Source organism: Sinisalibacter aestuarii (assembly GCF_027923545.1).
GTDB lineage: Bacteria > Pseudomonadota > Alphaproteobacteria > Rhodobacterales > Rhodobacteraceae > Sinisalibacter > Sinisalibacter aestuarii.
In genome coordinates this window covers 1-110599 of record NZ_BROH01000010.1, presented here as the reverse complement: position 1 = coordinate 110599, position 110599 = coordinate 1, and the positions used below count along the sequence as shown (strand labels likewise).

Sequence of the window (110599 nt, the reverse complement as noted above, 5' to 3'; positions counted from 1 at the left end):
CGCGAACGGAAAGTTGCTTCGGACCGTGCCCGGAGGCTACCGGCTGACTTGGCTCTTGGGGATTACATCAAGTCAGGTGTGGGCGGACTCGATCAGTCTCCTGGCATTTTCCTATTGAGTTAGAGACTAATTGAAAATTGGGAGCGCCGCGTTCATATTTCAGCGTCGTACTATGTGGAAAATTGGGCCATGAAACTCGATGACAGTCTTGTCGGGGTATCGCTTCCGTTTCGCGCGAGGAGTATTTGATGTGATACTTCGTCTTCGTTTCATCTGAACATTTCTTTTTCGGTTTGGCATGCCGGGCCCGGATAGGCGATTTCCAGTTAATAATTTCCGGGGTCTGCTTCCCAAGAAAACAAGGAAATTCGCCAAGCATATTGTGAAGACAAGTGTTTGGCGGTTTTTGGTGAACAAGGCGCGAGAACCTTTCAAGTAAGTCGCATGGGAAAAACGGACGTCGAGTGCCGCTGCGCGCGTTCGCAGGTGCTTCCGAAGACCTCAGGCCAAAGTCTGAGACGTAGTTGGGAAAAATGCTGAATTTCCCTCCGCCACAAGTCTATACTGCGTCACAAACCCGCTCTTATGCGAGGCATCAGGTGTTTGACTTCGACAAAGCATGTTGGCAGTTGGCGTGTTATCTAGGTGCGTCCTGTCCGACGCCCCCACAAGCAGGCGACTGACGTGAAGATTTCCATCGTTACAGCGGTCTACAATCGCGTCTCGACCATCGAGGCGTCCATGAGGTCTGTCCAAGCACAGGCGGGCGTGGAAATCGAACACATCATTCAGGATGGTGGATCGACGGATGGTACGCTCGATGTGGTCTCGCGGCTAGCCAGGGTCAACACTCATCTCGAAAATGCCCGCGATCGAGGTATCTACGATGCCATCAACCGGGGTATTTCCCGATCGACCGGTGACATCATCGGTCTCATGCATTCTGATGACGCCTTTGCGGCTCCGGATATCCTTGCCGATGTTGCCCGCGCTTTTGAGGATCCTATGGTTGATGGTGTCTACGGCGACCTCGACTATGTGTCGGGGGATGACGCCAATAGGATCATTCGCCGATGGCGCGCGGGCCCTTTCGATCTCAGAAAAATCCGCCGCGGCTGGATGCCCCCTCACCCTACGCTTTATCTGAGGCGCGAGGTATTCGACCGCTGGGGTAACTACGACCCCGATTTCCGGATTGCCGCAGATTACGATGCGATGCTGCGGTGGATCTTGCTGGGACGGATCAGACTGACTTATGTGCCCCGGGTCTTTGTAAAGATGCGGGTCGGTGGGGCCTCGAACCGTTCGATTTCGCAAGTCGTCAAGAAAAGCCGCGAGGACTACCGCGCGATCCGTCGAAACGGCGCTGGCGGGATTGGAACGCTCGCTTGGAAGAACCTTTCAAAACTTGGCCAATTCGTAGGTAAACGAGAAGCTCCATGACAGAACGGGCGCTCGTCACCGGCAGAGCCGGACAGGACGGTTCCTACCTCGTGTAGTTCCTCCTTGAAATGGACTACGAGGTGCATGACCGCCACACTGCCCGTGCAAACTGGATCGTCTAAAACTGGAGGTTTCCGCTAAGTGCCCAGGCTGGGAGACGAGCGGAATCGCATGAAAGCATCGAAGGTCACCGACGTACAGAAAGCCTTCATCCTGAAGCAGAGCGAGCAAGGCACACCGGTCGTGGAGATCTGCCGCAAGGCCGGAATCAGCTAGGCGACGTACTTCAACTCGAAGAAGACGTATGGCGGTCTGTTGCCCGGCGAGATGCGCCGGCTGTGCGTTACGGCTATGCGGGCCGGAGCCCATCCGTCGGTACCGCGACCCTGGTCTCGCGCCCCATCAGCTCAAGCAGAACCCAGGCGCGCCGATCCGGTGTGATCCGCTCGATCGTCGCCACGAAGTCTGCAAACGGGCCGGCGGTAATGCGCACGCCCTGACCTTCGCGCAATCTCTCGCCGGGCAGTAATATGCCCTGCGCATCGCAGCGCGCGCGGAGCGCGTCCATGATGCCGCGATGGACCGCCACCGGGCCGCGCCCCAAGCCGACCAGGCGGGTTATCCCCTGGGTTGCATTGATGGCGCGCCAACCGCCAAGCGTGGCGTCGAACGCGACGAAGACGTAGCCGGGAAACAGAGGCTTCAGAGCCGTCTCGAACCTGCCGCCCCGCCGCTTCGTCTCCTCGACTTGCGGCAGGAAGGTGCGAAACCCCTGACGGTGCAGGTTGCGCTCCGCAATCCGCAGCGCATTTGGCTTCAGCTGGGCGAGATACCAGTCTTCTTCGCGGGGTTGCGCGGACATCACGGCTCACTCGGTTCAGGTCTGAGCGTATTCAGCACCGAACTCGCCGGAAAACGCAAGAAAAGTGATGCGTCTAAGGTCAATGTCACGCGGAAAAGGACTATGCCGTCGCGGCAATCCGGTTTTGTGTTTATGCGTCTATGCCTACATCTTGATTGCAGTCTTCGGCACGCGGCCGCCCCCAAATCGAAGCCGGATCGGAATAGGGGCCGGATTCTGTGAGATATTCGACATCCGGCGAAGAGCGCGGATGCAGGTAGAATTTTTGTGACGGTGCAATAACACGAAACGTCTGCCTATCAGATCGTATTGCCCCCCATCGGTCCCGGAAACCACTACCCAGATGGACCCGACGCAGAACATGCACTAACACTCGAACTGGACCACGCAGCCTGGGCCGGCCATCAGCAAGTATTTACCTGCAATGTCTTCGGAGCCTGGGGCGATAGAATGCGTAGAGATGGGTTGGGACAGAAAATGAAGAAAGCGCTGATCACGGGTATCACAGGGCAGGACGGATCCTATCTGGCGGAGTTTTTGCTTGAGAGGGGGTATGAGGTCCATGGTATCAAGCGGCGAGCATCGCTATTCAATACCCAACGTGTGGACCACATTTACCAGGACCCTCATGTCAACAACTCACGATTCATTCTGCATTATGGCGATCTGACCGACAGTTCGAATCTCATTCGAATTATGCGGGAAACAGAGCCTGACGAGGTATATAATCTCGGAGCTCAAAGCCATGTTGCTGTGAGTTTTGAAGCCCCGGAATATACCGCTGACGTGGATGCGATCGGAACTCTGCGCTTGCTCGAAGCGATCCGCTTTCTAGGGTTGGAAGAAAAAACGCGCTTCTATCAGGCCTCGACCTCGGAGCTTTATGGTCTTGCGCAGGAAACCCCTCAACGGGAGACCACGCCCTTCCACCCCCGCAGCCCCTATGCGGTGGCAAAGCTTTACGCTTACTGGATGGCGGTAAACTATCGTGAGGCTTATGGCATGTATGCCTGCAACGGAATCCTTTTCAACCACGAGAGCCCTCGCCGGGGGGAGACTTTTGTCACCCGCAAGATCACCCGCGGGCTTGCGAATATCGCTCAGGGGCTTGAGCCCTGTCTCTACATGGGCAACATCGGCGCGCTGCGTGACTGGGGCCACGCGAAAGACTACGTGCGCATGCAATGGATGATGCTGCAGCAGGATGCGCCTGAGGACTTCGTCATTGCCACGGGCAAGCAGTATTCTGTGCGCGAGTTCATCACATGGTCGGCAGCGGAACTCGGCCTGACACTGGAGTTTTCTGGTGGGGGTGTGGACGAGGTTGGCACGGTAACCGGGATCGCAGGGGGTGATGCTCCCGCGCTATCGGTGGGCGATGTGATCGTGCGGGTTGATCCGCGCTATTTCCGTCCGGCCGAAGTTGAATCCTTGTTGGGAGATCCGAGCAAGGCGAAGGAAAAACTGGGATGGGTGCCGGAAATCACGGCACAGGAGATGTGTGCTGAGATGGTTGCAGAGGACCTCAAGACGGCCAAGAGGCATGCACTGCTCAGGGCTCACGGGCTCGAACTGCCGGTGAGCGTGGAAGGTTAGCGATGTCCTATGATCTCAAAGGCAAGCGTGTTTGGGTTGCGGGGCATCGTGGTATGGTGGGTGGCGCCGTGGTGCGCCGGCTCGCTTCCGAGGACTGCGCGGTCATTCGTGCTGGACGAGACGTTATTGACTTGACGCGACAGACCGAGGTTGGTGACTGGATGGCGGAGGTGAAGCCGGATGCCATCATTATGGCTGCGGCCAAGGTGGGCGGCATCCTCGCCAACGATACCCATCCGGTAGATTTTCTTGTCGAGAACCTGCAAATCGAGACGAATATCTTCGCGGCGGCTCATGCGAACGAAGTCGAACGTCTCCTGTTTCTCGGGTCGTCGTGTATTTATCCCAAGCTCGCGCCGCAGCCGATCCCGGAAGACAGCCTGCTGACCGGCCCGTTGGAACCGACCAATGAGTGGTATGCCATTGCAAAGATCGCCGGGATCAAGATGGCGCAAGCCTATCGAAAACAGTACCACCGCGACTGGATCTCGGCGATGCCGACAAACCTCTATGGTCCAGGTGACAATTATGACTTGCAGTCGAGCCACGTATTGCCCGCGCTGTTGCGTAAGTTCCATGAGGCCAAGCAACGGGGGGCGGGTTCAGTCACACTGTGGGGCAGCGGCACGCCCTTGCGGGAGTTCCTGCATGCCGACGACCTTGCCGACGCGCTGGTCTTCTTGCTCAAAGAATATTCCGGCCATGACCATATCAATGTCGGTTCTGGCGTCGAGGTGACGATCCGTGCGCTTGCCGAGACTATCGCCGAGGTGGTGGGCTACCGGGCCGAGCTCGTATTCGACCCATCGAAACCTGATGGCGCCCCGCGAAAGTTGATGGACAGTTCGAAACTACGCGCTTTGGGTTGGAACAACCACCGCAGCCTTCGAGAAGGGATCGCTGAGACCTATGCTGCGGTCGACGCCAACGGCTGGTGACCTGGGTGAAGAACATGCGATCTTCGATGTCTGGAGCCGCCGATCACGGCCGCACAATCATCTCGCAAACCTTTGGGATGCCACTGGCTTTGGCAGCAGATTGAAGACAGTCAGTGGGATCGGGAGCCTCGAATACGACTGCGATATCCGGATATCAGGACCAGATCGCTTTGTTCGCGATGTGCGTCCCCGGATTCCGGGACTGATCGTTCAGATCAACAGCCCTTCCCGGCCCATGCACCAACCCCATCGTTGCGAAATGGTGTATGAGTGCTAACAAATGGCCTAGGGTGTTCTCCACCAGTCGCCGTGAGAAAGGGCCAACATGAACCTGCAACATGTCTCCGGTTCGGGGCCGGTGTCCTGCGCCTTCCATGACGCTGCGCCGCACCCGGAGGTGAAGACGGAATGGTGGTTCGTTCAGGGCGAGTTCATGCTGGAGGGGCGGGCCCATGATCTCATGGTCATGTTCGGGCGAGCCACGTCGCAGGAGGATACTGGTGAAACCGGTTGGCTGCTGTTTGCCTCCCTGCGGGCCGTGGGGGCTGCCGATCTCGATTACATCAGCCTCGCCACCGAGAGCATGACCCGGTTCGGCAACGCGGAATCGCGCGACAAGCTGATCGAGGGCGGAATGCCCGAAGCGATGGCGCGGGCCTATGTCGAAGAGCTGGCGCGCTTTGGGCCGCCGGCGCCGGTCCGGGTGTCGGGTGCGCCGGTATCGGAACGCATGGATCGCCTCGACATCGCCTGGGAAAGCATCTCGCTGCGTCAGTCCGAGAGCGGCCAGATCGAGTTGCGCCTGCCATGGCCCGGACGCAACGCATCCTGCGCCTTCACGCTCACCCCGGCGGTCGACTGGTTCTGGGATCCCGATTGTTCCGGCGGCCACAATTTCGGAACCATGGCTTATGCCTCGTGCCCGCGGATGACGGTGACCGGCACCGTCGATGGCTTGTCCGTCACCGGCGCGGCATGGTTCGATCATCAATGGGGCGAGCGCGGCTGGCTCGAACCCGCGCAGGGGGCCGATGGCACCGAGACATTATCCTGGGCCTGGTTTGCCATCGCGCTGGATGAGCGCCGCCACCTGCTGATGTGGCGGGGCGAGGATCCCGAGACGGGGCGTATCCACGACGTCAGTGCGTTCCTGCTCGGCGATGGTCCGGGTCCACGGCGCGCCAGCGCCGTTTCCATCGAACCCACGGCATTCTGGACGAGCCCCGACACGCACGCCCGCTATGCCACCTCATGGAACCTCGAGATCGCCGATTTCGATGCCCGTTTCTCCTTCACTGCCGCATCGGTGACCAGCGAAGTCCCGGTCTATGGCGGGTTCACGGCCGTTTGGGAGGGCGCGGGCCGTGTCGATGGGCAGTTTGCCGGGCGGCCGATATCCTGCCGGGGGCATCTTGAGCTTTTCGGCTATGCGATGCCGTCGAGTTTCGAGGCCAATCAGGCCGCGTGGATCGCGCGCATCGACGGCCATATCGAAGCGCTCCTGCCCAGGATTCTGGATAATGACTGGCTGTCGAACACCGTCGCTCCGGCCCACTGGCCCTATGACATTGCCGCACATAACGCGATGCTGAGCGGGCCGTCATGGGCGCTGCTGGATCGCGGCGGCAAACATTGGCGCTCGGTCTTCGGGGTCTTGATGCTGCGCGCCCTTGGGGCAGATGTGGCGCCCTATGAGCAAGCCGTCACGGTGATCCCGGAGCTGGTTCATGCCGGATCGCTGATGATCGACGACATTCAGGACAATTCCTCCCTTCGCCGGGGCGGCCCGGCGATTCATACGATCTATGGGCGGGCCGAAACCATCAATACAGGTAACTGGCTCTACTTCCTGCCCCTCAAGGCGCTCGAAAATCACCCCGCCCTCGATGTCGCGCAGCGCGAAGAGATTTACCGGATCATGATGGATCTGTTCGTGCGGGCGCATGCAGGGCAGGCGCAGGATCTGTTCGCTTCGGCCTGGGACCGGGAACAGGTGGCGCTGGAGGCGCCGGGCGCCTACGCGGACAAGGCATTGCAAACCTATGCCTTGAAAACCGCAGCCCCGGTCCGGGCAATCGGTGCGATTGTCTGCGTCATCGCCCGGGCGGATGCCGCGACGCGCAGTGCCTGCGAGACTTACGGCGAGATGGCGGGCGTTGCCTATCAGATCATGGACGACGTGCGGAACATCGAGAGCGATCCGGCGCTTGGCAAGGATCTCGGCGAAGATATCCGGCACGGCAAGCTGACCTATGTGATCCTGCGCGCGCTTGAGCGTCTGGCGCCTGCGGGCCGGGCGCGTCTGTTCGCAATCGTCGCCACGCCCGGCGATGAGACAAGCGAGACGCAGCTGCGCGAAGCCATCGACATCATCCGGCAGTCGGGCGCACTCGATGCCTGCCGGACCGAGGCGCGGGCGATGATTGATACGGCCTGGGATGCGCTGTCAGCCTTTGTCCCGCCGTCGGTGTCGAAAACTATGATCCGGCTGATGTTCACCCGCTTGTTTGCCGACCTGCCACCGTGTTCGAACTGAACGGCACGATGCGCAACCGGCGCTCTCTTGATCGGGCGTGAATATCCGGATTGAGCGGGCCGATAGGTTCGCTGACGGGTCTGGATCAAATCGTGGTTAATCTGGCTCGCCAGGCCGTGCCCCCCCGGCAAGAGCTGCCGCCGACAGAAACGTGTTCCCCGTCGCAACGTGCTATCCTTTGGAGAAATTTGAAGCTGCACCGTTGTTTCCAGAACAATGCGCGTCGGATTTTGGGTGACCTGGTTTCCCGGTTTCGGGTAGAAATCGACTGAAGACGCAAAGGTATACTACGGCATGCCGTGCTGCGCCCGAAGGGCGCGCGAGCCGTGCGAGAGGAGAGATCATGCCCAGCGAACCGGAACAGAACGATATGTGCATGCGTCAGGGTCTGACGGTTTCGGCCGATCTCGCGCGGTTCATCGAAGACGAAGCCCTGCCCGGCACGGGCGTCTCGGCTGATCGGTTCTGGGCGGGCTTTTCCGAACTCGTCCATGGCTTCGGCCCGCGCAACCGCGCGCTGTTGGAAAAGCGTGAGACGATCCAGGAGCGGATCGACGACTGGCACCGGACCCGGCGGCAGCAGCCGCATGACCGCGCCGCCTACAAGGCCTTTCTCGAAGAGATCGGCTATCTTCTGCCCGAAGGCGACGATTTCGAGATCGAGACCGAAAACGTCGATCCGGAGATCGCCCGGATCCCCGGGCCTCAGCTTGTCGTGCCCATCACCAATGCGCGTTTCGTTCTGAACGCGGCAAATGCGCGTTGGGGCAGCCTCTACGATTGCCTCTATGGCACCGATGCGATGGGGCGGCCGGTGCCGAATGCGGGCTTTGACGAAGGGCGGGGCGCCCGCACGGTTGCGCGCACGGCGGTCTTTCTCGATGAGGTGTTCACGCTCACCGATACAAGCCATGGCAAGGCCCAGTCCTACACGATCGTCGACGGCCAGCTTCGGGTCGACGGCGCCTCGCTGAACGAGCCGGACAAGCTGGCGGGCTACTGTGGCGCGCCAGAGCGCCCGTCCTCGATCCTGCTGCGCAATAACGGTCTGCATGTCGAGCTGGTCTTCGATCCCGATGCCCCGACCGGCAAGCTCAGCAGCAGCGGGCTTGCCGATGTGGTGATGGAATCGGCGATGTCGGCAATCATGGATTGCGAGGATTCCGTTGCCTGCGTCGATGCCGAGGACAAGGTTCTTGCCTACCGCAACTGGCTCGGATTGATGCGCGGCGATCTTGCCGAGACCTTCAGGAAAGGCGACAGCCTGATCACCCGCAGCCTGAACGCGGACCGTGATTACACCGCTCCCGACGGGTCACGGCTTTCGGTCAAGGGCCGCGCGCTGATGCTGGTGCGCAATGTGGGCCACCTGATGACCAATCCGGCGGTCCTGGACCGCGAGGGGCGGGAGGTGTTTGAAGGTCTGATGGATGCGATGGTGACGAGCCTGATCGCCATGCACGATCTGAGCAAGGATGCCGGTCTGAGAAATTCCGAAACCGGATCGGTCTACGTGGTCAAACCCAAGATGCACGGGCCGGAGGAAGTGGCCTTTGCTTCCGAGGTCTTCGCTCATGTCGAAGGGGTTCTTGGCCTGCCGGAAAACACCGTGAAGCTGGGCATCATGGATGAAGAGCGCCGCACCAGCGTGAACCTCAAGGAATGCATTCGCGCGGCCAGGCAGCGGGTCTGCTTCATCAATACCGGGTTCCTCGACAGGACCGGCGACGAGATTCACACCTCGATGGAGGCGGGCCCCTTCAGCCGGAAGGATTTCATCAAGCGCAAGGGATGGATCCAGGCTTACGAGAACCAGAATGTGGATATCGGGCTGGAATGCGGGTTTTCCGGCAAGGCCCAGATCGGCAAAGGCATGTGGGCGGTGCCCGACAAGATGGCGGCCATGCTCGAACAGAAGATCGAGCATCCTCGCGCCGGGGCGAATTGCGCCTGGGTTCCGAGCCCGACAGCCGCAACGCTTCATGCCACGCATTACCACAAGGTCGATGTTCTCGCGGTGCAGGCCCAGCTCAAGCGCGGCGGGCGCCGGGCCTATGTCGAGGCGCTGCTCGATATCCCTCTCGCAGATTACAGGCGCTGGACGCAGGACCAGATCCGCCGCGAGGTCGAGAACAATGCCCAGGGCATTCTCGGCTATGTGGTGCGCTGGATCGACCAGGGCGTGGGCTGCTCGAAGGTGCCCGATATCAACGATGTCGGGCTGATGGAAGATCGCGCCACCTGCCGCATCTCGGCCCAGCACATCGCCAACTGGCTGTATCACGGCGTGGTCACCGCCGACGAGGTTGAGCAGATCATGAGGCGGATGGCCGAAATCGTCGACCGGCAGAACGCCGGCGATCCGTTCTATCGCCCGATGGCGCCGGATTTCGACGGGATCGCGTTCCGGGCGGCAAGCGATCTGGTGTTTCAGGGGCGCGCGCAGCCCTCTGGATATACCGAGCCGATCCTTCACCGCAGGCGGCTTGAATGGAAGGCGCAAAGGTGATGCCCGAAGATGGGCGGCGGCTGGGCGTGGCCCGCCGCTTTCCATGGGAGGTGTCGCAAGGCTTGCCGGCATTTTCAAATTCATTCGAAAAGAGCTGTTGCGGCTTGCCGGGTGGCGGGCGAGGGGCTTAATTCGGATAGTCGGATAGAATTCCGGAGCTTGCAGGAGCACTTATGACCGCCGACTATTACGCCCCGCATGGTGGCCATCCCGGCCAGAACCAGTTGCTGACGGATCGCGCGGTGTTCACCGAGGCCTATGCGGTGATCCCGAAAGGGACGATGCGCGATATCGTGACCAGCTTCCTGCCGTTCTGGGAGGGCACGCGCCTTTGGGTTCTGTCGCGCCCGCTCTCGGGCTTCGCCGAGACCTTTTCGCAATATATCATGGAGGTGGCGCCGGGGGGCGGGTCGGACCGGCCGGAAACTGACCCCGATGCCGAGGCGGTGCTTTTCGTTGTCGAGGGCACGGCACGGCTGAGTGTGGACGGCGCCGAGCATGACATGACGCCGGGCGGCTATGCCTACCTGCCGCCGCAGGCGAAGTGGACGCTGTTCAATCGCGGCACCGAACCGCTGCGCTTCCACTGGATCCGCAAGGCTTACGAGGCGGTCGAGGGGCTGGATGCGCCGGATGTGCTGGTGCTTAACGAGAACGACATCGCGCCAACGCCGATGCCCGGCACGGATGGTAAATGGGCCACGACCCGTTTTGTCGATCCGGCCGACCTGCGCCATGACATGCATGTCACCGTAGTCACCTTCGAGCCGGGGGCCGTCATCCCGTTTCTTGAGACGCATGTGATGGAACACGGGCTTTACGTGCTGGAAGGCAAAGCCGTCTACCGGCTCAACACCGATTGGGTCGAGGTCGAAGCGGGCGATTACATGTGGCTGCGCGCCTTCTGCCCGCAAGCCTGCTATGCAGGTGGGCCGGGCAGGTTCCGCTATCTTCTCTATAAAGACGTCAACCGCCATATGGCCCTGCGCCCGCCATCGCGCGGCGCGCGGTAGCCGCTGCGGCTCAGCCCCGCACGGGCATGGCGGCGCCACCGATGGCCAGTGTCAGCTCGCGCGCCGCTTCCATGACGGGGCGGCTCAGGCGCGCCAACTCGTCCAAACCGATCCGGCTGGTCGGGCCAGACACCGATATCCCGGCCACCGCCTCGCCACCGACATCGAAGACCGGTGCCGCGATGCAGCGCATACCTGGGTTTTTTTCTTCGTTGTCGATCGCATAGCCACGCCGGCGCACCGCCTCCAGATCGGCGCGCAGATCGGCGGGGTTGGTGATCGTCCGGTCGGTGAAGGCGTCCAGCGGCGCGCTGTCGAGGAAGCGGTTCAGGCGGTCGCCATCCATCTCGGCGAGAAGCGCCTTGCCGATCCCTGAGGAATGCATCGGCGACAGGGTGCCGGGCGGAAAGAAGGCGCGAATATTCGCGTGGGTCTCGACCTGGCTGACGAACAGAACCGAGCCCTCCTTTTCAAACCCGAGATTTGCCGTTTCGCCGGTGTCTTCCATCAGTTTTCGCAGGATCGGGCGGGCGCGCTCGACCAGGCTCGTGCGGCGCAGAAACCGCGCGCCGATGACAAAGGCCCGGGGGCCGATATGCCAAAGCTGCTCGTCCTGATCGAATTCGACAAGGCCCCGCCCCTCCAGCGTTGTCAGGATCCGGTAGATTGTGGCGGGCGATTGCGCCATCTCCTCGGCGATGGCCGTCAGGGCCTTGCCCTGCGCTTCGCTGAGAAACTCGAAAACCTCCATCGCCCGGTCGAGCGACTTGATCGTGTTCTGGGCCGGTTTTGCATCCCACCCACGCGGTCGGCCACGCGCCTTCCGGGCTTTGGGTTTGGCATTATCTCGCAAATCCATAAGAAGTTTCTCATTTAACTGAAACACGATTTCACAATATGAAAAAAGTAAGTCACTGGCAATGCTGGTAAATATCCACAAATCTTATTTATGAAAGCATTTTTCAAAAAAATTTCATATGGTCGTGAACGGCAATATCGTGGGGGCACGACGCGAGGAGAGTCTCATGAGCATCCAAAATCCCGTTTTCATACCGGGCCCGACGAACATCCCGGAAAGCCTGCGCAAAGCCTGCGACATGCCGACGATCGACCATCGCTCGTCGCTGTTTGCGGAGATCCTGCCGCCGGTGCTTGCCGGGGTGAAGCGGGTGCTCAAGACCGAGACGGGCGAGGCGATAATCTTCCCCGGTTCCGGCACCGGCGGTTGGGAGGCGGCACTCTCGAACACGCTCTCGCCCGGCGATAAGGTGCTGGCCGCCGATTTCGGCATGTTCAGCCGCAAATGGATTGATATGTGCCGCCGCCACGGGCTGGAGGTGCAGGTGGTCGAGGCGCCGTGGGGCGCGGCCTTGCCGGTCGGGGAATTCGCCGCGATCCTCGCCGCCGATACCGAACATCAGATCAGGGCGGTGCTCGGCACCCATAACGAAACCGCTACCGGCGTGCGCTCCGATATCGGGGGTCTGCGCGCGGCGATGGATGCGGCCGGCCATCCCGCCTTGCTTTTCGTCGACGGGGTCAGCTCCATCGCGTCGATGGATTTCCGCATGGATGACTGGGGCGTCGATGTGGCCATCACCGGCAGCCAGAAAGGCTTCATGCTGCCCGCGGGGCTGGCCGTTGTCGGGGTGAGCCGCAAAGCCATCGCGGCGATGGAAACGGCCCGCCTGCCGCGCTTCTACTTCGACTTCCGCGACATGCTGGCGATGAACCCGGCCTCCGGCTACCCCTACACGCCGGTGGTCGGGCTGCTGAACGGGCTCAAGGCGGCAATCGCCATGATCGAAGCCGAAGGGCTGGACGCGGTCTTCGCGCGCCACCACCATATCGCCGAAGGGGTCCGCGAGGCGGTGCGCGCCTGGGGCCTGCCCTTCTGCGCCACGGCGCCAGAGAGCTATTCCGATACCGTGACCGCCATCGTCATGCCCGAGGGGATCGACGGCAACGCCTTCGTCGCCCATGCCGAAAAGCGCTACGGCGTTTCCTACGGCGCCGGGCTGGGCGCGGTCGCCGGCAAGGTCTTCCGCATCGGTCATCTTGGCCAACTCACCGAGACGCAGGCGCTCGCGGGCATCGCCACCGCCGAAATGGCGATGGCCGATCTGGGGATCGGCATTGCCCCGGGCTCCGGCGTGGCCGCCGCCCAGCTTTTCTATCGGTCCAGCCCGGTGCTGGCGCAGCGGGTGGCGGCAGAATGAAAGACGCGGCGATGCATATCCCGACCTATGACGACATGCTGACCGCGCATGACCGCATCGGGCCGTATATCCGGCGCACGCCGGTGCGCCGGTCGGACTACCTCAACGAGCTGACCGGCGCCGAACTGTTCTTCAAATGCGAGAACTTTCAGGAGCCGGGCGCGTTCAAGGTGCGTGGCGCGGCCAATGCGGTGTTCGGGCTGGATGAGGCACAGGCGAAAAAGGGCGTGGCGACGCATTCATCCGGCAACCATGCCTCCTGCCTGTCCTATGCCGCGATGAAGCGCGGCATTCCCTGCAACGTGGTGATGCCCCATACCGCGCCTCAGGCCAAAAAGGATACGGTGCGCCGCTATGGCGGCCAGATCACCGAATGCGAACCTTCGACAACCTCGCGCGAGGAAACATTCGCCAGGGTGCAGGCCGCGACGGGGGGAGATTTCGTGCACCCCTATAACGATCCGCGCGTCATCGCCGGGCAGGGGACCTGTTCGAAGGAATTCATCGAGCAGACGGACGGGCTTGATATCGTCGTCGCCCCGATCGGCGGTGGCGGGATGATCTCAGGCACCTGTCTGACCCTGTCGGTGCTCGCGCCCGAAACCCGGGTCATCGCCGCCGAGCCCGAACAGGCCGACGACGCCTGTCGCAGCTTCAAGGCGGGCTACATCATTGCCGACGACGCGCCCAAGACCATCGCCGACGGCCTGCTGGTGCCGCTGAAGGAACTCACCTGGCATTTCGTGTCGAACCATGTCAGCGAGATCTTCACCGCGTCGGAACAGGAGATTGTCGATGCGATGAAGCTCAGCTGGAAACATCTGCGCGTGGTGATGGAACCGTCAAGCGCCGTGCCGCTCGCCACCATCCTGAAGAACCCGGAGGTGTTCCGGGGCAAGCGCGTGGGTGTGATCGTCACCGGCGGCAATGTCGATCTGGATAGATTGCCGTGGATGGCGGGCTGAAGCCCGCCCTGCGACCCACCACGCAGGGTGGGGGTTCACCCCGCCCCAACAAGGAGAAACGCGAATGAACAAACCAGCAGATATCGAACAATATGAGGTCGGTTTTGACATCCCCGCCGCCATCGGCATGGACGAGGCCGACATTCAGACCCCCTGTCTGGTGCTCGATCTCGACGCGCTGGAGCGCAACATCAGGAAGATGGGCGATTATGCGAAGGCGCACGGGATGCGCCACCGGGTGCATGGCAAGATGCACAAATCGGTCGATGTGGCGAAGCTGCAGGAGCGCTTGGGCGGTGCGGTGGGCGTGTGTTGCCAGAAAGTGTCCGAAGCCGAGGTTTTCGCGCGTGGCGGCATCAAGGACATTCTCGTCTCCAATCAGGTGCGCGATCCGCTGAAGATCGACCGTCTGGCCCGGCTGCCGAAGCTTGGCGCGCGCTTCATCGTCTGCGTTGACGATATCGACAACGTGACCGAGCTTTCGGCGGCGGCGAAGAAGCACGGCACCGAGCTGGAGGTTTTCGTCGAGATTGACTGCGGGGCAGGGCGCTGCGGTGTCACCACCACCGAGGATGTGGTGAAGATCGCGCAGGCCACCGACACTGCCGACAACCTGAAATTCTCGGGGCTTCAGGCCTATCAGGGGGCGATGCAGCACCTCGACCTTTATGAAGACCGCAAGGCCAAGCTCGATATCGCCATCGGCATGGTGAAGGACGCGGTGGCCGGGCTGGAAGCGGTGGGGCTGAAGCCGGAACTCGTTTCGGGCGGCGGCACCGGCTCTTACTATTTCGAGAGCAATTCGGGCGTGTTCAATGAGCTTCAGGCCGGCTCCTACGCCTTCATGGATGCCGATTATGGCCGCATCCTCGATCGAGAGGGCCAGCGCATCGACCGGGGCGAGTGGGAAAACGCCTTTTTCATTCTCACTCAGGTGATGAGCCACGCCAAGGCTGACAAGGCGATCTGCGATGCCGGGCTGAAAGCGCAGTCGATTGATAGCGGCTTGCCGGTGATCCATGGCCGCGACGATGTGGAATATATCAAGTGCTCCGACGAGCACGGCGTGATCGCCGATCCGCACGGTGCCTTGAAAGTGGGCGAGAAGCTGCGGCTGGTGCCGGGCCATTGCGACCCCACCGCCAATGTCCATGACTGGTATGTCGGCGTGCGGAACGGCAAGGTCGAAGCCCTTTGGCCGGTTTCGGCCCGCGGCAAGGCCTTCTGAGCGGCCCGGTCCGCGAACGGGGCAGGAAGGCCCCGCCCTGCCGGCGCCGGAAAGCCGCCCTCTGCGCCTGTTGCCTTCCGGTTGCGGCGCGCGGGCGCGGGAATTTCTGTTGGAGGAAAACATGCTGATCGTACCCGAGCGCGAAATCGCGCCCCTGATGACCCGCGCGGCGGCGTTTGACGCTGTCGAGAAGGTCTTTGCCGCGATGGCGGCGGGGGATGCCTATAACTTCCCGGTCGTGCGTGAAGCGCTGGGCCACGAGGAGGCGCTTTACGGGTTCAAGAGCGGGTTTGACCGCGCGGGGCTGACGCTTGGGCTGAAGGCCGGAGGATATTGGCCGCACAATCTCCAAGCCCGCGGGCTGATCAATCATCAGTCCACCGTCTTCCTGTTCGACCCGGATACAGGCCGGCCGACGGCGATGGTGGGCGGCAATCTGCTGACGGCCCTGCGCACGGCGGCGGCGTCGTCGGTTTCGATCAGGCATCTTGCGCGTGAGGATGCGAAGGTGCTCGGCATGATCGGGGCAGGCCATCAGGCGGGCTTTCAACTGCGCGCTGCCCTTGAACAGAGGGATTTCAACAAGGTCATCGGATGGAACCTCCATCCGGAAATGCTGCCCAGGCTCGCGGAGATTGCCAGCGAGGCGGGCCTGCCCTTCGAGGCGGTTGGCCTCGACCGGATGCGGGAGGCGGATGTGATCATCTCGATCACCTCATCCTTCGCCGCGATCCTCGGGGCGGATCAGGTCAGCCCCGGCACCCATATCGCCTGCATGGGCACGGACACCAGAGGCAAGCAGGAGCTGGACCCCCGGCTGCTGGCCCGCGCCGCGGTGTTTACCGACGATGTGGCGCAGTCCGTCACCATTGGCGAGGCCCAGCATGCCGTTGGCCAGGGGCTGATCGCCGAGGCGGACCTGACCGAACTGGGCGCGGTGATCAACGCCACCCATCCGGGGCGCACGTCTGGCGACCAGATCACGCTGTTTGACGGCACCGGCGTGGGCCTGCAGGATCTCGCCGTGGCGGCGGCGGTGGTTGAGCTTGCGGTTGCGAAGGGCGTTGCCATCGAGGTGGATATCTGAAGACCCTGCTGCCGTGCCGAGGCGCCGGGCGGCTGCGGGCCGTTTTTGCAGCCGGACTGATTGATCTTGCGCGCCTGCTGAGGCAGGTGTTCGCCATCCTGCCTCCCGCCCGGAGGTGAGGTGATTTTCTATCCCCGGGGGCACGGATCGCTGCGGACAGCGCGCCGCGCCGCTTCGGGCAGAATGGCATGAATGCGGGTTCCCGGCCCCGCGTGACCGAAACGACAAGCTGCCCTGCGGGCAGGACCGCGCAGCGGAAGGACAGAACATGGCGAATGACAGGTCTGGCAAAGACGTCGAAAAACGGGCCGCGCTCGACTATCACGAGTTTCCGCGCCCGGGCAAACTGGAGATCCGGCCAACCAAGCCGATGACCACGGGGCGCGACCTTGCCCGCGCCTATTCGCCGGGCGTGGCCGAGGCCTGCACCGCGATTGCCGCCGACCCGCGCGCCGCGACCCGGTTCACCGCCAAGCGCAACCTCGTGGCAGTGGTCTCGAACGGCAGCGCCGTGCTTGGCCTTGGCAATATCGGCGCGCTGGCCTCGAAGCCGGTGATGGAGGGCAAGGCCGTTCTGTTCAAGAAATTCGCCGGGATCGACTGTTTCGACCTCGAAGTCGACGAGGCCGACCCGGTGGCCCTTGCCGAGCTGGTCTGCCGGCTTGAGCCGACCTTTGGGGCCATCAATCTTGAGGATATCAAGGCGCCCGATTGCTTCGTTGTTGAACGGGTCTGCCGCGAGCGCATGAACATCCCTGTATTTCATGACGATCAGCACGGCACCGCCATCGTCGTCGCGGCGGCGGCGCAAAACGCGCTCAGGATCGCCGGCAAGCGGCCCGAAGATATCCGCGTCGTCGGTCTGGGGGCCGGGGCGGCGGGCATCGCCTGCCATACGATGCTGCACAAGATGGGCGTGCCGCTGGAGAATATCACCATATTCGACCGTGATGGCGTGCTGCATCCCGGCCGCAGCGACCTGGCCGCCGAGCAGATGGTTTTTGCCACGGCCTCGGCGGAGACGGTGCTTGAGGACGCTCTGAAGGGGGCGGATATGTTTCTCGGCCTGTCGGGGCCGGGTGCGCTGCCCGCTGCCCTGGTGGCGGCCATGGCCGACAGCCCGATCATCTTTGCGCTGGCCAACCCCACACCCGAGATCATGCCCGAGGAGGCCCGCGCCGCCGCGCCTGGCGCGATGATCGCGACGGGCCGGTCGGATTACCCCAATCAGGTGAACAACGTTTTGTGTTTCCCCTTCATCTTTCGTGGTGCGCTGGATGTCGAGGCGACCGAGATCAACGACGCGATGAAGCTTGCCTGCGTCGACGCGATTGCCGGGCTCGCCCGCCAGATCACCTCCGCCGAAGTTGGTGCGGCCTATGAGGGCGAGCGCCTCAGCTTCGGTCCGGATTACCTCATCCCCAAGCCCTTCGACCCCCGGCTGCTGCCGACGATTGCGGTGGCGGTGGCGCGTGCGGCGATCGAAACCGGAGTCGCCCGGCGCGAGATCGACCTGGAGGAATACCGCCACGGCCTCGAAGCGCAGGTTTTCAAATCGTCCCTCGTGATGCGCGGGGTCTTCGAAGCGGCCCGGCAATCGCGCCGCCGGATCGTCTTTGCCGAGGGCGAGGACGACCGCGTGTTGCGGGCGGCGCAGGCCATGGTGGAAGACGGGGCCGGCCAGCCGATCCTTGTCGGGCGGCCCGAGGTGATCGCGCAGCGGCTCGACCGGGCCGGGCTGAGCATCCTGCCGGGGCGCGACTTTGAAATCGTGAATCCCGAAAGCGATGAGCGCTATCGCGATTACTGGCAAACCTACCACGATGCCATGCGCCGCAAGGGTGTTACCCCCGATCTGGCCAAGGCGGTCATGCGCACCAACACCACTGCGATTGCAGCGGTGATGGTGCGGCGGGGCGATGCCGACAGCATGATCTGCGGCACGTTCGGGCAATATCTCTGGCATCTGAACTACGCCACCCAGATGCTCCAGAGCGATGCGCTGTCACCCGCCGGGGCGCTGTCGCTGATGCTGCTGGACGATGGGCCGATTTTTGTCGCCGACACGCATGTGAATATAGAGCAGAGCCCGGAAACCTTGGCGCGCACCGTGATCGCGGCGGCCCGGCATGTGCGCCGGTTCGGGATTTCACCGAAGATCGCCCTGTGTTCGGGGTCGCAATTCGGCAATCTCGATTGCCGCTCGGGCCGCGTCATGCGCGGCGCGCTTGAGATCCTCGACACGACCGTGCGCGATTTCGAATACGAGGGCGAGATGCATACCGATGCCGCACTTGATCCCGAGTTGCGGGCGCATTTGCTGCCGGGCAATCGCCTGTCGGGCCGGGCCAATGTGCTGATCTACGCAAATACCGATGCGGCCGGGGCGGCGCGCAATCTGCTGCGGAGTGCCGCGGGTGGAACGGAGGTCGGCCCGATCCTGATGGGCATGGGCAACCAGGTCCATATCGTGACCCCGGGTGTCACGCCGCGCGGCCTGCTCAACATTGCGGCTTTGGCGGGGACCGATGTGGCCAGCTACAGCTAGGGCGCCGGTGGCGGGCATCGACCGGGCACAGCAACCACCATGGCAGGAAAGCCCCGGACTTTCGTCCGGGGCTTTTTGCTTGCGGCTTCGGAACACAGGCGCGTTCCGTCGCCGATATGTCGCCTGAGGGCGGTCAGACGTGGGTGTCCTTCTCGAAGTCGCCCGCCGCATGGCCCGCCATGCCGCCCGAGACTTCCTCGGTCGCCTCGTCCGACAGCTCTGCCGGCAGGACAAGGTTGAGCACGATGGCGATCAGCGCCGCCGGCAGGATGCCGGAGGTGGCCAGCACCTGCAGCGTCGACGGCAGATATTGCAGCGCGCCCGGCTCAAGCTGAAGGCCGAGGCCAAGCGACAGCGAGATCGCGAAGATCACCATGTTGCGGCGGTTCCAGTGAACATCCGACAGCATCGAGATACCGGCAGCCACGACCATGCCGAACATCACGATCACGCCGCCGCCGAGCACTTCGATCGGGATTGTCGAAATGATCGCGCCCACTTTCGGGATCAGCCCCGCGACGATCAGGAAGATCGCGCCGATCGTCACCACGTGCCGGCTCATCACGCGGGTCATCGCGATCAGGCCGACATTCTGGCTGAACGAGGTGTTCGGCAGAGCGCCGAACAGGCCGGAAATGGCGGTGCCCAGACCGTCGGCGAAGGTTGCCCCCTGAATCTCCGTGTCGGTTGCCTCGCGCCCGGCGCCGCCCTTGGTGATCCCCGATACATCGCCCACGGTTTCAACCGCCGAGACGAAGGCCATGAGGCTGAAGCCGATGATCGCGGCAACCGAGAATTCGAGGCCGAAGTGAAGCGGGTTCGGCAGCGCGAAGGCCGCCGCATTGCCGACGCCGCCAAAGCTGACCATGCCCATCGCCAGGGCGACGGCATAGCCGGCGAGCAGGCCGATCAGAACCGCCGAGACGCTCAGCATGCCACGGGCGAAGAATTTCAGCCCGAGGGTGACCACGATCACAACCCCGGCCACCAGCCAGTTGCCGGCGCTGCCGTATTCCTCAGTGCCGATCGCGGGCACGCCGCCTGCGGCATACTGGATGCCGACCTGCACCAGTGCCAGCCCGATCATCATCACGACGAGGCCGGTAACCAGCGGCGGCAGCGCAAAGCGGATCTTGCCGATGAACAGGCCGAGGACGGCGTGAAACAGCCCGCCCACAAGAATGCCGCCCATCAGAACGGCAACGGCGTCGACCCCCTTGCCCGCCACAAGCGGGATCATGATCGGAATGAAGGCGAAGGAGGTGCCCTGCACGATGGGCAGCTTCGCACCGACCGGGCCGATGCCGATGGTCTGGAACAGCGTCGCAACGCCGGCGAAGAACATCGACATCTGGATCATGTAGATCATCTCGGGGAAGTCCGGGCTGTTGGAGCCGAAGCCGAAGCCGGCGGCACCGCAGACGATGATCGCCGGTGTGACGTTCGACACGAACATCGCCAGCACATGCTGTATGCCCAGCGGGATCGCCTTTGCGAGCGGTGGTGTGTAATTCGGATCGCGGAGCTGCTCCGGCGTTCCGATGGATGCATCAGCCATGGTGTTTCCTCCCCTATTGATGCGGGCCGGCTCCTCCACCGGCCTTTGTGTTATCCTTCGATGGTGGTGCCCCGGCCGAACCGGCGCGCCCTGAGGCCGCTGCCGCCGGTCCGGTCGCGATCGCTGCTGCACGGGGCGGCATTGATGAGCTTGCCCGGCGCTCCGTTTGCGCCCGGACCATCACCCGATGGCGCAAAGGTCTCGGCGGTGAGTGGCTGGTGGCAGAACGTCTCGGTCATGCGTTCAGTTTCTCCTCAAGCCGAAGCTCGGCGATGCGCTCGACCTGGCGGCAGGCTTCCGCGAATTCGGCGTCGCGGCTGTTGTCGATGCGGCGCTGGAAGGCCGCCATGATCGAGGCCCTGGTGTGGTCGCGCACGGCGATGATGAAGGGAAAGCCGAACCTGGCGGTATAGGCGGCGTTCAGTTCGGTGAAGGCTGTGCGTTCGTCATCGGTCAGGGCGTCGAGGCCGGCAGCGGCCTGTTCGGCCGTCGAATCTGCGGTCAGGCGCTTTGCGGCGGCGAGCTTGCCGGCCAGATCGGGATGGGCGACCAGCACGCCGAGGCGCCGCTCGTCGCTTGCTTTGCGGAACACGCGGGCGAGCGCATTATGAACACCCGCCGCCGTATCGTGGGCCGGGCCGAGTTCCAGATCGAAGGCGCCCTCGGCGATCCAGGGGCTGTGCTCGAAGACGCCGCCGAATGCCGCAACGAATGCCGCCTTGTCCATCGCCGATGGCCGCGCCTTCTGCACCGGCGGATGAACGCTGGCCCAATGGTCGGCGATCTGTTCGCGGGTGGCGAACCAGACACCTTCGTGTTGCTCAAAATACCCGATCGCGCGTTGGAGCGCCGCCGCCCGGCCCGGTCGGCCCGCAATGCGGGCATGGAGGCCGACCGAGAGCATTTTCGGCGCCCCCGCCACACCTTCGGCATAGAGCATATCGAAGCTGTCGCGCAGATAGCTCTCGAACTGGTCGCCGGTGCTGAAACCGGCCTGGATCGCGAACCGCATGTCGTTGCAATCCATGGTATAGGGCAGGATCAACTGGTCCTTGCCGCCCGCGCGCGTCCAATAGGGCAGATCGTCGGCATAGCTGTCGGCGATATAGGCGAAATTGCCTTCCCCGGCGGCCAGATCGACGGTGTGCATCGAGCAGCGGCCGGTATACCACCCGCGCGGCGCGGCGCCGGTTACCTCGGTATGCAGGCGGATCGCCTCGCGGATCCGGGCGCGCTCCTCGTCGGGGCTCATGTCCTTGTGCTCGATCCATTTCAGCCCGTGGCTGGCGATCTCCCAGCCCGCCGCCTTCATCGCGGCAACCTGCTCGGGCGCGCGCGCCAGTGCCGTGGCGACGCCATAGACGGTGACGGGAAGCCTGCCCAGCAGGCGATGAAGCCGCCAGAACCCGGCTCGCGCGCCGTATTCGTAGATCGATTCCATGTTCCAGTGGCGCTGACCGGGCCAGGGCCGGGCGCCGGTGATCTCCGACAGAAAAGCCTCGGAGGCGGCATCGCCGTGGAGGATGTTGTTTTCGCCGCCTTCCTCGTAGTTCAGCACGATCTGAACCGCGATCTTCGCGCCGCCGGGCCAGTCGGCAAATGGCGGCTCGGCCCCGTATCCGATCATGTCGCGCGGGTATCTCGTCATTCACGCTCCTCCAGTCCGCCGCAGGTTAATCCAGAAAATCCCCTGGCTTTTTCAAAAAAACCAGAAAGGAGCCTTCGGATCGGGCGCCTTTGTGTCCGGCCATGTGCCCGGATTAGAAGGGGACACAGCACAGGAGGGACGGGATTGGCCGGCTATCTGACGACACATGTTCTCGACACCGCGCGCGGTTGCCCGGCTGCCGGTCTGCGTATTGATCTCTACCGGATCGACGGCGAGGCCCGCTCCCACCTCAAGACGCTCACGACCAACGACGATGGCCGCACGGACGAGCAGATCCTGCCGGCCGAGGCGTTCAGGACCGGTGTTTACGAACTGGTCTTTCACGCGGGCGACTACCTCGACCGGGCCGGAACGCCACCTGAAGAGCCGCGATTCCTCGATGTGATCCCGATCCGCTTCGGCATGTCGGGGCCTGCGCATTACCACGTGCCGCTGTTGCTCTCGCCCTTCGGGTTCAGCACCTATCGCGGAAGCTGACGGGGATCACTCGGGCCGTTCGGTATCGCGTATGGTCGCGCTGATGCGCTCGATCATGAATTCCATGAACAGCCGTGTTTTCGGGTCCTGGCGCCGCCGATGCGTAAACAGGCAGGCCATCTGGATCGGTTCGGGCGGTGTCTGCATGGCGACGGGCACCAGCGCGCCAGAGCGCAGGTGATGGGCGATCTCGAAGACCGGCTTCATGGCAATACCGTGACCGGCCAGCGCCCAGTCGGTGAGCACATCCCCGTCATCGCATTCATAGCGGCCCGGCACCCGAAACCGCTTCGGCCCCTCCGGCGTGGAGAGACGCCATTGGAATTCGGTCGCGCCGGGAAAGCGCAGGCTCAGGCATTCATGGCCCCCGGCGACAAGGTCTGCCCCCGAGGCGGGCATGCCGTGTTTGTCGATATAGGATGGTGCGGCGCAGAGAACGCGCTCGACATCGGCGATCTTGCGGATGCGCAGGTTGCTGTCTTCCGGCTGGCCAAGGAAAAAGGCCAGATCGAGCCCCTCCGTCGTCAGATCGACCTTTCGGTCCGTCAGCCTCAGCCTGACGCTGACTTCGGGATATGCCTCGATAAAGCCGGGCACCTGCGGCGCGATCAGCCGCCGCCCCACGCCCAGCGGTGCGGCCACGTAGAGCGACCCTTTCGGGTTTTCGGTGATATTGGCGATCTGCGCTTCGGCGTTTTCGACGGCCTCCAGAATATCGGTCGCTCCGCGGTAGAACGACTGGCCCTGTTCGGTGGGCGTAAGGCTGCGCGTCGTCCGCTGAAAAAGCCGAACGCCGAGATGTTCCTCAAGCTGCGATATCCGCGACGAGGTTACGGCAGGCGAGATCCGAAGATCCCGGCCAGCGGCGGACATGCTGCCAAGCTCGTAGACACGAACGAAGGTGCGGACATTGTCGAGGTAGGACATTATTTTGAAATTTTTGATGCTGTTTGGTCTTTACCGCCAATAGCAGAACAAACCCCAGCCGCATAGTCTGGCCGGAAACAGGAAATCAGGGAGAAATGCCATGTTTGACCTGGCCATCGTCTGGGACTGGCTCGCATTCGCCGTGCGCTGGCTCCATGTCATCGCGGCCATCGCCTGGATCGGCGACAGCTTCTACTTCATTGCGCTCGATCTCGGGCTGCGCGCCTCGTCGGACCGGCGCGATGGCGTTGCCGGTGAGCAATGGCAGGTGCATGGCGGCGGTTTCTACCAGATGAAGAAATTCACCGTCGCCCCGCGCGAACTGCCCGATCACCTGGTCTGGTTCAAATGGCAAAGCTACACGACCTGGCTGTCGGGCGCGGTGCTGCTCGCGATCGTCTACTGGGTCGGGGCCGACCTCTTCCTGATCGACCCCACCAAGGCCGAGCTGGCGCAATGGCAGGCGATCCTGATCTCGGCGGGCTCGCTCACCATCGGCTGGCTGGTCTACGATTTTCTGTGCCGGTCGGGCATGGCCGAAAAGCCGACGCAGCTGATGATCCTGCTCTTCGTTCTGCTTGTGGCGATGGGCTGGGGTTACAGTCAGATCTTCACCGGGCGCGCGATGATGCTCCATCTCGGGGCCTTCACCGCAACGATCATGACCGCGAACGTGTTTTTCGTGATCATGCCCAACCAGCGGATCGTGGTGAACGATCTGAAGGAAGGCCGCACGCCTGAGGCGAAATACGGCAAGATCGCCAAGCTGCGCTCGACGCATAACAACTACCTGACCCTGCCGGTGCTGTTTTTGATGCTGTCGAACCACTACCCGCTCGCCTTTGCGACCGAGTATGCCTGGATCATCGCCAGCCTCGTCTTCCTCACCGGGGTGACGATCCGCCATTACTTCAACACCAGGCACGCGACCGGCAAAGGCCCGCTCTGGACCTGGGGTGCGACGGCGGCGATCTTTGCGGTGATTGTGGCGCTGTCGATGGTGCCGGGCATGGACAGCTACGAAGAATCCGAGGCGCGGGCCCTGACGCCGCAGGAGCAGAAATTCGCCTCCGCCGCGCGCTTCGAGGATGCCTATTACGCGGTGGCCGGGAATTGTTCGATGTGCCATTCGCGCGAGCCGGGCTGGGACGGCATCGTCGCGCCGCCCAAGGGGGTGGTGCTGGAAACCGAGGCCGATGTGGCGCGCCACGCCCGGCTGATCTACCTGCAAGCCGGTGCCAGCCATGCCATGCCGCCCCCGAACGCCTTCGAGATGGATGACGAGGCCCGCCAGCAGATCGTGGCCTGGTATCGCGAGGTGGCCGGCTGATCCGGGCTTGCCCTTGGCTGCAGAACCCGCAATCCGCCTGTGAAGACGGTAGGCGGTAACACCGGCTACCCAAGCGGTCGCGGTGCGCCGCAGCCCTGTGCCGCCGCTCCGCCTTGCCACCCATCCCGCACCCGGCCATGCTGAGCGCAGAAACGGGAGCGTGCGCATGACCAACCTCGCCTTCGGCCTCACAGCCCTTGCCGTTCTTGGCCTGCTGCTGTTCACGCCATTTTCCCGCTCCCCCCTCTGGCGTGCCACGGTCACGCCTCTGGCGTCGATCATCGGGTCGGGCTTTCTCGTCTCCGCGCCGCTGCTCGCCCGCGAATTCGGGGGCTATGCCGCCCCGGCGATGGCTCTGCTGATTGTCACCGCCTGGGCGCTGGGCTGGACGATCCGCTACAATATCCGCGTGGTCGAGCCGCTGTTGAAGGAGGGCGGGGACAAGCTGCTCAGCTCGGTCGAAGAGATCAGCCACCTGGTGCTTACCTTCGCCTATTTCGTTTCGGTCGCCTATTACCTCGCGCTTCTGGGCCAGTTCCTGCTCGCCTCCGTCGGGCATCCGAGCGACACGATCGCGCGCGCCATCGCCATCGCGCTTGTCGTCGGGCTTGCCTTGCTCGGCTGGACGGGCGGCGCGGCGCGGGTGGCGCGGCTCGAACGCTATGCCACAGCGCTCAACCTTGCGGTGATCTCGGGCTTTCTCGTCGCGCTGGCGCTGCATGGCGCGGGGCTGATCTCGGCCGGGCAATCGGTGCTGCCGCCCGCGGGCAAGGCCAGCCTCGCCTCGCTGCCGGTGCTGCTGGGCCTGCTCATCGTGGTGCAGGGCTTCGAGACGACGCGCTTCACCGGCGCGGATTTTCCGGCCGCGACCCGGATCAAAGCAATGCGCTATGCGCAGATCGTTTCGGGCCTTGTCTATGTGATCTTCTTCCTGTTGCTCTCGCCGCTCTATGGCGATCTGGCCAGGGGCAGCGGCGTGGCCGAGGTGATTACCGTATCGGCGCTGGTTGCCCCGGCGCTGCCGCTTTCGCTCGCGGTGGCGGCGATGGGCAGCCAGCTTTCGGCCTCGGTGGCGGATTCGCTCGGCAATGTCGGGCTTATCCGCGAAATCACCCATGGCAAGATCGACGCGCGCCACGGCTATACGCTGGTCGGGCTGATCGGCACCGGCATCCTCATCGCCACGGAGGTGACCGGGGTGATCGCTCTGGCGAGCCGGGCCTTCGCGCTGTTCTATGCGCTGCAGGCGCTGGTGGCCTTCGAGGCTGCCCGCAAACGCCCCGGCGAGACGGCGCGCAGCGTGGCCTTTCTCGCATTGGCGATGCTGGCCGCGGCGGTCTTCTTTTTCGGGACGCCGGCAGGATAGCGCGGCCTGCAGCGCCCGGCCCGGCGCCGCGTGGCTACCCTCTTGATCCGTCTGGCCCTTGCGCGTATACGCCCCCGGTGGCCCCTTCCGGGCCCGACTCAAACAACCAAGAAATGCCGTGTTTGCTCCACATCGCTTCGGGGGCAATTCCGGCCAAGGAGAAGCGACATGAAACTCAACGAACTTCGCGACAATCCGGGCGCAACCAAAAAGCGCATGCGCGTGGGCCGTGGCCCGGGCTCGGGCAAGGGCAAGACCGCCGGCCGTGGTATCAAGGGCCAGAAATCCCGTTCGGGTGTGGCCATTGCCGGCTACGAGGGTGGCCAGATGCCGCTCTACATGCGTCTGCCGAAGCGTGGCTTCAACAAGCCCAACGCCAAGAAATTCGCCGTGGTGAACCTCGGGATCATCCAGAAATTCATCGACGCCAAGAAGCTCGACGCCAAGGGTGAGATCACCGAAGACGCCCTGCTGGAAGCCGGCGTGATCCGCCGCAAGCTCGACGGCGTGCGCGTGCTCGGCAAGGGCGAGATCACCGCGAAGGTGAAGCTCAGCGTCACCGGCGCTTCCAAATCGGCCATCGAGGCCGTGGAGAAGGCGGGCGGCTCGCTCACCGTGGCGAGTGCGGCTGCCGAGTAATCGCTTGTGGGGGGCGGCAACGCCCCTTACATAGCCCACAGATTTCCAGGCGCCGCCGGGTCGGGGATCGACCCCGGCGGCGCTCGCACGAACAGGGGGCCTCATGGCATCTGCAGCGGAACAAATGGCGGCGAACCTCTCCTGGGGCACGCTGGGCAAGGCCACCGAGCTGCGCCAACGCATCTTCTTCACCATCGGTCTTCTGATGATCTACCGCCTTGGCACCTATATTCCGGTGCCGGGCATCGACGCGGGCGCGCTTCGTGACTTCATGGAGCAGGCGGCCTCGGGCATCGGCGGAATTCTCTCGATGTTCACCGGCGGCGCGCTGGGGCGGATGGGGGTCTTTGCTCTCGGCATCATGCCCTATATCTCGGCCTCGATCATCGTCCAGCTCGTCGCCACGATGTACGAGCCGTGGAAGGCGCTCAAGAAAGAGGGCGAGGCCGGACGGCGCAAGATCAACCAATATACCCGCTACGGCACGGTCATCCTCGCCTCGGGCCAGGCATTTGCGCTGGCCAATTCGCTGCAGGCGGGCGATCTGGTGCATTCGCCCGGCATCTTCTTCATCATCTCGGCGGTTGTGACGCTGGTGGGCGGCACGATGTTCCTGATGTGGCTCGGTGAGCAGATCACCTCGCGCGGCATCGGCAACGGCATCTCGCTGATCATCTTCGTCGGCATCGTCGCCGAAATTCCCGCCGCCCTCGTGCAGTTTCTGAGCCAGGGCCGTTCGGGCGCGATCAGCCCCGCCGTGATTATCGGCGTGCTGGTGATGGTGATCGCGGTGATCGGCTTCGTGGTGTTCATGGAGCGTGCGCTGCGCAAGATCCATATCCAGTATCCGCGCCGCCAGGTGGGGATGAAAGTCTATGACGGCGGCTCGTCGCACCTGCCGATCAAGGTCAACCCGGCTGGCGTGATCCCGGCGATCTTCGCCTCGGCGCTGCTCTTGCTGCCGACCACGATCTCGACATTCAACACCGGCGCACAGGGTCCGGTGATGTCGGCGATCCTCGCCTATTTCGGCCCCGGCCAGCCGCTCTATCTGGCCTTCTACGCGGGCATGATCATCTTCTTCACCTTCTTCTATACGAAGGAAGTGAGCTTCAAGGTCGATGACGTGGCCGACAACCTGAAGAGCCAGAACGGCTTCGTGCCCGGCATCCGCCCGGGCAAGAAGACGGCGGAATACCTCGATTACGTGGTCACCCGCATCCTCGTGCTCGGCTCGCTCTATCTTGCCGCGGTGGCGCTCCTGCCGGAGATTCTGCGCACCCAGCTTGCGATCCCGTTCTATTTCGGCGGCACCTCCGTGCTCATCGTCGTCTCGGTGACGATGGACACGATCAACCAGGTGCAGTCGCATCTTCTGGCCTATCAATATGAGGGCCTGATCGAAAAATCGCAGCTGCGTGGCAATCGCGGCACCAAGAGCAAATCGAAATCGGGCAGGAAGGGGCCGGCACGTCGATGAACATCATTCTCCTTGGACCGCCTGGGGCCGGCAAAGGCACCCAGGCGCGCAAACTCGTCGAAGAGCGCGGCATGATCCAGCTTTCCACCGGCGACATGCTGCGCGATGCCCGCACGTCGGGCACCGAGATGGGCAACAAGGTGGCGGCGATCATGGATGCGGGCCAGCTCGTGACCGACGAGATCGTGATCGGGTTGATCGAGGAAAAGCTCGAAGCCCATCCCGAGGGCGGTTTCATCTTCGACGGCTTCCCGCGCACACTGGGCCAGGCCGATGCGCTGGGCGATCTGCTTGCCCGCCACGGCATGAAGCTCGACGCGGTGATCGAGATGCAGGTGGATGACGAGGCGCTCGTGGCCCGCATCAACGCCCGCTCGACCTGCGCCACCTGCGGCGAGGGCTATAACGACATCTCCAAGCCGATCCCGGCGGACGGGAAATGCGTGAAATGCGGCGGCACCGAGTTCAAGCGCCGGGCCGACGACAACGAGGAAAGCCTGCGCACGCGGCTGATGGAATATTACAAGAAGACCTCGCCGCTGATTGGCTATTACTGGGCCAAGGGCGACCTCAAGGCCGTCGACGGCCTTGGCGAGATCGACGAGGTTTCGGCGGCGATCGGGGCTATCCTCGGCTGACCGCGACATGCGGGAGACGGTGTTTGGAAACGCCGTCTCCCGTGGTTTCCAAACCGGGGCCTGCCCGCCCCTTGACGCCAGGGTGATTCCCTCGTAAAGCACCGCATCCCTCGATGGGGAATCGATGGTAAACGGGGTCGCGCCCCGGCAACCGTCAGACCATAGATCAGCTGCGGCCCGCAGGGATGACCCCCGCGGGCTTACGTTGTGAAAAAAGGACCTGGAATTACGGGTCCGCAACGAAAGGAAGACCGACTTGGCACGTATTGCCGGCGTGAATATCCCGACGCATAAGCGCGTCCCGATCGCCCTCACCTACATCCACGGTATCGGCCACACGACCGCGAAAGCGATCTGCGACGCCGTGAACATCGAATCCACCCGCCGCGTCAACGAGCTCAGCGATGCCGAAGTGCTCGCCATCCGTGAGCATATCGACGCCAACCTGCTCGTCGAAGGCGACCTGCGCCGCGACACGCAGATGAACATCAAGCGCCTGATGGACCTCGGCTGCTACCGTGGCCTGCGCCATCGCCGCAACCTGCCCGTGCGCGGCCAGCGCACCCATACCAACGCCCGCACCCGCAAGGGCCCGGCGAAGCCGATCGCCGGCAAGAAGAAATAAGGGAGGGCAGGAAGCATGGCTCGCGATAAACGCGCCCCGAAGCGCAAGGAACGCAAAAACATCGCCGCTGGTGTGGCGCATGTGAACTCGTCGTTCAACAACACCAAAATCCTCATCTCCGACGTGCAGGGCAACGCGATCTCGTGGTCGTCGGCCGGCACGATGGGCTTCAAGGGCTCGCGCAAGTCGACGCCCTATGCCGCGCAGATGGCGGCTGAAGATGCGGGCCGCAAGGCCCAGGAGCACGGTGTGAAGACCCTCGAAGTCGAGGTTCAGGGCCCCGGTTCGGGCCGTGAATCGGCGCTGCGCGCGCTGGCTGCGGTGGGGTTCAACATCACCTCGATCCGTGATGTGACGCCGATCGCTCATAACGGCTGCCGCCCGCCGAAACGCCGCCGGGTCTGACCGATTTCTACCGCTCGGGCCGTGGATTCCCACGGCCCGAGTCCGTCATTTTTTTGAACCTCGGGCGTTTTGCCTTTTGGACATGGAGGCAAAACAGGAATGGAGGGACGCATGATCCACAAAAACTGGGCCGAACTGATCAAGCCGACGCAGCTTGACGTCAAGCCGGGCAACGATCCCGCGCGCCAGGCCACGGTCGTTGCCGAGCCGCTTGAGCGGGGCTTCGGCCTGACGCTGGGCAACGCGCTGCGCCGCGTGCTGCTGTCGAGCCTTCAGGGCGCGGCCATCACCTCCGTCCAGATCGACAACGTCCTGCACGAGTTTTCCTCCGTTGCCGGTGTACGTGAAGACGTCACCGACATCGTGCTGAACCTCAAGGGCGTCGCGATCCGCATGGACGTGGAAGGCCCCAAGCGCCTCTCGATCTCGGCCAAGGGCCCGATGGTCGTGACCGCCGGCGACATTTCCGAAAGCGCGGGCATCGAGATTCTCAACAAGGATCACGTGATCTGCCACCTCGACGATGGCGCCGATCTGTTCATGGAACTGACCGTGAATACCGGCAAGGGCTACGTGGCCGCCGACAAGAACCGCCCCGAAGACGCGCCCATCGGCCTGATGCCGATCGACGCGATCTACTCGCCGGTCAAGAAGGTGTCTTACGATGTGCAGCCGACCCGCGAGGGCCAGGTGCTCGACTACGACAAGCTGACGCTGAAGATCGAAACCGACGGCTCGGTCACCCCGGATGACGCCGTGGCCTATGCCGCGCGGATCATCCAGGACCAGCTTTCGATCTTCGTCAACTTCGAAGAGCCGGAAGCCGCGGGCCGCGAGTCGGAAGACGAGGGGCTGGAGTTCAACCCGCTCCTGCTCAAGAAGGTCGACGAGCTCGAACTTTCGGTGCGCTCGGCCAACTGCCTCAAGAACGACAACATCGTCTATATCGGCGACCTCATCCAGAAGACCGAAGCCGAGATGCTCCGCACCCCGAACTTCGGCCGCAAGTCGCTCAACGAGATCAAGGAAGTGCTTTCGGGCATGCAGCTGCACCTCGGCATGGATGTCGAGGAATGGCCGCCCGAGAACATCGAGGATCTCGCCAAGAAATTCGAAGACCAGTTCTGATCTTCGGATGCGGGGCCGGCACGCTGGCCCCGCTTCACCACCCGGGTATTCCGCCCCAAGGAGAGCGGCCCACCGCATGGGCTGCCGGACAAAGCAAAACGAACTTTAGGAGTTAGAAAATGCGCCACGCGAAAGGCTACCGTCGCCTCAACCGCACCCATGAGCACCGCAAAGCCCTGTTCTCGAACATGGCCGGCTCGCTCATCGAACACGAACAGATCAAGACCACCCTGCCGAAAGCCAAAGAGCTCAAGCGCGTGATGGACAAGCTCATCACCCTCGGCAAACGCGGTGACCTGCATGCCCGCCGCCAGGCTGCGGCCCAGCTCAAGCAGGACAAGGACGTTGCCAAGCTCTTCGACGTGCTCGGCCCGCGCTATGCCGAGCGCAACGGCGGCTACACCCGCGTGCTGAAAGCCGGCTTCCGCTACGGCGACATGGCTCCGATGGCGATCATCGAGCTGGTCGACCGTGACGAGAGCGCCAAGGGCGCGGGCGACAAGGCCCGCGTGGCCGCCGAGGAAGAAGCGGCCTACGCCGAAGACTGATCCGGCGCGACAGCGTTTTGACAGGGCCCCGCCGGCATCCGCCGCGCGGGGCTTTTTCATACCTGCCGCACAGGCAACATGCTGCCGCGTCAACGGCGCGGCCCTTTGGCACTTGAATTTTCCGCGTGGCACAATCTAGAGTTGAGATCGTCATGTTGAGGCCCGGTTCCCGGGGGGCGCCGGGCGAGGTGCGAAGGGTACTTATGACCGACACGCTTGGACTGGACCGCGGGCTTGCGCAGCTCTCGGGCCTGGCCCCGAAAGGCTACGCGCTGGGGCTGCATATCAGGTTTGCCTCGGCGCATCTGATGATCCAGACCTATGATCCCCGGTGGAGCGAGATCTACACCGAACGCGGCTATATGCTCGCAGATCCGATGGTGTTCTGGGGTTTCGGCAACGATGGCGCGATCCGCTGGTCGGAGATTGACCTGCCCGACCCTCACGGCATTCTGGATCAGGCTGCCGGCTTCGGCCTGCAATACGGTGTGGCGGTGGCCTGCGGGCCGACCTCGTCGCGCACCATCGGCGGCTTTGCCCGGGGCGACCGCGAATTCAACGAGAGCGAGATTGCCGAGATCACCTCGATCGTGCTGCGGCTGCACGAGGCATCGACGCCGCCCGAACAGCTCACCCCGGCGCAGCGCATGGCGCTGCGGCTGATCGCGCGCGGCCACCGCCATGCCGAGGCGGCGGCGCTGCTGGGCATTTCAGAAAGTGCCTTCAAGGCGCGGCTCCGCGCCGCGCGCGAAGGGCTGTTCGTGCGCACCACCGCCGAGGCGATCCAGCGGGCGCAGGAATACAAGCTGCTCTGAGCGCCACGCGCCTTGCGACGCGCCTTCGCGCTGGTGGCCGCTCCGGCAGGCGCGTAGACTGTCTGCATGGCCGATTTGTTCGATACCGCACCGGGCGCCGAGCCCGAAAATGCCCCCCGCCCGCTCGCCGACCGGCTGCGGCCCAAGGCGCTGTCGGAGGTGATCGGGCAGGACGAGGTGCTTGGCCCCGACGGACCGCTCGGCGTGATGCTGGCCTCGGGCAGCCTCGGCTCGCTGGTGCTCTGGGGCCCGCCCGGCGTGGGCAAGACCACCATCGCCCGGCTGCTCGCGCGCGAGACCGATCTGCATTTCGTCCAGATCAGCGCCATTTTTACCGGCGTGCCGGAACTGCGCAAAGTGTTCGAGGCGGCCAAGCACCGGCGAACGAACGGGCAGGGCACGCTGCTGTTCGTCGACGAGATCCACCGTTTCAACAAGGCGCAGCAGGATGGGTTTCTGCCGCATATGGAGGATGGCACGATCCTTCTGGTAGGCGCCACGACCGAGAACCCCTCATTCGAGCTGAACGCCGCACTCCTGAGCCGGGCGCAGGTGCTGGTGCTCAAGCGCCTTGGCCCGGCCGACCTTGAGCGGCTGGCGCAGCGGGCCGAGAAGGAGCTGGGCCGCGAATTGCCGCTCGACGGCCTGGCGCGCGCAGCACTGATCGAAATGGCCGATGGCGACGGGCGGGCGCTCCTCAACCTGATCGAGCAGGTGATGGCCTGGAAAGTGACGGGCAAGCTCGATGCCGATGCGCTCGCCACCCGGTTGATGCGCCGTGCCGTGCGGTACGACAAATCGGGCGATGAGCACTACAACCTGATCTCGGCGCTGCACAAAAGCATTCGCGGATCGGACCCGGATGCCGCGCTTTACTGGTTCAACCGGATGCTGCTCGGCGGCGAAGATCCGCGGTTTCTCGCCCGCCGCCTGACCCGGATGGCGGTGGAGGATATCGGGCTGGCCGATCCGCAGGCCAACGGTATCTGCCTCGATGCCTGGAACACCTATGAGCGGCTCGGCAGCCCCGAGGGCGAGCTGGCGCTGGCACAGGCGGTGATCTATCTCGCGCTCGCGCCGAAATCGAACGCGGGCTATGCCGCCTTCAAACAGGCCGCCGTTGCGGCGAAGAAGACCGGTTCGGAACCGCCGCCCAAGCATATCCTGAACGCGCCGACGAGGCTGATGGAGGAGCAGGGCTATGGCGCGGGCTATGCCTATGACCACGATGCGCCCGATGCCTTCTCGGGGCAGAACTACTTCCCCGATGGAATGAAGCGCGGGGTCTATTACCTGCCGGTCGAGCGTGGCTTCGAGCGTGAGCTGAAGAAGCGGGTGGACTGGTTCGCCAAGCTGCGCGAGAAGCGCCAAACTTGACATCGCCGCCGCCAGGGCGGAACAAGCGCTCATGTTCACAACGCTTCTCTCCGTAGCCCTTGGCGGCGCACTTGGCGCTTCGGCCCGCTACCTCACCAATGTGGGGGTCATGCGGCTGATCGGCCCCGGCTTTCCGCTCGGCACGGTGGTGGCCAATGTGCTCGGCTCCTTCTTCATGGGGGTGCTCGTGGTGGTCCTCGCCCGCAAGGGGCATAACGATCTCGCCCCCTTCCTGATGACCGGCCTTCTCGGTGGCTTCACCACCTTCTCGGCCTTCTCGCTCGATACGCTCACCCTGTTCGAGCGTGGCGAGACCGGGCTTGCCGGGCTTTATGTCGGCCTTTCGGTGACGCTGTCGCTCGGGGCCATCGCGGTGGGCGTGCTGCTCACCCGCGCGGTGATCGCTCCATGAGCGGCGTTCAAACCCTCATCGTGGCCGAGGGCGACGGTGATCAGCGGCTGGACCGCTGGTTCCGCCGCCTCTTTCCGCATGTGCCGCAGGGGCGGATCGAGAAGATGTGCCGCAAGGGCGAGATCCGGGTCGATGGTGGCCGGGTGAAGCCGGCGACGCGGCTGGAGGCCGGGCAGAAGGTGCGCATCCCGCCGCTGCCGGTGCCGGGTGAGGCGCCGAAACCCGCGCCCGTGCTGCGCATTTCAGAGGCCGATGCGAAGATGATCCAGAGCGCGGTGATCTACCGCGACGAGCATATCATCGCCATCAACAAGCCGCCGGGCCTGCCCACGCAGGGTGGTTCGAAACAGACCCGGCATGTCGACGGGCTGGCTGAGGCGCTGAAATTCGGGGCGGAAGAAAAGCCCCGTCTTGTCCACCGGCTCGACAAGGACACATCGGGCGTTCTGCTGCTGGCGCGCTCGCGCAGCATCGCGGCGGCGCTTGGACAGGCGATCCGCCACAAGCAGACGCGCAAGATCTACTGGGCGCTCGTCGCCGGCGTGCCGGTGCCATATCTGGGCGAGGTCAAATACGGGCTGGTCAAGGCGCCGGGCCATGGCGGCGCGGGCGAGGGCGAGAAGATGCGCGCGATCCACCCCTCTGAGGTGGACAGCACCGAGGGTGCGAAACGGGCGCATACGCTCTATGCCACGCTCTATCGTGTGGCGGGCCGGGCCGCCTGGGTGGCGATGGAGCCGGTGACAGGGCGCACCCACCAGTTGCGTGCGCATATGGCCGCGATCGGCCACCCGATCATCGGCGATGGCAAATACGGCGGCTCGGGGCAGGAAAACCTTGGCGATGGCTGGGGCGCGCAACTGGGCGGCATCATCTCCAAGAAGCTGCATCTTCATGCCCGGTCGATGACCTTCCTGCACCCGGTCACGCACAAGTCCGTTACGGTCACCGCGCCGCTGCCGCCGCATATGGCGCAGACATGGGAAACCTTCGGCTGGGATGAAGACATGGCGGCGGACGATCCGTTCGAGGCGCTTCATTGATGACTGGCCTGCGCCTCGTGATCTTCGATGTCGACGGTACGCTGATCGACAGTCAGAACCTCATCGTCGCCGCGATGACGGACACCTTCGGCGCGGTCGGGCGGCCCGTGCCGCCGCGCGCCGAGGTCTTGCAGATTGTCGTCCTGTCGCTCGAACTGGCGATGGCGCGGCTGGCGCCCGACTTGGACGCGGCAGGGATCGACGCGCTGGTGGCGGCCTACCGCGCCGCCTTCCTGCGGCTGCGCTCGCAGACCGGGGGCGAGGCGGCATCGCCGCTCTATCCCGGCGCGCGGGCGGCGATCGAGGCGCTGCATGCCCGTCCCGAGGTGCTCCTTGGCGTCGCCACCGGCAAGGCCCGGCGCGGGCTCGATCATGCCTTCGCCGCGCACGGGCTCGACCGCTTTTTCGTCACCCGCCAGACCGCCGACACCCATCCCTCCAAGCCGCATCCGGCGATGATCGAGGCGGCGCTGGCCGAAACCGGGGTGGAGCCGCCGCGCGCGGTGATGGTCGGCGATACGAGTTACGATATCGCCATGGCCCGCGCCGCCGGGGTGGCCGCGATCGGGGTAAGCTGGGGTTATCATGCAGCCGAAGCCCTGTTGGCGGCGGGGGCCGCGCAGGTGATCGACGGGTTCGGCGCGCTGGAAGCGGCAATCGACACGATCTGGGGGCAGCGATGAGCGAGTGGAAGCTGAAGCGGTTCTGGACGGAAACGGCGGTGCGCGAGGCCGATGGCGGCTATTGCGTCACGCTCGATGGCCGCAGCCTGCGCACGCCGGCCAAGGCGCCGCAGGTGATGCCCAGCCGGGCGCTTGCCGAGGCGGTGGCGGCGGAGTGGGCGGCGCAGACCGACGAGGTGCGCCCTGATACGATGCCGCTCACCCGCACGGTGAACTCGGCCATCGACAAGCTCTCGCTCCAGCATGACGAGGTGGCGGCGCTGCTCGCCGCTTATGGCGAGACCGATCACATCTGCTATCGCGCCACCGGGCCCGACCCGCTCGTCGCCCGGCAGGCGGCAGCCTGGGATCCGCTGCTGGACTGGGCCGAGGCGGCGCTGGGTGCGCGGCTCGTGGTGGTCTCGGGCGTGATTCCCGCGCCGCAGGATCCCGCCGCGCTGGAACGCCTCGCCGCGCGCACGCGGGCCTTCGACCCGTTTGAACTCGCCGCCTTTCACGATCTGGTGACGCTGTCGGGCTCGCTCGTGCTGGCCTTTGCGGCGGTCGAGAATGTTTCTGATCCGGAAACAATCTGGGCGATTTCGCGGATCGACGAGGCCTGGCAGGCCGAGCAATGGGGCGAAGACGAGGAGGCGGCGGAACATGCCGCGCTGAAAAAACAGGCTTTCCTCGATGCGATGCGCGTTTTTTCCTTGTTGCGGCAGGATTGACCCGCACGCCCCGGTTGAGCCCTCGCAATTTCGGTGCGCCCCGTCGCCGTTAGCGCAAAATGCAGTTGGACCGGAGACTTGACCATCCGGACGGAATTCGACCACACTCCCCGCATGGAGGGGCGATCTTTCTCCCTTCGTACAGCTCCCGGCCTGTGCCGGATAACGAAACGCCCTGTGAAGGGCGGAAATCAGGAAGAGGTAAACATGAAAAAAACCTTCATTCTTGGCGCTCTGACTGTGGCGGCCATGTCGGCCGGTGCGGCGTCGGCCGCGACGCTGGATGACGTCAAGGCCCGTGGGAAGTTGGAATGCGGCGTGAACACCGGCCTCGTCGGCTTTGCGGCGCCGGACGCCAATGGTCGCTGGGAAGGGTTCGACGCGGCCTATTGCCGTGCGGTCGCCGCTGCTGTGCTTGGCGATCCCGATGCCGTGGAATTCGTGCCGCTGACAACGAAAACCCGCTTCACCGCGCTTGCCGCGGCCGAAGTCGATGTGCTGTCGCGCAACACCACCTGGACGTTCTCGCGCGACGTTGACCTCAAGTTCGAATTCGTCGGTGTGAACTACTACGACGGTCAGGGCTTCATGGCTCCCAAGAATCTGGGTGTGAGCTCGGCCAAGGAACTCGACGGTGCCACCGTCTGCATCCAGACCGGCACCACCACCGAGCTGAACCTTGCGGACTTCTTCCGCGCCAACAACATCAGCTACGAGCCGGTTCCGATCGAGACCAACGCTGAAGGCCAGACCCAATACCTGGCCGGCGCCTGCGACGTCTACACCACCGACGCCTCCGGCCTCGCCGCGACGCGGGCGACCTTCGAAGATCCGTCTGCCCATGTCATCCTGCCCGAGATCATCTCGAAAGAGCCGCTCGGGCCGCTGGTGCGCCACGGCGATCCGGAATGGGGCGACATTGCCCGCTGGACGCTGAACGCGCTGATCGCGGCGGAAGAACTCGGCGTGACCTCGGCCAATATCGAAGAGCTTGCGGCCGGGAGCGACAACCCCGAGATCAACCGCCTGCTCGGCACCGAGGGCAATCTTGGCGAAATGCTCGGCCTCGAGGCCGACTGGGCCAAGAACGCCATCATGGCCGGCGGCAACTACGGCGAGATCTTTGCCAAGACGATCGGTGAAAGCACTCCGATCGGTCTTGCCCGGGGCCTTAACGCCCAGTGGAAAGACGGCGGCATCCTCTACGTTCCGCCGTTCCGCTAGGACAAAAAATGAAAGGGCGCGGGGCAACCCGCGCCCTTCTCGCATTCGGACAACCGAAACAAGCACAACGAGACCCGACCGGCGCAAAGCGCCAGAAAACACGGGCCCGACGGGGATAGCTTATGACGACACTGACCGACCCTCCCAAGGAGTCGTTCCGCCTGTCCATGCTGATCTACGACAGCCGGTATCGCTCGATGACCATCCAGATCGTCGCGCTGATCGCTGTGCTGACGCTTATTGGATGGCTGATTTCCAACACCGCCCAGAACCTCGCCGACCTTGGCAAGCAGCCCAGCTTCAGCTTTCTCGGGGAGTCGGCCGGATATGACATCAACCAGCGCCTGATCGACTACGAAAACCAGGACAGCCACCTGCGCGCCGCCTTCGTCGGTCTGCTCAACACGCTGCTGGTTGCCTTCATGGGCTGTATCGCCGCGACGCTCGTTGGGGTGTTCGTCGGCGTGCTGCGGCTTTCCAACAACTGGGTCGTCGCCCGGCTGATGACGATCTATGTCGAGATGTTCCGCAACGTGCCGGTGCTCCTGTGGATCATCCTCGTCATGGCGATCCTGATCGAGACCTTGCCGGCGCCGCGTGCCTTCCGGGGCGAGACGCCCGAGGCCAGTATGATGCTGGGCGACAGCGTTGCCTTCACCAACCGCGGGTTTTACGTGCCCGAGCCGCTCTTTTCGCGCGGGATCGGCGATGTTCACCTGTTTGGCGAGGCTGCGCTGCGGTTCGATGTGAGCCTCGATCTCATCGCCGTCGTCGCGACGTTTATCGCGGGGTTGCTCATCTCGGGCCTGATCACCCGCCGTGCCGACCGGATCCAGGCCGCCACCGGCGACCGGCCGCGCACCTGGCACTGGAAGGCAGCGGTGATCGTGATCCCGACCGTGGCGGTGCTGGCCATTCTCGGCTTCTACCTCGGCAAGCCCGAACTCCAGGGCTTCAACTTTGCCGGCGGCACCCATATGCGCAATTCGCTGATCGCGCTGTGGCTGGCGCTTTCGCTCTACACCGCGGCCTTCATCGCCGAAATCGTGCGTGCCGGCATCCTTGCGATTTCCAAGGGCCAGACCGAGGCCGCTGCCGCGCTGGGCCTGCGGCAACGCCGGATCATGAGCCTTGTGGTCCTGCCGCAAGCGCTCCGGGTCATCATTCCGCCGCTCATTTCGCAATATCTCAACCTCACCAAGAACTCCTCGCTCGCCATCGCGGTGGGCTACATGGATATCACCGGCACGCTGATGGGGATCACCCTCAACCAGACCGGCCGCGAGCTTGAGACGATCCTGATCGGCATGCTGATCTATCTCACGATTTCGCTCACGATCTCCTTCGTGATGAATCTCTACAACGACGCTGTGAAGCTGAGGGAGCGCTGACATGAATGATCTGTCCTTCGTCCGCACCGAGATGCTTCCCGAGCGCGATCCGCCGCCCTCGACCACCGGGGTGATCGGCTGGCTGCGCAAGAACATGTTCGACGGTGTGTGGAACACCCTTCTGACCATCGCCTCGATCGGGCTGATCGTCTGGGTTCTCGGCCATATCCTGCCCTGGATCTGGTCGCCCACATGGAATGCCGGCTCGCTTGACCAGTGCCGTGAGATCGTCGGTGCCTCAGGCAAGGCAAGCGGTGCCTGCTGGGGTGTGATCCACGAACGCTGGCCGCAGATGCTCTACGGGTTCTATCCCGCAGAGCTGCGCCTGCGCCCCACGCTGGCCTTCTTCCTGTTGTTCATCGCCCTCATTCCGGTGCTGTTCAACATGATCTCGCGCCGGATGAACTGGTTCCTGCTCGCGCTGGTGCTGTTCGTGGCCACCTTCTTCACCGCCTCCTCGGCGCTGATGATCGTGGTGCAGATCGTGCTGGCGGCGGCGGTGCTCTATATCGGCTATACGCTGGTGGCGAACAGCGGGTCCGACCGTGCCGAGCAGATCGCGGCGGGCGCCAGGCGGTTGCCGAACCCGCTGATCTTCACGGCGCTCTACGTGTTCCTGATGCCCTGGCTGCTCTGGGGCGGCACGATCTGGACCCCGGTCGGCGCTGCGCTGGGCTTTGTCATCGGCTGGCTGGTGTTTCGCCTGCTGGCGCCGGTGCTCGGCACGCTCACGGCGATCATCCTGGCCTTTGCCGCTCCGGTTCTCTGGTGGCTGCTGCTCAACGGGCTCTTTGCCAGCGCGATGCACGCGATCCTTCCCTTCGGGCTCGAACCGGTTGAAAGCCGGCAGTTCGGGGGCCTGTTGCTCTCCGTGACCATCGGCGTGACGGCCATCGCCGTTTCGCTGCCGATGGGGATCGTGTTGGCGCTGGGGCGGCAATCCGATCTGGTGATCGTGAAATCGCTCTCGGTGATCTTCATCGAGTTCATCCGGGGCGTGCCGCTGATCACGCTGTTGTTCGTGGCCTCGGTGCTGCTCAACATCTTCCTGCCGCCGGGCACGGACTTCGACATCATCCTGCGGGTGATCATCATGGCCACGGTCTTCGCCTCCGCCTATATGGCCGAGGTGATCCGGGGCGGGCTCGCGGCGCTGCCGAAAGGGCAGTATGAGGCCGCTGATGCGCTCGGGCTCGATTACTGGAAGGCGCAGCGGCTGATCATCATGCCGCAGGCGCTGAAAATCTCGATCCCGGGGATCGTGTCCACTTTCATCGGGCTGTTCAAGGATACCACGCTGGTGTCGATCATCGGGTTGCTCGATCCGGTTGGCCTCTCGAACTCCATTCGCGCTGACACGAACTGGAACGGGATCGTCTGGGAGCTTTACGGCTTCATCGCGCTCTTGTTCTTCATCTTCACCTTCTCGATGTCACGCTATTCCATGTATCTCGAGCGCCGTCTGCGCACCGATCACCGTTAAGGAGACCAATAATGTCCGCTATGGAAATCGAACGCGAAGTCAATCGTTCGCAAATGCAGGTCTCCGACAAGGTGGCCATCGAAATCAAGGATATGAACAAGTGGTACGGCTCGTTCCACGTTCTGCGCGATGTGAACCTGACGGTCTACGAAGGCGAGCGGATCGTGATCGCCGGCCCGTCCGGCTCGGGCAAGTCGACCCTGATCCGCTGCATCAACCGGCTGGAAGAGCACCAGTCGGGGCAGATCGTCGTCGACGGCACCGAGCTTTCGTCGGATCTGAAGAACGTCGACAAGGTGCGCTCGGAAGTGGGGATGGTGTTTCAGCACTTCAACCTCTTCCCGCATCTCACGATCCTTGAAAACTGCACGCTCGCCCCGATCTGGGTGCGCAAGATCCCCCGCAAGGAAGCGGAGGAGACGGCGATGCACTTCCTCGAAAAAGTGAAGATCCCCGAGCAGGCCAACAAGTATCCCGGCCAGCTTTCGGGTGGTCAGCAGCAGCGGGTGGCCATCGCGCGCTCGCTCTGCATGAAGCCCCGGATCATGCTGTTTGACGAGCCTACCTCGGCGCTCGATCCGGAGATGATCAAGGAGGTGCTCGACACCATGATCGAGCTGGCCGAGGAGGGCATGACCATGCTGGTGGTGACCCACGAGATGGGCTTTGCCCAGCAGGTGGCGAACCGGGTGATCTTCATGGATGCCGGCCAGATCGTGGAGCAGAACGAACCGACCGAGTTTTTCAACAACCCGCAATCGGAACGCACCAAGCTGTTCCTCAGCCAGATCCTCTGATCGGGCGGGATGGCGAACCGGGGCGCGCCTGCGGGTGCGCCCTTTTTCGTGTCAGACCAGATCGCGCGCGAAGACGAGGCCGGTCAGCACGCCCGTGCCCCAGGTCAGCGCCGGCCATTCGTCGATCTCGAACTCCATCACCGCCGTCGCCCCGGTCGGGTAGCGGTCGAAGCGCGCATCGGCGGGCGGCTGCGCCAGCAGGGCGCGCGCGAAGAAGGCGGCGCCGGGATTGTGGCCCACCATCATCACCGTGCCGCCGCTTGCCCCGCGCAGCGCATTGATCATCGCGTCAGGCTCGGCGTGGTAAAGGTCGTCGCGGAAGGCCGTGGGCACCCGCTTGTCGAACCCCCTGGCGATCCGTGCCCATGTTTCGCGGGTGCGCTCGGCGGAGGAGACGAAGGCGATATCGGGCACCACCCCCCGCGCCGCAAGCCACGCCCCGATGGCGGTGGCCGATTTGCGCCCGCGCTTGTTCAGCGGCCTGTCATGGTCATCCATCAGCGGGTCCGCCCAGTCCGATTTGGCGTGGCGGGTGAGGATCAGGCGCAAGGTCATCGGGGATGAAAAGCTTTCATGTGGAAGCGGGATTGGTCATCGCTTCTACCCCATGCCTGCCCCACCGGGCAAGCGCGCCGGGCGCCGCAGCCCCGCGCCATGCAATCCGCGCCCTCTGGCCTGTCGAGGAAATCGTGACAGGCCGCGGTGTCATAGCCATTCGGCGAAAGCGCCGAGACCGGGCAGGCATTGCGGCAGGGCTGGTCCGGGCAGCTTTCGCACGGGTTCGCGGCAGGGGGCGCGGTGAGCGGTTGCGCCAGCCGCACCGCGCCGCGAAACGAGAGCCAGAGGCCGAGCCGGTCATGCACCAGCAGCCCCACCGGCGAGGTCCAGACCCGCCCCGTCGCCAGCGCCCAGGCAATGAAGGGCGGATAGGGCGGCCCATCGGAGGGAAACACCGCCTCACCGCCCCAATCGGCGGCGAGCGCCCCGATCACGCGCTTTGACCATCGGTCCATCGGATCGGGCCTGCCATCGGCATATTCCGGCGCGGCGGTGAAGGCGGGCCAGAAACCGGGCTCGCGCGGGGCGAGCAGCATCACCGCGCCGCCGGTTTCGCCGTCCGGCGCAATGCCGACCAGTTCGAGCTGGCGTGCGGCGGCCGCGGCGGCGTAATCCATCAGCCCTTGCGGATGATCGAACCGGCGCCGTGTTCGGTGTAAAGCTCAAGCAGGCAGGCATTGGGTGCGCGCCCGTCGAGGATAACCACCGCCCGCACGCCGCCGTCGATCGCATGCAGCGCCGTTTCGGTCTTGGGGATCATGCCGCCGGCGATGATGCCTTCGGCGGTGAGGTCGATGATCTGCTGCGAGGTCAGCTCGGTCACCACGCTGCCCGAAGCGTCCTTCACCCCTTCCACATCGGTGAGCAGCAGCAGCCGGTCGGCCTTCAGGGCGGCGGCCACCGCGCCGGCGGCGGTATCGCCGTTGACGTTGAAGGTCTCGCCATTGCGGCCCATGCCGATGGGGGCGATCACCGGGATGATCTCGGCCTCCGCCAGCTTGCGCAGCACTGTCGTGTCCATCTCCACCGGCGTGCCGACAAAGCCGAGGTCGGCATTCGTCTGCTCGCAGATCATCAGCTTGGCGTCCTTGCCGGTGAGGCCCACGGCCTTGCCGCCGGCATCGTTCAGCGCCTGTACGATCCGCTTGTTGACCCGGCCCGCCAGCACCATCTCGACCACTTCCATGGTGGCCTCGTCCGTCACCCGCTTGCCGTTGACGAAATGCGAATGCACGTCGAGGCGCTTCAGCATGTCGTTGATCATCGGACCGCCGCCATGCACCACCACCGGGTTTACCCCCACCTGCCGCATCAGCACGATATCGCGCGCGAAGGAGTTCATCGCCTCGTCATCGCCCATCGCGTTGCCGCCGAATTTGATGACGACGGTCGCCCCTTCGTAGCGCTGCAGATAGGGCAGGGCTTCGTTGAGCGTCCGGGCGGTGGCGATCCAGTCTCGATTCATGGTCTGCTTTCTCATCGGCATGTCCTCGGGGTGGCCGCCCCCGGTCTAGCGCCGCACCCCCGGCCTGCCAAGGGGCATTGCCACGGCCATGACGCGCGCGGTGGGCTGTGCCCGGCGCGCGCTATTCCAGCGTGGCGATGATCGCGCGCAGCGTGTCGATGCCCCAGCCCTTTTCCGACGAGGTGACCACCAGTTCGGGGAAGGCGGCGGGATGTTTCGACAAGGCGCCACGCACCTGGGCGAGCACCTTGGCGCGGTCGTTTTCCTTCACTTTGTCGGACTTGGTCAGAACCGCCTGGAAGGTCACCGCCGATTTGTCGAGCAGCGCCATGATCTCCTCGTCCACCGCTTTTACGCCGTGGCGGCTGTCGATCAGCACGAAGGCGCGGCGCAGGGTGGCGCGGCCGGAGAGATAGGCTTTGAGCAGGCGCTGCCATTTTTCCACCACCTTCACCGGCGCGTTGGCAAAGCCATAGCCCGGCAGGTCGACGAGGTAGGGCCCGCCGGTGGTGGTGAAAAAGTTGATCTCCTGCGTCCGCCCGGGCGTGTTCGACGCGCGGGCCAGCCCCTTGCGGCCGGTGAGCGCGTTGATCAGGCTCGATTTACCCACATTGGAGCGCCCGGCAAAGCAAACCTCTACCCGATCACCCGGCGGCAGCCCGTCCATCGCCACCACGCCCTTGAGAAAGTCGGTGGGCGCCGCGAAGAGCAGCCGCCCCGCCTCGCGCGCGGCGTCCGACGGCGGCTCGGCCTCGGGAAAGGGCAGGGGCGTGGTCATTCCAGCACCTCGACGGCGTCGCCGGTGCGCAGATCGCCGGTTTTCACCACCACGGCGTAAACGCCCATCTGCGCCGCACCGACCAGCGCTTTCAGCGCGCCCAGCGTATCGGCATCGCGTTCGCCGGTGCGGGTGCTGGCGGTGGTGGCGGCGCAGCGGGTGATCGGTTCGCGGATTTCCAGCTCGGCGAGGCCGATGCGCAGCCGTTTTCCGATCCAGTCGCGCTCGGCGAAGGCGGGCAGGTTTTCGAGGATCAGATTGCCGCGCCAGCGCTGCGGCGACAGCTTCTGGCCGAGATGCACGGCCACTTCGCGGTGCGAGTTCATGTTGATGAGCGAGACCGAGGCATAGCCGGTATCGGTCATCGCCACGCCCGGTGCGCGCACGAGGCGGGCGGGCAGGAGCCGGCCGCCATGGCTGATCGGCATGACCCACTGGATGAAGGCAAGCTCGTCATCGTGGTTGTCGGGGTCGATGGTCAGATCCGGCCGCTTCGGATGGCTCAGTGTGATCCGCTGATAGCCCATGTCGCAACGCACGGTGATCGCCTGCAGGCTGGGCGAGGAGGCGACCCGCTTGAATTCGTTGCAGGGCTGCCATGACGGGCGCTCGTGGTCGAAGCACGAACGCTCATGCGCCACTGCCCAGCGGCGATCCCAGGGCAGGGCCTTGCCTTCGCTCAGCAGCACATGGGTCAGGCTCTCGCGGCCATGCGACTTGATCGGGTGTCGCCAGATTTCCGCGAGATGCGGGATCATTTTTCATCCGCCTTCGGCTTTTTCCTGAAGGTCGACAGGATATTGCCGAAGAGGTCGGGCCGGTGGCCGTGGCTCCACATGATCGTGTATTGCTGCACGAAGGTCAGCGTGTTGTTCGCGATCCAGTAGAGCACGAGGCCCGAGGCGAAATTGCCCAGCATGAACATGAACACCCAGGGCATCCAGGCCATGATCGTGGCTTGCGTCGCATCGGTGGGGGCCGGGTTCAGCTTCTGCTGCAGCCACATCGAGATGCCGAGCAGGATCGGCAGCACGCCGAGCGAGAAGAAGGCAAACCAGCTATCGGGGCCGGGGGCGGTGTAGGGCAGCGCGCCAAAGAGGTTCAGCACCGAGGACGGGTCGGGCGCCGAGAGGTCGTTGATCCAGCCGAGCCAGGGCTGATGGCGCAGTTCAAGCGTGACGAAGATCACCTTGTAGAGCGAGAACCAGATCGGGATTTGCAGGAGGATCGGCAGGCAGCCCGAGGCCGGGTTCACCTTCTCGCGCTTGTAGAGCTCCATGACCTCTACCTGCTGCTTCTGCTTGTCGTCGCCCGCGCGTTCGCGGATCTTTTCCATTTCCGGCTGCAGCTCACGCATCCGCGCCATCGAGACGTAGGAGCGGTAGGCGAGCGGGAAGAGGATGACCTTGATCACGACGGTGAGGCCGATGATCGCCCAGCCCATATTGCCGATCAGCGCATGCAGCCAGTGCAGCAGCGCGAACATCGGCTTGGTGATGAAGAAGAACATCCCCCAGTCGATCGAATCGACGAAGTGATAGATGCCGTGTTCGGCTTCGTAGCCGCGGATCGTGTCCCATTCCTTGGCGCCGGCGAAAAGCCGGGTGGTGCTGCTCGCGCTCGCGCCGGCGGCGACCTCGACTGTGTCCTGCCGCAACCAGGTGTAGTAGTGGTCGGAGCCTTCGTCATATTGCGTCACCGCGTCGTATTGCGCGGTCGCGTCGGGGATGAGCGTTGTCATCCAGTAATGGTCGGTGATGCCGATCCAGCCGGTGCCGTCCATCCGGAACACTTCCGCATGGTCGCCCCATTTCGGGTCGGCCTCGAGATCGGCCATGTTCTTGTACTTCGTCTCGGTCAGGCTCTCGGCGGTCTGAACGATCGGGCCTTCCTGCAGAATGTAGAACCCGGTGAGGTCGTCCGGGATGCCGTTGCGCAGGATCACGCCATATGGGGCCAGGCGCTGGGCCGCGCCGGACTGGTTCTCGACCGATTGGGTCACCGTGAACATGTATTTCTCGTCCACCGCGATGGTGCGGCGGAAGGTCATGCCTTTGGCGTTGGTCCAGGCGAGGGTGACCGGGGTTTCGGCGGTGAGGGTTTCGCCCTCTTCCAGCGTCCATTGGGTGAGCGCGCCGGGCACATCGTCGGGGCCGAGGCTGCCGCCGGGCGTCCAGCCATACAGGGTGTAATAGGCCTGCTCCCCGTCGGCGGGCTTGAGCAGGGTGACGGTGGGCGAGCCGGGCGTGACCTCGGTGCGGTAGCTTTTCAGATGCAGATCGTCGATCCGTCCGCCCATGAGCGCGATGCTGCCCGAAAGTTCGGGGGTGTCGATCGCGATGCGCGGGCTGTCGGAAAGCGCGCCGCCGCCGGTGACGGCGGTGGGTGTTGCCGTGGCCCCGGCTGTGCCGGTGGGCGGTGGCGTCACGGCGCCGCCGGCGGTCTCGGCTGCCGGCGCGGCGGTCTCCACCACCGGCTCCGCGGGCGGGAACAGCAGGGTCCACACCGTGATCACCAGGAAGCTCAGGACAAGCGCCAGGATCGTGTTCGAGGTCTGATTTTTCATATCCACACCGCGTCGTTTCCGGTCACGGTGGTTCAACAGGGGAGGGGGGGAAAGGTCAAGCAGTTTTCCGGTGAACATGGCCGATCCGCGCCGTCATTGCGGGGTTGGCGCCGGGGCTGTCCGGCCCGGTAGCGGCTGCTCCGCGGTCCGCGCCCCGGCGGCCCTGTTGCGCGCGGAGGCCTAGCCGGTCTTGCGCGGAATCTCCGGCGGGCGGGCGATCTTCTGCTGATGCGCCGCGATCCAGGCGGCGGTTTCGGCAACGGGCATCGGTCTGGCGATGGAATAGCCCTGCACATGGCCGCAGCCGAGCTGGGCCAGCATCGCATGCTCGCCATGGCTCTCCACGCCTTCGCCCAGGGTTTCCAGCTCCAGCCGCTCGGCCATGGTGAGGATGGCGGCCACCATGTTCTGCTGGTCGCGGTCGGTATCGACATGGGTGATGAAGCTGCGGTCGATCTTGATCCGGTTCACGTCGAAGCGGCGGATATTGGCAATCGAGGCATGGCCGGTGCCGAAATCGTCGAGGTCGATCCGGCAGCCCAGCTTCGAGAGCGCGGCGATGTTGCGCGTGGTCGTGTCGTCATCGGTGCGGGCCACCACGTCTTCGAGGATCTCGATGGTCAGCCGGTCGGGCGCAAGCTCGAACCGGTCGAGTTCCCAGCGGATCTTGTCGTAGAGCTTCGGGTTGCGCAGCTCATCGGATGAGACGTTGACCGAGACGTTGGGCACTTGCAGCCCGGCCCTGTCCCAGTCGCGCAGCGCGGTGAGGGACTGAAACAGGATCACCTCGCCCAGCCGTTCGAACATGCCGGCGCGGGCGATGGCGGGCAGAAAGGCGCCGGGCGCGATCATGCCCTTTTCGGGGTGATCCCAGCGCGCCAGCGCCTCGAAGCCGGTGAGCGCGCCGGTATCGGTCGAGATCTGTGGCTGAAACCAGGCCTGGATCTGCCCCGCTTCCAGCGCCTTCACCACCTCGCGGGTCACATTGTCGGGGGCCGAGACGCGCGGGCGCATCGCCCGGGTGAAGGCGCGGATCGAGCCGGGGCCGGAGCGCTGCGCCTCGTCCAGCGCGCTTTCGGCGGCGGCGAGCAGCGCCTCGCCGGTGGCTTCCGTCACCCGCGCGGGGAGCGCGAAGCCGATGCAGGCCGTGACCAGCACCCGTGCGCCGCCAAGCGGGATCGGGGCGGCCAGCGCCTCCTGCAGCCGGGCGGCGAGCTGGATCATGGTTTCAAGGTCCACGCGCGGCGTTTGCGCGAGCGCGAGCCCGAAGCGCCCGGCTCCGAGCGCGGCGACGAAGTCGCCTTCCCGCAATACGCTCTCCAGCCTGTCGCGCCCGGCGCGCAGGACGGTGGCGAAGCCCTCGTCGCCATATTGCCGGGCGAGGTGGTGGGCATTGTCGATCTCGATCACCAGCGCAATCGGGTCGTCCCCCGCCCCGCGCCGCGGCTCGAGCATGCGGATGAGCTGGACCCGGCCTGGCAGACCGGTCACCGCATCGCGCCCCGTGCGCATTGGCCCCGGCCTTGCCATCAGCCCGAAAAAGGCGATCAGCGCCGGCACGATCACGGCGGTGGTGAGCAGCACGCCCTCGCCGCCGAACCAATAGGCCCCGAGCATGATCGCGGGCAGAAAGGCCGCGAGCTGCGGCCCGACAAGGGCGGCGCGGCTGCGCCCCCAAATCGACTGTATCTGGCTACCTGTCGCCCGGCCCATGCGCCGCCCTCCATAGCGCGGCGCAATCGCCGCTGCCGCCACATTAGGCGCTGGAGGTCAACCGTGGGTTAACGCGGGCCGGATTTTTCACTCGCCGATTGTGCCCGGCGTGCCGAGCGCCAGCCCGGCGAAGTCAAATAGCGCGGGGTCGAGCAGATGCGAGGGCCGCGAATTGGACAACGCCCGGAACATCTTCTGCCGCCGCCCCGGGCTGCGCCGCTCCCATTCGTCGAGCATCGCTTTCACCTGCTGGCGTTGCAGCCCGTCCTGCGAGCCACAGAGATCGCAGGGGATGATCGGGTAGCCCATGCCCGTGGCGAATTTCGCGCAATCCTCCTCGGCCACATGGGCGAGCGGGCGCAGCACGAAAAGGTCGCCCTCCTCGTTGACCAGCTTGGGCGGCATGGTGGCGAGGCGCGAGCCGTGGAAAAGGTTGAGGAAGAAGGTTTCGAGAATATCGTCGCGGTGATGGCCGAGCACCACCGCCGAGCAGCCCTCTTCACGGGCGATGCGGTAGAGGTTGCCCCGGCGCAGGCGCGAACAAAGCGCGCAATAGGTGCGGCCCTGGGGCACCTTGTCCTTCACGATGGAATAGGTGTCCTGATACTCGATCCGGTGCGGCACCTGCATCTTTTCGAGAAATGCCGGCAGCACGGTGGCGGGAAAGCCGGGCTGGCCCTGATCGAGGTTGACCGCCAGAAGCTCCACCGGCAGAAGCCCGCGCCATTTGAGCTCGTAGAGCACGGCAAGGAGCGTGTAGCTGTCCTTGCCACCCGACAGGGCCACCATCCATTTCGCGACCGGCCCGCTTTTGCCTTCGCGCGCCTCCGGCGCGACCATTCCATACTGGTCGATCGCCTCGCGGACGTTGCGGATGATCCGCTTGCGCAGCTTCTTGAACTCGGTGGACGAGGGCGCGTTGGCCAGAAGCGGGTGGATATCGTCGGTGTTGTCGAACATGCTGCTCCATACGGCGAAGCGCCCCGGAGGAGCAAGAGATATGGAATTGCGCAAGCTCGACCCGAACAGGCATGGGCGGCTCGTTGCCGGGCTGTTTCTGGCCTCGGCCGATTATGTGCGGCTGGCGGAAGGGGTGGAGCCGGGGCCGGCGCAGGCCGCCGCCTTCTTCAAGGGCGTGCCGCCGGGCGGCGATATTTCGCAATCGGTGAAGGTGGGCATGTTCGAGGGCGCGGCGCTGCTCGGCATCGCCGATATGGCCTTTGGCTACCCGGCCGAGGGCGATGCCTATATCGGCCTGATGCTCTTCGCGCCGGAGGCGCGCGGCAAGGGGCTTGGCCGGGCGCTTTTGGCGCTGCTGGAGGAAGAGGCGCGGGCGCGCGGCTCGGAGCGGATGTTCATCGGCGTGATCGAAAGCAACCCCCGGGGCCGTGCTTTCTGGCTGCGCGAGGGGTTCCTGCCGGTCAGGCGGCTCGGGCCAGTCAAGGTGGGCGCGCGGGCGCATATGGTCGAGCGCATGGGCAAGAGCCTGCAGCGGTGACCGGGGCGGGAGCCGCGCTCAGCGCAGCTCCCAGTAGGGCGTGGCCCGCTCATGCGGCTCAAGGCCGATATCGCGGCGCAGATGGTTGCTCAGCATATCCGCGTCGGCCCGGGCGCGCCGGCGCAGCGCCGTGCGGGCGGCCAGCGCTTTGACAAAGGCGCGCAGCGTCGCCAATGCGCCGTGGTGGTCGATCAGCCGCGCGAGCGTTTCGGCGGGCGGGTTCGTGGTTGCGAGGGTCATCGTGAATATCCTTCCGGGATTTTGATTCGCGGGCAGGGTCGGACCTCAAGTGCACTTTAGGTCAAGCGCAATGGTCCGGCCCCGCCCGCCGGGGTCATGGCCAGGGATGGCGCAGCGGCGGCGGCTCGCCACGCTCCGGCAGGCCGATATCGCGGCGCAGGTGGTCGGGCAGACTGTCGGCCTGCGCCCGCCGCCTGCCGCGCCGGATCAGCACGGCCCAGAGCGCGCGCAGGGTCGGCCAGGCGCCGTGGCGCTCGATCAGCCGGGTGAGAATCGCTTCCGGGGGCGTCACCCCGATGGAAATGGGTGTATCGGTCATCTGTCCTCCCGATGCGGATGGCATCGGGCTCCTTGAAAGAGGGAATAAGCCGGAAGGCCGGGCGCAGGGGGCGCTGCCGGTCAGGCTCGTGTCATGTCAGCGATGAAAGGGGCGCTGGGCGCGGTGCTAGCAGAGCCGCGAGGTGGCAAAGCTGCGTCGGCCGACATGGAGCAGTTCGGCGAAAGCACTGGTGCTGGTCATGAATGCCCCTCCCTCTTTGGTGTGTCGGACGAGGGCCGGATACCACATCGCGGCGCAAAAGACACCAAAATTGCGACAAGCTGCCGCAGCTGTGGCCCTGCGGCCACGGCTCAGCTTTCGGGATGGTCGTGCTTGTGGCCCTTTGGCTCCGGCACCGGGTCATAGCCCGAGCCGCCGAGCGGATGGCAGGAGAGCACGCGCCTGGCGGCGAGGTAGCCGCCCTTGATCCCGCCGTGCTTCTCCAGCGCTTCGAGCGCATAGGCGCTGCAGGTGGGCTGGTAACGGCAGGAATGGCCCACCCAGGGGCTGAGCACGGCGCGGTAGGCGCGCACGGGCAGCGAGAGGAGAAAGGCAAGCGGCGTCATGGCCCGGATATAAGCCCGGTCAGGCGGCGCGGCTAGGGGTGGCGGCTGCGACGTTTAGCTCGGCGTGCCGGTCTTGAGATCGCCCACGGCCAGCACCGGCGAGGCGTCCATCTCTTCGGCATCCAGCATCGCGGCCACCCGTTCGAGCGACGAGACGAGCTGCGCCTGCTCCCAGTCGGCCAGCCCCTCGAAGGCGCGCACGAAGCGTTGTTGCAGCGCGTCGGGCGCCTGCCCCAGCGCGTCGCGCCCGGCGCCGGTGATGGCGACGTTGGTCTGCCGCCGGTCGGTCTCGGAGCGCAGGCGGCTGACGAGCCGGTCGGCCTCCAGCTTGTCGACCAGTGCGGTCACCGTGGCCTGCGCCACGCCCATCTGCACCGCCAGCGCCTTCGGCGTCGCGCTGCCATCGGGACGGGCGGCGAGGATCTGCAGCACCCGCAGTTTCGGCGGCGTCAGCCCGGCGGACCGCGCCAGCTTGCGCTCATAGAGTTCGGTCGCGCGCAGAATGCGGCGCAGCGCGATCAGGCTGTCATCGGTGCGGTCGGGCGTCGTGGACATGGGGCGAGTATCGCACGGGCCGCCAGATTGCTTCAATCCTCTAAGCATTTTTGCTGGATCATTCATCTTGTGAAGGAGATGTTCTGGGGAATTGTCACAGATTTGTTGTAATAGTTTCTTAATTTGTTGGATATATCACAGGACAACAAGAAAACTACTTCAAAGGTTGAAATACATCTCAACCCCCTTTACTTAGACATCCAAAGCAAAAAAGAGGTCGTCATCCATGCCGAAAGACACTGATAAACCCCGAACGCGCGCGCCCCGCCTGCGCAAACCGCTTGCGACGGACGGGGCTGACATCTGGGCGCTTGTAAAAAGCTGCAAGCCGCTCGACGAAAACTCGATGTATGCCAATCTGATCCAGGCCGACCATTTCCGCGATACCTGCGTGGTCGCCGAACTGGATGGCGACATCGTCGGCTGGATCTCCGGCCACATGATTCCGGCGCGCGACGAGCTGTTCGTCTGGCAGGTGGCGGTCAGCCCGAAGGCGCGGGGCCTTGGCCTTGGCAAGACGATGCTGCTCGACCTGATCGAGCGTGACGCCTGCGATGGCGCCACCCACCTCAAGACCACGATCACCGAAGACAATGCCGCCTCCTGGGCGCTGTTTCGCAGCTTCGCGCGCGCCATCGGCGGCCAGCTTGACGATGTGCCGCATTTCGAGCGCGACGCGCATTTCGACGGGCATCACGACACCGAGCATATGGTGACGATCACGCTGCCCGAGGCCGATGCGCTGATCCGCGCGGCCTGATCGCATCCCCCATTCCCCACGCTCCCGAAAGGAGACTTCTCATGCCGAAGGACATGACCGAAACCCGTGACATCTTCGACCGCCGCGAAAGCGCGGCGCGCTCCTATTGCCGGTCCATGCCCGCGCTGTTCACCTCCGCGCGCGGTTCCGAGCTGACCGATGCCGAGGGCCGCAGCTACATCGACTTCCTCGCCGGCTGCTCCTCGCTCAATTACGGCCATAACGATCCCGACATGAAAGCGGCGCTGGTCGAGTACATCACCGCCGACGGCATCGCCCACGGGCTTGACCTGCACACCGACGCCAAGGGCGCCTTCCTCGCCGCCTTCGAGCGCCATATCCTCGCCCCGCGCGGCATGGATCACCGGGTGATGTTCACCGGCCCCACCGGCGCCAACGCGGTGGAGGCGGCGATGAAGATCGCGCGCAAATCCACCGGCCGCACCAACGTGATCGCCTTCACCAACGGCTTTCACGGCGTGACCATGGGCGCGCTCGCCGCCACCGGCAACGGCTATCACCGCGGCGGCGCGGGAATGGATGCTTCCGGCGTCACACGGATGCCCTTCGACGGTTATGCCGAGGGTGTCGACAGCGCCGCGCTGCTCGACCAGATGCTGTCCGACCCATCCGGCGGCATCGACGCGCCCGCCGCGATCCTGTTCGAGACGGTGCAGGGCGAGGGCGGGCTGAACGCGGCCTCGCCCGACTGGGTGCGCGCCATTGCCGAGGTGGCGAAGAAGCACGGCGCGCTGCTGATCATCGACGATATCCAGGCCGGCGTCGGCCGCACCGGCACGTTTTTCTCGTTCGAAGAAATGGGCGTGACGCCCGATATCGTGACGATGGCCAAATCGGTCTCGGGTTTCGGCCTGCCGATGGCGCTGGTGCTGGTGCGCCCCGAGCATGACGTGTTCGGCCCCGCCGAGCATAACGGCACCTTCCGCGGCAATACCCACGCCTTCGTCACCGCCCGCGTGGCGATCGAGAAATTCTGGGCCGACAATGCTTTCCAGCGCCAGCTTGCCGACAAGGCGGTGATGCTGACGACGGCGCTGCAGGAGGTGGCTGGCCTGGTGCCGGGCGCGCAGCTCAAAGGCCGCGGGCTGATGCAGGGGGTCGACGTGATCTCCGGCGCCCTTGCCGCCGATATCTGCGCCCGCGCCTATGACAAGGGGCTGGTGATCGAGACCTCGGGCAACGAGGACCAGGTGGTCAAGGTGCTGGCCCCGCTCACCACGTCGGCGGAGACCTTCCGCAAGGGCTTCAACATCCTGCTCGACGCCACCCGCGACGCGATGGCCGGGCGTAACACATTGGCGGCGGAGTAACCGGCATGATCGTACGCGACTTCAACGAGATTATCGAAAACGACCGCGACAGGGTGGTCTCCGATGCCGACTGGACCTCGGTCCGGATGCTGCTGGCCGGTGACGGTATGGGGTTTTCCTTTCACATCACCTTTCTGCAGGAAGGCTCCGAGCACACGTTCGAATACAAGAACCATTTCGAGAGCGTCTATTGCATGAAGGGCAAGGGCTCGATCACCGATCTCGCCACCGGCGAGACGCACAAGATCCGCCCCGGCGTGATGTATGCGCTCAACAACCATGACCGCCATGTGCTGCGCGCGGAGGAAGAGCTGGTGATGGCCTGTGTCTTCAACCCGCCCGTGACCGGCACCGAGGTGCACCGTGAAGACGGCTCCTACGCCCCGGCGGAAGAAACGGCCTGACACCATGACCCACACCGTGGAAAAAATCGGCGGCACGTCGATGTCGCGTATCGACGAATTGCGCGACACGCTGATCGTCGGCAGCCGGGAGGGGAGCGGCCTCTATGGCCGCATCTTCGTGGTCTCGGCCTTTGGCGGCATCACCGATCTGCTGCTCGAACACAAGAAAACGGGCGAGCCGGGGGCCTTTGCCGCCTTCGCCAATAACGATGCCGATCACGGCTGGCACGACCGGCTCGACAAGGCGGCGGCGGCGATGGTGGCGGCGCATAGCCGCGTGCTTGGCCATCCCGCCGATATCGAGCGGGCCGATGCCTTCGTGCAGGATCGTCTGCATGGTGCGCGCGGCTGCCTGATCGACCTGCAGCGGCTGTGCTCCTACGGCCATTTCCGGCTGTCGGAACATATGGGCCAGACCCGCGAGCTGCTGTCGGGGCTGGGCGAGGCGCATTCGGCCTTCGTCACCACCCTGATGCTGCAGCGCGCCGGTGTGAACGCGCGCTTCGTCGATCTTTCCGGCTGGCGCGACGAGGGCGATGTGAGCCTCGATGAGCGCATCCGCGCGGCGATGGAGGGCGTCGACCCGATGAGCGAGATGCCTGTCGTCACCGGCTACGCCCAATGCGCCGAAGGGCTGATGGGCGAGTATGACCGGGGCTATTCCGAGGTGACCTTTTCCCGTCTCGCCGCCCTCACCGGCGCGCGCGAGGCGATCATCCACAAGGAATTCCACCTTTCCTCCGCCGACCCGAAGCTGGTGGGCGCGGGCGCCGTCAAGAAGCTGGGGCGCACCAATTACGACGTGGCCGACCAGCTTTCCAACATGGGGATGGAGGCGATCCACCCGAAGGCCGCCAAAACGCTGCGCCAGGCCGAGGTGCCGCTGCGGGTGACCAACGCTTTCGAGCCGCACGACCCCGGCACGCTGATCGACGACCGGCCCGCCGAAAGCCCCGGCGTCGAGATCGTCACCGGGCTCGACCTTTTTGCGCTCGAATTGTTCGAGCAGGACATGGTGGGGGTGAAGGGCTACGATTCCACGATCCTGGAGCTGCTCACGCGCCATGGGGTGCGGATCGTCTCGAAAGTGTCGAACGCCAATACGATCACCCATTACGTCGATGCTTCGATGAAGGTGATGCGCCGGGTCGAGAAGGATCTGCGCGCGCGCTTCCCCTCGGCCGAACTGTCATTGCGCGCCGTGGCGATGGCCTCGGTGATCGGGCGCGATCTCTCGGGCCTCTCGGTGCTGTCGCGCGGGCTTCTGGCGCTGGGCGCGGAGGGGATCGAACCGATCGGCGCGAGCCAGGGGCCGCGCAAGGTGGATGTGCAATTCGTCCTCGACCGCGAAGACATCACCCCGGCCATCGCGGCCCTGCACGCCGCCTTGGTCGAGGGCGCCGAGCCCGGCCTGCGCCGCGCCGCCTGACGCCAGTGAAAAAGGCCCGCGAAACCGCGGGCCTTTGCCGTATTGCCGGTGCCGTCCGGCTCAGTAGCCGCCTTTGCGCCGGCTTTCCGGCAGGCCCGCGATCCGGCCGCCCTGCTTGGAGGGGTCGAACGGGAACAGCGCGTAAAGCGCATCCTGCTTGATCTTCTCACCCCAGGCATCGCTCATCGCCTTGATGATCGCGCGTGTGTTGGGCTGGTTCTCGCGGTTGTCGAAATATTCTTCGCGCAGGTAGTTGATCACGTCCCAGTGGCGCTCGGTGAGTTCACCGATTTCCTCGGCCTCGGCCATCGCGCGGGCGAGGTCTTCGCTCCAATCCTCTTGGTTGACGAGGTAGCCGGTTGCCGTGGTCTCGATCGACTGGCCGTTGAATTCGAATGCCATCCATTCCTCCCTCTGTTCTCTGGCTCGAACATTCATACATCATGATAAGCGATTTTCACCAGCGAAATGCGCGGGTCAAGAGGCTTGGCGCGGAGAATGAACCTTGGCAAGCGCCCGCCGAAGATCGTCGTCGAGCGCGGTGAAGGGGCGTGCGGCGGTTTCGCCGTGGCGGGCGACGAGCACATAATCCCATCCCGGGCGGGCAGCTTCCGGCAGAACGGCGCGGGCGAGGGCGCGCAGCCGGCGCTTGGCGCGGTTGCGTGCCACCGCGTTGCCCACCTTCTTCGAGGCGGTAAAGCCGATGCGGATGCAGGCCGGGTCGTCTCCCTCCGCCCGGCGGCGGGCCTGCAGCACGAAGCCGGGGGTCACCGCCTTGGCCGCGCGGGCGCAGGCGAGAAACTCGGCGCGTTTGGTGAGGGTTTGCAGGCAAACGGAAACCGCCGGCGCGTCCGTGGTTACGGCTGCCTCCGGCGGTTTCATCGTGTCACGTTTCTGGGGCGCGATGGCTCAGGCGCTGAGCGACTTGCGGCCCCGGGCACGGCGCGCGTTGAGAATCTTGCGGCCGGCTTTCGTCGCCATGCGCGCACGGAAGCCGTGGCGGCGCTTGCGAACGAGGTTCGAGGGTTGGTAGGTGCGTTTCATCGCCCGTCTCCGTTTCATCGTGGCGCAGGAATCCCGGTGGATTCGTGGCCGATACATTCGAAGCCCGGTCTATAGGCGGGCTTTGCGCCCAAGTCAAACCTGCAAGCGCGGTTTTCCGTCCTGCGCTGTAACATTTCCCGCCCGCGGATCAATCGGGCGTGAGACGGTGGCGCGGGGGGTGGGCATTCCGCCTCCGGGCACGCATCTTCACCAGAACCCGGGAGGTCGGATGGATAAAGCAAAGGCCCGCGCGCTGCGCCAGGCGCCGTTTCTCGTGATCCTCGCGGTCGCGGGGCTGGGCTTTGTGTTCCTGCGGCCCTGGCTCGGGTTCGACATGCTCTCGGATTATCGCGACGAGCTGATGCATTTCGTCGCCGGGCATTACTGGCGCGCTGCCCTCGCCTTCATGTTCATCTACATCCTGATCGCGGCCTTCTCGCTGCCCGGCGCAACCCTCACCACGCTCACCGGCGGCTTCCTGTTCGGGCTGTTTCCCGGCGTGCTCTTCAACATCGCGGGCGCCACGCTGGGAGCCACCGGCATCTTTCTCGCCGCCCGGATGGGCTATGGCGAACGCCTCGCCGCCCGGATCGACGCGAGCGAAGGCCCGGTGCACCGGCTGAAACAGGGGATCGACGAAAGCCAGTGGTCGGTGCTGTTCCTGATGCGGCTGTTGCCCATCGTGCCCTTCTTCGTGGCCAATGTGGTGGCCGCGCTGCTTAACGTCTCGCTCTGGCGCTTCTTCGTCAGCACGGCACTGGGCATCGTGCCGGGCGCGCTCGTCTACACCTCGGTGGGGGCGGGCCTGGGCGAAGTGTTCGAGGCCGGCGAGCGGCCCGACCTTGGCGTCATCTTTGCGCCGCATATCCTGTGGCCGCTGATCGGGCTCAGCCTGCTGGCCGCGCTGCCGATCTTCATGAAACTGATGCGACGGGAGAGGCGCGGATGAGCGTGACCAAAACCGATATCTGTGTCATCGGCGCGGGCTCCGGCGGGCTCTCGGTTGCCGCCGGCGCGGTGCAGATGGGCGCGCGGGTGGTGCTGATCGAGGCGGGCGAGATGGGCGGCGATTGCCTCAATACCGGTTGCGTGCCCTCAAAGGCGCTGCTGCATGCCGCCTGCGCCGGCATGGACTGGCAGGATGCGCATGACCATGTCCGCGCCACCATCGCGGCGATTGCGCCGCACGATTCGGTGGAGCGCTTCGAAGGGCTGGGCGTGCGCGTCATCAAGGGGTTCGCCCGTTTCACCGGCCCGCGCGAGGTCGCGGTGAACGGTGAGACGATCCGCGCCCGCCGCATCGTCATCGCCACCGGCTCCCGCCCGCGCCTGCCCGCGATCGCGGGGCTGGAAGATGTGCCCTGTCTCACCAACGAGACGATCTTTGCCCTCGCGGAGCGGCCGGAGCATCTGCTGATCCTCGGTGCCGGGGCGGTGGGCCTTGAAATGGCCGAGGCGCACCGGCGGCTGGGCTGCGAGGTGACCGTGCTGGAAGCCGCCCGCGCGATGGGGCGCGACGATCCGGAGGCGGTGGCCGTTGTGCTTGCGGCGCTGCGCGCGCGCGGCGTGCGGATCGAGGAGGATATGCCGGTGGTCCGGGCGCAGGGCGGCGATGGCCGGATCACGCTGACCACCGCCGATGGCGCCCGGATCACCGGCTCGCACCTGCTTGTCGCCACCGGGCGGGCGCCGGCCATCGAGGGGCTGGATCTCGATAAGGCGGGCGTCGAAGCCGGGTCCGGCGGCATCGTGGTCGATACCCGCCTGCGCAGCACGAACCGCCGCATCCACGCGATCGGCGATGTCACCGGGGGGGCGCAATTCACCCATGTGGCGGGCTACCAGGCCGGGGTGATCATCCGCGCGATGCTGTTCGGCCTGCCCGCCAAAGCCCGCGCCGATCACATCCCCCATGCGCTCTACACCGCGCCGGAGCTGGCGCAGGTGGGGCTGACCGAGGCCGAGGCGCGGGCGCGTTACGGTGACGGTGTGGAGATTGCCCGCGCCGCGTTTTCCGGCAATGACCGGGCGGTGGCCACGGGCGAGACGGCGGGCTTTCTCAAGGTGATGGTCCACAAGGGCCGCCCGGTGGGGGCCACGCTGGTGGGCGCGGGCGCGGGCGAGCAGATCGCCCTCTGGGCGCTGGCACTATCGGGCCGGCAGAAGCTCTCCGCCATCGCCGGAATCGTGGTGCCCTATCCCACCATGGCCGAAATTTCCAAGCGCGCGGCTGGCGTATACTTCGCGCCGCGCCTATTTGATAACAAGACAGTGAAGCGCGTTGTCAGGGCGGTGCAAACCATACTGCCCTGAGGCGCCGGGTACGAGAGGGACATGTTCAACTCGCTTTCGGGTCGGTTCCTGGTTCTGACCATCGCCTTCGTCATGCTGGCGGAGGTCCTGATCTTTGTACCCTCCGTGGCCCGGTTCCGCGAAGACTACCTGCTCGACCGGCTGGAGCGCGCCCAGATCGCTTCGCTCGTGCTGCTGGCCTCCGACATGATCGACGAGGGGCTGGAAGGCGAGCTGCTGGAAAACGCCGAAGTCTATAACGTCGTGCTCCTGCGCGACGAGGCGCGCGAGCTGATGCTCTCCTCGCCGGTGCCGAGCCCGGCCGTCGCCACCTTCGATCTGCGCAATGCCACCGCCGCCGTGCTGATCCGCGATGCGCTGCACCGGCTCATCACCCCCGGCGACGAGGTGATCCGCGTCATCGGCGATCCGGTGCGCATGGGCGGGATCGAGATCGAGGTGACGATGGCCGCCGGGCCGTTGCGCGAGGCGATGCTCGATTATGGCCAGCGCATCCTTCTGCTGTCGCTGGTGATCTCGGTCATCACCTCGATCTTTCTCTTCCTCGCCGTGCGCAGCCTGATGGTGCGCCCGATCAAGAACGTGGTGCGCGACATGACCTCCTATTGCGAGGCGCCGGAAGATGCCCGCCGGATCATCGCGCCCACGTCGAAAGTGCGTGAACTGCGCGAGGCCGAGCAGGCGCTCTACGATCTCGAAACCCAGGTTTCCGCCGCGCTCAAGCAGAAGGAGCGGCTGGCCCAGCTTGGCGGTGCGGTGGCGCGCATCAGCCACGATCTGCGCAACATCCTCACCACCGCCCAGCTTTTCGCCGACCGGGTGGAGATGAGCGAGGATCCCGGCGTGCAGCGCGCGGTGCCCAAGCTGATCGGCTCGATCAACCGCGCGGTGAACCTCACCGAGTCGACCCTCGCCTTTGGCCGCGCCGAAGAACCCGCCCCGCGCCTTACCCGCCTCCAGCTTGCCGAGGTGGTGACGGATGTGGTCGAAAGCGAACGCCTCGCCACCGGCGATCACGACATTTCCTATGGCGAAGACGTGCCGGTGGGGCTGATGCTGCGCGCCGATCCCGAACAGCTCTACCGCATCCTGCGCAACCTCGTGCGCAACGCCCGCCAGGCCATCGAGGCGTCCGGCAAACCGGGCGAAATCGCGGTCGCCGGGCGGGAGGAGCCGGCGGCCTGGGTGATCACCGTCACCGATACCGGGCCGGGCCTGCCGAAGAAGGCGCAGGACACGCTCTTTCAGCCCTTCTCGGCGGGCAGCCAGAAGGGCGGCACCGGCCTCGGCCTGGCGATCGCCGCCGAACTCGCCCGCGGCCATGGCGGCCGGCTCGAACTCGCCCGCACCGGCCCGGATGGCACGCAATTCGCCGTCTACCTGCCGCGCGGGCTGGAGAGCGGTGCTGCCTGAAAAGGCGAAAATTCCCGGCCAATTGCCCCTTGCATTGCCCGCCCGGGGCCGTTACATCCCGCCTGTCCGCGCGCTGGTAGCTCAGCTGGATAGAGTACTTGACTACGAATCAAGGGGTCGGGGGTTCGAATCCTCCCCAGCGCGCCACAATTTCAATGACTTAGATGATCGCGCGCTGCGAGTTGGATCATCGTTGGAATATCCGGTTCGTGGCTCGTTCCCATTTCCGGCCCCCTCTCCGCATCTTGATCACCTTCTCAGGCACCTCGTCAGCCCCGCGGATGTAGCGGTTCGTCGTGGCAATGTCGGTGTGACCGGCTGCGTCTCTGAGTTGGAACGGGGAAGCACCAGCCCGCTCACCGCGGGTTCCCGGCTTCCCGCTAGCCGAGGTTGTCGGCAATCATGTGCAGCGTCTCGATCGCGCGCTTCAGCTCGTTGATTTTCTCGCCGCGGAAGGCGCTCAGCGCCTCTTTCAGCGCGGTGGTGGAAATGCCTTCGGTGCGGGGCAGGTAGGCCACTTCGCACAATCTGCCGAGGTCGTCGAACTTGCCTTCCCAGTCGTTGCCCATCACCAGCACGTCCGCGCCGTAGGACTTGATATCGGATTCCTTCTGGCCCCAATCGTTCTCGGCGAAGACTTCGTCGACGAAGCGGAGCGACTGGACGATCAGCTTGCGGTGCTCGAAGGGGAAGATGCTGTGCTTGCCCTTCGTCGCGTTGAACTCGTCCGACGAGATGCCGACGACAAGCCTGTCGCCATAGGCGCGGGCACGCTCCAGCAGGCGGATATGGCCGACATGAAGCAGGTCGAACGTGCCATAGGTCAAAACGGTCTTCATGCTAAATTGCCCCCCAAACCCATGGCACTACAACAGTCGGCTCAATATCGTCATATGGCGGGGCCGGGTCAATGCGCCTGCGTCAGTCCTCGGGGAAGTGGCAGGCGACGCGGTGGCCGCTGCCTTCCAGCTCCGGGCGGGTGCTGCGGCAGATCGGCTGGGCCTTCCAGCAGCGCGGGGCGAAGGGGCAGCCATCGGGCACGTTCAGCGGCGAGGGCAACTCGCCCTCCAGCTTGATCCGCTCGACCTTGCGCTCCGGCTCGGTGGTCGGCGTCGCCGACAGAAGCGCCTTGGTATAGGGGTGGCGGGGATGGGCGAAGACCTCGTCCTTGGTGCCGAATTCCACCGGGCGGCCAAGATACATCACGATCACCTCGTCCGCCACGTGGCGCACCACCGAGAGGTCGTGGCTGATGAACAGATAGGCGAGCTGCATCCGCTCCTGGATGTCGAGCAGCAGGTTGAGCACCTGAGACTGGATCGACACGTCGAGCGCCGAGACCGGCTCGTCGAGCACCATGAGCTTGGGCTCCAGCATCAGCGCGCGGCCGACCGCGATGCGCTGGCGCTGGCCGCCGGAAAACATATGCGGGAAGCGGTCGTAATGCTCGGGCCGCAGCCCCACCAGCGCCATCATCGCGCGGGCCTTTTCCTCGCGCTCGGCGGCGGACATGTCGGGGCGGTTGATCTTCAGCGGCTCTTCGAGGATGGAGCCGACGCGGTGGCGCAGATTGAGCGAGCCATAGGGATCCTGAAACACGATCTGGACCGAGTCGCGCAGCCGCGCCCAGTTGTTTTTGGTGCCGGGGATGCCGTCGATGGTGAAGCTGCCGGCGGTGGGCTCTTCGATCAGGGTGACGAGCCGGGCGAGGGTGGACTTGCCGCAGCCGGACTCTCCCACCACCGCCAGCGTCTTGCCGGGCATGATGGTAAAGCTCGCTTCGGAGAGCGCCTTCACCACCTTCGGCTTTGAAAACAATCCGCCGCCCACTTCGTAGTGGCGGGCCAGATGTTCGGCGACGATCACGGGTTCGCTCATCACACCGCCTCCTTGGCCGGGCTGGGGATCGGGTAGTGGCAGCGGGCGAGGCCAAGCCCGGCATCCTGCACCGGCGGCTCGGTGCTGCGGCACAGATCGTCGGCGAAGGCGCAGCGCGGGCTGAACAGGCAACCCGCGGGCCGGTCGTATTGCCCGGGCACCACGCCGGGGATCGTCGGCAGCCGGCGCTCGGTGGCGCGCTCGGGCAGGGCGGCGAGAAGTGCGGCGGTATAGGGGTGATGCGGCGCGTCGAAGAGCGGGCGCACCGGCTGCTCTTCCACCTTCTGCCCCGCATATTGCACCTGCACGCGCTGGGCGGTTTCGGCGACCACGCCCATGTCATGCGTGATCAGAATGAGCGCCATGCCGGTCTCCTGCTGGAGCCGGGCGAGCAGGTCGAGGATCTGGGCCTGGATCGTCACGTCAAGCGCGGTGGTGGGTTCGTCGGCGATCAGCAGGCGGGGATTGCAGGAGAGCGCCATGGCGATCATCACCCGCTGGCTCATCCCTCCCGAAAGCTGGTGCGGAAAGGCCGAGAGCCGGGTGGCCGGGTCGGGGATGCCGACGAGGTCGAGCAGCTCGACGGCGCGTTCGTGGCGCTCGCGGCGCGAGAGGCCGAGATGCTTTTTCAGCGCCTCCTTGATCTGGAAGCCGACGGTGAAGCAGGGGTTCAGGCTCGACATCGGCTCCTGGAAGATCATCGCCATGTCCTTGCCGATCACGGTGCGGCGGTCGCGCGGGGTCAGCGAGCGGATGTCGCGCCCGTCGAAGCTCATCTCGTCGGCGGTGATCGCTGCCGTCCAGGGCAGGAGGCCCATCGCGGCGAGCATGGCGACGGATTTGCCCGAGCCGCTCTCGCCGACGATGGCGAGCACGTCGCCTTCGTCGACGGTCACGTCCACCCGGTCGACGGCGCGGAAGGGGCCGGAGGCGGTGGCGAATTCGACGGTCAGGTTGCGGATCTGGAGGAGCGGCATGTCAGGGCCTCCCGGCCAGGGCTGGGCGAGTTCGCACATCGGCGTAGTGATTTGAAAAACAATATGATAGCGCTAACGAAAACGTCGCAAGCGGCGCGTGGGCGACGGGGGCTGGCGGGCGCGGCATCGGCTCAGCTCCTCTTCAGCTTCGGATCGAGCGCGTCGCGCAGGCCGTCGCCCATCAGGTTGATGGCGATCACGGTGATCAGGATGGCGAGGCCGGGGAAGGTGACGACCCACCAGGCGCGCAGGATGAACTCGCGCGCTTCGGCCAGCATCGTGCCCCATTCGGGCGTGGGCGGCTGTGCCCCCATGCCGAGAAAGCCGAGCGCCGCCACGTCGAGGATGGCGTTGGAAAAGCTCAGCGCCGCCTGCACGATAATCGGCGCGAGGCAGTTGGGCAGCACGGTGATGAACATCAGCCGCGGCAGCCGGGCGCCGGCCACTTTGGCGGAGATCACATAGTCTTTCGAGCGTTCGGCGATCACGGCGGCGCGGGTGAGGCGCACGTAATGGGGCTGATAGGCGATGGCGATGGCGATCATCGCATTCACCAGCGAGGGCCCGAGAATGGCGACGAGCACGAGGGCGAGGAGCAGCGCCGGGAAGGACAGGATGATGTCCATGAGCCGCATGATGAAGGTATCGAGCCATTTCGGCGCGAAGCCGGAGATCAGCCCGAGCAGGATGCCGCCGGTGGAGGCGAGGATCACCACGACGACGCCGACGACAAAGGAATAGCGCGCGCCGTAGAGAAGCCGCGAGAGCATGTCGCGCCCGAGCGGGTCGGTGCCGAGGATGTAGCTCCAGGTGCCGCCCTCTTGCCAGGCCGGGGGCACGAGGGTGGCGCTGCGGTACTGCACGAGCGGATCGTGCGGGGCGATGAGGCCCGCGAAGAGCGCGAGCAACAGGAAGGCGGCAAAGATATAGAGGCCGACGACGGCGCCCTTGTTCTCGCGGAAATAGCGCCAGAATTCCTTGAAGCGGCCGGGGCGGGCCGGGGTGGTGGGGGCGGTTTGAGCGGTTGCGTCGGCCATGTCAGCGCTTCCGGATCTTGGGGTTGATGAGGCCGTAGAGCAGATCGACGATCAGGTTGACGACCATCACGAAGCCCGCGACGAGCAGCAGCCCGCCCTGCACCACCGGGTAATCGCGGCGGAAGATGCTGTCGAGCATCCACTTGCCGATGCCGGGCCAGGAGAAAATGGTTTCGGTCAGGATCGCGCCGGCGAGCAGCATCCCGACCGACAGGCCGATGACGGTGACGACCGGGATCATCGCGTTGCGCAGCGCATGAAGCCCGTTGACGCGCACCGGGGCGAGGCCCTTGGCGCGGGCGGTGCGGATATAATCCTCCGACAGCACTTCGAGCATGGCCGAGCGGGTTTGCCGGGCAATGACGGCAAGCGGGATCGTCGCCAGCACGATCGAGGGCAGCACGAGGTGCGAGACGGCGGAGGCGAAGGCGCCCTTCTGACCCGAAAGCAGGCTGTCGATCAGCATGAAGCCGGTCACGTCGGGGAAGAAGTAGAGCAGGTCGATCCGGCCCGAGACCGGCGTCCAGCCGAGATTGCCGGAAAAGACGATGATGAGCAGCAGCGCCCACCAGAAGATCGGCATCGAATAGCCGACAAGCGCCGACGACATCAGCGCCCGGTCGAAGAACTTGCCGCGATACATGGCGGCGATCACGCCAGCCGGGATGCCGAGCGCGGTGGCGAGGATGATGGCGACGATGGAAAGCTCCAGCGTGGCGGGAAAGAGCGAGAAGAATTCATCCCAGACCGGCTTTTTGGTGACGAAGCTTTCGCCGAGATCGCCTTGCAGAACGCCGGTGAGATAATCCCAGAACTGCACGTAAAGCGGCCGGTCGAAGCCGAACTGCGCCTGCAACTCGGCATAGCGCTCCTCGGTCAGCCCGCGTTCGCCGGCCATGACGATGATCGGATCGCCGGGCAGCACCCGGATGAAGGCGAAGGAGACCAGCGTGACGCCCAGGAAGGTCGGCACGAAGGTCAGAAGCTTGGAAAGGAGATAACGAAGCATCGGCCCTCACGGTATGTGGCGGGTGCGCGGCCCGGCCGGTTGGTCCTGCCCGTATAGGGACGGGCGGGGCCTCGCAAGGCCCCGCCGCGGATTTCGTGGATTACTCCGCGAGGCTCACTTCGGTGAAGATGTGGCCGCCCAGCGGGTGCATCACATAGCCTTCCACCTCGGGCCGCATCGGCATGAACACGACCGAATGCGCGATGGTTGCCCAGGGCGCCTGCTCTTTGAAGATCATCTGAGCTTCTTCGTAGAGACGGGTGCGCTCCGCCGGATCGGAGGTGACCTTGGCTTGCTGGATCACATCCTCGAACGGCTGGTAGCACCATTGCGCGCGGTTCGAGCCGCCCACGCCGTCGCAGCCGAGCAGCACGGCGAGGAAGTTGTCCGGATCGCCGTTGTCGCCGGTCCAGCCCAGAAGCACGGCGCCGTCGCGTTCGACATCCGAAGACCGTTCGAGATACTCGCCCCATTCATAGGAGACGATCTCGACATCCACGCCGATCTTGCCGAAATCGTCCTGGATCAGCTCGGCCATGCGGCGGGCGTTCGGGTTGTAGGGCCGCTGCACGGGCATTGCCCAGATCTTCATGCTCAGATCGGTCACGCCGGCCGCTTCCAGCATCGCTTTGGCGGCATCGGGATCGTAGGCATCGTCGGAGATGGCGTCGTTATACGACCACATGGTGGGCGGGATCGGGTTTTTGGCGATCTGGCCGGAGCCCTGGAACACCACGTCGATGATCGCCTGCTTGTCCATCGCCATGTTGAGCGCGCGGCGCACTTCGGGGTTGTCGAACGGCGCCATCTGGGTGTTGTAGGCGAGGTAGCCCACGTTCAGCCCTTCCTGCTCCATCACGTTCACATCCGGGTTCGCCTGCATCTCGGCGATGTCGGCGGGGTTCGGATAGGGCATCACATGGCATTCGCCGGCCAGCAGCTTCTGGTAGCGCACCGAATTGTCGGTGGTGATGGCGAAGACGAGGTTATCGACCTTCGGCAGCCCTTCCTTCCAGTATTCGGCGTTCTTCGCGTAGCGGATCACGGCGTCTTTCTGGTAGGCGACGAAGGTGAAGGGCCCGGTGCCGATCGGCTCCTGGTTGAGCATCTCGGGGGTGCCCGCATCCATCAGCGCATCGGCATATTCCTTCGACTGGATCGAGGCGAAGTCCATCGCAAGGTTGGCGATGAAGGGCGCTTCGGGCCGGGTCAGCACGAATTTCACCGTCAGATCGTCGACCTTTTCGATCGACGAGATCAGGTCGGGCATCGACATGCCGTTGAAATATTCCCACGAGCCGCCTTCGGCCGCATACCACGGATCGTTTTCGTCGTATTGCCGCATGAAGGAGAAGACCACGTCATCGGCGTTGAAGTCACGCGACGGGGTGAAATAGTCGGTGGTGTGGAACTTCACGCCCGGGCGCAGGTGGAAGGTGTATTCCAGCCCGTCTTCCGACGCTTCCCAGCTTTCGGCGAGGCCCGGAATCACCTCGGTGGTGCCCACCTTGAACTCGACGAGCCGGTTGAAGATCGGGTGCGAGGTCGCGTCGAAGGTGGTGCCCGAGGTGTAGAGCGAGGGGTCGAACCCTTCAGGGCTGCCCTCGGAGCAGTAGACCAGGGTGGACTGGGCCGAAGCCGCGCCCGCCATCGACAAGACCAGGCTCGTCGCGGTCAGGAAAGATCGTAGTGCCATGGAAAAACTCCCTATTCATATGTTTTGCCCGGTCGCTTCCCGTGGGTTACCGGCCTCGGCCCGCCCGTATTGCCCCGGTATGAAAAGGTGGGGCGCCGGGTTTGGAACACCCCGGAAATGCTTGGCGGTCTTGGTTTTTTCACGGAGGTCTGGCGCCCCCTGGCACCGGATTAAGACCTGAAACCCGGCGCGGATCAAGGCATGTCGCCACGGAAATTTGACCAAATCGTCAGAATGGTGCGTGGCGCTGCGGCGCGGCATGGTCAGCGGCGTTGCGCGGGCGCCGAAAAAACAGGCATACTGCCCGGTGACGCGCCATATCGCCTCCGATTGCCCGCCGGAGCGGCAGGAACGCCGCAGATGACCTGACTCCGGCCGGGCGGCGTGCTGAAAACATGGGCGAATGGTCGGGATGGGGACATGAATCAGCCTGCCGCTACGATTGCGACGAGCCTCGAACAGCCGCGTGCGCGCGGACAGGTGCGGCTTACGCTGAAGCCGGGGCCGGGTGGTGGCGCGATTGACGGGCTGAGGATGTCGGGCTCGCTCAAGCTGATGTTTCCGCGCCCCGGCGGCGGCGCCTTCGAGGCGGTGCTGGTCAATACGGCGGGCGGCGTGACCGGCGGCGACCGCTTCGCCACCGAGGCGGTGGCCGGGCCGGGCACCGCGCTCAGCCTCACCACCCAGGCCGCCGAGCGGGCCTACCGCGCCGCCGGGCCGGAGCCGGGCCGGATCGCGACGCGGCTCATGGCGGGGCCGGGCGCGCGGCTGGGCTGGCTGCCGCAGGAGACGATCCTCTATGACGGGGCGCATCTGTCGCGGCGGCTGCAGATCGACATGGCCGCCGATGCGCGGGTGCTGATGGTGGAGCCGGTGGTGTTCGGCCGCGCCGCGATGGGAGAGGAGCTGCGCGATGCGCGGTTTCACGACCGGGTGGAGATCCGCCGCGCGGGCGCGCTCGTCTGGCGCGACGCCGTGGCGCTGGCGGGCGACATCGCGGCGCAGATGGACCGCGCCGCGCTGGGCCGGGGGGCGCGGGCGATGGCGAGCCTTGTCTATGCCGCGCCCGATGCCGACGCCCATCTCGACCGGCTGCGCGCGCTGCTGCCCGAGACGGCCGGGGCGAGCCTTGTGCGCGCGGGCCTGCTCGCCGCGCGCATCCTTGCGCCCGACAGCTACACCCTGCGCCAGAGCCTCGTGCCCGCGCTCAGGCTGCTCAACCAAGACGAAATCCCAAGACCCTGGATGCTCTGAAACATGCAACTGACCCCGCGAGAAAAAGACAAGCTCCTGATCGCCATGGCCGCCGAAGTGGCCCGCAAGCGGCTCGCCCGCGGCGTGAAGCTCAACCACCCGGAGGCGATTGCGCTGATCACCGATGCGGTGGTGGAAGGCGCGCGCGATGGCCGTTCGGTGGCCGACATGATGGAAGCGGGGGCGCAGGTGATCACCCGCGATCAATGCATGGAGGGTGTGCCCGAGATGATCCACGAGGTTCAGGTGGAGGCCACCTTTCCCGACGGCACCAAGCTCGTCACCGTCCACAACCCGATCCGGTAGACCGGGCTTCAGCCCGGCCCCTGACCCAAGGAGACCAGATTATGCGTTCGATCATTGCCCTTGCCCTCATGACCACCCCGGCGCTCGCCCATCCCGGCGCCGGGCTTCACCTGCATGAAGCCGGTGGCTTCTGGATCGCTGCCGCCGCTTTCACCATCGGTCTTGGCCTTACCCTGCGCGTCGTCGTGCAGGCGGTGAGGGCGAAGGCATGATCCCCGGCGAGGTCTTCCCCGCGCCCGGCGAGTTGACGCTCAACGAAGGCCGCGAGGCGATTACCCTGATGGTGGCCAATACCGGCGACCGGCCGGTGCAGGTCGGCTCGCATTACCATTTCGCCGAAACCAACCCCGCGCTCGATTTCGACCGTGCGGCGGCGCATGGCACCCGGCTCGACATCGCCCCCGGCACGGCGGTGCGCTTCGAGCCGGGGCAACGGCGCGAAGTGCAATTGATTCCCATCGGCGGGCTGCGCAAGGTCTACGGGTTCAATCAGGCTGTGATGGGAGATTTGTAGCCATGGCCACCGTGCCCCTTCTGACCGACGATCAACTGAGCCCCGAGGCCGCCGCGGTGTTTGCCGATATCAGGGCGGTCCGGCAGACCGACTATGTGAATAACTTCTGGCGCGCGATGGCGAACGACCCCGCGACGCTGAAGGCCACCTGGGAGCGGCTCAAGGCGATCATGGGGCCGGGGGCGCTCGATCCGCTGACCAAGGAGATGCTCTATATCGCCGTTTCGGTGGCCAATGCCTGCGAATATTGCGTTCATTCCCACACCGCCAGCGCGAGGGCGAAGGGGATGAGCGACGAGATGTATGGCGAATTGCTCGCCGTGGTCGGCATGGCGAGCCAGACCAACGCTTTGTCCACCGCCATGCAGGTGCCGGTGGATGAGCGGTTCAGGGTGTGAGGGGCGGGCCATGCCGATGAACCTCGAAGGCTCCTGCCAGTGCGGCGCGGTGACCTTCCGCATCGCCAGCCACGCGCCGGTGCCCTATCAGCGCTGCTATTGCACGATCTGCCGCAAGACGGCGGGGACGGGCGGCTTCGCCATCAACATTGGTGGCATTGCCGATACTCTGGCGGTGACGGGGCAGGAAAATGTCGGCGTGTTCCGCGCCGAGCTGGACCGCGACGGGGTGTGCGAGCTCAGCGAGGAGCGGCGGCATTACTGCACCCGATGCGGCACCGCGCTCTGGGTCGCCGATCCCGGCGCGCCCGAGAGCGTGTTCCCCTTCGCCGCGGCGATCGACACCGCTTTGCCGCTGCCGCCGGAGCACGTGCATATCATGCTCGACCACAAGGCGCCCTGGGTGGTGGTGCCCGAGGGGCCGGAGCACCGGCATTTCGAACAATTCCCCGAAGAGACAATCGCAGACTGGCACAAGGCCCGTGGGCTTTGGGTGGAGTGAGGACCAAGAGGAAGATGGCTAGCGTGCTTGTCCCGAACAGAGGTTCGCCCCCGGCCCGAGGGTGGGGGCGATTTCGCCCCCGTTCCGCCGATGCCCGCCGCGCCGAACAGAGGTTTGCGCCCGGCACCGAGGGTGGGCGCGGCTTCGCGCCCGCCCTGGGGGGCGGGGTCGGGCGCGAACCGGTCCGCAAGCGGACCGGGGGGACTGATCCGAACCAGCCGCCAATCCCGCCAGGGTTCCACAACGAACAGTGAGGCTCACGAAACCATGCCCGTCCAAATCTCCCGCCGCGACTATGCCGCCATGTTCGGCCCCACCACCGGCGACAAGGTCCGCCTCGCCGACACCGACCTGATCATCGAGGTCGAGCGTGACCTGACCGCCCATCCCGAGGGCTATAACGGCTCGCTCTACGGCGAGCAGGTGAAGTTCGGCGGCGGCAAGGTGATCCGCGACGGGATGGGCCAGTCCCAGGCCACGCGGGCGCAGGGCGCGGTCGATACCGTCATCACCAACGCGCTGATCGTCGACCATTCCGGCATCTACAAGGCCGATGTCGGCCTGAAAGACGGGCGTATTGCCGGGATCGGCAAGGCGGGCAACCCCGATACCCAGCCGGGGGTGGACATCATCGTCGGCCCCGGCACCGAGGCGATTGCCGGCGAGGGCAAGATCCTCACCGCTGGCGGGTTCGACAGCCATATCCACTGGATCGCGCCGCAACAGATCGAGGATGCGCTGCATTCGGGCCTGACCACGATGCTCGGCGGCGGCACCGGCCCGGCGCATGGCACGCTGGCCACCACCTGCACCCCCGGCCCGTGGAACATCGCCCGGATGTTGCAGGCCGTCGATGGCGTGCCGATGAATATCGGCTTCGCGGGCAAGGGCAATGCCTCGTTGCCCGCGCCGCTGGAAGAGCAGATCCTCGCCGGCGCCTGTTCGCTCAAGCTGCATGAAGACTGGGGCACCACCCCCGCCGCGATCGACAATTGCCTGTCGGTCGCCGATGCGCTCGACGTGCAGGTGATGATCCATACCGACACGCTGAACGAGTCGGGCTTCGTGGAAAACACCGTGGCGGCGATGAAGGGCCGCACCATCCACGCCTTCCACACCGAAGGGGCGGGGGGCGGCCACGCGCCCGATATCATCCGCGTCGCGGGCGAGGAGCATGTGCTGCCCTCGTCCACCAACCCCACGCGCCCGTTTACGAAAAACACGCTCGAAGAACACCTCGACATGCTGATGGTCTGCCACCACCTCGACAAGTCGATCCCCGAAGACGTGGCCTTTGCCGAGAGCCGCATCCGGCGCGAGACCATCGCGGCGGAGGACATCCTGCACGATATGGGCGCGTTCTCGATCATCGCCTCGGATTCGCAGGCGATGGGCCGGGTCGGCGAAGTGATCATCCGCACCTGGCAGACCGCCGACAAGATGAAGAAGCAGCGCGGCGCGCTGGCGGAAGAGACCGGCGACAACGACAATTTCCGCGTCCGCCGCTACATCGCCAAATACACGATCAACCCGGCTATTGCGCACGGCGTTTCCCACGAGATCGGCTCCATCGAGGTGGGTAAACGCGCCGATCTGGTGCTGTGGAACCCGGCGTTTTTCGGGGTGAAGCCCGAAATGGTGCTGATGGGCGGCATGATCGTGGTGGCGCAGATGGGCGATCCCAATGCCTCGATCCCGACGCCGCAGCCGGTTTATTCCCGCCCGATGTTCGGCGCGATGGGGCGGGCGGTGGAGCACTCCGCGATCACCTTCGTGAGCGCGGCGGCGCAGGATGCGGGTGTGCGCGAAAAGCTCGGGTTGGCGAAGCAGACGCTGGCGGTGAGGAACACCCGCGGCATCGGCAAGAAAGACCTGATCCTGAACGACGCCACCCCGCATATCGAGGTGAACCCCGAAACCTACGAGGTGCGCGCCGATGGCGAATTGCTCACCTGCGCCCCCGCCGAGGTGCTGCCGATGGCGCAGCGGTATTTCCTGTTCTGAGGCCCGATATGTCGCTCCCCAAAGCCCATTCCGTCACCCATGCCCATCACGGCGACGAGGTGGTCACGCTCAGCTATGATGAACGTTTCCTGCGCCGCAAGACGCTGGTCACCGCTTCCGGCCTGCGCTTTCTTGTCGATCTCGAACATACCGCCTCGCTGGGGCTGCATGATGCCTTCCTGCTCGACGATGGCCGAAAAGTGCTGGTCGAGCCCGCGCCCGAAGCGCTGATCGAGGTGACGGGCGATGATCTGCCGCGCCTCGCCTGGCATATCGGCAACCGCCATACCCCGGCGCAGATCGAGCCGGGGCGCATCCTGATCCAGCGCGATCACGTCATGGCCCATATGCTGGCGACGCTCGGCGCGGTCACGCGCGAGGTCACCGCGCCCTTCACGCCTGAAGGCGGGGCCTATGGCCACGGGCGCACCCACGGGCATGACCATTCCGCCAGCCACGGGCCGGAGGACCACAGCCATGAGCACGACCACGCCCATGGCCACCGGCACGATCCGTTTCACGGCCACGGCCATGAGCACTGACCTCCTCACCCTCGCGCAATGGCTCTCGCCCGCCTTCCCGGTGGGCGCCTTCAGCTATTCGCACGGGCTGGAGGCTGCCTTCCATGCCGGCTGGATCAGTGATGCCGACAGCCTCGAAGCCTGGCTTGCCGACCTGCTCACCCATGGCGCGGGGCGCAGCGACGCCACGCTGCTCGCCGCCGCCTATCGGGGCAAGATGCCGCTCGGCGAGATCGACGAGATCGCCCGCGCCTTCACCCCCTCCGCCGAGCGCTTGCTGGAAACCGCCGCGCAAGGGCAGGCCTTTGCCGAGGTTGTCGGCGCGGTCTGGGGCGCGGAGCTGGACGGGCTCACCTACCCGGTGGCGCTGGGCGCCGCCGCGCGTGAGGGACTGCCGCTCGGCCTCACGCTCACGCTCTACCTGCAAGCCTTCACCTCGAACCTGATCGCCGCCGCCCAGCGTCTCGGCCCGATCGGCCAGACCGAGGGCCAGCGCATCCTGCACCGGCTCAGCCCCCTGATCGAGGCCACCGCCGAAGCCGCCACCCCCGGCGATCCCGACAGCCTCGCCTCCGCCGCCTTCCTCGCCGATATCGCCTCGATGCGGCACGAAACGCAATATTCCCGCATCTTCCGAAGCTGAGCCTTTTTCTTGGCCCAAATACTCACCTCCCACCGCGCCACAGGAGACATGCCATGACATCTTCCCCCAACGGCCCGCTCCGCGTCGGCATCGGCGGCCCGGTCGGGGCCGGCAAGACCACGCTCACCGCAAAGCTCGCAGCCGCGCTGAAAGACCGGCTCTCGCTCGCCGTCATCACCAACGACATCTACACCCGTGAGGATGCCGAAGCCCTGATGCGGCTGCAAATCCTGCCCGAAGACAGGGTGATGGGGGTCGAGACCGGCGGCTGCCCGCATACGGCGATCCGTGAGGATGCCTCGATCAACCTCGCCGCCGTGGCGGCGCTCAATGCCCGCCATCCCGACCTCGACCTGATCCTGATCGAAAGCGGCGGCGACAACCTCTCGGCCACGTTCAGCCCGGAACTGGCGGATGTCACGCTCTACGTGATCGACGTGGCGGCGGGAGAGGACATTCCGCGCAAAGGCGGCCCGGCGATCACCCGGTCGGACCTGCTGATCATCAACAAGCGTGACCTCGCGCCTTACGTGGGCGCCAATCTCGACGTGATGGACCGCGACGCGGCGCGGATGCGGGCGGGCAAGCCCTATGTTTTCACCGCGCTGCGCCATGGCGAGGGGGTGGAAGAGATCGTCCGCCACCTCGCCGGGATCGGCGGGCTGGACCTCGCCGCGCCCGGCGCGGAGGATGCTGCATAGCAGCATTGCAGAATCGGCACTTCTCGGGCAGTTCAGCCTGGCTTACCTTGAGAGCCAAGGGAGGAAACGGACAGAACAACTTCTGAGGTTTCCAAAATGGCTTATATCGCAACCGCTCACAACGCGGCTGATCACCGCTCGCTGATGTCGCGCGTCCTCACGGCGCTCGGCAACTTTTTCTCCGACTATGCCGAAGCCCGCTCGCGCAGCGCCGAGATCGAGGCGCTGACCAGGCTGACCGACGCCGAACTCGCCAAACGCGGCCTGACCCGCGAAGGCATCGTCCACCACGTCTTCTCGTCCTCGTTCTACCTCTGAACCGGGGATATCGCTGCCGCAAGGCCGGGCCGGCGCCCGGCCTTTTTGCGTGACGGCGCCTTTGGCGGCGGCGCATCGGGCATTGCGGCGGAAGGGCTGGAGCGGGCGACGGGAATCGAACCCGTATCTCTTGCTTGGAAGGCAAGGGTCTTACCATTACACAACGCCCGCTCGGCACGACTCCATCTATTTTACGTACCAAGGATGGTCAAGGCATCTGCAGAGTGATGCTCATGTGGTGAGGCGTCTGGCGCAAAGGGTCGATGCCTGTTTTCGAAGGCTGCTGCGGCCACGCCGTCAGGGCCCCTCGCTCGGTATCCCGGCAAATCTCGTAAGACCGATCCTCTGTGTTGCACAACGGGGTGGCATATGGCGAGCGGACCCTTGTTGGCGTAAGGTCGCGCGATGAGCGTGCTTCACCTGCTGACCGGTTGGCCCGGAAAATCACCGTCCGGCGAGGGCCTTCCGGCCCATCCGGCAGTTTACCACATGCTTGATGTCGCGGCCGTCGCGGAAGCCCTGATTGAAAACGAAGAATTCGATACGCCGAGACGACAAGCCATCGTATTCCTGACCGCGCTCCACGATCTCGGCAAGATCAACGAGGCTTTTCGATCCATGCTGACGGAGGGCAGGGCGCAGGTCTTTGGCAGGCACTGGGAGGTGACCGAAGTCTTCTTGCGGGAGGCCGATCACGAGTTCGAGTGCCTTGGGCTGGACGGGCAGAGACGCAAGTGGCTCTACGGCGCGGTGGCAGGGCATCACGGGCGACCTCCGGAAAAGAGCGGTGACGCCTTCCTGCGGATGAAACGCGCGGCAGGGCCGGAGGCGTTTTCCGATGCGGTCGAGGTGATCCGGGCATTTCGGAAGCTCTGGCCGAATGGATCGCTCGCCGAAATGTCGCGCGACGAGGTGCGCGCCCTGTCATGGTGGCTGCCGGGGTTCATCACGGCGGCGGACTGGATTGGCTCCAATGCGGAGTGGTTTCCGGCCGAAGCGCCGGGGCTTGCACTCGCAGATTACCTTGATGCGGTGCGCAACCGGGCCGCCCGTGCCGTGCAGGAAACCGGGCTCGTGCCTGCCCGCGTGACCGAAACGTCTCTGTTTCGCCACACACCTCGCCCGATGCAGGCGCATGCCGCTGACGTGCCTCTGCCAGACGGGCCTGTACTGGCGATCATGGAAGACGGGACGGGATCGGGCAAGACCGAGGCCGCGCTGGTGCTTGCGCAGCGGATGTTGCAGGCGGGCAAGGGCCGGGGGCTGTTCTTTGCCTTGCCGACGATGGCGACGGCGGACGCGATGTTCGCCCGCCTCAGGCCCGATCTCGGCAGGCTTTTTGCCACACCTCCGAGCCTGACCCTCGCGCACGGGCGTGCAGGGATCTCGCGCGAGTGGCGTGATCTCGCGCTGACCGCGATGCGGCACGAAGACGAGCCCGGTCCGACAGCATGGTTGAGCGACAATCGCCGAAAGGCGCTTCTGGCGAACGTGGGGATCGGGACGATCGACCAGGCGCTGCTGGCGGTGCTGAAGGCCAAACATGCGCCGCTCAGGCTGTATGGGTTGTCGTCGAAGATCCTGATCGTCGACGAGGTGCACGAAGTTGGCGACCCATATATGGCGGAACTGCTGGCGACCCTCTTGCGTTCCCATCGGCAAAACGGTGGCTCGGCTATTCTGTTGACGGCGACGCTCCCCGTCGCGCAACGAGACATGCTTTTGCGGGCCTGGGGCGCGGAGCCGCCCGCCTTGGCGCCTTACCCCGCGCTCACCCTTGCGGGCGCGGCGCCTGAGACTGTCGCGCCGATGCCAGACCTGCGGGGGGCCATCACGGTCGAGCGACTGGAAGACGACGAGGCGGTCGTATCCCTGCTGCAAGGGGCGGCGGCGCAAGGGGCAGCCTGCGTCTGGGTGCGCAATGCGGTCGACGATGCGATGGCGGCGGTGCGGGCCTTGCGCGATCGCGGGGTCGAGGCAGACCTGCTGCACGCGCGCTTCGCTCTGGCCGACCGCCTCGCGCATCAGGGCGGCATCCTGGAGCGGTTCGGAAAGGAGCGAACGGGCGGGGCCGGGCGCGTGCTGGTGGCCACGCAGGTCGTGGAATCCTCGCTCGATCTCGATTTTGACGTGATGGTGTCTGATCTTGCTCCCATCGCGGCCCTGATCCAGCGCGCGGGGCGGCTTTGGCGACACATGGACCTGCGACCAGCCGAAAGCCGCCCGGTTAGGGCACCGGTGCTGCACGTCCTCTCCCCGGACCCTGCCGCGGTGGACGACAGCACATGGCTGCATCGCGTGCTCGACGGTGGGGCCTGGGTGTATCCGCTCGATCAGCAATGGCGCACCGCGCAGGCGCTGTTCTCGGCTGGTATGATCGAAACGCCGCATGGATTGCGTCTATTGATCGAGGCCGTTGAAGGGCCCAACGCGGACCCGGTTCCACCGCAGTTGGAGGAGGCGGAACAGGAACGCATCGGGGCGGGCTACGGCGCGCGGACTTTGGCCGGGATGAACCGGATCGACCTCGACCGGGACTACCGCGACGGCGGCGGCGGCGCGGACGACCGCGACTATCCAACACGTCTCGGGGTGGAGCAGAAAGTGCTTGTCCTGGCCCGGTGGGAGAACGGGCGGGTGGTTCCCTGGGCGGATGAGGCCGATAGGACGGAAGACGAGCTTTGGGTGTTGTCCGAAGTCAGCGTGGCCGCGCGGCGGGCGGAGAAACTGGCTCTCCCGGATCAGGATGTGCCCGAGATTCTGGCGGTGACAAAGGGCTGGCCCGAGTGGCGGCGTGAGGCGGTGACCCTGTGCCCGGTGGGGGCAGATGGCCGGATTTGCGAGGGGTTGCATTACCGGGCGGCCGAGGGGCTGGTGTTTGCCGAAAGGAGCGCCGAAACGGGTTGACAGGTGAGGGGAAGGCTCGCAGCATTCCGCTAGATGTAGTAGGTGGTCTGATTTCGTGCCCCTAAACTTGATAAACGACAATTGGATTCCCGTTGTAACCAAGGACGGTGTGCGCCGGGTGATTGCGCCCTGGGAGATGGCCGGTCCTGACATTCTCGGGCCCGACTGACCGCGCCCTGATCTCAATCTTGGTTGCCTCGAGTTCCTGATCGGGCTGGCTTTCCTCGCCGATCCGCCCGCAAACGCTGACGACTGGGAGGATCGGCAGGCCCCGGACCCTGATCGTTTGCGGGACCGGCTCGCGTCTTGTGCCCCCGCCTTCAATGTGTTCGGCGACGGGCCCCGGTTCCTGCAGGATCTGGAAGACCTCGACGGAGCGCCAAATCCGCCGGAGATGCTGTTCATCGACAGCGCGGGCGCGAATGCCGCCCGGAACAACGCCGATCTGATGGTGCATCGTGGACGTTATGCAGCCCTCGGTCCGGCACTGGCGGCGATGGCGCTCTACACCTTTCAGGCACATGCGCCTGCTGGTGGTGCGGGAATGCGCACGTCGATGCGTGGCGGTGGGCCGATGGCTACCCTGATTGATCCCGGTCTCGGGCTCTGGTCGCTTGTCTGGGCCTACGTGCCTGATGGCCATCCTGGCGATCCCTCGACGCTGCCGTGGATGAACCCAACGCGGACTTCGGAAAAGAATGGCAGCGAACGATATCCGGTGCAGGGCACGGAGGCGGAGGCGTTTTTCGGGATGCCTCGGCGACTGCGGCTCGTCGAGGAGGATGGGCTTGTCACCGGCGTGGTTCAGCGCCCCTATGGGGTGAATTATGCCGATTGGGTGCATCCCTTGACGCCATACTACAGGATGAAGGAAGGCGCCGAGCCGCTGCCGAAACATCCGAAACCGGGGCCGCTCGGCTACCGAAACTGGCTGCGCGTCGTCGTGCAGGACTACGAAGGAAGGTTGACCGAAACCGCCCGTTCTCTGCGCCTCTGGGATCAGCGAAGCGATGGAGCGCAGGCTCATCTGATCGTGGCAGGATGACCGCTTATATCGACCGGGGCGACGCGGTGATGATCTGGAAAGCCCCGACCGATCAAGGCTACGACTTTGCGACCGTCGGCACCAATCGCCGTATGCCAGTCGATTTCCACGGTTTGAAACTCGTTTCCTTTGCTTCCACACGCCCGCCGAAGAATGACCGCTGACGGCGGTACGCTCTTTGATATTGTGAATCTTCTTGCGGACCAATAGGTTGCAGCCAGTCTGTTCCCCGCACGCGCGGGGATGAACTGGTCAACGAGGCCGTCCGCATTGGTCCTGAAGTGCCTTTTGCGTATCGCGATAGGTCCCCAACACAATGGGTGCTACCTCCCTGAATGCACCATCAGATCTTGTGACCTGTTCCGCTTCAACTCCGCGTTTTCAGGATGGTTCTGTTCAGGGTTTGGTCCATTTTCGACGGTTGGTGATACTCCCACAGGGTGCGCCCGCCGAGGCTCGTGTGGGGGGCGGTGATGGTGTAGTCGTCACGCGACGCCCCGATCAGCCTGCGGGCATGGCACAGGTTGGTGAACAGATGCTCGCTGAATCGGCTTCTCTTCATCGTCTGTCTCCTCAGTTGGCGAACAGGCTAACCTCAATGCAAGGACTTTTCCGGGGAGCAGGTCACTTGGCCCAGTCGATTTCCACCTGGCTCGGACCAAAAGCGGATAGGACGGATTCAATTTGGGCGGGGTGTATGCACAGTTTCCCGGTCATGCCGAGCGCTTTGGCGTGGCGCGCATCGGATGCGATCTCGCCCAAATCGTCGATCCGAAGCGTAACACCATCGACGGGCGCGGCGATCCCGGCCAAGCGAGAGGCGAGAACCAATTCGGATCGGGCGGACTGCAGAAGACTGCGCTCGTGATCCATGTTCAAATCGGCGCAATAATCAACGGAGCCGAAGACCAGCCGAGTGACACCCGCTGTCGCCGCAATGTCACGTGCATTCGCAAGCCCACGGGCGGTTTCGATGAGTGCGAGTAGCGCCGTCTTTTCGGGAAGTGTCGCCGCGATCCGCGCGAGCGTCGCGGGATCTTCGGCCTTCGGGACGATGACCCCATCGAGGTCTATCGCCGAAATCGCCGCGAGATCTGCCTCATGCCAGGGCATGCCATGCGCGTTGATGCGAACCAGAACAATCTGCTCGCCGAACCCGCCAATCAGCTGTTGCCGAGCGTCATCCTTGTCTTCCGGAAGAACGGAGTCTTCCAGGTCCAAAATGACAGCATCAGCACCCGAGGATGCCGCCTTGGCAAAACGCTCGGGGCGGGTTGCGGGGACGAAGATCGGCGCCCGCATTGTATCGGTCACTCCCATCCTGCGCTGGCCTCCATGGAAACCGGCCCGTTCCCGAACGCGGTCCAGAGCTTCATTTCGTTGCCTTCGGACGAAGCGTGCAGCGTCAGAGAGCCGGTGCCGATGGCAGGGAAGATGCCCCGATATGTGAAGCGGGAAAACGGCCGCTGCGACAGCTCGCGCGCGAAGAGCGCCAAGAGAGTCGCCTGCAGGGGACCATGGATCACAAGGCCACCGTAGCCTTCGACCCCCTTGGTATATGGCGCATCGTAGTGAATGCGATGCGCATTGAAGGTAATCGAGGAATACCGAAACAGTCGGGCCTCGTTGATCTCGATCTGCGTGCTGTGGGTTCCCATCGGTGCCGGGGGAGGCGTTTGGGCGCCTTGGGCGTTTGCGACGTGACCGCGGTAGACGATGTCCTGGCGTTCGTTGACTGCGAGTCTGCCGTCCGATGTGATCTTGTGGCGTAGGGTCACGAAGGTCAGCGGGCCGGAACGGCCCGCTTTCTCGACAATGTTCTCGATCTCCGAGGTGCGTGTCACGATATCGCCAATTCCGAGGGGAGCGAGAAGATTGATCTCGCCGCCCGCCCACATGCGCCTCGGAAGACCGACCGGCGGCAAAAAGGCGCCACGTGGCGGGTGGCCGTCCTGTGCAAGGGCGTTGGTGGCGATCGTGTCGGTGCAGAGACACCAATGGATGAGTTCCGGTGCCGGCGCGCCGATCGCGGTTGCCGAGTCTCTGTCGAGCGTCGCGTTGAAACGCGCGACGAGGCCGGGTGTGAGAATGTCCTCGACGACTTCGGTCTTGCCGATCCAGTCCCGAAGATCCGCACCCATGTCGCCGGTCATTCTTCGAGGCTTTTCAGGCCCGGCACAGGGCCATATGCGCGCGGAGCGTCGAGGAACCGCGGGGCGGGTGCGGGATAAGATACCGGGCCGTTCTCCGTTTCCACCGTGATGCGCCGGAGGTGGGGATGATTGGAGAGCCCCTCCATGTCGTTGACCGTTGCGAACGCTACGTTCGCCGCCATCAGCCCTGCGCGGGCTTTTTCAAGCGACAGTCGCTTAAGGGCGGCGGCCACGATGGCGTCGGTCGCTTCACGGTTTCGAACACGTTCGACGTTTGTCGCGAAACGGGTATCGGTGCCCGGTCCGGGGTTCCCTATGAAGCCTGTGCAGAGTTCGCGCCATTCCCGATCGCTTTGTACGGCCAGCAGGATCTGCGCGCCGTCTTTGGTCTCGAATACCCCATAAGGTGCAATCGAGGGGTGCCTGAGGCCCATCCGCCTTGGCGGCGTTCCGGCCTCGTGGTTCAGGAGCGGGACGGTTAGCCACTCGGCGGTCACGTCGAACATCGAAATGCCGATATGCGATCCGCGCCCGGATATCGAGCGGCCGATAAGCGCTTCGAGGATGGCGGAGTAAGCTGTCGCGCCGGTGGCGATGTCGATAACCGAAATACCGACACGTGCCGGTTCGTCCGGGCCGCCCGTGAGGGAACAAAGACCGGCTTCGGCCTGAATGAGCAAGTCGTAGGCTTTGCGATCAGACATCGGGCCGGTTTCACCGTATCCGGATATGGAGCAGGTGATGAGGCGGGGGTAGTCCTGTTGCAGCCGCTCAATCCCGAAACCAAGGCGCTCGAGCGCTCCGGGTTTGAGGTTCTGTACAAGGACGTCGGTACTTTCCAGGAGCTTTTCGATCTCGGCCTTCGCCGACGCCGTCTTCAGGTCGAGAACGCGCGAGGTCTTCCCACGGTTCAGCCACACGAAATAGCTGGACTGACCGTTGGCAGCAGCATCGTAGCCCCTGGCAAAGTCACCTTCGGGGCGCTCGATCTTGATGACCTCCGCACCGGCGTCGGCAAGGCGCAACGTTGCGAAAGGAGCGGCAACCGCTTGCTCGATGGCAAGGACGCGCAGGCCGGCGAGCGGGAGCGTTTCAGGACTATCCATCAGAATGACCTCGGCATTCCAAGAACGTGCTCTGCGACATAGGACAGGATCAGGTTGGTTGAGATCGGTGCGACCTGATACAGCCTCGTCTCGCGGAACTTGCGTTCGATATCATACTCGCTGGCAAAGCCGTACCCACCGTGAAACTGGATGCAGGCGTTTGCAGCCTCCCAGCTCGCCTTGGCGGCGAGGTATTTCGCCATGTTCGCTTCGGTGCCGCAAGGTTCGCCCTGGTCGTAGAGCGCGCAGGCTTCGTAACGCATGAGATTTGCGGCCTCGACTTCGATGAACGCTTCGGCGATCGGGAATTGTACGCCCTGGTTCTGTCCGATCGGGCGCCCGAAAACCTCACGCTCGTTCACGTAGGAGGTTACCCGATCGGTGAACCAGTAGCCGTCGCCGATGCATTCCGCGGCGATGAGCGCGCGTTCCGCGTTCAGTCCCGTCAGGATGTACTTGAACCCCATCCCCTCTTCCCCGATCAGGTTTTCTGAGGGGATTTCGACGTTGTCGAAAAAGAGCTCGTTCGTCTCGTGGTTGACCATGTTCGGGATCGGACGCACCGACATGCCGCTCTTCATCGCGTCCGCGATGTCCACAAGGAACAGGGACAGACCTTCAGATTTCTTCTTTACGTCGGCCAGAGGGGTCGTCCGGGCAAGCAGGATCATCAGATCCGAATGCTGTACCCGGCTAATCCAGACCTTTTGCCCGTTGATCACATAGCGGTCGCCTTTGCGCACGGCGACCGTCTTGATCTTTGTCGTGTCGGTTCCCGTGGTCGGTTCGGTCACACCCATGGACTGAAGCCGGAGCTCGCCCGCGGCAATGCGCGGCAAGTATTCCCGGCGCTGTTGTTCCGACCCATGACGGATCAAGGTGTTCATATTGTACATCTGACCGTGGCACGCGCCGGAATTTCCGCCCGCCCGGTTGATCTCTTCCATGATGACCGACGCTTCGGTCAAGCCGAGGCCAGAACCTCCATATTCCTCCGGGATCAGCGCCGACATCCAGCCCGCATCTGTCAGCGCCTTCACGAACGCTTCCGGGTAGGCGCGATCCTCGTCGACCTTGCGATGGTAGTCATCGGGAAATTCACGGCACAGCGCGCGGATTCCTTCCCGGATGTCCTCATAGGGGTCATGGGTTAGATGGCGCACGGCATGTCTCCTCTGGGTCTCGCTCGGAGCAGAACAATAGGGCTACCCTTCCAATCAAACAAATATATGGTTTGTATCACATCCATACATGCTTGTTATGGGATTCGCGAAAATGGACCTGAAGCAGCTTCGATACTTCCTGGCGATTGCAGAAGAAGGCACGCTCTCTGCTGCGGCGCGTCGCCTGAATGTTGCGCAGCCTGCCTTGACTCATCACCTCCGAAACATGGAAACGGAACTTGGCGTTGAGTTGTTCAGGCGACATCCACGCGGGGTTGCGCTGACAGAGGCAGGCAGCTTGCTTCGACAACGCGCGACGCTTCTGCTCTCCGAATTTGAACGAACCCGCGACGACATCCGAAACCTTGAAGGCGATCCGAGAGGCGAAGTGCGGCTCGGCCTTCCGGCGACGATCAGCGAGATTCTGTCGGTGCCACTTATCCTGTCGGCTCAGGATGCACTCCCGGGCATCAAGCTTACGATTGCGGAGGCGATGAGTGGCTTCGTTCTGGACTGGCTCAAGGAGGGGCTTGTGGACATTGCCGTCCTTTACCTCCGAGACCCCAGCGGCGAGCTATCGTCTGAGCCTTTGCTGCGAGAGGAGCTGGTGGTCGTCTCACCACACGGCGCAGAGATTGGTGAAAGGGTGTCGATGCGGGATCTCTGTGCACGCAATCTGGTCTTGCCAAGCCGCACGCATGGCCTGCGGATGCAGCTCGAACAGGAAGCCGCCGCAGTTGGCGCCACGCTGCAACCAATCAACGAGCTGGATTCGTTCGTGAACATCAAACGGCTCGTCGCTGCAGGGCACTGCTCTTCGGTTCTGCCGCTCCATGCCGTGACCCATGCCAAAGACAAGGGCAGATTTCGCATCTCGCACTTTGATGGAAATGGCCTGTTCAGAGACGTGTTTCTGGTCGCACGGGAGCGCAAGACACTCAGTCATGCCTGTGCTGCGATCAGCATGAAACTACAGGAATGTGTCGAAAGCATTGTGGAAAAGGGTGAATGGCGCGGGGCATTTCCAATGGTCGGGCAAGATGCAAACGTGAGCGATAGTAGGCAATGACGCTGGGGCAGTCTGTCTTGCGGCCAGAGAAACGGACGGTGCCCTGCCGGCTTCGGGACAGGTGCAGGTGCTAGGCCGGTTCGGCCTGGCCCCAGTCCATTGCCTTGAAGTCTTCGCGGAAGGCGAAGCGTTCGAGGTGTTTGTCGATCACCGACCGGGCCTGGTCGGCATGGTTCGCGTCATCCAGCTCGACGCGGACGGTCAGCCCGCCGCCATCGGCCTGCATATGCGCCGTGCCGAAAGCGAAGTGGCAGGCGCCCTCGGTTTCGGTGAAGCTGGTTTCGATCTTGTGGCCGAAATGCTTGCAGAGCTGTTGCAGGTATTTCGAGCCGTGCTCGGTGGCGTAGGTTCCGGTGAGTACATACATGTTCGCGCTAAATCCGATTGTTTTTGTCAGCCTCTATGGACTCGCCGATTCCGTTCGATTAATCAAGGGGCGTTGAAACCGTCCGCAGCCAGCCAGACAGCAAGCCAGCCGGCATAACAGGAGCATCCTGATGCTGAAACCGCTTGCCCTCGCCCTGGCGATGGCGGCCAGCCCCGTGCTGGCCGAAACCGTCACCATCGAAACCGCCCTTGGCTCCGCCGAGGTGCCGAAATCGCCGCAAACCATTGCCGTCTTCGACGTGACCGCGCTCGACACGCTCGATGCGCTCGGCGTCAAAGCCGACGGGGTGGTGAGCCCCCATCTTGTCTCGTATCTCGACGCCGCCGCCGAGGGTGCAACCCCCGTGGGCACCTTGTTCGAGCCAGACTACGAGGCGGTGGCCGCACTCGCCCCCGATCTGATCATCGCCGGCGGGCGCTCTGCCGCGGTCGTGCCCGATCTGGCGAAGATCGCCCCGACCATCGACATGACGGCCCGCAACGACGCGGTGGGCGAGGGTCTCGCCCGGCTGGCGGCCTTCGGCGAAATCTTCGACAGGCAGGACGAGGCCGGGGCGCTGGCCGACAGTTTCAACGCAAAACTCGACGCCGCCCGTGCCGCCGTGGCCGGCAAGGGCGGGGCGCTGATCCTGATGACCAACGGGCCGAAGGTTTCGGCCTATGGCACGGCCGGGCGGTTCGGCTGGCTGCACAACAATCTGGGCATCCCCGAAGCGGTGGAGGCGGTGGAAGAGGCCACCCATGGCGAGGCGATCAGCTTCGAATTCATCCGCGATGCCGACCCGGATATCCTGCTGGTGGTCGATCGGCTGGCCGCCACCGGCCAGGAGGGCGACAGCGCCGAGGCGACGCTGGACAACGCGCTCGTGCACGAAACCAAAGCCTGGCAGACCGGCAAGGTGATCTACCTCGATCCCGGCCGGCTCTATATCACCGGCGGCGGCATTCAGGCGATGTCGCATATCCTCGACCAGATCACCGCCGCTTTCGCCGAGAGCTGAGCGATGACACGGCAGACGGCGGGGGTTCTCTGGCTGACCGGCCTGTTGGCGCTCGCCGCCGTCTCGCTTTTCGTGGGCGTGATCGACATGGCGCCCGGCGATCTTTTCGCCGACCCCGAAGCGCTGCGCCTGCTGGCGCTCAGCCGCTTCCCGCGCACGGCGGCGGTGCTGATCACCGGGGCGTCGCTGGCGGTGGCGGGCACGATCATGCAGATGCTGGTGCGCAACCGCTTCGTCGAGCCGATGACGGCGGGCACCGGGCAGGGCGCGGCGCTGGGCATCCTGATCGCGGTGATCGTCACCCCCGCCGCGCCGCTCATGGCCAAGATGGCGCTGGCCTCGGCCACGGCGCTGGCCAGCACGCTCGGCTTTCTCGCCATGGTGCGCCGCCTGCCGCCGACCCAGCCGCTGCTGGTGCCGCTGGTGGGGCTGGTCTATGGCGGCATCATCGGCGCGGGCGTGACCTTCGTGGCCTACCAATACGACCTTCTGCAATATATCGACATCTGGATGACCGGCGAGTTTTCCGGCGTTCTGAAGGGGCGCTACGAGTTGCTCTGGATCGCCGCGCTGGTGGCGGTGCTGACCTATTTCGCCGCCGATCAGTTCGCCATTGCCGGGCTCGGGCGCACCGCCAGCGTGAGCCTTGGACTCAATTACGGGCAGGTGGTGCTGATCGGGCTGGTGGCGATCTCGATCGTCACCGCGCTCACCGTAGTCACGGTGGGGATGATCCCCTTTGTCGGGCTGGTGGTGCCCAATATCGTCTCGCGCCGGTTCGGCGACAATCTGCGCGCCACACTGCCGCTCACTGCGCTGATGGGCGGTGCGCTTACGCTGGCCTCCGACATTCTCGGGCGGCTCCTGCGCTATCCGTTCGAGATTCCGGTCGGCACCGTCTTCGGGGTGCTCGGCGCGCTGGTCTTCCTGTGGTTGCTCTATTCGGGGCCGCGCCATGCCAAGTGATCTGAGCCTGACGGGCGCCGCACCCGCGCCGCTGCGCCGCCTTCTGCCTGGCCAGAATGCCCGCCGCCTCGCGCTGCTGGCGCTGCTGCTGGCCGTCAGCGCCGCGCCTTACATGACGCTGGGGTCGCGCGGCAACTGGGGCTTCGTTCTGCCCTTCCGGGGCGCCAAGCTGGCCGCGCTGGTGCTGGTCGGCATGGCGGTTTCGACCTCGACGGTGCTGTTTCAGACCATCACCCGTAACCGCATTCTCACCCCCTCGATCATGGGGTTCGATGCGCTCTATGTGATGATCCTGACCGGCGCGGTCTACCTGCTCGGCGGGCACGGGGTGATGCGGCTGCCGCCGACGGGGATATTCGTCGTCAATGCCGGGCTGCTCGTCCTCGCCTCGCTCGCGCTGTTCGGCACGCTGCTCGGGCGGGCCGGGCATGACCTGATGCGGATGGTGCTGACCGGCATCATCTTCGGCACGCTGTTTCGCTCGCTCACCTCATTCCTCCAACGGATGATCGACCCCAACGAATTTGCCGTGATCCAGGTGGGCTCCTATGCCCGCTTCACCCAGATCGACACCGACCTGCTGGCGATTTCCGCCGTCGTGCTGCTCGCCGCGATGGCCGCCGCCTGGGCCATGCGCCACCGGCTCGACGTGATCGCGCTCGGCCATGACGCGGCGATCAACCTGGGCGAAGACCCGCGCCGGGGGCAGATCCAGGCGCTGGTGCTGATCGCGGTGATGGTCTCGGTTTCCACCGCGCTGGTCGGCCCGGTCGCCTTTCTCGGCCTGCTGGTGGTCAGCCTCGCCCGGCTGATCACGCCCACGCCGTATCACGGCGTTCTGCTGCCCTCCGCCGGGCTCACCGCCGGGATCGTGCTGGTGGGCGGGCAGACGCTGATGGAGCGCGTGCTGGCGCTCTCCACCCCGCTGCCGGTGATCATCGACCTCGCCGGCGGCCTCGTCTTCCTGATCCTGCTTCTGAAAGGTCTGCGCCGATGATCCGCATCGAAAACGTCTCCTTCGCCCATGGCGCCGCGCCGGTCCTGCACGATATCAGCCTCGACATCCCGCGCGGCGGCATCACCGCGCTGGTGGGCGCGAACGGCGCGGGCAAGTCCACGCTCTTGTCGCTGATCGCCCGGCTCGCGCCGCTGCAAGGCGGGCGGATCGTGGTGGACGATCTCGAGGTCGGTGCCTGCCGCTCCGACGAGTTGGCGCGCAAACTGGCGATCCTGCCGCAAACCGCCGATGCCGCGCCCCGGCTGACGGTGCGCGAACTGGTGGGGTTCGGGCGCTACCCCTATCACAAGGGCCGGCCCGGGCGGGATGACCACGCCAAGGTGGAGGCGGCGATTGCGGCCTTCGAACTCGGCGCGCTGGCCGACCGCCCGCTCGACACGCTCTCGGGCGGCCAGCGCCAACGCGCGCAGGTGGCGATGACCTATGCGCAGGACACCGATTATGTGCTGCTCGACGAGCCGCTGAACAATCTCGACATCGCCGGTTCCCGCGCGCTGATGCAACTTTTGCAACATCTGGCGCGCGAACATGGCCGCACCATCGTGGTGGTCTTGCACGATCTCAACTATGCCAGCGCCTATGCCGACCACCTTGTGACGATGCGCGCGGGCCGGATCGCCGAGGCGGGCCACCCGACCGAGGTGGTCACCGCCGACATGCTGCGCGACACGTTCGGCACCGAAGCCGGCGTGCACCACGTCAACGGTGCGCCGGTGGTTCTGGTCTGAACACCGCCGCAGGGCGCGGCCTGACGTAAGGCCATATCCGGGCGCGGGGGCGATGCGGCCAGTCCGGCGGGTGCCGGTCGCTCACGATGGTCTCTTGCGGACGTAGAGCTCCATCCGGTGATGGACGATCTCATAGCCAAGCTCGGCGGCGATGTCGGCCTGGAGCTGCTCGATCCGGTCGGAGCAGAATTCGACCACCTCGCCGGTGTCGATGTCGATCATATGATCGTGGTGCGCCGTCTCGGCATGTTCGAACCGGGCCGGAGCACCCCCGAACATGTGGCGCAGGATGACCCCTTGCTCCTCCAGCGCGGTGAGCGTGCGATAAACCGTCGACAACGAAATCCCCGGCACCTGCGCCTCGGCCCGGCGCTGCAACTCCGGCGCGTCGGGGTGGTCGTCGGCCTCGGCCAGAACATCAAGAAGCGCCGCGCGCTGGCGGGTGATCCGCACCCCGGCATGGCGCAGCGCGTCGGTCAGTCTCAGGGTGCGTTTCTCTGCTTTCGTCATGGTGCGACTGTTCCATAGCCGGGTGTGCGCGGCAAGCTCTTGTTGCAAATCGTTCGCAACTGGCTTGACAGTTGCAAGTCATTCCTAGATGCAGGAAGGGTGAACCGGACTTAGGGAGTCCCCATGCAGATTCGACGATTGGCGCTGATCCTCGCCGCCACCTTCCTTACCGCTCCGGCTCCTGCCGCCGACGAAAAGCTCAAGGTGGTGACCACCTTCACCGTGATCGCCGACATGGCGCAGAATGTGGCGGGGGAGGCGGCCGAGGTGGTTTCGATCACCAGGCCCGGCGCCGAGATCCACGGCTACCAACCGACCCCGCGCGATCTGATCAGGGCGCAGGATGCCGATCTGATCCTGTGGAACGGGCTGAATCTGGAGCGCTGGTTCGAGCAGTTCTTTGCCAATCTCGCCGATGTACCGGCGGCGGTGGTCTCGGACGGGGTCGAGCCGATGCCGATCGCCGGCGGAGATTACGACGGCAAGCCCAATCCGCATGGCTGGATGGCGCTCTCGTCGGCGCTGATCTATGTCGACAACATCGCCGCCGCGATGGCGGCGGAAGACCCGGACAATGCCGGGATCTACGCCGCCAATGCCGATGCCTACAAGGCCGAGATCGCCGCCATGATCGGCCCGCTGCGCGATGCGGCGCTGGCGCTGCCGGAAGATCGCCGCTGGCTGGTGACCTCGGAAGGCGCCTTTTCGTATCTCGCGCGGGATTTCGGGCTGACGGAGCTCTTTCTCTGGCCGATCAATGCCGATGCCCAGGGCACGCCGCAACAGGTGCGCGCGGTGATCGACGCGGTGCGGGCGCATGACATTCCCGTGGTCTTTTCCGAAAGCACGGTGTCGGACAAGCCGGCGAGGCAGATCGCCCGCGAGACCGGGGCCGCCTATGGCGGGGTGCTCTATGTCGACAGCCTGTCGGAGCCGGACGGGCCGGTGCCGAGCTATCTCGATCTGCTGCGGGTGACATCCGAAACCATCGTGAACGGACTCAGGGAATGACGGACGGTATCCGCGCAGCGGGCCTCACGGTGACCTATCGCAACGGCTTCACGGCGCTCAGCGATGCCAGTTTCGCCGTTCCAACCGGCACCATCACTGCGCTGGTGGGGGTGAACGGGGCGGGTAAATCGACGCTGTTCAAGGCGCTGATGGGCTTTGTGCCGGTGGCGCGCGGAACGGTGGAGATTCTCGGCCAGCCGGTGCGCGCGGCGATGAAGGCCCAGGCGGTGGCCTATGTGCCGCAGGCCGAGGAGGTGGACTGGTCGTTTCCGGTGCTGGTGGAAGACGTGGTGATGATGGGGCGCTACGGCCATATGGGCCTGTTGCGCCGCCCCCGGCCGGCCGACCGCGCGGCGGTGGATGCCGCTCTGGCGCGGGTCGGGATGACCCCGTATCGCCACCGGCAGATCGGCGAGCTGTCGGGCGGGCAGAAAAAGCGCGTCTTCCTCGCCCGGGCGCTGGCGCAGGATGCGCGGGTGATCCTGCTCGACGAGCCCTTTACCGGGGTGGATGTGCAGACCGAGGAGCAGATCGTCGCCCTGCTGCGCGACTTGCGGGGCGAGGGCCGGGTGATGCTGGTGGCCACCCATAATCTCGGCTCGGTGCCGGAGTTTTGCGACCGGGTGGTGCTGGTGAAAGGCACGGTGCTGGCCCATGGGCCGACCGACGAGGTTTTTACCCCCGACAATCTGCAGGACGCCTTTGGCGGCGTGCTGCGCCACTTCCTGCTGGAAGGCAAGCGGCTGCACGACGACGACGACCCGCGCCGGCTTGAAGTGATCACCGACGACGAGCGCCCGCTCGTGGTCTATGACCAGCGCACCCGCAGGCTGGAGGGCGGCGAATGAGCCTGCTGCTGGAACCCTTCGCCTATGGCTATATGACCAACGCGATCTGGGTCACCGCGCTTGTCGGCGCGGTTTGCGCGTTTCTCTCCGCCTATCTGATGCTCAAGGGCTGGTCGCTGATCGGCGATGCGCTTTCGCATTCCGTGGTGCCGGGCGTTGCCGGGGCCTATATGCTGGGCCTGCCCTTCGCGCTCGGCGCGTTCCTGTCGGGCGGGCTGGCGGCGCTGGCGATGCTGTTTCTCCAATCGCGTTCGGGGTTGAAGGAGGATGCGGTGATCGGCCTCATCTTCACCTCCTTCTTCGGGCTGGGGCTGTTCATGGTCTCGCTGAACCCGATGGCGGTGTCGGTCCAGACCATCATCATGGGCAATGTGCTGGCGATCTCGCCCGGTGACACGCTGCAACTTGCGATCATCGGCGGCATCTCACTGCTGATCCTGCTGGCGAAGTGGCGCGATCTGCTGGCGGTGTTCTTTGACGAGGCCCATGCCCGCTCGATCGGGCTCAATGCCGGGGCGCTCAGGGTGGTGTTCTTCACCCTGCTTGCCGCCTCCACCGTGGCCGCGATGCAAACGGTGGGCGCGTTTCTGGTGATCGCGCTCGTCGTCACCCCCGGCGCCACCGCCTACCTGCTGACCGACCGCTTCCCGCGTCTGATCGGGATTTCGGTGGCCATCGGCACGGTGACCTCCGGGTTCGGCGCCTATCTGAGTTATTTTCTCGACGGGGCGACCGGCGGCGTGATCGTCACGCTGCAAACGGCCCTGTTCCTCGCCGCCTTCGTCTTCGCGCCGACCCACGGGATGCTGGCGGCCCGGCGCCGGGCCCGCGTGGCCCGGACGGAGGCCGCATGATTGACGCGCTGCTGCTGCCCTTTCAGTTCCCTTTCATGCAGAACGCCTTTCTGATTACCGTGCTGATCGCGCCCGCCGCGGCGATGCTCTCGGCCTTTCTCGTGCTCAAGGGCTGGTCGCTGATGGGCGACGCCACCTCGCACGCGGTGCTGCCCGGCGTGGTGCTGGCCTATGCCGCCGGTATCCCCCTGCTGATCGGCGCTTTCGCCGCGGGCATGGTGATGGCGCTCGGCGCGGGGTTCATCCAGGAGCACAGCCGGGTGAAGCAGGATACGGTGCTGGGCGTGGTCTTTTCCGGCATGTTCGGCCTTGGCGTGGTGATCTACACAAGGATCGAGACCGATATGCATCTCGACCATATCCTGTTTGGCAACATGCTCGGCGTCGGCGCGGGCGATCTGTGGACCTCCGGGCTGATCGCCGGCGCGGTGGCGCTGGTGCTCGCGCTGGTCTGGCGCGATCTGCTCGCCCATGCCTTCGACCCGGTGCAGGCGCGGATGATCGGGCTGCGCACCACGCTGCTGCATTACGGGCTGCTCATCCTGCTGTCGGCCACCATCGTGGCGATGCTCTCCTCGGTCGGGATCATCCTTGCCATTGCCTTCCTGATCGCCCCCGGCGCCATCGCCTTTCTGCTGACGCGCCGCTTTCCCGCGATGATGGCGGTTGCCGTCGCCGCCGCTTTGCTGGCCGGGGTCACAGGGATCTATGCGAGCTTCTGGCTCGACAGCGCCCCGGCCCCGACCATCGTGCTGGCGCTCATGACGATGTTTCTCATTGCGCTGTTGCGGCGCGCCTGACCGGCGCCCTTGTCAGATGCGAAACAGCGGCGGGGCGATCAGTCCGTGGACACTGGCTTCATCGTGTTCAACCACGCCAGTTATCCGCATCTGACGCGGCTGCTCTCGGAGCACGATGTGCCGGCAGTCATGAGTGACGTGAGTTTAGGCGCGCCTTTCGCGCAGCGCAGTCTGCTGAGGCCCGCCTTTCCCGGGATGCTGCGCGACCGGCCTGCCCCCGGTGGCCGGGCGATGACAGAGGCGAATTACACCGGCGCGCTGCGCCTGCCAGTCGCGATTGCGGTCTTTCCTCCAGGGTGTGCTTGTGTTTGCCGGCGCGGTCTGCGATCACGTTAGTGTCTGCGGGGTCACCGCCCCGCGATCGAAGTCTGTACGGACCCAAACTTCGAGTTGCCGAATGAAACGGGAATATATCGAGGTCGCGCGGCAGGCCGCGTTGCTTTCAACCGCACCTGATTCCGTGGTCGAGGTGGTGCTGGCGCGCGCCTCGGTCACGCATTGGGAGCGTGGCGCGACGATCTTTTCGCAGGACGATCCTGCCGATGCGATCCACATCGTGATCGACGGCTGGATCAAGCTCTATCGGATCGCCCCCTCCGGCTCGGAGGCGGTGGTGGGCGTGTTTACCAAAGGGCAGAGCTTCGGCGAGGCCGTCGCCCTGCAGGGCACGCGCTATCCGGTCTTCGCCGGCACCGCGACCGATGCGACGGTGATGCGGATCGAGGCCAACGAGTTGCGCAAACAGCTCTATAACAGCCCCGAAGTGGCCATCTCGATGCTCACCGCGACCTATGCGCATCTGCACCATCTCGTGGCCCAGATCGAACAGCTCAAGGCCCAGACCGGGCCGCAGCGGCTGGCGGATTTTCTGCTTGATCTCACCAAGACGAATATCGGCCCCTGCTCGGTGCAATTGCCCTATGACAAGGTGCTGATCGCCGGGCGTCTCGGGATGAAGCCCGAAAGCCTGAGCCGGGCCTTTTCAAAGCTCAAGGAACAGGGCGTGCAGGTGAGCCAGAATTTCGCTGAAATCGAGGATGTGCAGGCGCTGCGCGCCTATGCCGAGCGCGACCGGGCCGAATCCTGGCACCGGGATTGAGCTTCGCGCCGTGACAGGGTGGAAGGAAGCGGTGACCGCCGCTCCCTTCCCGTCTCGGCCGCCGTCCTTGTCGGACCTCAGTGGGACGGTTGCCTGGACCTGACGCCGCCCGCCCATATGACGGGATTGGCGGGGCCGGGCGCCCGCAGGGGCGCACGGGAGAGCTCCCCGCCGTGGCGGTGCACGAAAAAAGTCTCGGCGCAGGGCGCCTGCCGGTCCTTAACAAAAGTCAATCTGCCGCAGTCCGGGCAGGGGGCGTCAGCGGTGCGCGGTCGGCCCTTGGGCCGAGGAAGGCGGGCACCATCCCCGCCACGTAGAGGCCGAAGGCGAAGATCCAGAGCGCACCGGCAGTCAGCGTGGCGGGGAAATAGAACGCGCCGGAGAGCTCCGAGGCGGCCATGCGCAGGAGCGCCGCCACCGGGATCAGCGCATAGGCCAGCGCCACCGGCCCCGGCGCCACCAGTGGCCGCCCGGTATGGCCCAGCGTGGCGCGCGACATCATCGCCAGCGTCATGCCGCCGATCCCGCCGATGCCCAGCAGATGCAGCGCACCGACCTCGCTGAGCGCGGTGAAGCGTGACGCTCCGATCGCGATCAGCCCGAGCCCGACCAGAGCCGCCGAGAGGTGCAGCGTGGCGAGGATCGGCTGGCGGGCGGCAAAGCGCAGGCCCCAGCGGCGCTGGCGCAAAAGCTGCCCGGCCCCCGTCACGATGGCCACGAGCGCGGCCAGTGCGGTGCCGGGGAGCAGGAGCGCGCTGAGCGGCAGCAGCATGGCGGCGGCGATCATCACCGGGGTGAAGATTGCCGCGTCACGGGGCAGGGCGGCCTCGGGCGTGCCGGCGCGGTGCATGGCGTTGCGGGTGAAGGCGGGGGTGACGCGGCCACCGATGACCAGCACCATGCCCGCCAGCGCCATCAGCCCGGCGCGCGGCCCGTCGATCTCGCCCGCGTCCCACAATCCGGCCCAGCCGAGATGGGTGGCGAGATTGGCCAGCCAGAACAGGCTGAGGAAGATGAGAAACACCGCGTTTTGCGGCTTCGGGCGCTTGACGAGCAGGAGCGCCACCTTGGTCCAGAGGATCGGCAGGAAGGCGAGGTCGGCCAGCGCCACGCCCCACCAGGGCAGCGCGCCCGATACCCACAGCGCCAGCCGCCCGGCAAACCAGGCTGCGGCCGCGACCGCGATGAACCAGTGCCGCGCCGCGCCGCCGCCCGTCCAGCTTGGCACCGCCGTCAGCAGAAAGCCTCCGAGCGCCGCCGAGCCATAACCGAACACGAGTTCATGGGCGTGCCATTCATGCGGCGGCATGGCGAAGGGGATCGCGGTGACGAAGCCGCCGGTATAATGCACGCCGAGGTAAAGCTCCCACCAGGCTAGCGCGGCGATGGCGAACAGCCCCGCGAACAGGAAGAAGATCCGAAACCCTTCGCTGAACAGCCGCCGAACGGCCTCACCCGCGTTCGCCATTGCACGTCTCCTGCATCGCTGACATGGCACGATCATAGCGCGGCGCGGCGTGGGTTGGCTTGACAAAAATCAATTGTCGCGCGGGAAAGCTGTGCAAGATTGGGTTTGCACGGGACCACTCCGGACTGGACGGCACCCGCGCGGCGGGTTTCTCCATCTCCCCCGCGCGGTGTGTCGGTTCAGACGGGCGCGGCCCCCCCTTCGTCACCGCACGCCACCGGAGCCCCGTGCTATCTATCCTGCAAGAGCGGCTGGTTCAGGCCGCGGATTTCAGCGCCCCACGCCGCGCCGCGAGATGCGCGCCACCGATGAGCAGGAGCGCGACGAAGCTCACCACCACGGCATAGATCAGCCTTCGCCGCCCCGGCATATGTCACCACGCGGCGCTTCCTTATCTGGTGGGTGCCGAAGCTTGTCAGATCATAGCGCGGCGCGATCCGGTCGAACAGACCGGTCACGGCGCTTTGCCGCTCCGCCTCGGAGACGGTGCCGGCCCCGAAGGTCGTTTTCATCTGGTCGAGATGTGTCGCGCGTTCCATCGTCGGTCGTTTTGTCGTTTCCCGGCAGGGCTTAGCATGTGGGCCGGGGCGCGGACTTGACTTTTCTCAAACTACGGTGTCTGAGAGACGTTATATTGATATAACACTCCGCCGCGCCGCTGCCCGGCTCAGAAAAAGGCCAAGCCGTGACCCACGCACAGAACAGATCAGGGATCGTGCCGGCCATCCTCGCGGGTGTCGCCGGTATTTTCGGGCTTGCCACGCTCGTGGCCGCGTCAGGCGTTCTGTTTGGCCCCGACGCCGCGCGGGCGCGGGCGGGCGACATCGTGCCCTTCGTCGTGTGGTTCAACCTGTTTGCGGGCGTCGCCTATCTTGTCGCGGCGGCGGGGCTGTGGCTGGCCCGGCGCTGGGCGGTGCCGCTGGCCTGGGCGATCACCGCCGCCACCGCCGCCGTGGCGGTGGCGTTTGGCTGGCAGGTCTGGCAGGGCGTCGCCTTCGAGCCGCGCACCGTCGGGGCGCTGGCCCTGCGCACGCTCGTCTGGCTGGTTATTTCCGCAATCGCATCGGTGAGGGCCCGCCAATGACCGACCATCCGCAGGGCCGCAAGGCCGAAATCCTCGATACCGCGCTGGCGCTCGCCTTCGAAGGCGGGCCGAACCGGGTGACCACCGTGGCCATTGCCGAACGCCTTGGCCTGACCCAGCCCGCGATCTATCGGCATTTCCGCTCCAAGGCCGATCTCTGGGCGGCGATCACCGACCGGCTCGGCGCGGAGGTGGGGGCGAACATGGCGCGGGTCGAGGCGATGCCGGGTCCGGCGCTGGAGCGGCTGCGCGCGCTGGTGCTCGGCCATCTCGCGCTGATCCAGCGCACGCCGGCGCTGCCCGAAATCATGCTGGCGCGCGATCCGGGCAGCGCCGATGCGGTGGTGCGCGTGGCGATGCAGGCGCGCATGGCGGCGTTTCAGAAAATGCTGACCGGCCTGTGCGACGCGGCCCAGGCCGAAGGCGCGATGCGCCGCAACATCAGCGCGCGTGACCTGGCCGCGCTGATCATGGGCGTTCTGCAAAGCCTGGTTCTGCGGCTTCTGCTGAGCCGCAACCCCGACCTCATCGTCGAAGATGGCGAACGCCTGCTCGACCTTCAGATTGCCGCCTTCGCGCGGGAAAGCGAGAGCTGATGCGCAACGGCCTGAAACTCGTTCTTGTCACCCTGCCGCTGATCGCGGCCGGTGCGGGCTATCTCGCCTATACGATCCAGACCAAGGCGCCGCCGGCGCAAATCGCGCGGGAGGAACGCCGCGCGGCGGTGCGGGTCGTCACGGCCCGCGAGGGGGCGCTGTCGCCGGTGCTGATCGGCTATGGCCTTGTCACGCCGGCCAGCAGTTTCGACGCCATCGCACAGGTCGGCGGTCAGGTGGCCTGGGTCAACCCGGCGCTGCAACGCGGTGCGATCCTGCCCGCCGGGGCCGTGCTTCTGCGCATCGCGGACGAGGATTACGCGCTCGCCGTGGCGCAGTCCGAGGCCAATATCCGCGCGGCGGAGGCGAAGCTGACCGAGCTTGTGGTGTCGGAAGACAACCAGCGCGCGGCGCTCGACATCGAAATGCAGACATTGGCGCTGAAGGCGGCGGAGCTTGACCGGGCCGAGCGGCTCAACGCCAGCGGCGCGCTGCCGGAGGCCGGGCTCGATGCCGCCCGCGCCGCGCATCTGGCGCAGCGCCAGAAGGTGCAATCCATCGAGAGCGCGCTGGCGCTTCTGCCGGTCCAGCGCGCGGTGCAGGACGAGCAGATCGCGGTTTCGCGCGCGGCGCTGGAGACGGCCCGGCTCAACCTCGCGCGCACCGAGATCACGCTGCCGTTCGAGGCGCGGGTGGCGAGCGTTTCGGTCGAGGTTGGCCGCTATCTGCGGGCCGGTGAAGTGGCGGCGGTGCTCGACGAGACCGAGACCGCCGAGATCGAGGCGCAGGTGCCGGTGGCGCGTCTGCGCGAGCTGTTGCGCCTGTCCGGCCCGGAGGCCGGGGCCTATGCCGCCGATCCGACAACCATGACCGATGTGCTGCAGGGGCTGGGCCTGTCTGCCGAAGTGCGTCTGGCGATGGACGATGGCCCGCTGGTCTGGCCCGCCCGCGTCGCGCGCGTCAGCGATACGATCGACATTCAGACCGGCACGCTCGGGGTTATCGTCGAGGTCTCGGGCGCCTATTCCGGCGCGGTCCCGGCTGAGCAGCCGCCGCTGACGAAGGGCATGTTCGTCGAAGTGGCGATCACCGGGCGTCCGGTGGCGGGGTTTGTCGTGCCGCGCGCGGCGCTCGACGGCGACAGGCTGCACCTTGTCGGTGACGGCGAGCGCCTCGAAGAGCGCCGCGTCACCCCGCTGCTGGTACAGAACGATCTGGCGGTGATCGGCGCCGGGCTGGAGGCCGGCACCCGCGTGGTGGTGAGCGATATCCCGATGGCGATTCCGGGCGCCTTGCTCGACCCGGTCGAGGATGCCGCCCTGACGGCCCGGATCGGGGCGGTGAAATGATCCGCTTCTTTGCCGGCCACCCGACGATCGCGAACCTGCTCATGATCGGCTTTCTCGTCGCGGGCCTGCTCGCCGGCCCGACGCTTCTGCGCGAAACCTTTCCGCGCGCGGCGGCCACGGAGGTGGAGATATCGGTGCCCTATCCCGGCGCCCGGCCTGAAGACGTGGAGGCCGGCATCTGCGAGCGGATCGAATCCGCCCTCGATGCGGTGACCGATCTCGACAGCAGCGCCTGCGAATCCCGCGAAGGGCTTGCGCGCGGCGTGGCGCGGATGCGCGAAGGGGCCGATTATCAGGGCTTCGTCGCGGAAGTGACCGCCGAGGTCGAGGCGATCACGGATTTTCCCGCGCGGGCCGAACCGCCCGAGCTGCGCCCGCTCGGGCTGACCGATTTCGTCGCTTCGGTGGCGGTCACCGGGCCGGATGACCGGCCCGCGCTGGAAGCCTATGCCGAAGACCTGCGCAGCCGGATGCTGCGCTGGGGCGGCATTCCGATGGTCGAGATCCGGGGCTTTCCCACGCTGGAGCTGCGCATCGAATTGCGGCCCGCCGCCCTGCGCCAATACGGTATTTCGGTGTCGGATGTGGCCCGCGCGGTGGCGGCGGAGAGCCTCGACATGCCGGCGGGCAGCATCGACACCGAGGCCGGCTCGTTTCTGATCCGCGTCGCAGAGGAGCGCCGCGATCCGGCCGCGCTCGCCGATATCGTGGTGCGCGCCTCGGCGGGGGGCGGGCAGGTGCGGCTGGGCGAGATTGCGCGGGTGAGCGAAAGCTATGCCAATGCCGACGACGCGATCTTCTACAATGGCCGGCCCGCCGCAATGCTCGACATCACCAAGACCCGGGCGGAGGATTCGCTGAAGACGATTGACGCGCTCAACCTGTTTCTCGACGCCGAGCGCGCCGCTGCGCCACCGGGCGTGACCCTCGATATCACCTCGGACGGCGCCACGGTGATCCGCGAGCGGCTGTTGCTGGTGGTGGTCAACGGGGCACAGGGCCTGGCGCTGGTCTTTGCCGTGCTCTGGCTGTTCTTCGGGTTGCGCTTTGCCTTCTGGGTCGCTGCCGGGCTGCCCGTGGCCTTCATGGGTGGTGTCGCGATCATGGCGCTGTTTGGCTATTCGCTGAACCTGATGACCACGATCGGCCTGCTGATCGTCATCGGGCTGTTGATGGACGATGCGATCGTGATCTCGGAGAATATCGCGCGTCACCGCGAGCGGGGCGTTGCGGCGCTCGATGCGGCGGTGGCCGGGGCGAAGCAGGTCTTTCCCAACGTTCTGGCCTCTTTCGCCACCACGGCGATGATCTTCGGCTCGCTCGCCTTCCTGAAGGGCGATCTCGGCGCCGTGCTTCGGGTGGTGCCGGCGGTGATGCTGTTCGTGCTCACCGTGTCGCTGGTCGAAGCCTTTCTGATCCTGCCGCATCACCTGCTGCACAGCCTCGACGGCAAACGCTCCGGCTGGCTTGCCGCGCGGGTCGATGCCGGGGTGGACCGCCTGACGGCCTGGACGGGGGCGCTGGCCGACAAGGTGATCCGCGCCCGCTACGCGGTGGTGGGGATCAGCGTGACGATCCTGCTGGTGGCCGTTGCCCAGCTCGCCGGGGGCACGCTGAAATTCACCGCTTTTCCCGAGCTCGATGGCGATGTGATCGAAGCGCGCGTTCTGCTGCCGCAGGGCACACCGATCGGGCGGACCGAAGAGGTGGTGGCCAGGCTTCTGGCGGGGCTCGATCAGGTAAATGCCGGGGCGCCGCAACCCGGCGGCGCCGCGCTGGTGCAGGGGGTGACGGTCAGCTATGGGGTGAACCGCGACTCGTTTGAGGCCGGTCCGCATCTGGCCACCGTGTCGGTCGATCTGCTGGCCTCGTCCGTGCGCAATCTGCGGCCCGATCCGATCATGGAAGCATGGCGCGGCGCGGTTGGCCAGGTGCCCGATGTGCTCAACCTGACCTATGCCGAGAGCACCATCGGCCCTGCCGGCATCGCGCTCGATATGCGGCTCAAGGGCGACGATCTTGGGGCGCTGAAAGCGGCGGGCGCGGAGCTGACCGACTGGCTGGCGGGCTATGACGGCGTTACCTCCGTGCTGGACGATCTGCGCCCGGGCAAGACCGAGCTTCGGGTGACGCTCACCGAGGCGGCCGGCCCGATGGGGGTTACCGCCGCGATGGTCGCCGACCAGCTGCGCGCCGCCTGGTTCGGCACGACGGTGAGCGAGATGCAGGTGGACGGCCGGTCTGTCGAGGTGACGGCGCAGTTCGCCGAGGATGCCGCCGCCCGGATGCGCAGCTTTGACGATTTCGTCGTCACCCGGCCCGATGGTTCGGCGGTTCCGCTTCCCGTGGTCGCCACGGTCGAGACCGGGCGTGGCGTGGCGCGGATCAACCGTGAAGACGGCGAGCGGACGGTGACCGTACAGGGCAGCATCGACACCCGCCTTGCCAATGCCAATGCCATCGTCTCCGACACCCTGGCGCGCTTCGTGCCGGACCTGCTGGAGCGTTACCCCGGTATCGCGCTCGACGTCGAAGGTCAGCGCGCCGAGGCGACCACCACGCAGATGTCGATGGTGAAGGGGTTCGCCATCGGCCTTGTCGGGGTATTCATGCTGCTGAGCTTCCAGTTCCGTTCCTATTATGAGCCGGTCGTGGTGATGCTGGTGATCCCGTTCGCGCTCGCGGGCACGATATTCGGTCATATCGCGATGGGCCTCGATTTTTCGATGCCGTCATTGCTGGGCTATGTCGCGCTTGCGGGCGTGGTGGTGAACAACTCGATCCTGCTGGTCGATTTCATCAAGCACGAATATGCGGCCGGACCGGGCGGGGTGACCGGGGCGGCGTCGCGCGCGGTGCGGGCGCGGTTCCGGGCGATGTTCCTGACGACGACCACCACCGTCGCCGGCCTGATCCCGATTCTCACCGAGACGAGCCTGCAGGCGCAGATTCTTGTGCCGCTGGTGGCGAGCCTGGTCTTTGGCCTGATCGCGGCATCGCTCGTGGTGATCCTCGTGCTGCCCGCCGTTTTCGCCATCCTCGACGATTTCGGACTGACGACCCTGTCGGAGCCCGCGCCGGACCGCCTTTCGGCATCGCCGGAGGGGGCCTAGCCGGTGCTCCAGGCGCGCGGCTGGCGCATGCCCGCAATCTTGCAGGCCTGTTTCACGTAGCCATAGGGGAACAGCGCGAAGAACCGCGCCCGTCCGCCGGACACATCGGTCTTGTGGCGGGAAGCGAGGAAGCGGAAGGCAAAGCGGGCATCCGCCGCGATGCCGTGCTCGTCGAGATAGTCGCGCATGAAGCGGATCACGGCCCAGTGCTCGTCGTTCAGCGCTACGCCCTCCTCGTCGGCGAACTGGCGGGCGATATCCTCCGTCCACATCTCGGGGTCCACCAGGTAGCCGGCCTCGTCGCGCAGGATCGAATGTCCGGCGATCACTTGCGTCGTCAGCTTGTCGGGGCGGGTTCTCATCGCGCTGTCCTCCCTTGGCGCACCCGGCCGCGGCGGGGCGTTGCCTTCGGCCTCATAAAGAGGTATTGTGAATACCTGTTTACACGCATCACCGGGTCTTGCCAACATCCAATACGGACAGAACAGATGCGTTTGACTTCCTTCACCGATTATGGCCTGCGGGCCCTGATGCAGCTTGCGGCGGAGCCGGCGCGGCTGTTTACCACCGACGAGATCGCCGGGGCCTTCGGCATTTCACGCAACCATCTGAAGAAAATCGTGCAGGAACTTTCAGCGGCCGGGATCGTCGTGACCCAGCGCGGCGCCAATGGCGGCTTCCGGCTGGCCCGGCCCCCCGATCAGATCGGCCTTGGCGAGATCGTGCGGGTGCTGGAGGCGCGCTCGGCGCTGGTGGAATGCTTCCGCGCCGATGGCGGGGCCTGCGTGCTGAACGGCGCCTGCGGGCTGAAGACACGCCTCAACGCGGCCCGCGAGGCCTTTCTGCGCGACCTCGACCGCTCGACGCTGGCCGATTGCGCGCTGCCGCCAGCGCGGGTGGGGCAGGACCTTGCTGCGCCTTAGAGATCAGGTGCCGGGCGCGCGCCACATCGAGGTGGTGACGCCCTCATCCACCAGCGCCTTCTGTGCCGCATAGGCCACCTGCCAGCGCTCCCGCGCCTCGTCGTAAACCCCACGGTTGGCCGGGTTCGGCTCCACCGTGCGGTCCCATTCCACGAAGGTGCGGCCCGCTTCGGGCAGGTTGGCGAACTGGCCGATGCCGGTGGCCGCCGCCGCCGCGCCGCCAAGCGCCGTGGCCTCGCGCACCCTGGGGATGCGGATCTGCCGTCCGGTCACATCGGCCACGATCTGCGGCCAGAGCCGCCCCTTGGAGGCGCCGCCGGCAAGGATCAGCGCGCCGGAGCCGCCGACGCCGGCGAATTCCTCGACCCGCGCGAGGTTGATCGCGGCGACGATGGCGGCGTTTTCCTGGATCGCGCGGAACATCGAGCCCTTGTTGGCGATGGCGGGATCAATCGAGAGGTTCAGGAACGAGGGCGCGGCGTGATACCAGTTGCCGAAATCCATCGCGTCGGAAAACACCGGGATAATCCCGTGTGCGCCCGCGGGCACTTCCATTGCGAGGTCTTCCATCAGCTCATAGGCATCGCGGCCCTGCTCAGCGGCCTTGCGGATTTCCTCCTGGCAGAAGGCATCGCGGAACCAGCGCGCGGTGAGGCCGACGAAGAAGCTGATCGCCTCGGCCTGGTTCATCTGCGGCACGGCGGCGGAATTGACGCGCAGCCGCATCGTCTTGTCGACCGAGCCGGGCGGGATGTTGACCACCTGCTGCCAGAAGGTGCCGCCGAGCACCGCCGCATCGCCCAGATCCAGCACGCCGAGCCCGACCGAGCCAAGCTGCACGTCGCCGCCGCCCGCCACCACCGGCGTGCCCTCGGCAAGCCCGGTCTCGTCCGCCGCCGCGCGGGTGACGGTGCCGATCGCCGTGCCCGGCTCCACCACGCGGGGGAACATCGCCCGGTCCAGCCCGGCCAGCGAGATCAGCTCGTCCGACCAGTCGCGCCGGGCGAGGTCCATCAGCCCGTTGGTCGAGCCGTTGGTGGGCTCGACGGTGATTTCGCCGGTCATCCGCGCGGCGATCCAGTCATTCACCATCGAGATCGAGCGGACCTGCGCAAACAGGTCGGGCCGGTGCTTTTGCAGCCATGTCAGCCGGGGCAGGGCGCCGAGCGCGAAGGTCTCGCCGCTCACCTCGTAGAAGCGGCGCTCGTAATCCGCCGAGCGCGTGCGCAGCTCCGCCACCTCCGCCGAGGCGCGGCTGTCGACATTGGCGCAGGCCCAGACCTCGCGCCCGTCATCGCCATAGAGCACGATCGCCTCGCGCATCGAGGTCGAGCTGATCGCGGCGATATCCTTGCCGGTCAGCCCGCAAGCCTTGAGCGCCCCGGCGATGACCCGCTTCACCCGTGCCCAACCGCCCGCCACGTCGAAGGCCATCGAGCCGGGCACGCCCGCTTCGGGCAGATGCGTCCATTCCTCCTGGCTCACGCCGATCTGGCGGCCGTCACGGTCGAACACCACGGCGCGGACGCTTCCGGTGCCCGCGTCGAGAACAAGCAGATGCGTGCTCATCCCTTCCTCCTCAAAAGCTCCCGTGCCGTTGTTTCGTCGGTCACCAGGATGTTGGCCAGCCGCCCGCGCAGCAGCCCGAGGATGGCCTCGATCTTCTGCGGGCCGGCGGCAGCGGCGGCGACGTTGGGAATCCGGCGCATATCGTCCGGCCGCACCGCGACGACATGACGGTGCAGGTCGAGATCGAGGATATGGCCGTCGGCATCGTAGAAGTAGCCCAGCACATCGCCCACCGCGCCGCGCCGGGCGAACAGCTCCACCTCGGCGCTGGTGCAATAGCCGTAGCGCACCAGCGTGGCGGTGTTCGACACCGAGCCGACGCCGATCAGCGCGATCCGGGCGGTGGCGGCCATGTCGAGCACATGGCGCACATAGGGTTCGATGCGCAGCATCTCGGCCAGTTCCGGCGACGAGACGCGCAGCGGCGTGGGGATCAGATGGGCGTTGTTCTGCGGCCCGTAGAGCCCGGTATTGCCGATATAGGCCGAGACGCCGCCGGTGAGGCTGACCAGCGAAATGTTGCTGTTGGGAAAGACCGGGGCCATGTAGCGCAGGGTGCTGGTCGTCGCCTCGCCCCAGCCGATGGCGAGCAGGTCGTTCGGCTCGAGCTTCTGCACCAGAAAGCTCGCCGCCGCCCGCCCGATCCGGGGCGTGACCGGCGCTTCGTCGAAGGCCGGCACCACCCGCGCATCGGCCAGGCCGAACGCGTCGGCCAGTTCCTGCTGCAGCGTCAGGCAGCCGCCATAGGGGGAATTGATCCGCAGTTCGATCAGGCCGGTCTGGCGGCCCTTTTCGAGCAGGCGCGAGACCTTGATGCGTGAGACCCCGAGGATTTCGGCGATCTGATTCTGTGTCAGCCCATCGTTGTAATAGTGCCAGGCGGCGCGGGTGATCTGCTCGATCTCGTCGGTATCGGGCAGCTCTTCGGTCCGGAATTGCTGGGTCATGGTCGGATCTCGGTCATTCGCCGGGATACGATCATTTGTAAGGCTGTGTGTCAATACACTCAGACAAACCCTGCTGATTTGGCGGGCATATCGCCGCATTCCTACGCAATTCTGTTGACAGGTGTGTTCAAATGTTTTTCGATGAAGCATATGAACAGTGACCGGACTCGGGTCCAGGTTGCGTTGACGTTGCGGGAAGGGGAGGCGACCGATGTTTGTGCAACTCGTCCACATCAGGATCAAACCGGGGCGGATCCAGGATTTTCTCGATGTGTTCCGGGTGAACTTCGACGGCACCCGCGCCGAGCCGGGCAATTACCGCTTCGACGTGCTGCAGGACCCCGAAGACGACCATCACTTCGTGATCTACGAAGCCTTCGAGAGCGAGGCCGCCGTGGATGAACACCGCAAGACCGAACATTACAGGAAGACCGTGGAGGGCCTCGCCGAGCTGATGACGACGGGCACCCGCGAGAAGGATTATTTCCGCATGGTCATGCCCGATCATGCGGCGGCCCTGGCCGGAGCGTAAGCCGATGACCAACGTGTCGACCGACAGCCTCCGTAACCGCTGCCGCGGCATCAGCGCCGGCATTTTCGCCGCGCCCCTCGGGCAACTCGAAGGTGCCGTTGCGGCGCTGCAGGGCTATGGCGGCAAGGTGCTGCATTTCGACGTGATGGATGGCGTTTTCGTCCCCGGCCTCACCGGCGGCCCCGGCTTTGTGAAGGCGCTGGGAGCGGGGATGCTGCGCGATGTGCATCTGATGGTCGCCGATCCCGCCGCCCATGTGGACGGCTTTGCCGATGCCGGTGCCGACATCATCACTGTTCATGCCGAGGCGCCCACCGCCGAAGAGGCGCTGCTGGCGGTGCGCGCGGCCTCGTCGCGGCTTGGCCGGCCGATCCTGGCCGGGCTGGGCGTGATGCCGGGCACGCCGCCGGAGGCGCTTGCGCCGCTGCTCGCGCTCGGGCCCGATCTGATCCTTGTCCTCGCGCTCGATCCGCGCGACGGCGCGCCCGCCGATCTGGAGCGCGCCGGCGAGCGGCTGCGCGCGATTGCCGCGATGGCCGCGCCGGCGCGCCCGGTGATGGCGATCGACGGCGGGGTTACCGCCGCCACCATCGACACCGCTGCCGCGTCCGGCGCCGATCTGATCGTATCGGGCAGCGCGATCTTCGGCGCGTCCGATCCTGCCGCCGCCTTTGGGCATCTGAGCGCCGCCATGGAGGCCGCCCATGCCGGCTGACACTGCAAAAACCACGCCCCTCGTGGCGCTGCGCGGCATCTGGAAGCTGTTCGAGAGCGTGACCGTGCTGCGCGGCATCGACTTCGAGATTCACCCCGGCCAGGTCCATGCCCTTCTGGGCGGCAACGGCTCGGGCAAGTCGACCATCGTCAAGATCATCTCGGGCGCCTATCAGCCCACCGCCGGAACCATCGAGATCGGTGGCGTGGCCGCGGTGCTTTCGCGCCCCTCCGAGGCCCATGCCAAAGGCATCTACATGGTGCCGCAGGAGCCGCATATCTTTCCGAACCTCTCGATCATGGAGAACCTCACCACCGGGCTTGCCGGCGATGTGGCCGCGAACGAGCAGAAGGCGCGGGACCTGGCGGGCGAGATCGGGCTGAACGTGGATTTCACCGCGCCGGGCGGCGAGCTTTCGATTGCCAATCAGCAGCTCGTCGAGATCGTGCGCGGGCTGATGCGCAATGCGCGGGTGCTGATCCTCGACGAGCCGACCTCGTCGCTCACCCGGCGCGAGGTGGCGAGCCTTGCCGGGCAGATCGCGCGGCTGACCGCGCAGGGCATCGGCATTCTGTTCATCTCGCACCGGCTGAATGAGGTGCTGGAGCTGTCGGATACGATCAGCGTGCTGCGCGACGGCCATTTCGTGCTGTCGGCCCCGGCCTCGGAGCTGAACGCCGAGATGCTGGTGGACGCGATGCTGCCCGAGGATTTCAAAGCCCCCGCCGCCGCCGCCGCCGAAATGGCTGCCAAGGCACATGACGATGCGCCGGTTCTGGAGGTGAACGGCCTGTCCGGCCAGACCTTCCGCGATGTGACCTTCAAGGTCTATCCCGGCGAGGTGGTGGGTATTTCCGGCGTGGTCGGCTCCGGGCGCACCGAGTTTGCCGAAGCGATCTACGGCATCGACACCGATGCCACCGGCGAGGTGATCATCGCCGGCCAACCGGCGCCGAAACGTTCGCCGCAGATCAGCCAGGAAATGGGCCTGGCCTATGTGCCGGAAGACCGCCATGCTCATGGCATCTTTCTTGAAGCGGGTTGCGGGCAGACCATTTCGGCTTCGCTGCTTTCGCTGCGCGGCGCGCGCTACATGTCGCACCGCGCCGAGCGCGATCTGGCGCACAGCTTCATCGACCGGCTGCGGATCAAGGTTTCCTCCGCCGGGCAGGTGGCGCGCACGCTTTCGGGCGGCAACCAGCAAAAGATCGTGCTGGCCAAGACGCTGGCCCCCGAGCCGCGCGTCATCATCCTCGACGAACCGACCCGCGGCATCGACGCCCGCGCGCGCCAGGACGTCTACCGCATCATCCGCGATCTGACCGCGAACGGCGTCGGCGTCGTGGTGATCTCGTCCGAAGTGGGCGAGATCGCCGAGGTGAGCGACCGGGTGATGATCATGAAGCGTGGCCGCCTGACCGAGCTGGCCGGGGGCGCCTGCGGCGTGGATCAGATCTCCGCCGCCACCTTCGACGTTCACGGGGGTGTTTCGGCATGATGAAGATCTTCAAGAGCCGCGAGTTCCTCGTTCTCGTCCTTCTGATCGTGATGATCCTCTCCGTCGCCACGGTCAACAAGGCCGTGCTCTACCCGTTCACGCTGATCAACATCGTCAACTCCTCGCTGTTCCTGATGCTGATCGCCATCGGCCAGATGTTCGTGGTCCAGACCCGCGGCATCGACGTGTCGGTGGGCGCGATTGCGGGCCTCGCCGCGGTGATCTTCGGCTTTGCGCTGAATGCCGGAATTCCGCTTCCGCTTTCCATGCTGCTGGCGCTGCTCACCGGCTTTGTCGGCGGCTTCATCAACGGGATCGGCGTGGCGATCATCGGCATTCCGCCGATCATCATGACGCTGGGCACGCTGGGGGCCTATCGCGGCTTCATGCGGGTGCTGACCGGCGGAAGCTGGATCGAGTCGATCCCGCAAAGCATCAAGTCCTTCGCCGTCACCCGCTATCTCAACGTGCCGCTGATGGTCTGGGCCGTGGCCATTCTGGTGATCGTCGTCGCCGTTCTGCTGTGGAAGATCAAACCGGCGCGCAACTTCTATGCGGTGGGCGACAATGCCGATGGCGCCTATCTGCTCGGCATCAACGTCACCGCCACCCGGATCGCCGCGTTTTCGCTCTCGGGTGTCTTCGCCGGTGCGGCGGCTATCGTCTTCGTCGGCCAGATCGGCTTTGTTCCGATGCAGACGGGCAATGGCCAGGAACTCAAGGCCATCGCCGCCGTGGTGCTGGGCGGGGTGAGCCTGATGGGCGGCACCGGCTCGATCTGGTCGGCGGTCATCGGCGCGCTGTTCCTGACGGCGGTCGATTCGATGATGATTTTCCTCAAGGTGCCGGGCTCGTGGAACAACGCCGTGGCCGGGGCGGTGCTGCTCGCCGTCGTGGTCTTCGACTATCTGATCCGCCGCACCGTGCGCAACCGCCAGCTCGCCGCGCGCGCCGCCGAAATGCGCCGCGCCGAGCAGGATGCCGAGCCTGGCCAGCCGATGGAGGCGCGCTCATGAAATCCGCAACCTGGTACAAGAGCTGGGAATTCATGCTCGCCGTCGCGCTGGTGCTCGAACTGGTGGTGCTCGGCCTGATCAACCCCGCCTTCCTCAACATCGAGAACCTGCTGTTCTCGACCAGCGATTTCGTGCACGTGATCATCGCCGCGGTGGGCCTCACCCTGGTGATCATGACCGGCGGTATCGACATTTCCGGCGTGTCGATCATGGGGCTTGCCTCGATCGTGCTGGGGCTGGCCTTCGTCGCCGGTGTGCCGATCGGGCTGGCCGTGGTGCTGGCGCTGGGCGTGGGCGCGCTTGCCGGGGCCTTCAACGGCACGGTGATCGCCGAGACGGATGTGAACCCGCTCGTCATCACGCTGGCCATGCTGTTCTTCTATGCCGGTGTCGCCACCGGCCTGCCGACGCTGCTCGACATGATGGGTTTCAGCGTGGCCGGGGCGGGCGGCTTCGAGGCCTATCAATACGAGGGCATCACCGGGCTGCCGAAAAGCTTCACCTGGATCGGCACCGGCGGGATCGGCTGGGTGCCGATGCCCCTGATCGTGACAGCGGTGATCGCCGCCGTCGCCACCTGGCTGATGCACCGCACCCGGTTTGGCCGCTTTCTCTACCTGATCGGCGTGAGCATGGATGTGGCGCGCTTCACCGGCGTGCCGGTCAAGCGGACGCTGGTGACGGTCTACGCGCTGAACGGGTTCGCCGCTGCCGCCGCCGGGCTGGTGCTGACCGCCTATTTCACCAATGCCCGCTCCGACCTCGGGGCCGAGGCGCTGCTCAACATCATCACCGCGGTGGTGCTTGGCGGATCGTCGATCTATGGCGGCCAGGGCTCGGTGCTCGGCACCTTCCTCGCCGGCCTCGTGCTCGGCTATCTGCGCCAGGGCCTGCTTGCCCTCGGCATCACCTCGGATGTGGTCCCGGTCATCGTCGGCGCCGTGCTCATCGGCACCGTGGCGCTGAAGATCGGCATGTCCAACCTCAACACCAGACGCGCCAACCGGGCGGCATACGAGACCGAACGGATGGCCATGACACAAAACGGCGGGTGAGCACCGGCTGCCCGCGAGAGAAGGCCGGGAAACGGCCCGGCAACAACGATTAACTCAAGTGGAGGAACCACAATGAAACTCGGAACCAGAATGATCGGTTTGGCCGCGGCGGCCCTGACCATTGGTCTGTCGGCGGGCACCGCCATAGCGCAGGACGCGCGCGTTGCGTTCATTCCCAAACTGACCGGCGTCGGCTTCTTCGAATCCGGCGGCAAGGGCGCGATGGCCATGGGCGAAGAGCTTGGCATCGAAGTGAAATACGATGGCCCGTCTGAAGCCTCGGTGTCGGGCCAGGTCGAGTTTATCAACAACTTCGTCAACCAGGGCTACAACGCGATCGCGATCTCGTCGCTCTCGCCGGACGGTCTGTGCGAAGCGCTGAACCGCGCGCAGGAAAAGGGCGTGAAAGTGCTGACCTGGGATTCGGACGTGAACCCGGAATGCCGCTCCTACTACATCAACCAGGGCACCGCCGAACAGCTTGGCGCGCTTCTGGTGCAGATGACGGCCGACCAGATGGACGATCCGACCGCGCCGAAGAAAGTGGCCTTCCACTATTCGTCGCCGACCGTGACCGACCAGAACCAGTGGGCTGAAGTCGCCAAGGCGATCATCGCCGAGCAATATCCGAGCTGGGAAATCGTGGCGACCGAGTTCTCCAACCAGGACGCCCAGAAAGCCGTGCAGGTGCCGACCGCGCTCTATCAGACCTACCCCGATCTCGACGCGATCATCTGCCCCGACGCCAATGCGCTGCCGGGTTCGGCTCAGGCGGCTGAAAACCTCGGCCTTGCCGGCAAGATCATCGTCACCGGCTTCTCGACGCCGAACACCATGCGGCAATACGTGAAATCCGGCACCGTCGGCCAGTTCGGCCTGTGGGACGTGGTCGTGCAGGGCAAGCTCTCGGTCTTCGTTGCCAACGAGCTGGTGAAAGGCGCGAGCTGGAATGTCGGCGATCAGATCGAGGTTCCCGGCATCGGCACTGTCGAAGTCAGCCCGAACTCGGTGCAGGGCTACGATTACGAAGCCGAAAACAACGGCATCATCCTGCTGCCGGAACGGACCGTGTTCACCGCTGAGAATATCGACAATTTCGATTTCTGAGCAGTGACCTCCCAGCCCGCCGCGCCTGACCCGCGGCGGGCACCCCATTTGCGGCCGGCGCGTTTCGCGTCGGTTTCACCGTTGCTCTAGAGAAAGGACACAAGATGGCGGATTTAGACGACATCAAGGACGGCAAGGATTTTGGACTGGACCGGCCTGCGGACGGGCATGGCTTTTTTCTGAAGGGCAGCGCGCATCTGGACTGGGGGATGAAGAACCGGCTGAGCCGGATCTTCAATCCGAAGACGGGGCGGACGGTGATGCTGGCCTTCGACCACGGCTATTTTCAGGGCCCGACGACGGGGCTTGAGCGGATCGACCTGAACATCGCGCCGCTTGCGGAATATGCCGATGTGCTGATGGCGACGCGGGGGGTGATGCGCTCGTCGATCTCGCCGGCGACGCAGAAGCCGCTGGTTCTGCGCGCCTCGGGGGGCAATTCGATCCTTGGCGAGTTGTCGAACGAGACGGTCGCGGTGGATATCGAGGACGGGCTGCGGATGAACGCGGCGGCGATGGCGGCGCAGGTCTATATCGGGGCGGAATACGAGCACCAGTCGATCAGGAACGTGATCAAGCTGAT

At 65.2% G+C, this 110599-nt stretch carries 115 protein-coding genes, 2 tRNA genes and 2 pseudogenes (1 of these 119 cut by a window edge); 79 read left to right on the top strand and 40 right to left on the bottom strand.

Features of this window, described 5'->3' with window-relative positions; all coding sequences use genetic code 11:
• The 3 genes and pseudogenes from QMG28_RS15655 to QMG28_RS15645 form a co-directional block, all read left to right on the top strand.
• Window positions 1-118, top strand: partial view of a response regulator transcription factor gene (locus QMG28_RS15655; protein ID WP_281843257.1) — the end only. Its footprint begins 647 nt before the window's first position; the window shows 118 of its 765 coding nt (coding positions 648-765); its start codon lies off the left edge, out of view; its stop codon occupies window positions 116-118.
• A gap of 566 nt (window positions 119-684) precedes the next feature.
• Complete coding sequence (locus QMG28_RS15650) at window positions 685-1443, top strand: glycosyltransferase family 2 protein (protein ID WP_281843256.1); 759 nt, start codon at window positions 685-687, stop codon at window positions 1441-1443.
• A 171-nt stretch (window positions 1444-1614) separates the two neighbouring features.
• Window positions 1615-1782, top strand: a pseudogene (locus QMG28_RS15645) (transposase); the annotation flags it as partial.
• A gap of 10 nt (window positions 1783-1792) precedes the next feature.
• Here the strand turns inward: QMG28_RS15645 and nusG are convergent.
• Window positions 1793-2305 carry a transcription termination/antitermination protein NusG gene (nusG, locus tag QMG28_RS15640; RefSeq protein ID WP_281843255.1) on the bottom strand — a complete coding sequence of 171 codons (513 nt, stop codon included), beginning with the start codon at window positions 2303-2305 and terminating at the stop codon, window positions 1793-1795.
• Between the two features lie 477 nt (window positions 2306-2782).
• Here nusG and gmd point away from each other — a divergent pair, with 477 nt between their 5' ends.
• The 5 genes from gmd (at window position 2783) to QMG28_RS15615 (ending at window position 10897) form a co-directional block, all read left to right on the top strand.
• On the top strand, window positions 2783-3901 hold the full coding sequence (gene gmd, locus QMG28_RS15635; protein ID WP_281843254.1) for a GDP-mannose 4,6-dehydratase: 1119 nt from the start codon (window positions 2783-2785) through the stop codon (window positions 3899-3901).
• Between the two features lie 2 nt (window positions 3902-3903).
• Window positions 3904-4839, top strand: a complete 936-nt coding sequence (fcl, locus tag QMG28_RS15630; RefSeq protein WP_281843253.1) for a GDP-L-fucose synthase — start codon at window positions 3904-3906, stop codon at window positions 4837-4839.
• Window positions 4840-5164: 325 nt separating this feature from the next.
• Window positions 5165-7375 (top strand): polyprenyl synthetase family protein, encoded by a 2211-nt coding sequence (locus QMG28_RS15625; RefSeq protein ID WP_281843252.1) that lies wholly within the window; start codon window positions 5165-5167, stop codon window positions 7373-7375.
• 343 nt (window positions 7376-7718) lie between these two features.
• On the top strand, window positions 7719-9884 hold the full coding sequence (locus QMG28_RS15620) for a malate synthase G (RefSeq protein ID WP_434784450.1): 2166 nt from the start codon (window positions 7719-7721) through the stop codon (window positions 9882-9884).
• A 173-nt stretch (window positions 9885-10057) separates the two neighbouring features.
• A complete protein-coding gene (locus QMG28_RS15615; protein ID WP_281843251.1) occupies window positions 10058-10897 on the top strand; it encodes a bifunctional allantoicase/(S)-ureidoglycine aminohydrolase in 840 nt (279 codons plus the stop codon).
• Window positions 10898-10907: 10 nt separating this feature from the next.
• Here QMG28_RS15615 and bhcR read toward each other — a convergent pair whose 3' ends face one another.
• Window positions 10908-11756 carry an HTH-type transcriptional regulator BhcR gene (gene bhcR / locus QMG28_RS15610; protein WP_281843250.1) on the bottom strand — a complete coding sequence of 283 codons (849 nt, stop codon included), beginning with the start codon at window positions 11754-11756 and terminating at the stop codon, window positions 10908-10910.
• A 166-nt stretch (window positions 11757-11922) separates the two neighbouring features.
• Here bhcR and bhcA point away from each other — a divergent pair, with 166 nt between their 5' ends.
• The 5 genes from bhcA to QMG28_RS15585 all read left to right on the top strand — a co-directional run bounded on the left by bhcA (window position 11923) and on the right by QMG28_RS15585 (window position 18944).
• Complete coding sequence (gene bhcA, locus QMG28_RS15605) at window positions 11923-13116, top strand: L-aspartate--glyoxylate aminotransferase BhcA (RefSeq protein ID WP_281843249.1); 1194 nt, start codon at window positions 11923-11925, stop codon at window positions 13114-13116.
• Window positions 13113-14081: a beta-hydroxyaspartate dehydratase BhcB gene (gene bhcB, locus QMG28_RS15600; protein ID WP_281843248.1), complete on the top strand. Its 969-nt coding sequence runs from the start codon at window positions 13113-13115 to the stop codon at window positions 14079-14081. Before bhcA ends, bhcB begins: the two co-directional genes overlap by 4 nt.
• A gap of 64 nt (window positions 14082-14145) precedes the next feature.
• Window positions 14146-15309, top strand: coding sequence for a 3-hydroxy-D-aspartate aldolase BhcC (gene bhcC / locus QMG28_RS15595; RefSeq protein ID WP_281843247.1), 1164 nt, complete (start codon window positions 14146-14148; stop codon window positions 15307-15309).
• Window positions 15310-15430: 121 nt separating this feature from the next.
• Window positions 15431-16396, top strand: a complete 966-nt coding sequence (gene bhcD / locus QMG28_RS15590; RefSeq protein ID WP_281843246.1) for an iminosuccinate reductase BhcD — start codon at window positions 15431-15433, stop codon at window positions 16394-16396.
• Window positions 16397-16664: 268 nt separating this feature from the next.
• The gene (locus QMG28_RS15585) at window positions 16665-18944 is read left to right on the top strand and encodes an NADP-dependent malic enzyme (RefSeq protein ID WP_281843245.1); all 2280 of its coding nucleotides are present in this window, start codon (window positions 16665-16667) and stop codon (window positions 18942-18944) included.
• Between the two features lie 133 nt (window positions 18945-19077).
• Here the strand turns inward: QMG28_RS15585 and QMG28_RS15580 are convergent, their stop codons facing one another.
• From QMG28_RS15580 to puuE, 3 genes are read right to left on the bottom strand one after another with little or no spacing between them, the layout of a single operon-like run.
• Complete coding sequence (locus QMG28_RS15580; protein ID WP_281843244.1) at window positions 19078-20502, bottom strand: uracil-xanthine permease family protein; 1425 nt, start codon at window positions 20500-20502, stop codon at window positions 19078-19080.
• A 50-nt stretch (window positions 20503-20552) separates the two neighbouring features.
• On the bottom strand, window positions 20553-20741 hold the full coding sequence (locus QMG28_RS15575; protein ID WP_281843243.1) for a hypothetical protein: 189 nt from the start codon (window positions 20739-20741) through the stop codon (window positions 20553-20555).
• Window positions 20738-22150 carry an allantoinase PuuE gene (gene puuE, locus QMG28_RS15570; RefSeq protein ID WP_281843242.1) on the bottom strand — a complete coding sequence of 471 codons (1413 nt, stop codon included), beginning with the start codon at window positions 22148-22150 and terminating at the stop codon, window positions 20738-20740. Before puuE ends, QMG28_RS15575 begins: the two co-directional genes overlap by 4 nt.
• Before the next feature lie 144 nt (window positions 22151-22294).
• On the opposite strand from puuE, the gene uraH reads away from it, so the two are divergent.
• The gene (gene uraH / locus QMG28_RS15565; protein ID WP_281843241.1) at window positions 22295-22648 is read left to right on the top strand and encodes a hydroxyisourate hydrolase; all 354 of its coding nucleotides are present in this window, start codon (window positions 22295-22297) and stop codon (window positions 22646-22648) included.
• Window positions 22649-22654: 6 nt separating this feature from the next.
• On the opposite strand, the gene QMG28_RS15560 is transcribed toward uraH, so the two are convergent.
• A complete protein-coding gene (locus QMG28_RS15560) occupies window positions 22655-23575 on the bottom strand; it encodes a LysR family transcriptional regulator (protein ID WP_281843240.1) in 921 nt (306 codons plus the stop codon).
• A 100-nt stretch (window positions 23576-23675) separates the two neighbouring features.
• Here QMG28_RS15560 and QMG28_RS15555 point away from each other — a divergent pair, with 100 nt between their 5' ends.
• The 19 genes from QMG28_RS15555 (at window position 23676) to QMG28_RS15465 (ending at window position 41669) form a co-directional block, all read left to right on the top strand.
• Window positions 23676-24905: a urate hydroxylase PuuD gene (locus QMG28_RS15555; protein ID WP_281843239.1), complete on the top strand. Its 1230-nt coding sequence runs from the start codon at window positions 23676-23678 to the stop codon at window positions 24903-24905.
• A gap of 166 nt (window positions 24906-25071) precedes the next feature.
• Window positions 25072-26271 carry an Aq_097 family APC-type transporter gene (locus QMG28_RS15550; RefSeq protein WP_281843238.1) on the top strand — a complete coding sequence of 400 codons (1200 nt, stop codon included), beginning with the start codon at window positions 25072-25074 and terminating at the stop codon, window positions 26269-26271.
• A 168-nt stretch (window positions 26272-26439) separates the two neighbouring features.
• Complete coding sequence (gene rplO / locus QMG28_RS15545) at window positions 26440-26910, top strand: 50S ribosomal protein L15 (protein ID WP_281843237.1); 471 nt, start codon at window positions 26440-26442, stop codon at window positions 26908-26910.
• A 103-nt stretch (window positions 26911-27013) separates the two neighbouring features.
• Window positions 27014-28390: a preprotein translocase subunit SecY gene (gene secY / locus QMG28_RS15540; RefSeq protein ID WP_281843236.1), complete on the top strand. Its 1377-nt coding sequence runs from the start codon at window positions 27014-27016 to the stop codon at window positions 28388-28390.
• Window positions 28387-29028: an adenylate kinase gene (locus QMG28_RS15535; RefSeq protein WP_281843235.1), complete on the top strand. Its 642-nt coding sequence runs from the start codon at window positions 28387-28389 to the stop codon at window positions 29026-29028. Before secY ends, QMG28_RS15535 begins: the two co-directional genes overlap by 4 nt.
• A 256-nt stretch (window positions 29029-29284) precedes the next feature.
• Window positions 29285-29653, top strand: a complete 369-nt coding sequence (gene rpsM / locus QMG28_RS15530) for a 30S ribosomal protein S13 (RefSeq protein ID WP_281843234.1) — start codon at window positions 29285-29287, stop codon at window positions 29651-29653.
• Between the two features lie 15 nt (window positions 29654-29668).
• Window positions 29669-30058, top strand: a complete 390-nt coding sequence (gene rpsK / locus QMG28_RS15525) for a 30S ribosomal protein S11 (protein ID WP_281843233.1) — start codon at window positions 29669-29671, stop codon at window positions 30056-30058.
• Window positions 30059-30169: 111 nt separating this feature from the next.
• Window positions 30170-31186 carry a DNA-directed RNA polymerase subunit alpha gene (locus QMG28_RS15520; RefSeq protein ID WP_281843232.1) on the top strand — a complete coding sequence of 339 codons (1017 nt, stop codon included), beginning with the start codon at window positions 30170-30172 and terminating at the stop codon, window positions 31184-31186.
• Between the two features lie 119 nt (window positions 31187-31305).
• Entirely contained in the window at window positions 31306-31734 is a 429-nt protein-coding gene (gene rplQ, locus QMG28_RS15515; protein WP_281843231.1) for a 50S ribosomal protein L17, read from the top strand.
• A 203-nt stretch (window positions 31735-31937) separates the two neighbouring features.
• Window positions 31938-32549, top strand: coding sequence for an autoinducer binding domain-containing protein (locus tag QMG28_RS15510; protein WP_281843230.1), 612 nt, complete (start codon window positions 31938-31940; stop codon window positions 32547-32549).
• A gap of 66 nt (window positions 32550-32615) precedes the next feature.
• A complete protein-coding gene (locus tag QMG28_RS15505; protein WP_281843229.1) occupies window positions 32616-33926 on the top strand; it encodes a replication-associated recombination protein A in 1311 nt (436 codons plus the stop codon).
• 31 nt (window positions 33927-33957) lie between these two features.
• Window positions 33958-34338: a fluoride efflux transporter CrcB gene (crcB, locus tag QMG28_RS15500; RefSeq protein WP_281843228.1), complete on the top strand. Its 381-nt coding sequence runs from the start codon at window positions 33958-33960 to the stop codon at window positions 34336-34338.
• The gene (locus QMG28_RS15495) at window positions 34335-35381 is read left to right on the top strand and encodes an RluA family pseudouridine synthase (protein ID WP_281843227.1); all 1047 of its coding nucleotides are present in this window, start codon (window positions 34335-34337) and stop codon (window positions 35379-35381) included. Before crcB ends, QMG28_RS15495 begins: the two co-directional genes overlap by 4 nt.
• Window positions 35381-36064 carry an HAD-IA family hydrolase gene (locus QMG28_RS15490; RefSeq protein ID WP_281843226.1) on the top strand — a complete coding sequence of 228 codons (684 nt, stop codon included), beginning with the start codon at window positions 35381-35383 and terminating at the stop codon, window positions 36062-36064. Before QMG28_RS15495 ends, QMG28_RS15490 begins: the two co-directional genes overlap by 1 nt.
• On the top strand, window positions 36061-36774 hold the full coding sequence (locus tag QMG28_RS15485; RefSeq protein WP_281843225.1) for an ATP12 family chaperone protein: 714 nt from the start codon (window positions 36061-36063) through the stop codon (window positions 36772-36774). Before QMG28_RS15490 ends, QMG28_RS15485 begins: the two co-directional genes overlap by 4 nt.
• 207 nt (window positions 36775-36981) lie before the next feature.
• Window positions 36982-37998 (top strand): amino acid ABC transporter substrate-binding protein, encoded by a 1017-nt coding sequence (locus tag QMG28_RS15480; protein WP_281843224.1) that lies wholly within the window; start codon window positions 36982-36984, stop codon window positions 37996-37998.
• A 122-nt stretch (window positions 37999-38120) separates the two neighbouring features.
• Window positions 38121-39389: an amino acid ABC transporter permease gene (locus QMG28_RS15475; protein ID WP_281843223.1), complete on the top strand. Its 1269-nt coding sequence runs from the start codon at window positions 38121-38123 to the stop codon at window positions 39387-39389.
• A gap of 1 nt (window position 39390) precedes the next feature.
• Window positions 39391-40872 (top strand): amino acid ABC transporter permease, encoded by a 1482-nt coding sequence (locus QMG28_RS15470; RefSeq protein ID WP_281843222.1) that lies wholly within the window; start codon window positions 39391-39393, stop codon window positions 40870-40872.
• Between the two features lie 11 nt (window positions 40873-40883).
• Window positions 40884-41669, top strand: coding sequence for an amino acid ABC transporter ATP-binding protein (locus QMG28_RS15465; protein WP_281843221.1), 786 nt, complete (start codon window positions 40884-40886; stop codon window positions 41667-41669).
• Between the two features lie 51 nt (window positions 41670-41720).
• Here QMG28_RS15465 and QMG28_RS15460 read toward each other — a convergent pair whose 3' ends face one another.
• From QMG28_RS15460 to ttcA, 8 genes are all read right to left on the bottom strand, one after another.
• Window positions 41721-42224, bottom strand: a complete 504-nt coding sequence (locus tag QMG28_RS15460; RefSeq protein ID WP_281843220.1) for a SixA phosphatase family protein — start codon at window positions 42222-42224, stop codon at window positions 41721-41723.
• Window positions 42221-42844, bottom strand: coding sequence for a ferredoxin (locus QMG28_RS15455; RefSeq protein ID WP_281843219.1), 624 nt, complete (start codon window positions 42842-42844; stop codon window positions 42221-42223). The genes QMG28_RS15460 and QMG28_RS15455 overlap by 4 nt, the downstream gene beginning before the upstream one ends.
• Complete coding sequence (gene argB, locus QMG28_RS15450) at window positions 42844-43707, bottom strand: acetylglutamate kinase (protein WP_281843218.1); 864 nt, start codon at window positions 43705-43707, stop codon at window positions 42844-42846. Before argB ends, QMG28_RS15455 begins: the two co-directional genes overlap by 1 nt.
• Window positions 43708-43813: 106 nt before the next feature.
• Entirely contained in the window at window positions 43814-44470 is a 657-nt protein-coding gene (yihA, locus tag QMG28_RS15445) for a ribosome biogenesis GTP-binding protein YihA/YsxC (RefSeq protein ID WP_281843217.1), read from the bottom strand.
• Window positions 44467-45228, bottom strand: coding sequence for an MOSC domain-containing protein (locus QMG28_RS15440; protein ID WP_281843216.1), 762 nt, complete (start codon window positions 45226-45228; stop codon window positions 44467-44469). Before QMG28_RS15440 ends, yihA begins: the two co-directional genes overlap by 4 nt.
• Entirely contained in the window at window positions 45225-47036 is a 1812-nt protein-coding gene (yidC, locus tag QMG28_RS15435) for a membrane protein insertase YidC (protein ID WP_281843215.1), read from the bottom strand. The genes QMG28_RS15440 and yidC overlap by 4 nt, the downstream gene beginning before the upstream one ends.
• Before the next feature lie 180 nt (window positions 47037-47216).
• Window positions 47217-48749, bottom strand: a complete 1533-nt coding sequence (locus QMG28_RS15430) for a putative bifunctional diguanylate cyclase/phosphodiesterase (protein WP_281843214.1) — start codon at window positions 48747-48749, stop codon at window positions 47217-47219.
• 87 nt (window positions 48750-48836) lie between these two features.
• Entirely contained in the window at window positions 48837-49709 is an 873-nt protein-coding gene (gene ttcA / locus QMG28_RS15425; protein ID WP_281843213.1) for a tRNA 2-thiocytidine(32) synthetase TtcA, read from the bottom strand.
• A 40-nt stretch (window positions 49710-49749) separates the two neighbouring features.
• Between ttcA and QMG28_RS15420 the strand changes: the two genes are divergently transcribed.
• Window positions 49750-50247, top strand: coding sequence for a GNAT family N-acetyltransferase (locus QMG28_RS15420; protein WP_281843212.1), 498 nt, complete (start codon window positions 49750-49752; stop codon window positions 50245-50247).
• An 18-nt stretch (window positions 50248-50265) separates the two neighbouring features.
• Here the strand turns inward: QMG28_RS15420 and QMG28_RS15415 are convergent, their stop codons facing one another.
• The 4 genes from QMG28_RS15415 to QMG28_RS15400 all read right to left on the bottom strand — a co-directional run bounded on the left by QMG28_RS15415 (window position 50266) and on the right by QMG28_RS15400 (window position 51927).
• Entirely contained in the window at window positions 50266-50487 is a 222-nt protein-coding gene (locus QMG28_RS15415) for a hypothetical protein (RefSeq protein ID WP_281843211.1), read from the bottom strand.
• Window positions 50488-50581: 94 nt separating this feature from the next.
• Entirely contained in the window at window positions 50582-50806 is a 225-nt protein-coding gene (locus tag QMG28_RS15410; RefSeq protein ID WP_281843210.1) for a hypothetical protein, read from the bottom strand.
• 311 nt (window positions 50807-51117) lie between these two features.
• The gene (gene yidD / locus QMG28_RS15405; protein WP_281843209.1) at window positions 51118-51372 is read right to left on the bottom strand and encodes a membrane protein insertion efficiency factor YidD; all 255 of its coding nucleotides are present in this window, start codon (window positions 51370-51372) and stop codon (window positions 51118-51120) included.
• Between the two features lie 54 nt (window positions 51373-51426).
• Window positions 51427-51927, bottom strand: coding sequence for a MarR family winged helix-turn-helix transcriptional regulator (locus QMG28_RS15400; protein ID WP_281843208.1), 501 nt, complete (start codon window positions 51925-51927; stop codon window positions 51427-51429).
• A gap of 226 nt (window positions 51928-52153) precedes the next feature.
• On the opposite strand from QMG28_RS15400, the gene ectA reads away from it, so the two are divergent.
• The 4 genes from ectA to QMG28_RS15380 are packed head-to-tail and all read left to right on the top strand — an operon-like array spanning window position 52154 to window position 55851.
• A complete protein-coding gene (gene ectA, locus QMG28_RS15395; protein ID WP_281843207.1) occupies window positions 52154-52687 on the top strand; it encodes a diaminobutyrate acetyltransferase in 534 nt (177 codons plus the stop codon).
• 41 nt (window positions 52688-52728) lie between these two features.
• Complete coding sequence (gene ectB, locus QMG28_RS15390; protein ID WP_281843206.1) at window positions 52729-54018, top strand: diaminobutyrate--2-oxoglutarate transaminase; 1290 nt, start codon at window positions 52729-52731, stop codon at window positions 54016-54018.
• Window positions 54019-54023: 5 nt separating this feature from the next.
• A complete protein-coding gene (locus QMG28_RS15385) occupies window positions 54024-54422 on the top strand; it encodes an ectoine synthase (RefSeq protein ID WP_281843205.1) in 399 nt (132 codons plus the stop codon).
• 4 nt (window positions 54423-54426) lie between these two features.
• A complete protein-coding gene (locus QMG28_RS15380; RefSeq protein ID WP_281843204.1) occupies window positions 54427-55851 on the top strand; it encodes an aspartate kinase in 1425 nt (474 codons plus the stop codon).
• A 60-nt stretch (window positions 55852-55911) separates the two neighbouring features.
• On the opposite strand, the gene QMG28_RS15375 is transcribed toward QMG28_RS15380, so the two are convergent.
• From QMG28_RS15375 to rpmH, 3 genes are all read right to left on the bottom strand, one after another.
• Complete coding sequence (locus QMG28_RS15375; RefSeq protein ID WP_281843203.1) at window positions 55912-56253, bottom strand: TusE/DsrC/DsvC family sulfur relay protein; 342 nt, start codon at window positions 56251-56253, stop codon at window positions 55912-55914.
• A gap of 75 nt (window positions 56254-56328) precedes the next feature.
• Complete coding sequence (gene rnpA, locus QMG28_RS15370) at window positions 56329-56733, bottom strand: ribonuclease P protein component (protein WP_281843202.1); 405 nt, start codon at window positions 56731-56733, stop codon at window positions 56329-56331.
• Window positions 56734-56760: 27 nt separating this feature from the next.
• Window positions 56761-56895, bottom strand: coding sequence for a 50S ribosomal protein L34 (gene rpmH / locus QMG28_RS15365; protein ID WP_005980833.1), 135 nt, complete (start codon window positions 56893-56895; stop codon window positions 56761-56763).
• 229 nt (window positions 56896-57124) lie between these two features.
• Here rpmH and QMG28_RS15360 point away from each other — a divergent pair, with 229 nt between their 5' ends.
• From QMG28_RS15360 to QMG28_RS15345, 4 genes are all read left to right on the top strand, one after another.
• Window positions 57125-57844 (top strand): TVP38/TMEM64 family protein, encoded by a 720-nt coding sequence (locus QMG28_RS15360; protein ID WP_281843201.1) that lies wholly within the window; start codon window positions 57125-57127, stop codon window positions 57842-57844.
• Entirely contained in the window at window positions 57841-59208 is a 1368-nt protein-coding gene (locus QMG28_RS15355; RefSeq protein ID WP_281843200.1) for a dihydrolipoyl dehydrogenase family protein, read from the top strand. The genes QMG28_RS15360 and QMG28_RS15355 overlap by 4 nt, the downstream gene beginning before the upstream one ends.
• 21 nt (window positions 59209-59229) lie before the next feature.
• On the top strand, window positions 59230-60621 hold the full coding sequence (locus QMG28_RS15350; protein WP_281843199.1) for a sensor histidine kinase: 1392 nt from the start codon (window positions 59230-59232) through the stop codon (window positions 60619-60621).
• 70 nt (window positions 60622-60691) lie between these two features.
• Window positions 60692-60768: transfer RNA gene (locus QMG28_RS15345), tRNA-Arg, on the top strand.
• Window positions 60769-61001: 233 nt separating this feature from the next.
• Here the strand turns inward: QMG28_RS15345 and QMG28_RS15340 are convergent.
• The 6 genes from QMG28_RS15340 to QMG28_RS15315 all read right to left on the bottom strand — a co-directional run bounded on the left by QMG28_RS15340 (window position 61002) and on the right by QMG28_RS15315 (window position 67218).
• Window positions 61002-61460 (bottom strand): FAD synthase family protein, encoded by a 459-nt coding sequence (locus QMG28_RS15340; protein WP_281843198.1) that lies wholly within the window; start codon window positions 61458-61460, stop codon window positions 61002-61004.
• An 82-nt stretch (window positions 61461-61542) separates the two neighbouring features.
• Window positions 61543-62499 (bottom strand): ABC transporter ATP-binding protein, encoded by a 957-nt coding sequence (locus tag QMG28_RS15335; protein ID WP_281843197.1) that lies wholly within the window; start codon window positions 62497-62499, stop codon window positions 61543-61545.
• Complete coding sequence (locus QMG28_RS15330; protein WP_281843196.1) at window positions 62499-63476, bottom strand: ABC transporter ATP-binding protein; 978 nt, start codon at window positions 63474-63476, stop codon at window positions 62499-62501. The genes QMG28_RS15335 and QMG28_RS15330 overlap by 1 nt, the downstream gene beginning before the upstream one ends.
• Before the next feature lie 131 nt (window positions 63477-63607).
• Complete coding sequence (locus tag QMG28_RS15325) at window positions 63608-64513, bottom strand: ABC transporter permease subunit (protein WP_281843195.1); 906 nt, start codon at window positions 64511-64513, stop codon at window positions 63608-63610.
• A gap of 1 nt (window position 64514) precedes the next feature.
• Entirely contained in the window at window positions 64515-65522 is a 1008-nt protein-coding gene (locus QMG28_RS15320) for an ABC transporter permease subunit (protein WP_281843194.1), read from the bottom strand.
• A gap of 100 nt (window positions 65523-65622) precedes the next feature.
• Window positions 65623-67218, bottom strand: a complete 1596-nt coding sequence (locus QMG28_RS15315) for an ABC transporter substrate-binding protein (RefSeq protein ID WP_281843193.1) — start codon at window positions 67216-67218, stop codon at window positions 65623-65625.
• 420 nt (window positions 67219-67638) lie between these two features.
• Between QMG28_RS15315 and QMG28_RS15310 the strand changes: the two genes are divergently transcribed.
• The 11 genes from QMG28_RS15310 to QMG28_RS15260 all read left to right on the top strand — a co-directional run bounded on the left by QMG28_RS15310 (window position 67639) and on the right by QMG28_RS15260 (window position 74379).
• Complete coding sequence (locus QMG28_RS15310; protein ID WP_281843192.1) at window positions 67639-68472, top strand: urease accessory protein UreD; 834 nt, start codon at window positions 67639-67641, stop codon at window positions 68470-68472.
• A 3-nt stretch (window positions 68473-68475) separates the two neighbouring features.
• Window positions 68476-68778: an urease subunit gamma gene (locus QMG28_RS15305; protein ID WP_281843191.1), complete on the top strand. Its 303-nt coding sequence runs from the start codon at window positions 68476-68478 to the stop codon at window positions 68776-68778.
• A gap of 41 nt (window positions 68779-68819) precedes the next feature.
• The gene (locus QMG28_RS15300) at window positions 68820-68990 is read left to right on the top strand and encodes a hypothetical protein (RefSeq protein ID WP_281843190.1); all 171 of its coding nucleotides are present in this window, start codon (window positions 68820-68822) and stop codon (window positions 68988-68990) included.
• Entirely contained in the window at window positions 68987-69292 is a 306-nt protein-coding gene (locus QMG28_RS15295) for an urease subunit beta (RefSeq protein ID WP_281843189.1), read from the top strand. Before QMG28_RS15300 ends, QMG28_RS15295 begins: the two co-directional genes overlap by 4 nt.
• A gap of 2 nt (window positions 69293-69294) precedes the next feature.
• Window positions 69295-69690, top strand: coding sequence for a carboxymuconolactone decarboxylase family protein (locus QMG28_RS15290; protein WP_281843188.1), 396 nt, complete (start codon window positions 69295-69297; stop codon window positions 69688-69690).
• A 10-nt stretch (window positions 69691-69700) separates the two neighbouring features.
• Window positions 69701-70192, top strand: coding sequence for a GFA family protein (locus QMG28_RS15285; protein WP_281843187.1), 492 nt, complete (start codon window positions 69701-69703; stop codon window positions 70190-70192).
• Between the two features lie 267 nt (window positions 70193-70459).
• Window positions 70460-72196, top strand: coding sequence for an urease subunit alpha (ureC, locus tag QMG28_RS15280; protein WP_281843186.1), 1737 nt, complete (start codon window positions 70460-70462; stop codon window positions 72194-72196).
• Between the two features lie 8 nt (window positions 72197-72204).
• The gene (locus QMG28_RS15275; RefSeq protein ID WP_281843185.1) at window positions 72205-72738 is read left to right on the top strand and encodes an urease accessory protein UreE; all 534 of its coding nucleotides are present in this window, start codon (window positions 72205-72207) and stop codon (window positions 72736-72738) included.
• Window positions 72728-73360, top strand: coding sequence for an urease accessory protein UreF (locus QMG28_RS15270; RefSeq protein ID WP_281843184.1), 633 nt, complete (start codon window positions 72728-72730; stop codon window positions 73358-73360). The genes QMG28_RS15275 and QMG28_RS15270 overlap by 11 nt, the downstream gene beginning before the upstream one ends.
• Window positions 73361-73413: 53 nt before the next feature.
• Complete coding sequence (gene ureG, locus QMG28_RS15265) at window positions 73414-74061, top strand: urease accessory protein UreG (RefSeq protein WP_281843183.1); 648 nt, start codon at window positions 73414-73416, stop codon at window positions 74059-74061.
• Between the two features lie 96 nt (window positions 74062-74157).
• A complete protein-coding gene (locus tag QMG28_RS15260; RefSeq protein WP_281843182.1) occupies window positions 74158-74379 on the top strand; it encodes a DUF1127 domain-containing protein in 222 nt (73 codons plus the stop codon).
• A gap of 97 nt (window positions 74380-74476) precedes the next feature.
• Here the strand turns inward: QMG28_RS15260 and QMG28_RS15255 are convergent.
• A tRNA-Gly gene (locus tag QMG28_RS15255) sits at window positions 74477-74550 on the bottom strand.
• Window positions 74551-74784: 234 nt separating this feature from the next.
• Between QMG28_RS15255 and cas3 the strand changes: the two genes are divergently transcribed.
• From cas3 to cas2e, 3 genes and pseudogenes are all read left to right on the top strand, one after another.
• Window positions 74785-77286, top strand: a complete 2502-nt coding sequence (cas3, locus tag QMG28_RS15250) for a CRISPR-associated helicase Cas3' (protein WP_281843181.1) — start codon at window positions 74785-74787, stop codon at window positions 77284-77286.
• Between the two features lie 181 nt (window positions 77287-77467).
• Window positions 77468-78331, top strand: a pseudogene (gene casA / locus QMG28_RS15245) (type I-E CRISPR-associated protein Cse1/CasA); the annotation flags it as partial.
• Window positions 78328-78495 carry a type I-E CRISPR-associated endoribonuclease Cas2e gene (gene cas2e / locus QMG28_RS15240; protein ID WP_281843180.1) on the top strand — a complete coding sequence of 56 codons (168 nt, stop codon included), beginning with the start codon at window positions 78328-78330 and terminating at the stop codon, window positions 78493-78495. The pseudogene casA and the gene cas2e, both read left to right, overlap by 4 nt.
• A gap of 203 nt (window positions 78496-78698) precedes the next feature.
• Here the strand turns inward: cas2e and QMG28_RS15235 are convergent, their stop codons facing one another.
• The 5 genes from QMG28_RS15235 to QMG28_RS15215 all read right to left on the bottom strand — a co-directional run bounded on the left by QMG28_RS15235 (window position 78699) and on the right by QMG28_RS15215 (window position 82753).
• Window positions 78699-78893, bottom strand: a complete 195-nt coding sequence (locus QMG28_RS15235; protein ID WP_434784449.1) for an integrase core domain-containing protein — start codon at window positions 78891-78893, stop codon at window positions 78699-78701.
• 62 nt (window positions 78894-78955) lie between these two features.
• A complete protein-coding gene (locus tag QMG28_RS15230; RefSeq protein ID WP_281843179.1) occupies window positions 78956-79651 on the bottom strand; it encodes an HpcH/HpaI aldolase/citrate lyase family protein in 696 nt (231 codons plus the stop codon).
• Window positions 79642-80484, bottom strand: coding sequence for an HTD2 family dehydratase (locus QMG28_RS15225; RefSeq protein ID WP_281843178.1), 843 nt, complete (start codon window positions 80482-80484; stop codon window positions 79642-79644). The genes QMG28_RS15230 and QMG28_RS15225 overlap by 10 nt, the downstream gene beginning before the upstream one ends.
• Entirely contained in the window at window positions 80481-81590 is a 1110-nt protein-coding gene (locus QMG28_RS15220) for a CaiB/BaiF CoA transferase family protein (protein WP_281843177.1), read from the bottom strand. Before QMG28_RS15220 ends, QMG28_RS15225 begins: the two co-directional genes overlap by 4 nt.
• Window positions 81590-82753 carry an acyl-CoA dehydrogenase family protein gene (locus tag QMG28_RS15215; RefSeq protein ID WP_281843176.1) on the bottom strand — a complete coding sequence of 388 codons (1164 nt, stop codon included), beginning with the start codon at window positions 82751-82753 and terminating at the stop codon, window positions 81590-81592. The genes QMG28_RS15220 and QMG28_RS15215 overlap by 1 nt, the downstream gene beginning before the upstream one ends.
• Window positions 82754-82865: 112 nt before the next feature.
• Between QMG28_RS15215 and QMG28_RS15210 the strand changes: the two genes are divergently transcribed.
• Window positions 82866-83822: a LysR family transcriptional regulator gene (locus QMG28_RS15210; RefSeq protein ID WP_281843175.1), complete on the top strand. Its 957-nt coding sequence runs from the start codon at window positions 82866-82868 to the stop codon at window positions 83820-83822.
• Between the two features lie 70 nt (window positions 83823-83892).
• Here the strand turns inward: QMG28_RS15210 and QMG28_RS15205 are convergent, their stop codons facing one another.
• Window positions 83893-84189: a DUF2218 domain-containing protein gene (locus QMG28_RS15205; RefSeq protein ID WP_281843174.1), complete on the bottom strand. Its 297-nt coding sequence runs from the start codon at window positions 84187-84189 to the stop codon at window positions 83893-83895.
• Window positions 84190-84319: 130 nt separating this feature from the next.
• Between QMG28_RS15205 and QMG28_RS15200 the strand changes: the two genes are divergently transcribed.
• Genes QMG28_RS15200 through QMG28_RS15185 form a run of 4 tightly spaced genes read left to right on the top strand, consistent with a single transcriptional unit; the run spans window position 84320 to window position 87922 of the window.
• Window positions 84320-85210 carry a siderophore ABC transporter substrate-binding protein gene (locus QMG28_RS15200; protein ID WP_281843173.1) on the top strand — a complete coding sequence of 297 codons (891 nt, stop codon included), beginning with the start codon at window positions 84320-84322 and terminating at the stop codon, window positions 85208-85210.
• Between the two features lie 3 nt (window positions 85211-85213).
• Entirely contained in the window at window positions 85214-86176 is a 963-nt protein-coding gene (locus tag QMG28_RS15195) for an ABC transporter permease (protein ID WP_281843172.1), read from the top strand.
• Window positions 86166-87173 (top strand): iron chelate uptake ABC transporter family permease subunit, encoded by a 1008-nt coding sequence (locus tag QMG28_RS15190; protein ID WP_281843171.1) that lies wholly within the window; start codon window positions 86166-86168, stop codon window positions 87171-87173. Before QMG28_RS15195 ends, QMG28_RS15190 begins: the two co-directional genes overlap by 11 nt.
• Window positions 87170-87922, top strand: coding sequence for an iron ABC transporter ATP-binding protein (locus QMG28_RS15185; RefSeq protein ID WP_281843170.1), 753 nt, complete (start codon window positions 87170-87172; stop codon window positions 87920-87922). The genes QMG28_RS15190 and QMG28_RS15185 overlap by 4 nt, the downstream gene beginning before the upstream one ends.
• An 81-nt stretch (window positions 87923-88003) precedes the next feature.
• On the opposite strand, the gene QMG28_RS15180 is transcribed toward QMG28_RS15185, so the two are convergent.
• Window positions 88004-88432: a Fur family transcriptional regulator gene (locus QMG28_RS15180; protein WP_281843169.1), complete on the bottom strand. Its 429-nt coding sequence runs from the start codon at window positions 88430-88432 to the stop codon at window positions 88004-88006.
• A 123-nt stretch (window positions 88433-88555) separates the two neighbouring features.
• On the opposite strand from QMG28_RS15180, the gene QMG28_RS15175 reads away from it, so the two are divergent.
• The 6 genes from QMG28_RS15175 (at window position 88556) to QMG28_RS15150 (ending at window position 93044) form a co-directional block, all read left to right on the top strand.
• Window positions 88556-89443: a metal ABC transporter substrate-binding protein gene (locus QMG28_RS15175; RefSeq protein WP_281843168.1), complete on the top strand. Its 888-nt coding sequence runs from the start codon at window positions 88556-88558 to the stop codon at window positions 89441-89443.
• Window positions 89440-90291, top strand: a complete 852-nt coding sequence (locus tag QMG28_RS15170) for a manganese/iron ABC transporter ATP-binding protein (protein ID WP_281843167.1) — start codon at window positions 89440-89442, stop codon at window positions 90289-90291. The genes QMG28_RS15175 and QMG28_RS15170 overlap by 4 nt, the downstream gene beginning before the upstream one ends.
• Window positions 90288-91145, top strand: a complete 858-nt coding sequence (locus QMG28_RS15165) for a metal ABC transporter permease (protein WP_281843166.1) — start codon at window positions 90288-90290, stop codon at window positions 91143-91145. Before QMG28_RS15170 ends, QMG28_RS15165 begins: the two co-directional genes overlap by 4 nt.
• Window positions 91142-91945 (top strand): metal ABC transporter permease, encoded by an 804-nt coding sequence (locus tag QMG28_RS15160; protein ID WP_281843165.1) that lies wholly within the window; start codon window positions 91142-91144, stop codon window positions 91943-91945. Before QMG28_RS15165 ends, QMG28_RS15160 begins: the two co-directional genes overlap by 4 nt.
• Before the next feature lie 45 nt (window positions 91946-91990).
• A complete protein-coding gene (locus tag QMG28_RS20945; RefSeq protein ID WP_307726355.1) occupies window positions 91991-92281 on the top strand; it encodes a hypothetical protein in 291 nt (96 codons plus the stop codon).
• A gap of 61 nt (window positions 92282-92342) precedes the next feature.
• Window positions 92343-93044: a Crp/Fnr family transcriptional regulator gene (locus QMG28_RS15150; protein WP_281843164.1), complete on the top strand. Its 702-nt coding sequence runs from the start codon at window positions 92343-92345 to the stop codon at window positions 93042-93044.
• A 229-nt stretch (window positions 93045-93273) separates the two neighbouring features.
• Here the strand turns inward: QMG28_RS15150 and QMG28_RS15145 are convergent, their stop codons facing one another.
• On the bottom strand, window positions 93274-94512 hold the full coding sequence (locus tag QMG28_RS15145; protein ID WP_281843163.1) for an NnrS family protein: 1239 nt from the start codon (window positions 94510-94512) through the stop codon (window positions 93274-93276).
• Window positions 94513-94742: 230 nt separating this feature from the next.
• Complete coding sequence (locus QMG28_RS15140; protein WP_281843162.1) at window positions 94743-95024, bottom strand: class I SAM-dependent methyltransferase; 282 nt, start codon at window positions 95022-95024, stop codon at window positions 94743-94745.
• A gap of 173 nt (window positions 95025-95197) precedes the next feature.
• Between QMG28_RS15140 and QMG28_RS15135 the strand changes: the two genes are divergently transcribed.
• From QMG28_RS15135 to QMG28_RS15120, 4 genes are read left to right on the top strand one after another with little or no spacing between them, the layout of a single operon-like run.
• Entirely contained in the window at window positions 95198-95596 is a 399-nt protein-coding gene (locus QMG28_RS15135; protein ID WP_281843161.1) for a hypothetical protein, read from the top strand.
• Window positions 95593-96192: a TetR/AcrR family transcriptional regulator gene (locus QMG28_RS15130; RefSeq protein WP_281843160.1), complete on the top strand. Its 600-nt coding sequence runs from the start codon at window positions 95593-95595 to the stop codon at window positions 96190-96192. Before QMG28_RS15135 ends, QMG28_RS15130 begins: the two co-directional genes overlap by 4 nt.
• Window positions 96192-97541 (top strand): efflux RND transporter periplasmic adaptor subunit, encoded by a 1350-nt coding sequence (locus QMG28_RS15125; RefSeq protein WP_281843159.1) that lies wholly within the window; start codon window positions 96192-96194, stop codon window positions 97539-97541. The genes QMG28_RS15130 and QMG28_RS15125 overlap by 1 nt, the downstream gene beginning before the upstream one ends.
• A complete protein-coding gene (locus tag QMG28_RS15120; protein ID WP_281843158.1) occupies window positions 97538-100654 on the top strand; it encodes an efflux RND transporter permease subunit in 3117 nt (1038 codons plus the stop codon). Before QMG28_RS15125 ends, QMG28_RS15120 begins: the two co-directional genes overlap by 4 nt.
• On the opposite strand, the gene QMG28_RS15115 is transcribed toward QMG28_RS15120, so the two are convergent.
• On the bottom strand, window positions 100651-101016 hold the full coding sequence (locus QMG28_RS15115; RefSeq protein WP_281843157.1) for a TusE/DsrC/DsvC family sulfur relay protein: 366 nt from the start codon (window positions 101014-101016) through the stop codon (window positions 100651-100653). The two genes, QMG28_RS15120 and QMG28_RS15115, sit on opposite strands and share 4 nt — an antisense overlap.
• Window positions 101017-101142: 126 nt before the next feature.
• On the opposite strand from QMG28_RS15115, the gene QMG28_RS15110 reads away from it, so the two are divergent.
• Entirely contained in the window at window positions 101143-101577 is a 435-nt protein-coding gene (locus QMG28_RS15110) for an RrF2 family transcriptional regulator (protein ID WP_281843156.1), read from the top strand.
• A 3-nt stretch (window positions 101578-101580) separates the two neighbouring features.
• Here the strand turns inward: QMG28_RS15110 and lsrK are convergent, their stop codons facing one another.
• Window positions 101581-103146: an autoinducer-2 kinase gene (gene lsrK, locus QMG28_RS15105; protein WP_281843155.1), complete on the bottom strand. Its 1566-nt coding sequence runs from the start codon at window positions 103144-103146 to the stop codon at window positions 101581-101583.
• Entirely contained in the window at window positions 103143-104093 is a 951-nt protein-coding gene (locus tag QMG28_RS15100) for a sugar-binding transcriptional regulator (RefSeq protein ID WP_281843154.1), read from the bottom strand. Before QMG28_RS15100 ends, lsrK begins: the two co-directional genes overlap by 4 nt.
• Window positions 104094-104304: 211 nt before the next feature.
• On the opposite strand from QMG28_RS15100, the gene QMG28_RS15095 reads away from it, so the two are divergent.
• From QMG28_RS15095 to QMG28_RS15065, 7 genes are all read left to right on the top strand, one after another.
• Window positions 104305-104625, top strand: a complete 321-nt coding sequence (locus tag QMG28_RS15095) for an antibiotic biosynthesis monooxygenase (RefSeq protein WP_281843153.1) — start codon at window positions 104305-104307, stop codon at window positions 104623-104625.
• Window positions 104600-105340, top strand: coding sequence for a ribulose-phosphate 3-epimerase (locus QMG28_RS15090; RefSeq protein ID WP_281843152.1), 741 nt, complete (start codon window positions 104600-104602; stop codon window positions 105338-105340). The genes QMG28_RS15095 and QMG28_RS15090 overlap by 26 nt, the downstream gene beginning before the upstream one ends.
• A complete protein-coding gene (locus QMG28_RS15085) occupies window positions 105330-106838 on the top strand; it encodes a sugar ABC transporter ATP-binding protein (RefSeq protein ID WP_281843151.1) in 1509 nt (502 codons plus the stop codon). Before QMG28_RS15090 ends, QMG28_RS15085 begins: the two co-directional genes overlap by 11 nt.
• Window positions 106835-107854: an ABC transporter permease subunit gene (locus QMG28_RS15080; RefSeq protein ID WP_281843150.1), complete on the top strand. Its 1020-nt coding sequence runs from the start codon at window positions 106835-106837 to the stop codon at window positions 107852-107854. Before QMG28_RS15085 ends, QMG28_RS15080 begins: the two co-directional genes overlap by 4 nt.
• On the top strand, window positions 107851-108909 hold the full coding sequence (locus QMG28_RS15075) for an ABC transporter permease (protein WP_281843149.1): 1059 nt from the start codon (window positions 107851-107853) through the stop codon (window positions 108907-108909). The genes QMG28_RS15080 and QMG28_RS15075 overlap by 4 nt, the downstream gene beginning before the upstream one ends.
• 72 nt (window positions 108910-108981) lie before the next feature.
• Entirely contained in the window at window positions 108982-110016 is a 1035-nt protein-coding gene (gene lsrB / locus QMG28_RS15070; protein ID WP_281843148.1) for an autoinducer 2 ABC transporter substrate-binding protein LsrB, read from the top strand.
• Between the two features lie 104 nt (window positions 110017-110120).
• Window positions 110121-110599: beta/alpha barrel domain-containing protein (locus tag QMG28_RS15065; protein ID WP_491850071.1), on the top strand; the 479-nt coding region annotated here is incomplete at its 3' end.

Excerpts from the sequence above, each read along its gene's own strand:
- nusG (WP_281843255.1), bottom strand. The coding sequence starts at position 2,305 with ATGTCCGCGCAACCCCGCGAAGAAGACTGGTATCTCGCCCAGCTGAAG.
- gmd (WP_281843254.1), top strand. The coding sequence starts at position 2,783 with ATGAAGAAAGCGCTGATCACGGGTATCACAGGGCAGGACGGATCCTAT.
- fcl (WP_281843253.1), top strand. The coding sequence starts at position 3,904 with ATGTCCTATGATCTCAAAGGCAAGCGTGTTTGGGTTGCGGGGCATCGT.
- QMG28_RS15625 (WP_281843252.1), top strand. The coding sequence starts at position 5,165 with ATGAACCTGCAACATGTCTCCGGTTCGGGGCCGGTGTCCTGCGCCTTC.
- QMG28_RS15620 (WP_434784450.1), top strand. The coding sequence starts at position 7,719 with ATGCCCAGCGAACCGGAACAGAACGATATGTGCATGCGTCAGGGTCTG.
- QMG28_RS15615 (WP_281843251.1), top strand. The coding sequence starts at position 10,058 with ATGACCGCCGACTATTACGCCCCGCATGGTGGCCATCCCGGCCAGAAC.
- bhcR (WP_281843250.1), bottom strand. The coding sequence starts at position 11,756 with ATGGATTTGCGAGATAATGCCAAACCCAAAGCCCGGAAGGCGCGTGGC.
- bhcA (WP_281843249.1), top strand. The coding sequence starts at position 11,923 with ATGAGCATCCAAAATCCCGTTTTCATACCGGGCCCGACGAACATCCCG.
- bhcB (WP_281843248.1), top strand. The coding sequence starts at position 13,113 with ATGAAAGACGCGGCGATGCATATCCCGACCTATGACGACATGCTGACC.
- bhcC (WP_281843247.1), top strand. The coding sequence starts at position 14,146 with ATGAACAAACCAGCAGATATCGAACAATATGAGGTCGGTTTTGACATC.
- bhcD (WP_281843246.1), top strand. The coding sequence starts at position 15,431 with ATGCTGATCGTACCCGAGCGCGAAATCGCGCCCCTGATGACCCGCGCG.
- QMG28_RS15585 (WP_281843245.1), top strand. The coding sequence starts at position 16,665 with ATGGCGAATGACAGGTCTGGCAAAGACGTCGAAAAACGGGCCGCGCTC.
- QMG28_RS15580 (WP_281843244.1), bottom strand. The coding sequence starts at position 20,502 with ATGGCTGATGCATCCATCGGAACGCCGGAGCAGCTCCGCGATCCGAAT.
- QMG28_RS15575 (WP_281843243.1), bottom strand. The coding sequence starts at position 20,741 with ATGACCGAGACGTTCTGCCACCAGCCACTCACCGCCGAGACCTTTGCG.
- puuE (WP_281843242.1), bottom strand. The coding sequence starts at position 22,150 with ATGACGAGATACCCGCGCGACATGATCGGATACGGGGCCGAGCCGCCA.
- QMG28_RS15560 (WP_281843240.1), bottom strand. The coding sequence starts at position 23,575 with ATGTCCTACCTCGACAATGTCCGCACCTTCGTTCGTGTCTACGAGCTT.
- QMG28_RS15555 (WP_281843239.1), top strand. The coding sequence starts at position 23,676 with ATGTTTGACCTGGCCATCGTCTGGGACTGGCTCGCATTCGCCGTGCGC.
- QMG28_RS15550 (WP_281843238.1), top strand. The coding sequence starts at position 25,072 with ATGACCAACCTCGCCTTCGGCCTCACAGCCCTTGCCGTTCTTGGCCTG.
- rplO (WP_281843237.1), top strand. The coding sequence starts at position 26,440 with ATGAAACTCAACGAACTTCGCGACAATCCGGGCGCAACCAAAAAGCGC.
- secY (WP_281843236.1), top strand. The coding sequence starts at position 27,014 with ATGGCATCTGCAGCGGAACAAATGGCGGCGAACCTCTCCTGGGGCACG.
- QMG28_RS15535 (WP_281843235.1), top strand. The coding sequence starts at position 28,387 with ATGAACATCATTCTCCTTGGACCGCCTGGGGCCGGCAAAGGCACCCAG.
- rpsK (WP_281843233.1), top strand. The coding sequence starts at position 29,669 with ATGGCTCGCGATAAACGCGCCCCGAAGCGCAAGGAACGCAAAAACATC.
- QMG28_RS15520 (WP_281843232.1), top strand. The coding sequence starts at position 30,170 with ATGATCCACAAAAACTGGGCCGAACTGATCAAGCCGACGCAGCTTGAC.
- rplQ (WP_281843231.1), top strand. The coding sequence starts at position 31,306 with ATGCGCCACGCGAAAGGCTACCGTCGCCTCAACCGCACCCATGAGCAC.
- QMG28_RS15510 (WP_281843230.1), top strand. The coding sequence starts at position 31,938 with ATGACCGACACGCTTGGACTGGACCGCGGGCTTGCGCAGCTCTCGGGC.
- QMG28_RS15505 (WP_281843229.1), top strand. The coding sequence starts at position 32,616 with ATGGCCGATTTGTTCGATACCGCACCGGGCGCCGAGCCCGAAAATGCC.
- crcB (WP_281843228.1), top strand. The coding sequence starts at position 33,958 with ATGTTCACAACGCTTCTCTCCGTAGCCCTTGGCGGCGCACTTGGCGCT.
- QMG28_RS15495 (WP_281843227.1), top strand. The coding sequence starts at position 34,335 with ATGAGCGGCGTTCAAACCCTCATCGTGGCCGAGGGCGACGGTGATCAG.
- QMG28_RS15490 (WP_281843226.1), top strand. The coding sequence starts at position 35,381 with ATGACTGGCCTGCGCCTCGTGATCTTCGATGTCGACGGTACGCTGATC.
- QMG28_RS15485 (WP_281843225.1), top strand. The coding sequence starts at position 36,061 with ATGAGCGAGTGGAAGCTGAAGCGGTTCTGGACGGAAACGGCGGTGCGC.
- QMG28_RS15480 (WP_281843224.1), top strand. The coding sequence starts at position 36,982 with ATGAAAAAAACCTTCATTCTTGGCGCTCTGACTGTGGCGGCCATGTCG.
- QMG28_RS15475 (WP_281843223.1), top strand. The coding sequence starts at position 38,121 with ATGACGACACTGACCGACCCTCCCAAGGAGTCGTTCCGCCTGTCCATG.
- QMG28_RS15470 (WP_281843222.1), top strand. The coding sequence starts at position 39,391 with ATGAATGATCTGTCCTTCGTCCGCACCGAGATGCTTCCCGAGCGCGAT.
- QMG28_RS15465 (WP_281843221.1), top strand. The coding sequence starts at position 40,884 with ATGTCCGCTATGGAAATCGAACGCGAAGTCAATCGTTCGCAAATGCAG.
- QMG28_RS15460 (WP_281843220.1), bottom strand. The coding sequence starts at position 42,224 with ATGACCTTGCGCCTGATCCTCACCCGCCACGCCAAATCGGACTGGGCG.
- QMG28_RS15455 (WP_281843219.1), bottom strand. The coding sequence starts at position 42,844 with ATGGATTACGCCGCCGCGGCCGCCGCACGCCAGCTCGAACTGGTCGGC.
- argB (WP_281843218.1), bottom strand. The coding sequence starts at position 43,707 with ATGAGAAAGCAGACCATGAATCGAGACTGGATCGCCACCGCCCGGACG.
- yihA (WP_281843217.1), bottom strand. The coding sequence starts at position 44,470 with ATGACCACGCCCCTGCCCTTTCCCGAGGCCGAGCCGCCGTCGGACGCC.
- QMG28_RS15440 (WP_281843216.1), bottom strand. The coding sequence starts at position 45,228 with ATGATCCCGCATCTCGCGGAAATCTGGCGACACCCGATCAAGTCGCAT.
- yidC (WP_281843215.1), bottom strand. The coding sequence starts at position 47,036 with ATGAAAAATCAGACCTCGAACACGATCCTGGCGCTTGTCCTGAGCTTC.
- QMG28_RS15430 (WP_281843214.1), bottom strand. The coding sequence starts at position 48,749 with ATGGGCCGGGCGACAGGTAGCCAGATACAGTCGATTTGGGGGCGCAGC.
- ttcA (WP_281843213.1), bottom strand. The coding sequence starts at position 49,709 with ATGTTCGACAACACCGACGATATCCACCCGCTTCTGGCCAACGCGCCC.
- QMG28_RS15420 (WP_281843212.1), top strand. The coding sequence starts at position 49,750 with ATGGAATTGCGCAAGCTCGACCCGAACAGGCATGGGCGGCTCGTTGCC.
- QMG28_RS15415 (WP_281843211.1), bottom strand. The coding sequence starts at position 50,487 with ATGACCCTCGCAACCACGAACCCGCCCGCCGAAACGCTCGCGCGGCTG.
- QMG28_RS15410 (WP_281843210.1), bottom strand. The coding sequence starts at position 50,806 with ATGACCGATACACCCATTTCCATCGGGGTGACGCCCCCGGAAGCGATT.
- yidD (WP_281843209.1), bottom strand. The coding sequence starts at position 51,372 with ATGACGCCGCTTGCCTTTCTCCTCTCGCTGCCCGTGCGCGCCTACCGC.
- QMG28_RS15400 (WP_281843208.1), bottom strand. The coding sequence starts at position 51,927 with ATGTCCACGACGCCCGACCGCACCGATGACAGCCTGATCGCGCTGCGC.
- ectA (WP_281843207.1), top strand. The coding sequence starts at position 52,154 with ATGCCGAAAGACACTGATAAACCCCGAACGCGCGCGCCCCGCCTGCGC.
- ectB (WP_281843206.1), top strand. The coding sequence starts at position 52,729 with ATGCCGAAGGACATGACCGAAACCCGTGACATCTTCGACCGCCGCGAA.
- QMG28_RS15385 (WP_281843205.1), top strand. The coding sequence starts at position 54,024 with ATGATCGTACGCGACTTCAACGAGATTATCGAAAACGACCGCGACAGG.
- QMG28_RS15380 (WP_281843204.1), top strand. The coding sequence starts at position 54,427 with ATGACCCACACCGTGGAAAAAATCGGCGGCACGTCGATGTCGCGTATC.
- QMG28_RS15375 (WP_281843203.1), bottom strand. The coding sequence starts at position 56,253 with ATGGCATTCGAATTCAACGGCCAGTCGATCGAGACCACGGCAACCGGC.
- rnpA (WP_281843202.1), bottom strand. The coding sequence starts at position 56,733 with ATGAAACCGCCGGAGGCAGCCGTAACCACGGACGCGCCGGCGGTTTCC.
- rpmH (WP_005980833.1), bottom strand. The coding sequence starts at position 56,895 with ATGAAACGCACCTACCAACCCTCGAACCTCGTTCGCAAGCGCCGCCAC.
- QMG28_RS15360 (WP_281843201.1), top strand. The coding sequence starts at position 57,125 with ATGGATAAAGCAAAGGCCCGCGCGCTGCGCCAGGCGCCGTTTCTCGTG.
- QMG28_RS15355 (WP_281843200.1), top strand. The coding sequence starts at position 57,841 with ATGAGCGTGACCAAAACCGATATCTGTGTCATCGGCGCGGGCTCCGGC.
- QMG28_RS15350 (WP_281843199.1), top strand. The coding sequence starts at position 59,230 with ATGTTCAACTCGCTTTCGGGTCGGTTCCTGGTTCTGACCATCGCCTTC.
- QMG28_RS15340 (WP_281843198.1), bottom strand. The coding sequence starts at position 61,460 with ATGAAGACCGTTTTGACCTATGGCACGTTCGACCTGCTTCATGTCGGC.
- QMG28_RS15335 (WP_281843197.1), bottom strand. The coding sequence starts at position 62,499 with ATGAGCGAACCCGTGATCGTCGCCGAACATCTGGCCCGCCACTACGAA.
- QMG28_RS15330 (WP_281843196.1), bottom strand. The coding sequence starts at position 63,476 with ATGCCGCTCCTCCAGATCCGCAACCTGACCGTCGAATTCGCCACCGCC.
- QMG28_RS15325 (WP_281843195.1), bottom strand. The coding sequence starts at position 64,513 with ATGGCCGACGCAACCGCTCAAACCGCCCCCACCACCCCGGCCCGCCCC.
- QMG28_RS15320 (WP_281843194.1), bottom strand. The coding sequence starts at position 65,522 with ATGCTTCGTTATCTCCTTTCCAAGCTTCTGACCTTCGTGCCGACCTTC.
- QMG28_RS15315 (WP_281843193.1), bottom strand. The coding sequence starts at position 67,218 with ATGGCACTACGATCTTTCCTGACCGCGACGAGCCTGGTCTTGTCGATG.
- QMG28_RS15310 (WP_281843192.1), top strand. The coding sequence starts at position 67,639 with ATGAATCAGCCTGCCGCTACGATTGCGACGAGCCTCGAACAGCCGCGT.
- QMG28_RS15305 (WP_281843191.1), top strand. The coding sequence starts at position 68,476 with ATGCAACTGACCCCGCGAGAAAAAGACAAGCTCCTGATCGCCATGGCC.
- QMG28_RS15300 (WP_281843190.1), top strand. The coding sequence starts at position 68,820 with ATGCGTTCGATCATTGCCCTTGCCCTCATGACCACCCCGGCGCTCGCC.
- QMG28_RS15295 (WP_281843189.1), top strand. The coding sequence starts at position 68,987 with ATGATCCCCGGCGAGGTCTTCCCCGCGCCCGGCGAGTTGACGCTCAAC.
- QMG28_RS15290 (WP_281843188.1), top strand. The coding sequence starts at position 69,295 with ATGGCCACCGTGCCCCTTCTGACCGACGATCAACTGAGCCCCGAGGCC.
- QMG28_RS15285 (WP_281843187.1), top strand. The coding sequence starts at position 69,701 with ATGCCGATGAACCTCGAAGGCTCCTGCCAGTGCGGCGCGGTGACCTTC.
- ureC (WP_281843186.1), top strand. The coding sequence starts at position 70,460 with ATGCCCGTCCAAATCTCCCGCCGCGACTATGCCGCCATGTTCGGCCCC.
- QMG28_RS15275 (WP_281843185.1), top strand. The coding sequence starts at position 72,205 with ATGTCGCTCCCCAAAGCCCATTCCGTCACCCATGCCCATCACGGCGAC.
- QMG28_RS15270 (WP_281843184.1), top strand. The coding sequence starts at position 72,728 with ATGAGCACTGACCTCCTCACCCTCGCGCAATGGCTCTCGCCCGCCTTC.
- ureG (WP_281843183.1), top strand. The coding sequence starts at position 73,414 with ATGACATCTTCCCCCAACGGCCCGCTCCGCGTCGGCATCGGCGGCCCG.
- QMG28_RS15260 (WP_281843182.1), top strand. The coding sequence starts at position 74,158 with ATGGCTTATATCGCAACCGCTCACAACGCGGCTGATCACCGCTCGCTG.
- cas3 (WP_281843181.1), top strand. The coding sequence starts at position 74,785 with ATGAGCGTGCTTCACCTGCTGACCGGTTGGCCCGGAAAATCACCGTCC.
- cas2e (WP_281843180.1), top strand. The coding sequence starts at position 78,328 with ATGACCGCTTATATCGACCGGGGCGACGCGGTGATGATCTGGAAAGCC.
- QMG28_RS15235 (WP_434784449.1), bottom strand. The coding sequence starts at position 78,893 with ATGAAGAGAAGCCGATTCAGCGAGCATCTGTTCACCAACCTGTGCCAT.
- QMG28_RS15230 (WP_281843179.1), bottom strand. The coding sequence starts at position 79,651 with ATGGGAGTGACCGATACAATGCGGGCGCCGATCTTCGTCCCCGCAACC.
- QMG28_RS15225 (WP_281843178.1), bottom strand. The coding sequence starts at position 80,484 with ATGACCGGCGACATGGGTGCGGATCTTCGGGACTGGATCGGCAAGACC.
- QMG28_RS15220 (WP_281843177.1), bottom strand. The coding sequence starts at position 81,590 with ATGGATAGTCCTGAAACGCTCCCGCTCGCCGGCCTGCGCGTCCTTGCC.
- QMG28_RS15210 (WP_281843175.1), top strand. The coding sequence starts at position 82,866 with ATGGACCTGAAGCAGCTTCGATACTTCCTGGCGATTGCAGAAGAAGGC.
- QMG28_RS15205 (WP_281843174.1), bottom strand. The coding sequence starts at position 84,189 with ATGTATGTACTCACCGGAACCTACGCCACCGAGCACGGCTCGAAATAC.
- QMG28_RS15200 (WP_281843173.1), top strand. The coding sequence starts at position 84,320 with ATGCTGAAACCGCTTGCCCTCGCCCTGGCGATGGCGGCCAGCCCCGTG.
- QMG28_RS15195 (WP_281843172.1), top strand. The coding sequence starts at position 85,214 with ATGACACGGCAGACGGCGGGGGTTCTCTGGCTGACCGGCCTGTTGGCG.
- QMG28_RS15190 (WP_281843171.1), top strand. The coding sequence starts at position 86,166 with ATGCCAAGTGATCTGAGCCTGACGGGCGCCGCACCCGCGCCGCTGCGC.
- QMG28_RS15185 (WP_281843170.1), top strand. The coding sequence starts at position 87,170 with ATGATCCGCATCGAAAACGTCTCCTTCGCCCATGGCGCCGCGCCGGTC.
- QMG28_RS15180 (WP_281843169.1), bottom strand. The coding sequence starts at position 88,432 with ATGACGAAAGCAGAGAAACGCACCCTGAGACTGACCGACGCGCTGCGC.
- QMG28_RS15175 (WP_281843168.1), top strand. The coding sequence starts at position 88,556 with ATGCAGATTCGACGATTGGCGCTGATCCTCGCCGCCACCTTCCTTACC.
- QMG28_RS15170 (WP_281843167.1), top strand. The coding sequence starts at position 89,440 with ATGACGGACGGTATCCGCGCAGCGGGCCTCACGGTGACCTATCGCAAC.
- QMG28_RS15165 (WP_281843166.1), top strand. The coding sequence starts at position 90,288 with ATGAGCCTGCTGCTGGAACCCTTCGCCTATGGCTATATGACCAACGCG.
- QMG28_RS15160 (WP_281843165.1), top strand. The coding sequence starts at position 91,142 with ATGATTGACGCGCTGCTGCTGCCCTTTCAGTTCCCTTTCATGCAGAAC.
- QMG28_RS15150 (WP_281843164.1), top strand. The coding sequence starts at position 92,343 with ATGAAACGGGAATATATCGAGGTCGCGCGGCAGGCCGCGTTGCTTTCA.
- QMG28_RS15145 (WP_281843163.1), bottom strand. The coding sequence starts at position 94,512 with ATGGCGAACGCGGGTGAGGCCGTTCGGCGGCTGTTCAGCGAAGGGTTT.
- QMG28_RS15140 (WP_281843162.1), bottom strand. The coding sequence starts at position 95,024 with ATGAAAACGACCTTCGGGGCCGGCACCGTCTCCGAGGCGGAGCGGCAA.
- QMG28_RS15130 (WP_281843160.1), top strand. The coding sequence starts at position 95,593 with ATGACCGACCATCCGCAGGGCCGCAAGGCCGAAATCCTCGATACCGCG.
- QMG28_RS15125 (WP_281843159.1), top strand. The coding sequence starts at position 96,192 with ATGCGCAACGGCCTGAAACTCGTTCTTGTCACCCTGCCGCTGATCGCG.
- QMG28_RS15120 (WP_281843158.1), top strand. The coding sequence starts at position 97,538 with ATGATCCGCTTCTTTGCCGGCCACCCGACGATCGCGAACCTGCTCATG.
- QMG28_RS15115 (WP_281843157.1), bottom strand. The coding sequence starts at position 101,016 with ATGAGAACCCGCCCCGACAAGCTGACGACGCAAGTGATCGCCGGACAT.
- QMG28_RS15110 (WP_281843156.1), top strand. The coding sequence starts at position 101,143 with ATGCGTTTGACTTCCTTCACCGATTATGGCCTGCGGGCCCTGATGCAG.
- lsrK (WP_281843155.1), bottom strand. The coding sequence starts at position 103,146 with ATGAGCACGCATCTGCTTGTTCTCGACGCGGGCACCGGAAGCGTCCGC.
- QMG28_RS15100 (WP_281843154.1), bottom strand. The coding sequence starts at position 104,093 with ATGACCCAGCAATTCCGGACCGAAGAGCTGCCCGATACCGACGAGATC.
- QMG28_RS15095 (WP_281843153.1), top strand. The coding sequence starts at position 104,305 with ATGTTTGTGCAACTCGTCCACATCAGGATCAAACCGGGGCGGATCCAG.
- QMG28_RS15090 (WP_281843152.1), top strand. The coding sequence starts at position 104,600 with ATGCGGCGGCCCTGGCCGGAGCGTAAGCCGATGACCAACGTGTCGACC.
- QMG28_RS15085 (WP_281843151.1), top strand. The coding sequence starts at position 105,330 with ATGCCGGCTGACACTGCAAAAACCACGCCCCTCGTGGCGCTGCGCGGC.
- QMG28_RS15080 (WP_281843150.1), top strand. The coding sequence starts at position 106,835 with ATGATGAAGATCTTCAAGAGCCGCGAGTTCCTCGTTCTCGTCCTTCTG.
- QMG28_RS15075 (WP_281843149.1), top strand. The coding sequence starts at position 107,851 with ATGAAATCCGCAACCTGGTACAAGAGCTGGGAATTCATGCTCGCCGTC.
- lsrB (WP_281843148.1), top strand. The coding sequence starts at position 108,982 with ATGAAACTCGGAACCAGAATGATCGGTTTGGCCGCGGCGGCCCTGACC.